The organism is Bacillus taeanensis (genome assembly GCF_003318295.1).
Lineage (GTDB): Bacteria > Bacillota > Bacilli > Bacillales > UBA6769 > Maribacillus > Maribacillus taeanensis.
The window spans coordinates 230,687-346,029 of record NZ_QOCW01000001.1 but is presented as its reverse complement, the minus strand read 5'-3'; the positions used below and the strand labels follow the sequence as shown (position 1 = coordinate 346,029).

The 115,343-nt window shown below is 36.3% G+C and carries 112 protein-coding genes, 2 riboswitches and 2 other annotated features (1 of these 116 cut by a window edge); of the genes, 33 read left to right on the top strand and 79 right to left on the bottom strand.

Annotation, left to right across the window (positions count from 1 at the left end; translation table 11 throughout):
• The first annotated feature begins 138 nt into the window (after positions 1-138).
• Positions 139-1,251: a sporulation integral membrane protein YtvI gene (ytvI, locus tag DS031_RS01700; protein ID WP_113804189.1), complete on the top strand. Its 1,113-nt coding sequence runs from the start codon at positions 139-141 to the stop codon at positions 1,249-1,251.
• 59 nt (positions 1,252-1,310) lie between these two features.
• Here the strand turns inward: ytvI and DS031_RS01695 are convergent, their stop codons facing one another.
• The 7 genes from DS031_RS01695 to DS031_RS01665 form a co-directional block, all read right to left on the bottom strand.
• Positions 1,311-1,703, bottom strand: coding sequence for an FxsA family protein (locus DS031_RS01695; RefSeq protein ID WP_113804188.1), 393 nt, complete (start codon positions 1,701-1,703; stop codon positions 1,311-1,313).
• Between the two features lie 107 nt (positions 1,704-1,810).
• Complete coding sequence (gene pyk / locus DS031_RS01690; RefSeq protein WP_113804187.1) at positions 1,811-3,565, bottom strand: pyruvate kinase; 1,755 nt, start codon at positions 3,563-3,565, stop codon at positions 1,811-1,813.
• Positions 3,566-3,587: 22 nt separating this feature from the next.
• Positions 3,588-4,547, bottom strand: a complete 960-nt coding sequence (gene pfkA / locus DS031_RS01685) for a 6-phosphofructokinase (RefSeq protein WP_113804186.1) — start codon at positions 4,545-4,547, stop codon at positions 3,588-3,590.
• Between the two features lie 112 nt (positions 4,548-4,659).
• The gene (gene accA, locus DS031_RS01680) at positions 4,660-5,637 is read right to left on the bottom strand and encodes an acetyl-CoA carboxylase carboxyl transferase subunit alpha (RefSeq protein WP_113804185.1); all 978 of its coding nucleotides are present in this window, start codon (positions 5,635-5,637) and stop codon (positions 4,660-4,662) included.
• Positions 5,637-6,494, bottom strand: a complete 858-nt coding sequence (gene accD / locus DS031_RS01675) for an acetyl-CoA carboxylase, carboxyltransferase subunit beta (protein WP_113804184.1) — start codon at positions 6,492-6,494, stop codon at positions 5,637-5,639. The genes accA and accD overlap by 1 nt, the downstream gene beginning before the upstream one ends.
• A 165-nt stretch (positions 6,495-6,659) precedes the next feature.
• Positions 6,660-7,874, bottom strand: a complete 1,215-nt coding sequence (ystJ, locus tag DS031_RS01670; RefSeq protein ID WP_113804339.1) for an NADP-dependent malic enzyme — start codon at positions 7,872-7,874, stop codon at positions 6,660-6,662.
• Positions 7,875-8,085: 211 nt separating this feature from the next.
• Entirely contained in the window at positions 8,086-11,436 is a 3,351-nt protein-coding gene (locus DS031_RS01665; protein WP_113804183.1) for a DNA polymerase III subunit alpha, read from the bottom strand.
• A gap of 172 nt (positions 11,437-11,608) precedes the next feature.
• Here DS031_RS01665 and DS031_RS01660 point away from each other — a divergent pair, with 172 nt between their 5' ends.
• The 3 genes from DS031_RS01660 (at position 11,609) to DS031_RS01650 (ending at position 12,713) form a co-directional block, all read left to right on the top strand.
• Positions 11,609-11,923, top strand: a complete 315-nt coding sequence (locus tag DS031_RS01660; RefSeq protein WP_113804338.1) for a YtrH family sporulation protein — start codon at positions 11,609-11,611, stop codon at positions 11,921-11,923.
• On the top strand, positions 11,923-12,426 hold the full coding sequence (ytrI, locus tag DS031_RS01655) for a sporulation membrane protein YtrI (RefSeq protein WP_113804182.1): 504 nt from the start codon (positions 11,923-11,925) through the stop codon (positions 12,424-12,426). The genes DS031_RS01660 and ytrI overlap by 1 nt, the downstream gene beginning before the upstream one ends.
• A gap of 101 nt (positions 12,427-12,527) precedes the next feature.
• Entirely contained in the window at positions 12,528-12,713 is a 186-nt protein-coding gene (locus DS031_RS01650; RefSeq protein ID WP_113804181.1) for a YtzJ family protein, read from the top strand.
• Positions 12,714-12,768: 55 nt separating this feature from the next.
• Here the strand turns inward: DS031_RS01650 and DS031_RS01645 are convergent, their stop codons facing one another.
• Positions 12,769-13,710 carry a DHH family phosphoesterase gene (locus DS031_RS01645; protein ID WP_113804180.1) on the bottom strand — a complete coding sequence of 314 codons (942 nt, stop codon included), beginning with the start codon at positions 13,708-13,710 and terminating at the stop codon, positions 12,769-12,771.
• Between the two features lie 139 nt (positions 13,711-13,849).
• Here DS031_RS01645 and DS031_RS01640 point away from each other — a divergent pair, with 139 nt between their 5' ends.
• The gene (locus DS031_RS01640; protein ID WP_113804179.1) at positions 13,850-14,155 is read left to right on the top strand and encodes a YtpI family protein; all 306 of its coding nucleotides are present in this window, start codon (positions 13,850-13,852) and stop codon (positions 14,153-14,155) included.
• A gap of 58 nt (positions 14,156-14,213) precedes the next feature.
• On the opposite strand, the gene DS031_RS01635 is transcribed toward DS031_RS01640, so the two are convergent.
• The 8 genes from DS031_RS01635 to DS031_RS01605 form a co-directional block, all read right to left on the bottom strand.
• Positions 14,214-15,527 (bottom strand): CBS domain-containing protein, encoded by a 1,314-nt coding sequence (locus DS031_RS01635; protein ID WP_113804178.1) that lies wholly within the window; start codon positions 15,525-15,527, stop codon positions 14,214-14,216.
• A 78-nt stretch (positions 15,528-15,605) separates the two neighbouring features.
• Positions 15,606-15,839 (bottom strand): hypothetical protein, encoded by a 234-nt coding sequence (locus DS031_RS01630; RefSeq protein WP_245947142.1) that lies wholly within the window; start codon positions 15,837-15,839, stop codon positions 15,606-15,608.
• Between the two features lie 96 nt (positions 15,840-15,935).
• Entirely contained in the window at positions 15,936-16,619 is a 684-nt protein-coding gene (locus tag DS031_RS01625; protein ID WP_113804177.1) for a metal-dependent hydrolase, read from the bottom strand.
• A 262-nt stretch (positions 16,620-16,881) separates the two neighbouring features.
• Entirely contained in the window at positions 16,882-17,994 is a 1,113-nt protein-coding gene (gene ald / locus DS031_RS01620) for an alanine dehydrogenase (protein ID WP_113804176.1), read from the bottom strand.
• 226 nt (positions 17,995-18,220) lie between these two features.
• A complete protein-coding gene (locus DS031_RS01615) occupies positions 18,221-18,604 on the bottom strand; it encodes a hypothetical protein (protein WP_113804175.1) in 384 nt (127 codons plus the stop codon).
• Between the two features lie 58 nt (positions 18,605-18,662).
• Positions 18,663-18,800, bottom strand: a complete 138-nt coding sequence (locus DS031_RS23425) for a hypothetical protein (RefSeq protein WP_181832958.1) — start codon at positions 18,798-18,800, stop codon at positions 18,663-18,665.
• 95 nt (positions 18,801-18,895) lie between these two features.
• Positions 18,896-20,281 (bottom strand): argininosuccinate lyase, encoded by a 1,386-nt coding sequence (gene argH, locus DS031_RS01610; protein WP_113804174.1) that lies wholly within the window; start codon positions 20,279-20,281, stop codon positions 18,896-18,898.
• Positions 20,278-21,486 (bottom strand): argininosuccinate synthase, encoded by a 1,209-nt coding sequence (locus DS031_RS01605; protein ID WP_113804173.1) that lies wholly within the window; start codon positions 21,484-21,486, stop codon positions 20,278-20,280. The genes argH and DS031_RS01605 overlap by 4 nt, the downstream gene beginning before the upstream one ends.
• A 397-nt stretch (positions 21,487-21,883) precedes the next feature.
• Here DS031_RS01605 and DS031_RS01600 point away from each other — a divergent pair, with 397 nt between their 5' ends.
• Entirely contained in the window at positions 21,884-22,198 is a 315-nt protein-coding gene (locus DS031_RS01600) for a hypothetical protein (protein ID WP_113804172.1), read from the top strand.
• A gap of 23 nt (positions 22,199-22,221) precedes the next feature.
• Here DS031_RS01600 and DS031_RS01595 read toward each other — a convergent pair whose 3' ends face one another.
• From DS031_RS01595 to DS031_RS01540, 12 genes are all read right to left on the bottom strand, one after another.
• Positions 22,222-23,058: an EcsC family protein gene (locus tag DS031_RS01595; protein ID WP_113804171.1), complete on the bottom strand. Its 837-nt coding sequence runs from the start codon at positions 23,056-23,058 to the stop codon at positions 22,222-22,224.
• 123 nt (positions 23,059-23,181) lie between these two features.
• Positions 23,182-24,369: an acetate kinase gene (locus DS031_RS01590; protein ID WP_113804170.1), complete on the bottom strand. Its 1,188-nt coding sequence runs from the start codon at positions 24,367-24,369 to the stop codon at positions 23,182-23,184.
• 273 nt (positions 24,370-24,642) lie between these two features.
• Positions 24,643-25,626: a class I SAM-dependent methyltransferase gene (locus DS031_RS01585; RefSeq protein ID WP_181832957.1), complete on the bottom strand. Its 984-nt coding sequence runs from the start codon at positions 25,624-25,626 to the stop codon at positions 24,643-24,645.
• 143 nt (positions 25,627-25,769) lie between these two features.
• Positions 25,770-26,267 carry a thiol peroxidase gene (gene tpx / locus DS031_RS01580; RefSeq protein WP_113804169.1) on the bottom strand — a complete coding sequence of 166 codons (498 nt, stop codon included), beginning with the start codon at positions 26,265-26,267 and terminating at the stop codon, positions 25,770-25,772.
• A gap of 152 nt (positions 26,268-26,419) precedes the next feature.
• Positions 26,420-26,860 (bottom strand): GerW family sporulation protein, encoded by a 441-nt coding sequence (gene ytfJ / locus DS031_RS01575; RefSeq protein WP_113804168.1) that lies wholly within the window; start codon positions 26,858-26,860, stop codon positions 26,420-26,422.
• Between the two features lie 20 nt (positions 26,861-26,880).
• A complete protein-coding gene (locus tag DS031_RS01570; RefSeq protein WP_181832956.1) occupies positions 26,881-27,549 on the bottom strand; it encodes a DUF2953 domain-containing protein in 669 nt (222 codons plus the stop codon).
• An 80-nt stretch (positions 27,550-27,629) separates the two neighbouring features.
• The gene (locus tag DS031_RS01565; RefSeq protein ID WP_113804166.1) at positions 27,630-28,106 is read right to left on the bottom strand and encodes an RDD family protein; all 477 of its coding nucleotides are present in this window, start codon (positions 28,104-28,106) and stop codon (positions 27,630-27,632) included.
• A gap of 11 nt (positions 28,107-28,117) precedes the next feature.
• Positions 28,118-29,125, bottom strand: a complete 1,008-nt coding sequence (sppA, locus tag DS031_RS01560; protein WP_113804165.1) for a signal peptide peptidase SppA — start codon at positions 29,123-29,125, stop codon at positions 28,118-28,120.
• Positions 29,126-29,278: 153 nt separating this feature from the next.
• Positions 29,279-30,904: an amidohydrolase gene (locus DS031_RS01555; RefSeq protein ID WP_113804164.1), complete on the bottom strand. Its 1,626-nt coding sequence runs from the start codon at positions 30,902-30,904 to the stop codon at positions 29,279-29,281.
• 213 nt (positions 30,905-31,117) lie between these two features.
• On the bottom strand, positions 31,118-31,306 hold the full coding sequence (locus tag DS031_RS01550; protein WP_113804163.1) for an alpha/beta-type small acid-soluble spore protein: 189 nt from the start codon (positions 31,304-31,306) through the stop codon (positions 31,118-31,120).
• A 126-nt stretch (positions 31,307-31,432) separates the two neighbouring features.
• Positions 31,433-32,638 carry a tRNA uracil 4-sulfurtransferase ThiI gene (gene thiI / locus DS031_RS01545; protein WP_113804162.1) on the bottom strand — a complete coding sequence of 402 codons (1,206 nt, stop codon included), beginning with the start codon at positions 32,636-32,638 and terminating at the stop codon, positions 31,433-31,435.
• A 2-nt stretch (positions 32,639-32,640) separates the two neighbouring features.
• Positions 32,641-33,792: a cysteine desulfurase family protein gene (locus DS031_RS01540; protein WP_113804161.1), complete on the bottom strand. Its 1,152-nt coding sequence runs from the start codon at positions 33,790-33,792 to the stop codon at positions 32,641-32,643.
• A gap of 362 nt (positions 33,793-34,154) precedes the next feature.
• On the opposite strand from DS031_RS01540, the gene brnQ reads away from it, so the two are divergent.
• Positions 34,155-35,492 carry a branched-chain amino acid transport system II carrier protein gene (gene brnQ / locus DS031_RS01535; RefSeq protein WP_113804160.1) on the top strand — a complete coding sequence of 446 codons (1,338 nt, stop codon included), beginning with the start codon at positions 34,155-34,157 and terminating at the stop codon, positions 35,490-35,492.
• 28 nt (positions 35,493-35,520) lie between these two features.
• Here the strand turns inward: brnQ and ezrA are convergent, their stop codons facing one another.
• The gene (ezrA, locus tag DS031_RS01530; protein WP_113804159.1) at positions 35,521-37,218 is read right to left on the bottom strand and encodes a septation ring formation regulator EzrA; all 1,698 of its coding nucleotides are present in this window, start codon (positions 37,216-37,218) and stop codon (positions 35,521-35,523) included.
• Between the two features lie 300 nt (positions 37,219-37,518).
• On the opposite strand from ezrA, the gene hisJ reads away from it, so the two are divergent.
• Positions 37,519-38,337 carry a histidinol-phosphatase HisJ gene (hisJ, locus tag DS031_RS01525; RefSeq protein ID WP_113804158.1) on the top strand — a complete coding sequence of 273 codons (819 nt, stop codon included), beginning with the start codon at positions 37,519-37,521 and terminating at the stop codon, positions 38,335-38,337.
• On the opposite strand, the gene refZ is transcribed toward hisJ, so the two are convergent.
• Positions 38,332-38,994: a forespore capture DNA-binding protein RefZ gene (refZ, locus tag DS031_RS01520; protein WP_245947140.1), complete on the bottom strand. Its 663-nt coding sequence runs from the start codon at positions 38,992-38,994 to the stop codon at positions 38,332-38,334. The genes hisJ and refZ overlap by 6 nt on opposite strands.
• 566 nt (positions 38,995-39,560) lie before the next feature.
• Here refZ and rpsD point away from each other — a divergent pair.
• Positions 39,561-40,163: a 30S ribosomal protein S4 gene (gene rpsD, locus DS031_RS01515; RefSeq protein ID WP_113804157.1), complete on the top strand. Its 603-nt coding sequence runs from the start codon at positions 39,561-39,563 to the stop codon at positions 40,161-40,163.
• A gap of 239 nt (positions 40,164-40,402) precedes the next feature.
• Here the strand turns inward: rpsD and tyrS are convergent, their stop codons facing one another.
• Positions 40,403-41,644 (bottom strand): tyrosine--tRNA ligase, encoded by a 1,242-nt coding sequence (gene tyrS / locus DS031_RS01510; protein WP_113804156.1) that lies wholly within the window; start codon positions 41,642-41,644, stop codon positions 40,403-40,405.
• A 105-nt stretch (positions 41,645-41,749) separates the two neighbouring features.
• Positions 41,750-41,974: a binding site (T-box leader), on the bottom strand.
• A 137-nt stretch (positions 41,975-42,111) separates the two neighbouring features.
• Here tyrS and DS031_RS01505 point away from each other — a divergent pair.
• Positions 42,112-45,186 (top strand): transglycosylase domain-containing protein, encoded by a 3,075-nt coding sequence (locus DS031_RS01505; protein ID WP_181832955.1) that lies wholly within the window; start codon positions 42,112-42,114, stop codon positions 45,184-45,186.
• 47 nt (positions 45,187-45,233) lie between these two features.
• Here DS031_RS01505 and acsA read toward each other — a convergent pair whose 3' ends face one another.
• Positions 45,234-46,949: an acetate--CoA ligase gene (gene acsA / locus DS031_RS01500; protein WP_113804155.1), complete on the bottom strand. Its 1,716-nt coding sequence runs from the start codon at positions 46,947-46,949 to the stop codon at positions 45,234-45,236.
• Between the two features lie 198 nt (positions 46,950-47,147).
• Between acsA and DS031_RS01495 the strand changes: the two genes are divergently transcribed.
• The 3 genes from DS031_RS01495 to DS031_RS01485 are packed head-to-tail and all read left to right on the top strand — an operon-like array spanning position 47,148 to position 49,599.
• On the top strand, positions 47,148-47,780 hold the full coding sequence (locus tag DS031_RS01495; protein WP_113804154.1) for a GNAT family N-acetyltransferase: 633 nt from the start codon (positions 47,148-47,150) through the stop codon (positions 47,778-47,780).
• Positions 47,781-47,797: 17 nt separating this feature from the next.
• Complete coding sequence (locus tag DS031_RS01490; RefSeq protein WP_113804153.1) at positions 47,798-48,442, top strand: acetoin utilization AcuB family protein; 645 nt, start codon at positions 47,798-47,800, stop codon at positions 48,440-48,442.
• On the top strand, positions 48,439-49,599 hold the full coding sequence (locus tag DS031_RS01485; protein ID WP_113804152.1) for an acetoin utilization protein AcuC: 1,161 nt from the start codon (positions 48,439-48,441) through the stop codon (positions 49,597-49,599). Before DS031_RS01490 ends, DS031_RS01485 begins: the two co-directional genes overlap by 4 nt.
• Positions 49,600-49,641: 42 nt before the next feature.
• Here the strand turns inward: DS031_RS01485 and ccpA are convergent, their stop codons facing one another.
• From ccpA to DS031_RS01460, 5 genes are all read right to left on the bottom strand, one after another.
• Positions 49,642-50,643, bottom strand: coding sequence for a catabolite control protein A (gene ccpA, locus DS031_RS01480; RefSeq protein ID WP_181832969.1), 1,002 nt, complete (start codon positions 50,641-50,643; stop codon positions 49,642-49,644).
• Between the two features lie 228 nt (positions 50,644-50,871).
• Positions 50,872-51,969, bottom strand: coding sequence for a bifunctional 3-deoxy-7-phosphoheptulonate synthase/chorismate mutase (locus DS031_RS01475; RefSeq protein ID WP_113804150.1), 1,098 nt, complete (start codon positions 51,967-51,969; stop codon positions 50,872-50,874).
• Positions 51,970-52,153: 184 nt separating this feature from the next.
• Positions 52,154-52,492, bottom strand: coding sequence for a bacillithiol system redox-active protein YtxJ (gene ytxJ, locus DS031_RS01470; RefSeq protein WP_113804149.1), 339 nt, complete (start codon positions 52,490-52,492; stop codon positions 52,154-52,156).
• Positions 52,493-52,595: 103 nt separating this feature from the next.
• A complete protein-coding gene (locus DS031_RS01465; RefSeq protein ID WP_113804148.1) occupies positions 52,596-53,087 on the bottom strand; it encodes a YtxH domain-containing protein in 492 nt (163 codons plus the stop codon).
• A gap of 54 nt (positions 53,088-53,141) precedes the next feature.
• Entirely contained in the window at positions 53,142-53,576 is a 435-nt protein-coding gene (locus tag DS031_RS01460) for a DUF948 domain-containing protein (protein WP_113804334.1), read from the bottom strand.
• A gap of 169 nt (positions 53,577-53,745) precedes the next feature.
• Between DS031_RS01460 and DS031_RS01455 the strand changes: the two genes are divergently transcribed.
• Positions 53,746-54,861: an aminopeptidase gene (locus DS031_RS01455; RefSeq protein WP_113804147.1), complete on the top strand. Its 1,116-nt coding sequence runs from the start codon at positions 53,746-53,748 to the stop codon at positions 54,859-54,861.
• 281 nt (positions 54,862-55,142) lie between these two features.
• Here DS031_RS01455 and murC read toward each other — a convergent pair whose 3' ends face one another.
• The 13 genes from murC to queD form a co-directional block, all read right to left on the bottom strand.
• The gene (gene murC / locus DS031_RS01450; RefSeq protein WP_113804146.1) at positions 55,143-56,444 is read right to left on the bottom strand and encodes a UDP-N-acetylmuramate--L-alanine ligase; all 1,302 of its coding nucleotides are present in this window, start codon (positions 56,442-56,444) and stop codon (positions 55,143-55,145) included.
• A 156-nt stretch (positions 56,445-56,600) separates the two neighbouring features.
• Positions 56,601-57,272 carry a hypothetical protein gene (locus DS031_RS01445; RefSeq protein WP_113804145.1) on the bottom strand — a complete coding sequence of 224 codons (672 nt, stop codon included), beginning with the start codon at positions 57,270-57,272 and terminating at the stop codon, positions 56,601-56,603.
• 148 nt (positions 57,273-57,420) lie between these two features.
• Entirely contained in the window at positions 57,421-59,757 is a 2,337-nt protein-coding gene (locus tag DS031_RS01440; protein ID WP_425451917.1) for a DNA translocase FtsK, read from the bottom strand.
• 132 nt (positions 59,758-59,889) lie between these two features.
• On the bottom strand, positions 59,890-60,495 hold the full coding sequence (gene ytpR, locus DS031_RS01435) for a YtpR family tRNA-binding protein (protein ID WP_113804143.1): 606 nt from the start codon (positions 60,493-60,495) through the stop codon (positions 59,890-59,892).
• A gap of 21 nt (positions 60,496-60,516) precedes the next feature.
• A complete protein-coding gene (locus DS031_RS01430; RefSeq protein WP_113804333.1) occupies positions 60,517-61,314 on the bottom strand; it encodes a DUF1444 domain-containing protein in 798 nt (265 codons plus the stop codon).
• A gap of 133 nt (positions 61,315-61,447) precedes the next feature.
• Complete coding sequence (gene queF / locus DS031_RS01425) at positions 61,448-61,867, bottom strand: preQ(1) synthase (RefSeq protein WP_113804142.1); 420 nt, start codon at positions 61,865-61,867, stop codon at positions 61,448-61,450.
• Positions 61,868-61,954: 87 nt separating this feature from the next.
• Positions 61,955-62,266 (bottom strand): thioredoxin family protein, encoded by a 312-nt coding sequence (locus DS031_RS01420; RefSeq protein ID WP_113804141.1) that lies wholly within the window; start codon positions 62,264-62,266, stop codon positions 61,955-61,957.
• A gap of 13 nt (positions 62,267-62,279) precedes the next feature.
• The gene (locus DS031_RS01415; protein ID WP_113804140.1) at positions 62,280-63,287 is read right to left on the bottom strand and encodes a PTS sugar transporter subunit IIC; all 1,008 of its coding nucleotides are present in this window, start codon (positions 63,285-63,287) and stop codon (positions 62,280-62,282) included.
• Between the two features lie 86 nt (positions 63,288-63,373).
• Positions 63,374-64,378, bottom strand: a complete 1,005-nt coding sequence (gene mltG / locus DS031_RS01410) for an endolytic transglycosylase MltG (protein ID WP_113804139.1) — start codon at positions 64,376-64,378, stop codon at positions 63,374-63,376.
• 125 nt (positions 64,379-64,503) lie between these two features.
• On the bottom strand, positions 64,504-65,577 hold the full coding sequence (locus DS031_RS01405; protein WP_113804138.1) for a M42 family metallopeptidase: 1,074 nt from the start codon (positions 65,575-65,577) through the stop codon (positions 64,504-64,506).
• Between the two features lie 131 nt (positions 65,578-65,708).
• Positions 65,709-66,395, bottom strand: coding sequence for a 7-cyano-7-deazaguanine synthase QueC (gene queC / locus DS031_RS01400; protein WP_113804137.1), 687 nt, complete (start codon positions 66,393-66,395; stop codon positions 65,709-65,711).
• Position 66,396: 1 nt separating this feature from the next.
• Positions 66,397-67,125 carry a 7-carboxy-7-deazaguanine synthase QueE gene (locus DS031_RS01395; protein ID WP_113804136.1) on the bottom strand — a complete coding sequence of 243 codons (729 nt, stop codon included), beginning with the start codon at positions 67,123-67,125 and terminating at the stop codon, positions 66,397-66,399.
• The gene (queD, locus tag DS031_RS01390; RefSeq protein ID WP_113804135.1) at positions 67,118-67,594 is read right to left on the bottom strand and encodes a 6-carboxytetrahydropterin synthase QueD; all 477 of its coding nucleotides are present in this window, start codon (positions 67,592-67,594) and stop codon (positions 67,118-67,120) included. Before queD ends, DS031_RS01395 begins: the two co-directional genes overlap by 8 nt.
• A gap of 361 nt (positions 67,595-67,955) precedes the next feature.
• Between queD and DS031_RS01385 the strand changes: the two genes are divergently transcribed.
• The gene (locus tag DS031_RS01385; protein WP_113804134.1) at positions 67,956-68,267 is read left to right on the top strand and encodes a PepSY domain-containing protein; all 312 of its coding nucleotides are present in this window, start codon (positions 67,956-67,958) and stop codon (positions 68,265-68,267) included.
• Positions 68,268-68,357: 90 nt separating this feature from the next.
• Here the strand turns inward: DS031_RS01385 and DS031_RS01380 are convergent, their stop codons facing one another.
• The 4 genes from DS031_RS01380 to trmB all read right to left on the bottom strand — a co-directional run bounded on the left by DS031_RS01380 (position 68,358) and on the right by trmB (position 71,670).
• Entirely contained in the window at positions 68,358-68,897 is a 540-nt protein-coding gene (locus tag DS031_RS01380; RefSeq protein ID WP_113804133.1) for a hypothetical protein, read from the bottom strand.
• A 132-nt stretch (positions 68,898-69,029) separates the two neighbouring features.
• Entirely contained in the window at positions 69,030-69,872 is an 843-nt protein-coding gene (gene proC / locus DS031_RS01375; protein WP_113804132.1) for a pyrroline-5-carboxylate reductase, read from the bottom strand.
• Between the two features lie 238 nt (positions 69,873-70,110).
• Positions 70,111-70,953 (bottom strand): YtnP family quorum-quenching lactonase, encoded by an 843-nt coding sequence (locus DS031_RS01370; RefSeq protein ID WP_113804131.1) that lies wholly within the window; start codon positions 70,951-70,953, stop codon positions 70,111-70,113.
• A 75-nt stretch (positions 70,954-71,028) separates the two neighbouring features.
• A complete protein-coding gene (trmB, locus tag DS031_RS01365) occupies positions 71,029-71,670 on the bottom strand; it encodes a tRNA (guanosine(46)-N7)-methyltransferase TrmB (protein WP_113804130.1) in 642 nt (213 codons plus the stop codon).
• A gap of 170 nt (positions 71,671-71,840) precedes the next feature.
• Between trmB and DS031_RS01360 the strand changes: the two genes are divergently transcribed.
• From DS031_RS01360 to DS031_RS01355, 3 genes are all read left to right on the top strand, one after another.
• Positions 71,841-72,581, top strand: a complete 741-nt coding sequence (locus DS031_RS01360) for a DUF3891 family protein (RefSeq protein WP_181832954.1) — start codon at positions 71,841-71,843, stop codon at positions 72,579-72,581.
• A gap of 107 nt (positions 72,582-72,688) precedes the next feature.
• Positions 72,689-72,790 carry a cytochrome bd oxidase small subunit CydS family protein gene (gene cydS / locus DS031_RS24610; protein ID WP_425451916.1) on the top strand — a complete coding sequence of 34 codons (102 nt, stop codon included), beginning with the start codon at positions 72,689-72,691 and terminating at the stop codon, positions 72,788-72,790.
• A 116-nt stretch (positions 72,791-72,906) separates the two neighbouring features.
• A complete protein-coding gene (locus tag DS031_RS01355; RefSeq protein WP_181832953.1) occupies positions 72,907-73,185 on the top strand; it encodes a YtzH-like family protein in 279 nt (92 codons plus the stop codon).
• Between the two features lie 27 nt (positions 73,186-73,212).
• Here the strand turns inward: DS031_RS01355 and DS031_RS01350 are convergent, their stop codons facing one another.
• The 5 genes from DS031_RS01350 to thpR form a co-directional block, all read right to left on the bottom strand.
• A complete protein-coding gene (locus DS031_RS01350; protein ID WP_113804127.1) occupies positions 73,213-73,989 on the bottom strand; it encodes a phosphotransferase family protein in 777 nt (258 codons plus the stop codon).
• Between the two features lie 110 nt (positions 73,990-74,099).
• On the bottom strand, positions 74,100-76,283 hold the full coding sequence (gene pulA / locus DS031_RS01345) for a type I pullulanase (protein WP_181832952.1): 2,184 nt from the start codon (positions 76,281-76,283) through the stop codon (positions 74,100-74,102).
• A gap of 311 nt (positions 76,284-76,594) precedes the next feature.
• Positions 76,595-77,284, bottom strand: coding sequence for an LrgB family protein (locus tag DS031_RS01340; RefSeq protein WP_113804125.1), 690 nt, complete (start codon positions 77,282-77,284; stop codon positions 76,595-76,597).
• Positions 77,281-77,655 carry a CidA/LrgA family protein gene (locus tag DS031_RS01335; protein WP_113804124.1) on the bottom strand — a complete coding sequence of 125 codons (375 nt, stop codon included), beginning with the start codon at positions 77,653-77,655 and terminating at the stop codon, positions 77,281-77,283. Before DS031_RS01335 ends, DS031_RS01340 begins: the two co-directional genes overlap by 4 nt.
• A 30-nt stretch (positions 77,656-77,685) precedes the next feature.
• Positions 77,686-78,255, bottom strand: coding sequence for an RNA 2',3'-cyclic phosphodiesterase (gene thpR, locus DS031_RS01330; RefSeq protein WP_181832951.1), 570 nt, complete (start codon positions 78,253-78,255; stop codon positions 77,686-77,688).
• Between the two features lie 192 nt (positions 78,256-78,447).
• On the opposite strand from thpR, the gene cysK reads away from it, so the two are divergent.
• Positions 78,448-79,392 carry a cysteine synthase A gene (gene cysK / locus DS031_RS01325; protein ID WP_113804122.1) on the top strand — a complete coding sequence of 315 codons (945 nt, stop codon included), beginning with the start codon at positions 78,448-78,450 and terminating at the stop codon, positions 79,390-79,392.
• A 125-nt stretch (positions 79,393-79,517) separates the two neighbouring features.
• Here the strand turns inward: cysK and pepV are convergent, their stop codons facing one another.
• Complete coding sequence (gene pepV, locus DS031_RS01320; RefSeq protein WP_113804121.1) at positions 79,518-80,942, bottom strand: dipeptidase PepV; 1,425 nt, start codon at positions 80,940-80,942, stop codon at positions 79,518-79,520.
• Positions 80,943-80,960: 18 nt separating this feature from the next.
• A complete protein-coding gene (locus DS031_RS01315; protein WP_113804120.1) occupies positions 80,961-81,980 on the bottom strand; it encodes a potassium channel family protein in 1,020 nt (339 codons plus the stop codon).
• A gap of 460 nt (positions 81,981-82,440) precedes the next feature.
• Here DS031_RS01315 and DS031_RS01310 point away from each other — a divergent pair, with 460 nt between their 5' ends.
• Positions 82,441-82,659, top strand: a complete 219-nt coding sequence (locus tag DS031_RS01310) for a DeoR family transcriptional regulator (protein WP_113804119.1) — start codon at positions 82,441-82,443, stop codon at positions 82,657-82,659.
• 66 nt (positions 82,660-82,725) lie between these two features.
• Here DS031_RS01310 and DS031_RS01305 read toward each other — a convergent pair whose 3' ends face one another.
• Positions 82,726-83,448 carry a pseudouridine synthase gene (locus DS031_RS01305; protein ID WP_113804118.1) on the bottom strand — a complete coding sequence of 241 codons (723 nt, stop codon included), beginning with the start codon at positions 83,446-83,448 and terminating at the stop codon, positions 82,726-82,728.
• A gap of 188 nt (positions 83,449-83,636) precedes the next feature.
• On the opposite strand from DS031_RS01305, the gene DS031_RS01300 reads away from it, so the two are divergent.
• Positions 83,637-83,849: a hypothetical protein gene (locus DS031_RS01300; RefSeq protein WP_245947156.1), complete on the top strand. Its 213-nt coding sequence runs from the start codon at positions 83,637-83,639 to the stop codon at positions 83,847-83,849.
• Positions 83,850-83,878: 29 nt separating this feature from the next.
• Here the strand turns inward: DS031_RS01300 and DS031_RS01295 are convergent, their stop codons facing one another.
• Positions 83,879-85,537 (bottom strand): putative polysaccharide biosynthesis protein, encoded by a 1,659-nt coding sequence (locus tag DS031_RS01295; RefSeq protein WP_113804116.1) that lies wholly within the window; start codon positions 85,535-85,537, stop codon positions 83,879-83,881.
• A gap of 269 nt (positions 85,538-85,806) precedes the next feature.
• On the opposite strand from DS031_RS01295, the gene DS031_RS01290 reads away from it, so the two are divergent.
• Complete coding sequence (locus tag DS031_RS01290) at positions 85,807-87,066, top strand: BaiN/RdsA family NAD(P)/FAD-dependent oxidoreductase (protein WP_113804115.1); 1,260 nt, start codon at positions 85,807-85,809, stop codon at positions 87,064-87,066.
• Between the two features lie 127 nt (positions 87,067-87,193).
• Here DS031_RS01290 and DS031_RS01285 read toward each other — a convergent pair whose 3' ends face one another.
• The 7 genes from DS031_RS01285 to thiC form a co-directional block, all read right to left on the bottom strand.
• The gene (locus DS031_RS01285) at positions 87,194-87,379 is read right to left on the bottom strand and encodes a sporulation protein Cse60 (protein WP_113804114.1); all 186 of its coding nucleotides are present in this window, start codon (positions 87,377-87,379) and stop codon (positions 87,194-87,196) included.
• A gap of 65 nt (positions 87,380-87,444) precedes the next feature.
• Positions 87,445-87,780: a hypothetical protein gene (locus DS031_RS01280; RefSeq protein WP_113804113.1), complete on the bottom strand. Its 336-nt coding sequence runs from the start codon at positions 87,778-87,780 to the stop codon at positions 87,445-87,447.
• 16 nt (positions 87,781-87,796) lie between these two features.
• Positions 87,797-88,105, bottom strand: coding sequence for a rhodanese-like domain-containing protein (locus tag DS031_RS01275; protein ID WP_113804112.1), 309 nt, complete (start codon positions 88,103-88,105; stop codon positions 87,797-87,799).
• Positions 88,106-88,201: 96 nt separating this feature from the next.
• Complete coding sequence (locus DS031_RS01270; protein ID WP_113804111.1) at positions 88,202-91,453, bottom strand: efflux RND transporter permease subunit; 3,252 nt, start codon at positions 91,451-91,453, stop codon at positions 88,202-88,204.
• Positions 91,454-91,620: 167 nt separating this feature from the next.
• Positions 91,621-94,038 (bottom strand): leucine--tRNA ligase, encoded by a 2,418-nt coding sequence (leuS, locus tag DS031_RS01265; protein WP_113804110.1) that lies wholly within the window; start codon positions 94,036-94,038, stop codon positions 91,621-91,623.
• Between the two features lie 75 nt (positions 94,039-94,113).
• Positions 94,114-94,345, bottom strand: a binding site (T-box leader).
• A 157-nt stretch (positions 94,346-94,502) separates the two neighbouring features.
• Positions 94,503-94,715 carry a hypothetical protein gene (locus DS031_RS01260; RefSeq protein WP_113804109.1) on the bottom strand — a complete coding sequence of 71 codons (213 nt, stop codon included), beginning with the start codon at positions 94,713-94,715 and terminating at the stop codon, positions 94,503-94,505.
• Entirely contained in the window at positions 94,693-96,474 is a 1,782-nt protein-coding gene (gene thiC, locus DS031_RS01255) for a phosphomethylpyrimidine synthase ThiC (protein ID WP_113804108.1), read from the bottom strand. The genes DS031_RS01260 and thiC overlap by 23 nt, the downstream gene beginning before the upstream one ends.
• A 196-nt stretch (positions 96,475-96,670) precedes the next feature.
• A riboswitch (TPP riboswitch) is annotated at positions 96,671-96,787 on the bottom strand.
• Between the two features lie 142 nt (positions 96,788-96,929).
• Here thiC and DS031_RS01250 point away from each other — a divergent pair.
• From DS031_RS01250 to mnmM, 3 genes are all read left to right on the top strand, one after another.
• Complete coding sequence (locus tag DS031_RS01250; protein WP_113804107.1) at positions 96,930-97,526, top strand: DUF1802 family protein; 597 nt, start codon at positions 96,930-96,932, stop codon at positions 97,524-97,526.
• Positions 97,527-97,695: 169 nt separating this feature from the next.
• Complete coding sequence (mnmL, locus tag DS031_RS01245) at positions 97,696-98,658, top strand: tRNA modification radical SAM protein MnmL/YtqA (protein WP_425451914.1); 963 nt, start codon at positions 97,696-97,698, stop codon at positions 98,656-98,658.
• Complete coding sequence (gene mnmM, locus DS031_RS01240; RefSeq protein WP_113804106.1) at positions 98,655-99,227, top strand: tRNA 5-(aminomethyl)-2-thiouridylate-methyltransferase MnmM; 573 nt, start codon at positions 98,655-98,657, stop codon at positions 99,225-99,227. Before mnmL ends, mnmM begins: the two co-directional genes overlap by 4 nt.
• A gap of 7 nt (positions 99,228-99,234) precedes the next feature.
• Here mnmM and DS031_RS01235 read toward each other — a convergent pair whose 3' ends face one another.
• Entirely contained in the window at positions 99,235-100,296 is a 1,062-nt protein-coding gene (locus DS031_RS01235) for a tetraprenyl-beta-curcumene synthase family protein (protein WP_113804105.1), read from the bottom strand.
• A gap of 147 nt (positions 100,297-100,443) precedes the next feature.
• Positions 100,444-101,223: an alpha/beta hydrolase gene (locus DS031_RS01230; protein WP_113804104.1), complete on the bottom strand. Its 780-nt coding sequence runs from the start codon at positions 101,221-101,223 to the stop codon at positions 100,444-100,446.
• A 91-nt stretch (positions 101,224-101,314) separates the two neighbouring features.
• On the opposite strand from DS031_RS01230, the gene DS031_RS01225 reads away from it, so the two are divergent.
• From DS031_RS01225 to DS031_RS01215, 3 genes are all read left to right on the top strand, one after another.
• On the top strand, positions 101,315-101,836 hold the full coding sequence (locus DS031_RS01225; RefSeq protein ID WP_113804103.1) for a gamma carbonic anhydrase: 522 nt from the start codon (positions 101,315-101,317) through the stop codon (positions 101,834-101,836).
• 141 nt (positions 101,837-101,977) lie between these two features.
• A complete protein-coding gene (locus DS031_RS01220; RefSeq protein ID WP_113804102.1) occupies positions 101,978-102,517 on the top strand; it encodes a phosphatase PAP2 family protein in 540 nt (179 codons plus the stop codon).
• An 18-nt stretch (positions 102,518-102,535) separates the two neighbouring features.
• Positions 102,536-103,690, top strand: a complete 1,155-nt coding sequence (locus DS031_RS01215; protein ID WP_113804101.1) for a glycosyltransferase family 4 protein — start codon at positions 102,536-102,538, stop codon at positions 103,688-103,690.
• 66 nt (positions 103,691-103,756) lie between these two features.
• Here DS031_RS01215 and DS031_RS01210 read toward each other — a convergent pair whose 3' ends face one another.
• Both DS031_RS01210 and metK read right to left on the bottom strand, forming a co-directional pair.
• A complete protein-coding gene (locus DS031_RS01210) occupies positions 103,757-104,200 on the bottom strand; it encodes an Hsp20/alpha crystallin family protein (protein WP_113804100.1) in 444 nt (147 codons plus the stop codon).
• 115 nt (positions 104,201-104,315) lie between these two features.
• Positions 104,316-105,515 carry a methionine adenosyltransferase gene (gene metK / locus DS031_RS01205; protein ID WP_113804099.1) on the bottom strand — a complete coding sequence of 400 codons (1,200 nt, stop codon included), beginning with the start codon at positions 105,513-105,515 and terminating at the stop codon, positions 104,316-104,318.
• Between the two features lie 149 nt (positions 105,516-105,664).
• Positions 105,665-105,775: riboswitch (SAM riboswitch) on the bottom strand.
• Positions 105,776-106,189: 414 nt separating this feature from the next.
• Between metK and pckA the strand changes: the two genes are divergently transcribed.
• The gene (pckA, locus tag DS031_RS01200) at positions 106,190-107,773 is read left to right on the top strand and encodes a phosphoenolpyruvate carboxykinase (ATP) (protein WP_113804098.1); all 1,584 of its coding nucleotides are present in this window, start codon (positions 106,190-106,192) and stop codon (positions 107,771-107,773) included.
• Between the two features lie 44 nt (positions 107,774-107,817).
• Here pckA and DS031_RS01195 read toward each other — a convergent pair whose 3' ends face one another.
• The gene (locus tag DS031_RS01195) at positions 107,818-108,606 is read right to left on the bottom strand and encodes an alpha/beta hydrolase family protein (RefSeq protein ID WP_113804097.1); all 789 of its coding nucleotides are present in this window, start codon (positions 108,604-108,606) and stop codon (positions 107,818-107,820) included.
• 109 nt (positions 108,607-108,715) lie between these two features.
• Between DS031_RS01195 and DS031_RS01190 the strand changes: the two genes are divergently transcribed.
• From DS031_RS01190 to DS031_RS01180, 3 genes are read left to right on the top strand one after another with little or no spacing between them, the layout of a single operon-like run.
• Positions 108,716-109,720, top strand: a complete 1,005-nt coding sequence (locus tag DS031_RS01190) for an ABC transporter substrate-binding protein (RefSeq protein WP_425451913.1) — start codon at positions 108,716-108,718, stop codon at positions 109,718-109,720.
• 16 nt (positions 109,721-109,736) lie between these two features.
• Positions 109,737-110,501: an ABC transporter ATP-binding protein gene (locus DS031_RS01185; protein WP_113804096.1), complete on the top strand. Its 765-nt coding sequence runs from the start codon at positions 109,737-109,739 to the stop codon at positions 110,499-110,501.
• The gene (locus DS031_RS01180) at positions 110,494-111,294 is read left to right on the top strand and encodes an ABC transporter permease (protein WP_113804095.1); all 801 of its coding nucleotides are present in this window, start codon (positions 110,494-110,496) and stop codon (positions 111,292-111,294) included. Before DS031_RS01185 ends, DS031_RS01180 begins: the two co-directional genes overlap by 8 nt.
• A gap of 33 nt (positions 111,295-111,327) precedes the next feature.
• Here the strand turns inward: DS031_RS01180 and ytkD are convergent, their stop codons facing one another.
• The 4 genes from ytkD to DS031_RS01160 all read right to left on the bottom strand — a co-directional run bounded on the left by ytkD (position 111,328) and on the right by DS031_RS01160 (position 113,529).
• A complete protein-coding gene (ytkD, locus tag DS031_RS01175) occupies positions 111,328-111,798 on the bottom strand; it encodes an RNA deprotection pyrophosphohydrolase (RefSeq protein ID WP_113804330.1) in 471 nt (156 codons plus the stop codon).
• 113 nt (positions 111,799-111,911) lie between these two features.
• A complete protein-coding gene (locus DS031_RS01170; RefSeq protein ID WP_113804094.1) occupies positions 111,912-112,445 on the bottom strand; it encodes a hypothetical protein in 534 nt (177 codons plus the stop codon).
• A gap of 325 nt (positions 112,446-112,770) precedes the next feature.
• Positions 112,771-113,073 (bottom strand): hypothetical protein, encoded by a 303-nt coding sequence (locus DS031_RS01165; protein ID WP_113804093.1) that lies wholly within the window; start codon positions 113,071-113,073, stop codon positions 112,771-112,773.
• A 111-nt stretch (positions 113,074-113,184) separates the two neighbouring features.
• Positions 113,185-113,529, bottom strand: coding sequence for a hypothetical protein (locus DS031_RS01160; protein WP_113804092.1), 345 nt, complete (start codon positions 113,527-113,529; stop codon positions 113,185-113,187).
• A 267-nt stretch (positions 113,530-113,796) separates the two neighbouring features.
• Between DS031_RS01160 and DS031_RS01155 the strand changes: the two genes are divergently transcribed.
• Positions 113,797-115,343, top strand: the 5' portion of a protein-coding gene (locus tag DS031_RS01155; protein WP_113804091.1) for a UvrD-helicase domain-containing protein. It continues 667 nt past the right edge of the window; 1,547 of the gene's 2,214 nt are visible here — the first part of the coding sequence; its start codon is at positions 113,797-113,799; the stop codon falls past the right edge of the window.

Here is a 115,343-nt window from a genome sequence, read left to right as displayed (position 1 = left end):
ATTTTATTTGGACATCTGTTAAAGTGAGCTTCAAAGCACCTTTTTGTAAGGGTTTTCTCTAAAAAGCGTTCATTGCTATCACTATTAAATAGGTGTAAAATATTACTAATATTATCCCTATAAGAAAGGTGAGTTTCTTTGAATTTAAACTACTTATATAGCGCATTGCGATTTCTTTTCATTATTGCGGCAATTGTTTTTGGGCTGCTTACACTTTATTATGTTTCCACAGTTACATACCCTTTTATTATCGCACTTGTTTTATCTTTTTTAATCAATCCAATTGTGAATTTTTTTGAAGCAAGAGGGAAAATGCCCCGAGCACTTGCCGTTTTACTAGCATTATTATTAATTATCGGAAGCATTGTTGGTTTATTAACATTTTTAATTACTGAAATAGTAGGAGGAATTGCTTACTTAGCAAATGTGCTTCCTGAACACGTGAATGAACTTGTTCAGTATTTAGAAGATTTTTTTGCTGCACAGATTATCCCTCTCTACAACCAATTGGCATCCATGTTTAACAATTTAGATCCTAGTCAAAAGTCAAGTGTCATCGAAAACATTCAATCGGTTGGTACAACTGTCACCTCTGTGTTCACCAATTTTGTCCAAAACATCGCGTCTGCTATTTCACGTTTTATTGTTAGTTTGCCAAATTTTGCAACAGTGATTATTTTTTCATTGCTGGCAACCTTCTTTATTAGTAAAGATTGGTATAAACTCGGCTCTACTTTCAGAAGACTCATTCCAAACAAAGCATTTGAAAGCGGCGGAAAAGTTTATAAAGACTTAAGAAAAGCCCTGTTTGGTTTTATTAAAGCACAGTTTACGCTTATTTCAATTACAGCCGTTATTGTACTTATTGGACTTTTATTTATGAGGGTGGAATATGCGATTACAATTGCACTACTCATTGGATTAGTCGATATTCTTCCTTATCTAGGTACAGGGGCTGTCTTTATTCCTTGGATTATTTATAGTTTGCTTACCGAGAATTTTTATCTTTCAATTGGTTTATCGATTTTGTACGGAGTTGTCATTATTCAACGACAAGTGATGGAACCGAAAGTCCTCTCATCAAATATTGGCCTCGATCCTCTTGCAACATTAATTGCGCTATTTGTAGGATTTAAGCTTTTTGGCTTTCTCGGTTTAATTATAGGACCTGTTCTTCTTGTTGTAATTAAAACACTTCATCAAGCAAATATTTTTCGTGAGGCATGGACTTTCATTATTGATAAAAAATAATGATAATTATACATAAAGGGTGGATTCCAAAAATGGAATCCACCCTTTTGTTTCTCTGTTTATCTTTTTATAATCGTAAACTGTCCATTTTGAATCATTCGGCTAATCAGCTTTCTTAAGCCAGCTTTTGCAATAGTACGCGTTGTCGGAACAAGCAAAAAGAAACCCGCTGCATCTGTAATAAATCCCGGAGTTAATAAAACAACTCCTCCTACAAGAATACATAAACCGTCCAGTATCACCTCATTAGGAATTTCTCCGTTTTGCACTTGAATTTGCGCAAGCTTTAGAGCTTGAGCGCCTTCCTTTTTTGCAAGCCACGCTCCAAGCACGCCAGTCATGATAATAAGGACGATTGTTGGCCATACACCAAGCGTCTTTCCTGAAAGCAGCAGCAATCCAATTTCCATAGCTGGAATGATAATAATAAAGGCTAATAACATACGAAACATGGCATAACCCCTTCACAAAAAATTCAGTTGGCTCTTCTCCATGCTGCCAACTAGTTACTTTCTCATAGTAAAAAAAGAGAAGGTTTCCCTTCTCTTTTTTTTACTCATTATAAAACACTAGCATGTCCGTCGTAAATATCACCTGTTGAAGAATCTACTGTTACTTCTTGGCCTTCTTTTAGTACATTTAATGCATCAGCTACACCAACTACAACAGGAATACCTAGGCTTAAGCCGACAACTGCTGCATGACTTGTTAAGCCGCCTTCTTCTGTAATAATAGCTGCCGCATTTTCAATTGCCGGAACCATGTCACGATCTGTTCCAATTGTTACAAGGATAGAGCCTTTTGTTACTTTTTGTAATGCTTCTTCAGCACTTTTTGCTACAACGACTTTACCAGATACAGATCTTTTACCGATTCCTTGTCCTTTGGCGATAACATCTCCAATAACATGAACCTTCATAAGGTTTGTTGTACCAGATTCTGCAACCGGTACACCTGCCGTAATAACAACAAGATCACCGCGTTTTACAACTCCAGTATTAATCGCTTCAGAAACAGCAATTTCAAGCATTTCGTCTGTTGTTGTTGCTGCTTTGCTTAGCTTCGGCGTCACACCCCAAACAAGTGCAAGCTGACGACGCACACTGTCAATAGGCGTTACCGCAACAATTGGTGCTTTTGGACGATATTTTGAAACCATACGAGCTGTATGACCGCTCTCAGTTGCAGTAATAACTGCTGCTGCATCTAAATCAAGAGCAGTGTGTGAAATCGATTGACTAATCGCGTTTGTAATTGTTGTTTCACTCACTTTTTGACGGTTTGATAAAATTTCACGGTAGTTTAATGCGGATTCAGAGCGTTTTGCAATGTTGTGCATTGTTTTTACTGCTTCTACCGGGTAAGTTCCTGCTGCTGTTTCACCTGAAAGCATAATCGCATCTGTACCATCAAAAATCGCATTTGCAACATCACTTGCTTCAGCACGTGTTGGACGGGGATTGCGCTGCATAGAATCAAGCATTTGTGTTGCTGTAATCACAGGTTTTCCTAATGCATTACATTTTTTAATTAACTCCTTTTGCACAAGAGGTACTTCTTCTGCAGGAATTTCAACGCCAAGATCGCCACGTGCAACCATTAATCCATCTGAAACTTGAAGAATTTCGTCGATGTTATCGACACCTTCTTGGTTTTCAATCTTTGGAATAATATGAATATGTGCAGCATCATTTTTCTCTAAAAGCTCACGAATTTCAAGTACATCAGAAGCACGGCGCACGAAAGATGCAGCAATAAAATCAACGCCCTGTTCAATACCAAATTGAATATCGTTTGCATCCTTATCAGTGATCCCTGGTAAGTTCACACTAACACCCGGTACATTTACACCTTTTTTATTTTTAAGCGTGCCGCTGTTTAACACTTTTGTTACAAGTTCATTGTTATGTTTGCTTGTTACTTCAAGCTCAATTAGTCCATCATCAAGTAAAAGCTTTGAGCCTACTTCAACGTCATCAATTAACCCAGGATATGTAACAGAAATCTTCGTATTGTCTCCAATTACTTCTTCCATAGAAACAATTAACTCTTGTCCTGCTTGCAGTTCAGCTACACCCTCTTTAAGAGTTTGGGTACGAATTTCAGGGCCTTTTGTGTCAAGAAGAATGGCAACCGTTTTCCCTAATTTCTCAGCAGCTTCACGAATATTTTTAATGCGAGCACCATGCTCTTCAAAATCGCCATGTGAAAAATTTAAACGTGCCACATTCATTCCAGCTTCCATTAGCTCTGTTAATTTTTCAACACTTTCACTTGCAGGACCAATTGTACAAACAATTTTTGTTTTACGCATGCTTTTCATATCCCCCTATTAATTAAATAGATAGCTCTTGTGATAATTGATACATTCCTTCATCAATTACATGTTTGACAGAAAGAATTTCATTTATGTCATGATCGACGATCTTGTTGTTTTGAATACCTACCGTGCGGCCGCCTTTTCCTTCAAGAAGTAATTCTACTGCTCTTGCTCCTAAGCGGCTTGCGAGCACTCGGTCAAACGCTGTAGGCGAACCACCACGCTGAATATGTCCAAGCACTGTTACACGTGTTTCAAAGCCTGTTGCTTCTTCAATTTGCTTACCAATCTCCACGCCGCTTCCAGCACCTTCAGCAACAATAATAATACTGTGCTTTTTGCCGCGTTCATGACCGCGCTTAAGTCTTGCAACAATTTGCTGCATGTCATATTCTGCTTCTGGAATTAAGATCGACTCAGCTCCGTCAGCAAGACCAGACCATAATGCAAGGTCACCAGCATCTCTTCCCATTACTTCAACAACATATGTACGTTCATGAGAAGTTGCCGTATCACGAATTTTATCAATAGCATTAATAACCGTATTTAAAGCTGTATCAAACCCAATTGTAAAATCTGTTCCTGGAATATCATTATCAATCGTTCCTGGTACACCAATTGTCGGATAACCATGGTTTGTAAGCTTTTCAGCTCCTCTAAAAGAACCATCTCCACCAACAACAACTAATCCTTCAATACCAAATTTCTTTAAGTTTTCAATGCCTTTCCTTTGACCTTCTAACTCTCTAAACTCTGGACATCTTGCGGAATACAAAATGGTTCCTCCACGGTGAATTGTATCACCAACTGAACCGATTTCAAGCTTTTTAATGTTTCCATTAATCAAACCACTATAACCATGATAAATTCCATAAACCTCAACATCATGATAAATTGCTTTTCGTACAACCGCACGAACAGCTGCGTTCATTCCTGGAGAATCTCCACCACTTGTTAAAACTCCAATACGCTTCATTTTGTCTCACCCCATTTTAGACACTTATTCGATGTTATTAAAATACCAAATCCAACAACAGAACACAATAGACAAAAAATATGCTTCCTCTTTTACAGAGAAAGCATATACTTTATTTTACGCTGATGGAATCGTTTACAAACGTATATTTTCCGATTTTTTTATATTTTTCATAACGTGTGTTTACAAGATCTTCCTTGGATAATTCACTCAATTGTTGAAGAGACTTCTGTAATATAACACCCATTAGTTCAGCTTGTTTTTTAATATCTCGATGAGCGCCACCTTTTACTTCAGGAATAATTTCATCCACAATTCCTAATTCTTTTAAATCTGGCGCTGTAATTCGCATCGTTTCAGCTGCGCGTTTTGCTTGTGACGCATCTTTCCATAAAAGCGCTGCCGCTCCCTCAGGAGAAATAACAGAATATGTTGAGTTTTCAAGCATGTGCATATGATTTCCAACTCCTAATGCCAGCGCGCCTCCGCTTCCTCCTTCGCCAATTACAATACAAACAATCGGGACAGTCAAACCAGCCATTTCAAATAAATTACGAGCAATCGCTTCACTTTGGCCGCGTTCTTCCGCTGCTTTTCCTGGATAAGCACCTTTTGTATCAATTAAACAAATGATAGGACGATTAAATTTTTCAGCTTGTTTCATTAAGCGAAGTGCTTTACGATAGCCTTCTGGATGAGGCATTCCAAAATTTCGTCGTAAGTTCTCTTTTGTATCTTTACCGCGCTGATGCCCAATAACAGTTACTGGTTTACCATGATACTTAGCAACCCCGCCTACAATTGCTTCGTCTTCCCCATAAAGCCTGTCGCCATGCAGCTCAAGGAAATCCGTAAATAAATGTTCAATATAGTCTAATGTTGTTGGACGTTCTTGATGACGTGCAGTTTGAACACGATCCCACGGCTGCATATTGCCGTAAACCTCGTGCTCTAATGTATGCAGTCTTTCTTCTAGACGCTTCAGTTCATCAGATAAATCAATCTCTTTTTCTTCCATAAACGCCTTTAGTTCTGCAATTTTATTTTTTAATTCAACAACAGGACGTTCAAATTCTAGTTCTCCTGCCATTAATCCTCACCTCTTAACACATGAATATCAAGTACTTTTGAAAGCGTCTCTTTCATTTCCTGCCTTGAAATAACGCGATCCAACTGCCCATGCTTTAATAAAAATTCAGCTGTTTGAAAATCATCAGGCAGCTCCTGACGAATGGTTTGTTCAATGATTCGTCTCCCAGCAAAACCAATTAATGCTCCTGGCTCAGCAAAATTATAATCGCCAAGTGACGCAAAACTTGCAGAAACTCCACCTGTTGTTGGGTGTGTCATAACAGATATAAATAACCCTTCATTATCACTAAAACGTTTAAGGGCAGCACTTGTTTTTGCCATCTGCATCAAACTTAATACACCTTCCTGCATTCTTGCTCCACCTGAAGCTGTAAAAATAATAAACGGGACTTTTTTTTCTGCTGCTTTCTCAACAGCTCTTGTAATTTTTTCACCAACAACAGATCCCATACTTCCCATTCTAAATCGCGCATCCATCACGGCGATTACAACTGGCTTCTGTTCTATATCACCTTCACCAGTTACAACTGCTTCATTAATTTCAGTTTTTTGACGATCTTTTTCTAATTTTTCCACATACTCTGGAAATGCTAAAGGATTTTCTGAAATCATATTTTTGTCATACTCTACAAATGTCCCCTCATCAATCAAGCTTTCAATGCGTTCGTATGAAGTCATTTGTAAATGATAACCGCAAGATCCACATACTTTCAAACTTTTCTTTAATTCTTTTGTATAAATAATATGTTTACATTGCGGACATTTTGTCATAATTCCTTCTGGAACATCCTGCTTCAATTTCTCAGATGGAATTGTTGCATACTTTTTCTTTTTTACAAATATATCCTTGAACAAGGTGGTATCCTTCCTTTCTCTTTCCAACATGATTAAACGTTATAAAATCCGTTGTTAAATGGGAATTAATCTTACAGTTGACCTTGTTTTTACCTCTTATCCTCTACGAAATCTTTTCAAAGAGACAGAGACAGAAAAAAGTGAGAAAGACTTCTCTTCCCCACTTCACTCGGTTTCTTTGCCAATAACAGCAAGTCGTCGAGTTTTTTCCTCTACTTTTTTCGGGTCTACATTTATCCTTGCTACTCCAGTTTCCATTGCTGCTTTTGCAACGGCAGCCGCTACAGCTGGTGCTACTCGTTCATCAAACGGAGCTGGAATCACATAGTCTTCTGATAACTGTTCATCAGATACAAGAGAAGCAATAGCCTGAACGGCAGCTTTCTTCATTTCTTCATTGATATGAGTGGCACGAACATCTAATGCCCCTCGAAAAATGCCCGGGAAAGCTAATACATTATTTACTTGGTTTGGATAATCTGAACGACCTGTCCCAATAACTTTTGCTCCTGCTTGTTTTGCTTCTTCCGGCATAATTTCAGGGTCTGGATTTGCCATTGCAAAAATAACGGCATTTTCCTTCATGCTTTGGACCATTTCTTTTGTAAGAGCTCCTGCAACAGACACACCTATAAACACATCGGCCCCAACTAAAACATCTTGTAAAGAGCCTTCCTGCTTATTTCGGTTTGTAAAAGCGGCTACTTGAGCTTTTACATCATTCATTCCGTATGGACGGCCTTCAAAGATAGCCCCTTTTGAATCACACATAATAATATCTTTAACACCAAAACGATTCAACAGTTTAATAATGGCAATTCCTGCTGCACCAGCCCCATTAATCACAACTTTAATTTCAGACATTGATTTTTTAATAATCTTTAAGGCATTTACAAGGCCTGCAGCTGTTACAATTGCTGTACCATGTTGATCATCATGAAAAACTGGAATATTTGTTTCTTTCTTCAAACGCTCTTCAATTACAAAGCAGTTTGGAGCTGCAATATCTTCTAAATTCACTCCTCCAAATGTCGGCTCAAGCAGTTTTACTGTTTCAATAATTTTATCCACTTCTGTCGTATTTAAACAGATTGGAAATGCATCTACACCAGCAAAGCTTTTAAAAAGGACAGCTTTTCCTTCCATTACAGGAAGTGCCGCTTCGGGACCAATATTTCCAAGCCCGAGTACTGCTGTGCCATCGGAAACAACAGCAACCATGTTACCTTTCATTGTATATTCGTACACTTTATTTTTATCTTCATAAATTTCTTTACAAGGCTCAGCTACTCCAGGGGAATAAGCAAGACTTAAATCTTGAGCATTTCGTACAGGAACTTTTGACTTAGATTCTAATTTTCCTTGATTAATACGATGCATATGTAGTGCTTCTTCACGTGTTGTTCCCAATTTGTTCACTCTCCTTTTATTAAAGCTGCGGCCGCTTTTGTAATAAGCTTATTTTGTGATAAAAGTGGACGATAAGGTCAAGCCGTCTTTGACTTTCTTCATTATAACAAAAGTCACATGACTGTAAACAATTTTTAAAGGAAACTTAATTACACTATTCAACAAAAACTTGTATACCTTTTCATCGATAGGCGACATTTTTTTCTCCAAGAAGGCTTTTCAACTTGTTCATACATTCATCGGTTAGCAGTACAGCATGATCTGCTGGGAGCTGACGCGCTTTATTTTCGTTTTCATAATACAAAACCACATCTTGATTTCCAGGATAATCGACAAGAATTTCTTTTAGTTTTTGTAAAGTTTTTGTTTGATAAGGCGTATGTTCAATTTTTAAGTAAAGCTTCTTTTTTCTTTTTTGATATAACTCTTCTAACGCTATTGCTTTATTTGCAATTACTTTTACATGATACGCTTTTTGTTCTATAATACCTTCTAAAAATAATAAAGTATTTGTTTGAAAGAGATGTTTTTTTTGTTGATACAATGGGGAAAAAACAACTACTTCCACTTCTTCTGTTTCATCACTAAGAGTTAAAAAGGCCATTTTTTCTCCTTTTTTAGTTTTTACTTCTTTTACATTTACTACTAAGCCCGCAGTACGAATGGATTTTTTATTCCTATTTTCCTTTAAATCCTCCAGCACTGTCCGTTGGTAAGCAGTTAATATCTCTTTATACTGCTGTATTGGATGACCTGATAAATAAAAACCAAGCACTTCTTTTTCTAATAAAAGCTGTTCACTTTTTTGAAAAGGAGGCACTTCATTATAATGTTGAAAGCTTTCCTCACTTTGTCGAGATAGAGATGAATTTTTCTCTCCATGCTGAATCGCTTTTTCTATTGTAGAGAGCAGTACGGCACGATCATATCCCCATTCATCAAAAGCCCCAGAAGCTGCTAATGATTCAATGGCCCGTTTATTCACAAGTTTGAGAGAAATCTTTTGACAAAAATCAAATAAACTCTTATATCCTTTTTCAGGTCGCTTTCCTACAATCTCTTCAATCGCCTTGACTCCAACATTTTTAACAGCTGCCAGTCCAAAGCGAATTCCCCGATTTTCAATGATAAAAAATGCCTGACTTTTATTAATAGAAGGAGGAAGAAGTGAAATTTCCTTTCTCTTACACTCTTTTACTAACTGAGTTATTTTAAGCTGGTTTCCAACTGCATTTGATAATAATGCAGCCATAAAATATAAAGGATAATTGGCTTTTAAATAAGCCAGCTGATAAGAAAGAACACTATACGCAACAGCATGACTGCGGTTAAATCCATAGTTTGCGAAACGAATAATGAGTTCATACACCTCTTCAGCCGTTTTTTTCTCATATCCTTGACTAATACAACCTTTTATAAAATGCAGCCGCTCTTCCTCTAAAAGAGTTCGGTTTTTCTTTGAAACAGCTCGTCTTAATAAATCAGCTTCTCCAAGTGAAAACCCTGCCATATGAGAAGCAATTTGCATGATTTGTTCTTGATACACAATCACTCCATATGTGGAGCTTAAAATAGGCTCTAAATCAGGGTGCAGATAGCTTATAGTGCGGCGGCGATGCTTTCCATCAATATAAAGAGGAATATACTCCATTGGGCCAGGACGATAAAGAGCATTAACCGCTACAATATCTTCGAAATGAGTTGGTTTTAACTGCTTTAAAACTTGACGCATCCCATCTGATTCAAGTTGAAAAACACCTGTCGTATCACCTGCTCCAAGCAGTTCGAACGTTTTCTGATCGTTAAATGGGAGCTTATGAAGGTCAATTCTCATTTCTGTTTCTCTCTCAATATGATGGACGATCTCTTCAAGCACTGATAAGTTTCTTAATCCAAGAAAGTCCATCTTTAATAGTCCAATCTCTTCTAACCCCTCCATTGCATACTGCGTAAGAAAGATTCCTTCATGTCCGTGTTTTACCGGCACATGATTCGTTAAGCGCTCTTCACTTATTACAACACCTGCCGCATGAGTAGAGGTGTGACGAGGCAGTCCTTCAATCGTAAGAGCAATATCCATCAACTGCTTTGCCTCACTCGACGTTTGGACGATTTTTTGCAATGAAGCCGCTTCTTGAACGGATTCGTTTAACGTAATTCCAGGTCGTGATGGAATCTGTTTAGCAATCGAGTCTACAAGTGATGTCGGAAGAGCAAGAACACGACCAACATCCCGAATTGCGGCTTTTGCCGCTAACGTTCCAAATGTAATAATTTGCGCAACATGGTGCTGTCCATACTTTTCTTTTACATACTGAATCACTTCATCTCGCCTTATATCTGGAAAATCTATATCAATATCAGGCATTGTGACACGTTCTGGATTTAAAAATCGTTCAAACAGCAGCTCATGCTGAATCGGATCAACATCTGTGATAAATAAAACATAAGCAGCAAGAGAACCGGCTGCAGACCCTCTTCCTGGCCCTGTTAGAATTCCATTATGTCGTGCAAATTTTATAAAATCCCATACAATTAAAAAATAGTCATTAAACTGCATATGATCAATAATTTCCAGTTCATAATCAAGACGCTGTTGAATCTTTTCTGATACCATAGAAAACCGTTTATGCAGCCCCTCCATACAAACACTGCGCAAATACTCTTTGGCAGATAACTTTTCTGAAATTGGAAAGGTCGGAAGAATATGATGACCAAGCTCTACTTCAACATTACAGCGATTCGCAATGACTTCCGTATTTGCAACAGCTTCATCTATCCTGCTAAATAATTGTTTCATTTCTTCCTTGGACTTCAAATAATACTCATGACTTAAAAGCCCTGCTGCCTCTTTCTCATTAAGCTTTTTTCCTTCTTTAATACAAACGAGACAATCATGGGCAAGATAATCTTCCTTTTTAATGTAATGAACGCGATTTGCAGCAGCAAGCGGTATTCCCGTAAGATGAGTAAGATTAAGCAAACGTTCATTTACAATTTTCTCTTCTTTAAGCCCATGGTCTTCTATTTCTAAATAAAACGATTTTTCTCCAAATACTTGTTTATACTGTAGGGCTAAATGCTCAGCTTGCTTTATCTCATTGCGAAGAAGACATTGACTAATTTCACCTGAAAACCCACCAGAAAGCGCGATAAGCCCTCGTGCGTATTTTGAAAGCATTCCCCGCTCAATAAAAGGTTGTTGACGGCTTTCCTTTGTCATTACAACACTGCTAATTTTCAATAAATTTTTATACCCTTCTTCGTTTTCAGCAAGCAGTACGAGCGGATAGGTGCTTTCACTAAGGTGACTCGCTGCTCCTGCAACCTGTACTTCAAGCCCAATAATTGGTTTAATTCCGTATTTTATACACGTTTTATAAAATGGAATTGTTCCATACATAACATTTTTATCTGTTAATGCCAATGCTTTAAATTTAAGCGCTTTTGCCTTTTTGACCAATTTTTCAATACGGCAGGCACTATCTAGTAAGCTGTATTCACTATGTACGTGAAGATGAACAAACTCCATATAATCACTTCCTTACATTCATCCATTTACCCTTTCCCTTATTATATTACAAAGTAAAAGCTTGAAGAAAACGTTCATACTTTTAATAGGTTGTCCATAAACTCTAGTAACGAATAAAGTCTAGTAACGAATAAAGTCTAGGGAGGGAAAGCGCGTGGATCGTTTTCTCGTAATGTTAATTCTCGCTTTTTTTATTGCCGCAGGAGCAGTATTAGGAGGTTCAATTGTTGGTGGAATTGGTGCTTTTTTAGTAAAGGAACCACCGTTAGAAACCATTTATGATTTGGCGAAAAGAATTAAAATCTGGGCTCTTGTTGCTGCAATTGGCGGTACATTCGATATGATTACAAATATCGAAAGAGGTTTTTTTTATGGAACCCCAATTGAAGTACTAAAACAAATTTTACTTGTTTTATCAGCAATGAGCGGGGCAAATACGGGAATGACACTTATTGAATGGTTAACCCAGCAGGAGCGCCTGCCTTAATGCGCGTCCCTCCATATTATAATCGTCCAGGCTGGCAGCGCTTTTTATCTGGCTTTTGTATTGGTATTGTTTTTGGATGGCTTTTTTTCTTAGCATTATTCGGCATTATGTATGAAAAACAAGTCAAAACAATTGAAGAACAGGAAGCTCAAATACGCGGTCAAAAAGAAATGATTATGTACTATGAAAAAGTACAAAAAGAACAAAATCAAGAAAATGCTCAAAAGCTTGTTATTGAAAAAATCCAAGTAGAATTTCTTAATGCAAAAGAATTGAAACTAACAGAGCTTGATGTTTATGAATTAAGACAAGCGGTTGAAAAGGAACTGCAGGATCTCATCAATAAAGATATTGGCAGTGTTACAAATACGAAAGAATATATTTTAAAGGCAATTGAACATAAGAGCTATGAAACTGGTGAGATGACATACAATGTAAAAGTAAGACAGCTTTATTTAACAACAACAGTAGAGATTTTCTTAGAGTTGAAGCTTTTATCTTAAATTCCAAACTTTTTGTGGCATTTTTATGAAAGAGCAGAAAAGAGACTGAACATTTAGTAAAATAAGAAGTATAACATTTAATTTAAAGGAGGACAAGCAAAATGCTAATTAGCAGAAAACATATGGCGAAAGCAAAAATTGAAAAGATTCAAAATGGATTGTCAGCCTTTGCAGAAACGAAAGAAGTTGCCACACTTATGAAAAAAGAATTAGAAAGATTAAATTTAAATGTACATGTGGATGAAACAAAGCATGGCTCATGGTTTATTCCTATTCAACAATCGTAAGTATTTATTATAAAAAGACCGACACTTGCCAAATGAAAATGTCGGTCTTTCGTCATTATGAATAAGAACGACAAACTTCTTCTAAATCTCTCAATACATCTTCTGCTTGTTCCCACTTATAAATTGTTGCTCCTGCTGCCATCGGGTGCCCTCCACCTTCATAATAAGCAGCAATCGTATTCACAATAGGACCCTTCGAGCGCAATCGAACGCGAATTTGATCTTTTTCTTCTATAAAAAAGACCCAAGCCTTTATTCCTTCCACTTTACTAAATGCATTCACAAGCAAAGAGGCCTCACTTGGGACAACCCCAAATTGATTTAATACTTCTTGCGTTACTTTTATATACCCTGCACCCGCTTCAGTTAATGTGAAATTTTGCAGAACATATCCATTTAAATGAATAAGTTCAAGTTTTTTCTTATATAAGCTCTCATAGATTTCTCGAAATTCAATGCCTGTATGAATAAGCTCACCAGCATATTGAAAGGTTTTTTCAGTTGTATTTGAAAATAAAAAGCGGCCCGTATCTCCAATAATACCGGCATATAAAAGCCTTGCAGCACGTTTATTCATAATTAATCCATGCTCTTTCTGAGAAAGATAAAAATCATAAATCATCTCACTTACAGAACTTGCAGACGTATCCACCCAAATCATATCGCCATAAGGATCTTCATTTGGATGATGGTCAATTTTAATCACTTTTTCTCCAAGCTTATAGCGCTGATCACTAACTCTTGGCTGATTTGCTGTATCGCAAACAATTACAAGAGCCCCCTCGTATACTGCATCAGGAATCTCGTCCATTTTACATAAAAATGTTAATCCCTCATCTTCTTCTCCAACAATATACACTTTTTTTTCGGGATAGGATGCCTTTAATATTTCACTAAGACCTCCTTGTGAACCTAAAGCATCAGGATCGGGACGAACATGCCGATGGATAATAATCGTATGATAGGATTCAATTGTATCTAAAATACGCGATTTCATAACCTGCTTCCTTTCTCTATTAAAATTCACAAAAATGTGAAACTTTTTTGATACAACGTGCCCAAACATAGCTTTTTTCATAAAAAAGCTTTAAAATGAAACAAGATTCATTAGAAATAGTTATTAATGGAGGATTGTTATGCCTGTTCTTGTACTTGCCATTATCCTGTCAGCAAGCTTTTATCTTTTTTATAAGATTAAATATGTCCGCACTCAAGCTCCTGCTGAAAAACAATGGATAAAATCAAAAGGAAACATTGCACTTGGTGTATTTTTAATCTTTTTTGCATTCAACCAACTTTTTCTTTACGGTACCTCTGCTGTAACAATTGTTATTAGTATTATTTTTCTTTTATTAGGAAGCGCTAATGTACTTTTTGGCTATAAAGCCTATCGCCACTTACTTCCATATGCCATTAAAGAAGCGGAAGAAAACAGGAATTAAAGTCATGTCACTAAGGCATGACTTTTTTATTTTCTACCTGTTAAAGCGATCTCCGGTTTTAATGGCGATCAATTAATTGGGCCATCATAAGGGCTTTTCCAACAACTTGCCCTTCACTGTAAATCTCCACATCTACTTTTCCGAACTTACGACTCATTTCTAACACTTTAGGACGGATTTCAATTGTACTATCAATTTGCACAGGCTTAATAAAATATAAGGTAATGTTTTCAACAACAAGATCACCTTTTTTATATTTGCGGAGCACACGGCTTCCTGCATCTGTTACAAGCGTTGTCATCACACCATGCGATAATGTACCGAGATGGTTTGTCATTTGTGGGTTAACGCGGCAGGTAAGACGATAGTCCGAACCTTTTGATTCATCAACAAAGCGGCTTGTAATTAAGTCATCAAACGTTTCTCCAACCTGTGGTTGTTTTTGAATCATTTGGAGCGCTTTCAAGACGTCCTGTCTGCTAATAATACCAACAAGTTTGTGAGATTGATTGATTACAGGAAGCAGTTCAATCCCTTCCCAAATCATCATATGCGCAGCAGCAGCAACAGACGTTCTTTCACTAATTGTAATTGGATTTCTTGTCATGACTTTCTCAATTGGAGTCTCTCTATCTGCGTTAATAACATCCTTTGACGTGACAATACCTACTACTTTCATATTATGATCAACAACAGGATAGCGGCTGTGAGTTGTTTCTTGGTTATATTCATACCATTTTTGAACAAGATCAGTTGTGCTAAGAAAAATTGATTGTTCAACAGGTGTTAAAATATCGCTTACTAAAACAATTTCTTTTTTAATAAGCTGATCATAAATCGCTCTATTAATCATTGTTCCCACTGTAAAAGAATCATAACTTGTTGAAATAATCGGTAACTCTAACTCGTCTGCTAATTGTTTTGCCTCTTCCGCCGCATCGAATCCTCCTGTAATTAAAACAGCTGATCCCGCCTGAAGGGCAATTTTATGAACTTGATCACGATTGCCGACAATTAACAAACTGCCTGGATCGACATAACGCATCATCGCTTCTAACTTCATCGCTCCAATAACGAACTTATTTAACGTTTTATGAAGGCCGCTTCTCCCTCCTAATACTTGTCCATCAACAATGTTAACAACTTCAGCATACGTTAATTTTTCAATATTTTCTTTTTGTTTCTTTTTAATACGAATTGTCCCAACACGTTCAATTGTACTTACTAACCCTTGATTTTCCGCATCTTTAATTGCTCGGTAAGCGGTCCCTTCACTTACCGCTAGTTCTTTTGCAACTTGACGCACTGAAATTTTACTGCCAACATCTAATGATTCAATGTGTTCTAGGATTTGTTCATGTTTTGTTGCCAACCTCATCACCATACTTTCATTCAACTGTATGATTTAATTCTTATTTATTATACAGATGAATGAGAGGAACTTCAATGTTCATAAGCTGTAATCTCGCTTAACCTGCTTCTTTTGTTCTTCTTGCTTCATCCTTTTTGCCTTTGGAACACTATATAAAAATGCTGCTAAATTCCCGCCAATTGCTATTAACACAAACAAAAGCCAAACAATGCTGAAATACATTTCAATTCCCCCGTGAAATGAAAGACGGGGTACTGCATAATATAACATGGCACATCCTGCTAATATGGAAAGTAACATTCTTTGTCTCATCATACTCCCCCTAAGTTTTTTTACATTATATGAATAAAATAGAAAAAAAGAAGCAAATCGCGCGCCGCAATTTGCTTTCATGAAGAATGCCTATCGTTATAATTTCATTGATTCTCCCGGCTTTAATGCTTTACCCTCTACACCTTTTAAAGAGGAAACAAATTCTTCTGGGTTTTGTTCAATAACAGGAAAAGTATTATAATGAATCGGAACCACTACTTTTGCCTTTAGCCACTGTGCTGCTGTTTTTGCGTCTTCAGGCCCCATTGTAAAATTATCACCAATTGGTAAAAAGGCAATCTCCAGTTCATTTTGTTCTCCAATTAATTTCATATCAGAAAATAGTGCCGTGTCTCCTGCATGATAAATCGTTTTTCCCTCTGCTGTCAGAAGAATTCCGCTTGGCATGCCCGTATAAATAATTTGTTGACTTTCTTCATCCGTATAGCTAGAGCCGTGAAACGCTTGTGTTAATTTAACCTGTCCAAAATCAAATTTATGAGCCCCACCAATATGCATTGGATGAACATCACAACCCTTCCAGCCTAAAAATGTTGCAAGTTCAAATGGTGCAACGACAAGAGCATTGTTTCGTTTTGCAAGTTCTACTGTATCTCCAACATGGTCATTGTGACCATGCGTTAATAAAATAACATCACATTCTACTTCATCAGCTTGAAGATCACAAAGGTCATTTCCTGTAATGAATGGATCGATGATAATTTTTCCCTTACCTGTCTCAATCATCACAACAGAATGTCCGTGATAGCTTACTTTCATATGTATGCACCCCTTTACAGATAATAATTGTTACTTATCACTACGACATTATTTCTATATTCCCTGCAAAAGATAATGTTTAAACTTTTATTTATTCATAGTTAAAACCATAAAAAACTGTGTTCTAACTTAAACACAGCTTTTTATGACTGAGGAAACGTTTCGTATAATCCAATTGTTTGTTGGTTTATTTTAGAAAAGAAATGATATTGTATCAAAAGAAGCATCCCTAAAAGAATATAGGACTCATTCACTGTACGTTTTAAAGAAGAGAATGAATATCCATATATTTCAATCCGTGTGCTTTGGCGACCGCTTCATATGTGACAAATCCATTTAATGCGTTTATTCCTTTAAGGAGGGCAGGATTATCAATAACAGCTTGTTTGTAACCTTTATTCGCAATTTGCACAGCATATGGTACTGTGACATTTGTTAAAGCAATCGTTGACGTTCGCGGAACTGCTCCGGGCATATTTGCTACAGCATAATGAAGCACACCATGCTTTTTATATGTGGGATGATCATGTGTAGTAATACGATCTGTCGTTTCAAAAATCCCCCCTTGATCAATTGCAACATCTACAATAACAGAAGCAGGCTGCATCGCTTTAATCATCTCTTCTGTAACTAATTTTGGTGCTTTTGCGCCTGGAATTAAAACAGCTCCAATTACAAGGTCACTCTCTGCTGCGGCATCTGCAATATTAAGCGGATTAGAAATTAATGTATTAATCTTTTTACCGAAAATATCGTCTAATTGGCGAAGACGATCAGGATTTAAATCGATAATAGTAACGTCAGCCCCTAATCCAATGGCAATTTTCGCTGCATTCGTTCCAACAACACCGCCGCCAATAATCGTCACTTTCCCTCGCCTTACCCCTGGCACACCACTTAATAAGATGCCTTTCCCGCCTTTTGTTTTTTCAAGGAATTGCGCACCGATTTGGGAAGCCATTCGTCCCGCTACTTCACTCATCGGGGTGAGTAAAGGCAGTGAACCATTAGAGAGCTGTACCGTTTCATAGGCAATGGAAATAACCTTCTTATCTACTAATGCTTTAGTTAAAGACGGCTCTGCTGCTAAATGTAAATAAGTAAACAAGACAAGATCTTCACGAAAATAACCGTACTCTTCTGGCAGCGGCTCCTTTACTTTCATAACCATTTCCATCGACCATACTTGTTCTGCTGTATTAACAATTTTTGCACCAGCATCGATATACTGACGATCAGTAAATCCAGAACCTATGCCTGCCCCTGTCTCAATGTAAACTTCATGGTTATAAGAAACAAGATTGGTCACACCAGACGGGGTAATCGCAATACGATTTTCATTGTTTTTTATTTCCTTTGGCACCCCAATTTTCATCATCCATATCTCCCTTTTAATAAATTGATCATTTCCCTAAATTATATTCCTTATAAATCTGTTCCCTATTTTTTATCACTTCAATACACTTACAAATAAAAATTATCTTTTATATTTCTTTATATCAATAAAAACCCGTTTATCAATTCCAAAAAGTATTCTTTCCTTTACAGTATGAAAAGCTTATATAAAAGGTTTGTAACCTGCCAGTTTTCACTAACTCTACTTATCTTTTGTTCCAAACCCATGTATACAATTCATCTTCTGCTGTAATCCAACGTACATCAAGCCGTTCGATTTGCTCATAACCCTCTTCATTTAATGCATGAATAATGGCATTAATATGGGTTGTTTTTGAAATAGCTGCTTTATTAAATAATGCCTCAATTTGCCGTTTTGCTTTTTCATTTTTTAGGACTTGATTGCCAAATTCTACTTCATACTCATTCGGATTTTCATATTCCCATTCGATCTCTTTTCCATTTTCAATAATGGTTACTTTAAACAACATACTATTCCTTAATGACTCAGCATAGGCAGAAGAACCAGCATATAAACTGATTAAAAGCATAGGTAGGACAAATAGATTACAAATAAAAAAACGTCTCATTTTATCACCTCTTTGTTAAAGTGAATTAAAACGAGCCGTTTTATACATGAAATAGAAGTTAAGGTTTCTTTTTGTCTTTTTTTGTTTTTTCTTCATTTGCAGAAAAACCGCTTTGATAGACATCGGTTAACTGCTTTTGTAAAATTAATTCTTCTGCTTGTTCATAATAGAATTTATTATTCGACCGTTTCTCCATATTAATCTCCCTTCACATCTTCTATGTTTATTCTTTGCAACATTATGATAAATATAATAGCCATTGTTTAACAGTAAAAAAACCTTTAGCAGGTGCTAAAGGTTTTTTGCTTCTAAAATAGTCTTTCCTTTTTCAATTGCCTTTTCCACTTGAGCAAATCCTGTACCGCCTGCACTATTTCGTCTTGCCACAACAGTTTTAGGATTTAAAACATCATAAATATCCTCTTCAAATAGTTCTGATGCCTCTTTATATGTTTCCATTGAAAGATCAAGTAAATAACAGTTTTGTTGAATACATGTTAATACTAGCTTTCCAACGACTTCATGAGCTTGTCTAAACGGCAGGCCTTTACTCGCTAAATAATCTGCTAATTCTGTCGCATTCGAAAAATCTTCAGAAACAGCTTTTTGCATGTTTGCATCTTTCACCTGCATTGTTTCAATCATACCAGCAAAGATTTTTAATGAACCCTTTACTGTTTTAACCGCATCAAACATACCTTCCTTATCTTCCTGCATATCTTTGTTGTATGCTAAAGGGGTTCCTTTTAAAACAGTAAGAAGACCAAATAAATCTCCATAAACTCGTCCTGTTTTTCCACGAATGAGTTCTGCCATGTCCGGATTTTTCTTTTGCGGCATAATGCTGCTTCCTGTTGCAAAGCGATCATCCATTTCAATAAATTGAAATTCTTGTGAAGACCATAAAATTAATTCTTCACAAAAACGAGAAAGATGGGTCATTAAAATAGAAGCGTCACCTAAAAATTCTAAAATAAAGTCACGATCACTTACAGCATCTAAACTATTTTCATAAATACCGTCAAAACCGAGCAGCTCCGCAGAATACTCACGATCAATCGGGAATGTTGTTCCCGCAAGTGCCCCGGCACCTAATGGGGAAATATTAATACGCTTTAAGCTTTCTTCAAAGCGTTGAAAATCTCTTTCTAACATCCAAAAATACGCCATTAAATGATGAGCAAATGAAACAGGCTGTGCACGTTGAAGATGCGTATATCCTGGAAAAATTGTTTCCACATACTGATCCGCTTTATTCACTAACACACTTTGAAGCGTCGCAATAGCTTCTAAAATCTCTTTTACTTCTTTGCGAAGATACAAGTGCATATCTGTTGCTACTTGGTCATTACGGCTTCTTCCTGTATGAAGTTTACCGCCAACCGGACCAATTTCATCAATTAACATTTTTTCAAGATTTAAATGAATATCTTCAAGTGCAACTGAATATTCCAATTCACCTTTTTTCGCTTTATCACGTAATATCTTTAATCCATTCGTAATTTCTATAACTTCTTCTTCTGATAAAATGTTTGATTTCCCGAGCATTTTGACATGTGCGAGGCTTCCTTCAATATCTTGCTCAACTAATTGTTGATCAAAGGAAATCGACGCCCCAAAGGCATCGACCCATTCCTCTGCATGCTGTACAAAACGTCCTCCCCAAAGCTTTGTCACGCTTTCACCGCTTTCTTATTATGCACCATGCTGTGCACTTTTGTCGGTAAACCGAATAACTCAATAAATCCTACTGCTGATTGATGATCAAACTCATCTTCTTTTGTATATGTTGCAAGCTTTTCATTGTAAAGTGAGTAGTCTGACTTTCTGCCTTCCACGACTGCATGACCTTTAAATAACTTCACACGTACAACGCCTGTTACGTTCTTTTGTGTTTCATCTAAAAATGCTAAGATTGCTTTTCGAAGAGGCGCAAACCATAAACCGTTATAAATAAGCTCTGTAAGTTTATGAGCAATAATTGGTTTAAAATGTGCCACGTCTTTTGTTAACGTTAAATCTTCAAGCTCCTTATGTGCTTTAATTAATGTAATAGCACCTGGACATTCATAAACTTCACGAGATTTAATTCCTACAAGACGGTTTTCAACATGGTCAATTCTTCCCACACCGTGTTTTCCAGCTACAGCGTTTAATTCTAAAATAAGTTCATGTAATGGATACTCTTTTCCATTAATTGAAACAGGTATTCCTTGCTCGAACGCAATTTCAATAATATCTGGTGTATCCGGTGTTTTTTCAAGTGGTGCTGTTAATTCATAAGCTCCTTCAGGTGGTGTTGCCCATGGATCTTCTAAAATTCCACACTCATTTGCTCTTCCCCAAAGGTTTGCATCAATTGAATAAGGATTATCTAAATCAATTGGAATTGGAATATTGTGCTCTTTTGCATATTCGATTTCTTCTTCACGTGACCAGCCCCATTCACGAACAGGAGCAAGCACTTTTAAATCTGGATTTAATGCTTTAATAGATACTTCAAAACGAACTTGGTCATTTCCTTTTCCTGTACAACCGTGAGCAACTGCAACTGCTCCTACTTCTTCAGCAATTTCAACAAGTTTCTTTGAAATTAACGGACGAGAAAGCGCTGATACAAGTGGATATTTATCTTCATACATCGCATGACTTTGCAGTACTGGTAATACAAACTCCTCTGCAAATTCTTTTCTTGCATCAATAGAATAAGATTCAACCGCTCCAACTGTTAATGCTTTTTCTTTTACAAAATCAAGATCTTTTCCTTCTCCAACATCAAGACCCACTGCTACTACATCATATCCTTGCTGCTGCAACCATTTAATTGCAACCGATGTATCTAAACCTCCGGAATAAGCTAACACAACTTTTGGATTTGCCATTTTATTTCCCTCCACTTTTTTGAATATTCATTCATCGCTTTATATCTTTATGCATTTTTGTGTATAATTTTAGAGGTCGTTTAATCAACCTCGTTCATTCAATAAATTTTTATACAATTGTTGTTTCTTTGATATTTTATACTTTAACAAGTTATTCTAGTTTTTTCAACAGTTATTCTAAAAAAAATTAATATTTTTTTCTTTCTTTCTTTTATTTATTCAAATTTATGCATAAAAACTCTATTCATGTACCTTCATTCTATACGTAAAAATTAATTCCGTCCTACTAATAAAGCAAAATTACCACATCGACTTTATAAGGTCTAACTCTTATAGATAATCCATATAGCGTTTTCACCTATTGTTTTGTACAATATACAATAACTGGGGGGATTTTATGTCTTATTTGTTTAAATTAGATAAACGATTAGGGATACCACTTCCTTCTTTAATAAAAGAATGGAATAAGTATTCAAAAGAGACGCAAGCCGTTATTTTATTAGAATGGGAACAAATCCGCGGGAAAATTCCTGATCGTATTCACTTATTAGAAAAAGAAATTAATATAAAGCAAGCACAGTTAGAAGTAGAAGAAGATTTTAAACATTCGTGTCTTCTAAATTTTGAAATTGCAGAATTAGCATCCATTATTAATGATTTATGGATTTGGTTTCGCACTCGGCAGGATGTTTCAAGTAAAATTCATCAATAAGGATAAAGCCTAGGCTTCTATCCTTATTGTGTTTTTTTTTCTAATAAATAACGCTTTTGATAAAACTTATGCGCAATTTCTGTAATGGTGCGCGAGAATTGATAATTCATTCCAGCACCAAAAACAATACCAATGAGAGGAATACCTTGGATCATTTTTTTGCGAAGTATTGTAATCATAAATGCTTTGGCCGCTTGCTTTAAGGTGCTGTGAAACCATGTAATATCTGTGAGCTCTTCCCTTCCTTGATAAAAATAAGGATCTACCTCATCTTTCACTTCCTGTTCTAGTTCTTCCCATACAGCTTTTTGCATATTTTTAGGTAATGAAGCCATATAAAATAGTTTTAAAGCAAGCATCATTTCATAAGGACGATTTACTTCATATCCATAGGTCATGGCAATTAATTGAATGGCTCTTAAGTTAAGGGCAAACATTGCAGGCAAATCCATTCCTAATAACAACAAACTCCCCGTTCCAGACAGCCCGCCTTGTGCGAAAGAAAACAAACGCTGTCTTGCAATTTGCTGATCTGCAATATAAGTTAACTGAGAAATAGGTAAACTTTTTAAATCACTGATTTCTTCAATTTCTTCATTAAATACCTGCGCTTCTGTAAGCAGACGATGTCTAGCATCCAGCTGAAAGTGAGAATTTTGAATTAGCGCATGTGTATGAAATAACAAGTTATCCATTATATTAAATACTTTTTCTTGAAGATCTAGCCTCATATTTCCAAGCTGATTTTCAATATATTTTTGTGCTGTTAATTGAAAATCATTTGGATGATAATGAAAAAAGTCTTTTTCCCATTTTAACAGCTCCTGCCATACTTTTTCGTGTTGCTTTGTCCATGTCACCTGGAATCACCTCTTTCAATTAGTATCTTCTTTTATCAAACCAAACTTTCCCCCTAAAAACAAATGATTTTTATATAAAAAAGCTAACCGTTATATAACGGTTAGCTTTTTTAAACACCCTAGTTATTGACTTAAACGAACAGTATCACGAGCAATCATAACTTCTTCATTTGTCGGAATAATGATTACTTTTACAGGAGAATGCGGATAGTTAATAAATGCTTCTTTTCCGCGCACTTTGTTTAATGCAGGATCCCAATATACCCCCATAAACTCTAATCCTTTCAGCACACGCTCACGAATAACATTACTATTTTCCCCAATACCAGCTGTAAAGATAATAGCATCTAATCCATGCATTCTTGCTGCATATGAACCAATATATTTATGAATACGAGAAGCAAACACTTCTAATGCAAGCTCTGCACGTTCATTTCCTTCTGCAGCCGCTCCTTCAATATCACGAAGGTCGCTTGAGAAACCAGATACTCCTAAAATACCACTTTCTTTATTTAGTACTTCAAGAACTTCCTCTGCTGTTTTCCCTGTTTTTTCCATAATGTATGGAATTAGAGCTGGATCAATATTACCTGAACGTGTTCCCATCGTTACACCAGCAAGCGGTGTAAAGCCCATTGATGTATCAAGTGATTTACCACCTTTGATTGCGGCAATACTTGCACCGTTTCCTAGATGACAAGAAATTAAGCGCAAGTCTTTAACTGGTCGACCTAATAATTCAGCTGCACGTTCTGACACATACTTATGAGAAGTACCATGAAAACCGTATTTACGAATGCCGTATTCTTTATAATAATCATAAGGCAAACTGTATAAGAAAGATTGTTCAGGCATTGTTTGATGAAAAGCTGTATCAAATACCGCTACTGCCGGCACATTTGGAAGAACTTCCTGAAAAGCACGTACTCCTACAAGATTTGCTGGGTTATGAAGAGGTGCTAATTCTGAAACTTCTTCAATGCCTTTAATTACTTCTTCAGTAATAACTACAGAATCATTGAACTTTTCTCCACCGTGCACAATACGATGTCCAATGCCTTCAATTTCATTTAAAGAAGTAATAATATTATACGTTAAAAGCTTATCTAAAAGCATCTTTACTGCTTTTGCATGGTCAGGAATATCTGTTACTTCTTTTTTCTTTTCACCATTGACTTCAATTGTAAAAACCCCATCATTAAGACCAATACGCTCAACAAGTCCTTTTGTTACAACGGTTTCTTCCGGCATTTCTAACAATTGAAACTTTAGCGATGAGCTTCCCGCATTGATTGCCATAATTTTAGACATATGACTTTGCCCCTTTTCTATAATATCTATTTTTATTTTCTCTTACATTTCCTACACAAAAAAACATATTTCGACACATTACACCTTATCTATTTAAACATCGGGCATATGAGATTTCAAGGTGGAAATCAGTTGTAAGCATTTTCAATTTAAATTCGTTATTTTCTGAAAAAAAACGAAATCATCTTTTATCATTTTCCCCAGTGATTTTATAATTCATCCTTTATTCATATAAATAAAAAATGCTCCTCAAACAAAAGGAGCATTTTTATCTTATTTCGTATTTTCTAGAAACCACTGATCAATTTGCTTCATTATATTAGAAAGTGCTTCCTGCTTTGTAAAGCTTGGCAGTTCAGCTAACAGCGCTTGTTTAGGCAGCTGGATATGTTCACCTTTCTTTTGAATCATAAAAATGCTTTTTGCATATTTTTCATCTTTAAACATTGAAAGCGGAAGCTGCAGAAGTCCTTGAATAATGGCCTTATCTTTAATAAATTGCTGTAATTTATCTGCTCCTTCATCACCAAATAAGAAATTAGGAATGAGAAAGATTAGGATTGCCCCATCTTTTGCATAATTTAAACTTTGTTCGATTAACAAATGATGGACAAATGATAATCCTTCTTCTGCTTTAAGCTGGTAAGAAGCCGCAAGTTGATCGTTAGGGTAGTAACCGATTGGCAAATCACATATTACAATATCAACAGGATCAACAAACAATGGCTGCACACTATCACCATGGAACAATTCAATAGGATGATTTTGGAGCGTTGCATTGATATAGGCCATTTTTAATAATGTTTCATCCGCTTCTACTCCGCAGCCTGTCACCGTTTTTTTCGTTTGATTTAAGACAGCTGTAAATAAATTTCCTGTTCCAACCGCTGGATCTAACATCGAAAAGTTTTCCTTGTTTTTCGTCCATTTGTTAACAAGATAACCGATAAATAACGCAACAGCATCAGGCGTCATTTCATGATGCGGCTGTACCGCTTCTCTCATTCCCTTTAAAATAGCAAGCTGAAGAGCTTTCCGAATTTCTTCTGCTTTAAATTCTTCAAGATTCACTTCATTATATAATGCTGTTACTTTTTTCGTATTGTCATCATTCAGTTCTTGAAGAATCTCTTTTTGAAAAAGATTCTCTCCAGTTTCTGCGATTGCTTCTAAATATGTGATTGAAAGTTCTTTCTGCAGGATCACTGCCGTTTCATCAATCGTATCAAAAAGCTTTTCTACCGGTGTTTTTATCATTACGCTTTCCTCCAAACCCGAAATATCACTTTCCCAACTTTCTATTGTATCAAAAACTAAATGATAGACAAACATTATAAACTTGTTTAACAGCAGTTATCATAAATAAATCCGCTGTCAATATGACAGCGGATTTTCAAAGATTATTCAGCTTTTTTTGCTGCTTCAACAGCTGCTTCATAATCCGGATGATTTGTTGCTTCAGAAACATATTCAGCGTGTACTACTTTATTATTAGAATCAACAACAAATACAGCACGTGCTAATAGACGAAGCTCTTCAATCGCTACGCCGTATGCTTTACCAAAAGAAAGATCACGGTGATCTGAAAGAGTAACCGCATTTTCTAGTCCAGCATTCGCACACCAGCGTTTTTGTGCAAATGGAAGATCAACACTTACCGTTAAAACGTTAACATTATTAAGGCTTGATGCTTCTTCATTAAACTTACGAGTTTGTGCATCACATACACCTGTATCAACAGATGGGACAACACTAATTAAGCGTACACCGCTAAAATCATTTAACCCTTTTTCTGAAAGGTCATTTGCAAGCACCTTAAAATCCGGGGCTTGATCGCCTACTTTTACTTCATTACCAAGAAGTGTAACTGCATTGCCTTTAAACGTAATACTTGCCATTAAAAATTCCTCCTTTAACAAAAGTAGATATGTATCATTCTCATCATAGCCTGCTTATTTCTGCAATGCAACCAATCCGCATCAAGTATTAAAAATTTTTTGAATACATATTTAAAATAAGGTTAACGCATGGAAAATGCGCTAACCTTTGTTTAGAAGTCCAACTTTTGATTATACTGCTGCTGAGAAGAGGCGTGCTGATTTTGTTGTTTTTCTTTTCCTTTAAACATTTGCTGTAATTTTTCCATTGCCTGAGGTGCAATTTCTAACATTTTTTCATATAAATGTGTGCTGTTATCAAGGTGAATTGTTTTAATTCCCGACGAACTAACAACTAAAAACGCAATTGGTGTAATCGACACCCCACCGCCGCTTCCTCCACCAAATGGGTTTTCACTCTTCTCTCCACTTTGCCCGCTTAGTTTAAAATCACTTCCACCAGCTGCAAAGCCAAATCCCACTTTTGATACTGTTAAAATGACACTTCCATCCGGTGTTTCCACAGGATCTCCAACAATTGTGTTAACATCAATCATTTCTTTTAAATTTTCCATTGCTGTGGTCATTAGTCCTTGAATTGGATGTTCAGACATGTCCTAATCCCTCCGCTTTTTCATGTTGTTTCTTTTGATAGTTCACTTTTTTTTAATGGCAATGGTCTACCTTTCCAAAATTTAACGACCTTTAATCCTGCCCCAATAGCATGCCCGATGCGGAAGGAAAACATACATACAAACCTTGTTTGCGACACTGCTGTTTGAAATGCTGGATGAACTTCTATTTGAGGCTTTGCTTTAAGATTCATATATGTACTAACTAATCCAATTAAGCTTCCTTTTATACTCCAGGCTACACCTATAACCATGCCTGTTAAAGCCGCGTCATTTACTCCAACTACGCTTTTCCATTCAAATTTTGTAATGGAAACATGCTTTAAAAAGCTTCTTACAATTTTATGAAATCCAATTACATCTTGTAAAAAATCTTGAAACAACTCTATCTTTTTAATCATTTCTAAAGGTGTGAATTTTTGTGTATCTTCTTGTTGGGTATCGTTGTTCACGCTTTTTTCACTCTTTACTACAAGCGATGTTGAGTCCTCTACTTTTATAAGAGGCACGTTTAATGTATATGAAATTAGCCCATACCACGCTTTAAAGGTAACGACTAATTGATCATCATCACGACTATGAACATATAAAATAGTAATTGTAACCTTTGTAACGAAAAGAAGTAATACTAAGACTCCAATAATGAATGCAGTGACAATCCAACCATTCACCTTACAACATCCTTTCTCTTCCATTATCACCTCTTCAAAAAAAAAATAAACCCGCGGCTGCAGGTTTATCAAAAAATTGTTTAGTTATCAACATGAACAACATATGTATCAGCAAAATAATCATGCAGTCCTTGCTTTTTCCTTGTAAAGGCTGTCCAAATATAGAATAACCCATTTAATGTTTTACTAATTGTTCTTCCTACTAATTCACGAAAAATAATGGTAGACCAACTTAATGAAGAATTTCCCGCTGAAATAACTTTTAATCCAAAAATCATTTTCCCTAATGTTTGCTGAAAAAACTTTGTCATAAGCATAAAATAAAGATAAAAAATTGTTCCTGTTAACAGCACTTCTAAAGGTAAAAAAGCTGGTTCATCACTTGGAAGATTAAACGCTTTAATAAGAGGATAAATAAAAATTCGATTTAAGCTTGCAATCACAATAAGATCAGCAAGATAAGCCCAAAATCTCATCCAAAAGCCAGCATAACGAACTTCATTCCCTGTAAGTACCTTCTCTGTATCATTTGTCGTTTCATCAAATGTTATATCCATAGAATCTTCACCTACTCCGTATATAAATACATAAGCCGAGGTGCATTCGGTTGATTCACCAGCTCATGAATACCTAACAGATCGTTATTTGGATTTAGTAATTTTTGACTCGTCATTTCAAGCCAAGAACCAATTCCATAATTCGGTTCATAGCGAATCACCTTTAGTTCTTTATTATTTAAATCTTTTTTCATTGCTGCAATGGTGTCTTCTAAATCACCTAATTCATCAACAAGTTTTAATTGTTTAGCTTGACGACCGTCATAAATGCGTCCATCTGCAATTTGTTTTACTTTTTCCTCTGTAAGTTCACGGCCATTTGCAATCACTTCAACAAACTCTTCATAAGAATTATCGACCATAGATTGTAAGATTTTGCGTTCTTCGTCCGTCATTTCACGAGTTGGTGAACCGATATCTTTATGTGGACCGCTTTTGATGGTTTCCCATTTCACCCCAAAATTTTCAGCTAACTCACTATAATTAAGAGTCTGCATAATAACTCCTAAAGAACCTGTCATTGTAGCTGGATGGGCGTAAATTTTTTCTGCAGGTGTTGAAATATAGTAACCACCTGAAGCAGCAACATTTCCCATTGAAATATAAACGGGCTTTTTATAATTCTTTTGAATGTCGATAATTTCGTCATGAATTTCAGCACTTTCAACGACACCGCCGCCTGGAGAATTTACTCGAATAATAATACCTTCTACATTTCCAGATTCACCTGCTTTTTCAAGCATTTTAAGAAACTGACGATGGTTATAACCTGGTGTTTGAAAGAAAGAAGTGGATTCTGGAGCATCTTGAATAACCCCATCTACATTTAACACAACAATACTTTTTAAACTATTTCCTTCTTCTACTACTTTTTCAGCGAATTCTTCTTCTGAAGCCAACCAATTTTCTTGAAAGCCTTCTAAATTTCCAAACGCTATGGATGACGCAAGGTTAACAAAAATAGATACGATAAATAGTACTGCAGCAATCCCGAGTGCAGCCCAACGTTTTCCATTCATTACAACGTTCCCTCCTTTATTCCATCCCATTTATTAAAAAATGTTTCAATAAACGCCCACTATTTTCCTCATATATCCAAATCTTTTTTTATAATAGCATACTGCAAATGAGAATGATACAAAATAAACACGTAAAGCCTCTGAAGTTAGATGCTAAAAGGACGAATTATTCGTCCTTGCTGATTCGTCCTTTTGATATACAATTGTTCCATCCACCACTGTCATCGCAACTTCTGCCTTTGGAATCTCTTCAATAGAGATTTTGTATAAATCTTGCTTTAAAATCGTAAAATCCGCATTATAACCTGCTGCAATTATTCCGCTCTTTGCCTCTTGTCCAACAGCGTGAGCACTTCCAATTGTAAATAATTTTACAGCTTCATAAACGGTTAACTTTTGTTCAGGATAATATCCTTCATGCAGTTCTGTCGGCTTTTTTCTTGCAGCAGCCGTATAAATGCCAAGCAGGGGATTCGCAGGCTCAATAGGTGCATCAGATCCTCCAGCACATAGTAAGCCATAGTTTAATAATGTTTTCCAAGCAAAACTCCACTTCATCCGTTCTTCGCCAAGCCTTTCAATTACCCATGGAAAATCAGCAGCCACAAAATGAGGTTGAATATCAAGAACAACCGGTAAATTTCTCATTCTTATTAATAAATCTTCTCTTACAACTGAACAGTGAATGAGCCGGTCACGATAGCCGGCACGCACAGGGGCTTGTTCAATGGCATCGAGTGCATATTCAAGTGCTAAATCTCCAATTGTATGAATCGCAACAGGCATGTTATAGTGACGTGCTTTTTCGACAAGCGCTTTTAATTCTTCGATCGAATGAATCGCGACTCCTGATGTTTCTGGAGAATCATTGTATGGATGACTAAGGAGGGCCGTTCTGCCGCCTAATGCACCATCGGCAAAGATTTTCATAGCACCTAAGCTAATAAAAGAAGTGCCATCGTTTACATGCAATCCTGCTTCATGCATTGTTTTCACAACTTCATGATGAACAAGCAGGTTTGTTCTAAACTTTCTTTTCTTTCCGTCAATTACCTTTGTAAATGTCTGAAATGTATTCTCAAAACCATTATAATAGTTTAAATCTTCTGTATGCCCCCCTACAAGTCCAAGGCTAACTAAATCATCAACTGCAGTTGTTAAAGCACGTTCAACATAACTATTTGTAACAGGAGGCATTACCTTTTTTATCAGTTCTTGCGCTCGATCTAACAAATAACCAGTTGGTTCCCCTATCTCATTGCGTAAAATCACGCCACCTTCTGGATCAGGTGTTTCCTTTGTTATACGAGCAAGCTCTAAGGCTCTGCTGTTTGCAAGGATTGCATGCCGACAAACTCTTGTAAGCATCATCGGATGGTTTGGAGCAATTTCATCAAGTTCTTTGCGATGAAAGATTTTTCGATCACTAAAATTATTTTCATTCCATCCTTCTCCAATAATCCATTCACCAACACCAGCAGTTTTCACCTTTTCTACAAGAAGTTCTTTCATATTTTCGGCAGACTTGACTTCAGACAGATCTAACCGAAGCAGTTTCTCTCCATGACCAATTATATGCATATGACTATCAACAAAGCCTGGATACATTACATTACCTTTAAGATCGATCGTTCGTTCTATTTTATCGTTAAACTGGTTGAGAAGTGATTGTTTGGTCCCTGTCTTTACAATAACCCCATCTTCTACAAATACAGCATTCACTGTTTTCCCTTCTGATTCCATCGTATAAATTGTACCGCCACACCATAATGTTCCCATTGTAATACTCCTTTCCTAAATCTTTATAATAAGAGAGTGACGCTTTCTCACCTGATAAGTTCTAACTATTTTCAAACATATGTAAACATAGCTTTTTATTTTTATTTATCCCCCATTATAACGAATCGGTTCAATGATTGAAATTATTTGCCCCTGCAATAAGAAAAAGGAGCGGTCAGCCGCTCCTTTCATGCCATTTTATATGAAATTGTATTATGCTTTCGGGAACTGACTTTGCGCAGATTGAATCAGACGCTTTGTGATTTCACCGCCTACAGATCCATTTGAACGAGCCGTTGTATCAGAGCCTAGATTTACACCAAACTCCTGAGCAATTTCGTACTTCATTTGCTCGAGTGCTTGTTCCACACCAGGCACAACTAGTTTATTTGTAGAAGCCATAAGGATTCACCTCCTTGTACTAACTAGCGTTTGTGTAAAAAGAGCAATTCATTCAATGTATATCGTGGGAATAATGGAAAAAACTCCTGCACACAATCGTCTACAGGAGTCAATAACATTTTTTTATTAAAACAGCTCTTCAAACTGTTCTTCCACAAGCTGATTAGGCTTTAACATAATCATTTCTGTTCCATCAACAGCCTCTGAAGCTAACGCCTCAACCTCGAGATACTGCTCAAACTTATTCGCTTTTAATCGATTTGGCTTTGTTTTTGGAGCAGAAGGTAAAAAGATTGTACAGCAATCTTCATATGGACGAATTGAAATATCATATGTCCCAATATGATGAGAAATTTCCATAATTTCAACTTTATCCATTCCGGCAAGTGGGCGAATAACCGGATAGTTTGTGACTTCATTAATTGTATGCATGCTTTCAAGCGTTTGACTTGCTACTTGTCCTAAACTTTCTCCCGTTACAATTCCAAGTGCATTATGCTTTACTGCTAGCTTTTCTGTAATTCGAAGCATCATTCTTCTCATAATGGTCATGCTGTAACTATCAGGAATTTTATCTTTAATTGCTTTTTGCACAGCTGTAAAGGGAACAACATGCAGCCGGACTTCACCGCCAAATGCCGTTAATACCTTTGCTAAATCCTCTACTTTTTGCTTGGCACGCTCACTTGTAAACGGCGGACTGTGAAAGTGAACAGCTTCGATTTTAATTCCCCGCTTCATCGTCAAATAACCTGCAACAGGGCTGTCAATCCCGCCCGAAAGCATGAGCATTACCTTTCCAGAGCTCCCCACCGGCAAACCGCCCGCTCCGCGAAAATGAGTACAGCTAATATAAGTTGCTTCACTCTTTACTTCAATGCGAATATTAACATCTGGATTATGAACATCTACTTTTAAATTTTCGGTATGTTTTAAAACATATCCGCCAACTAAATGATTTAACTCTTGTGAATTGATAGGAAAATCTTTATTTGGACGTTTACCTGTAATTTTAAATGTTTTTGCTTCATTGTTTGTTTCACGAAGTGCAGCTAAAGCTCCTTTTTGAATTTCTTCCAAATCATTTTTCACTTTCATCGAAAGACTTAATGATTGAATACCAAAAACCTTTTGTAGCCTTTCTACAACAGGTTGATAGTCTTCTCCGTTTAACTGCACATGCAAACGGTCAAACGTTCTTTTTAATGTAATATTTGGAAAGCCTGCTAAACTTTCCTTTACGTTTCGACGCAGCTGTTCTTCAAACTTACGACGGTTTTTTCCTTTTAAAGCAATTTCTCCATAGCGAATTAAAATTTGTTCATACTCCATAGTTAACGGGCTCCTTTCATAACTAGCCTTAGCTGTATAACGACTTCTTTAAGCGTTTTTATAAAGATCATAATTTCTTCTCGCGTCGTTTCAAAAGACATACTAACTCTCAATGCTGAAGCTGCTCGTTCTTCGCTCATTCCCATCGCAAGAAGAACACGACTCGCTCCCACTTCTTTAGATGAGCAAGCTGACTTGGTTGAAATATAAATATTTTCTTCTTCTAATGCATGAATTAATACCTCCGGTTTTGTTTCGAGTACAGAAAAATTTAAAATATGAGGTGCCGAAACGTCCATTGGTGTGTTTATTACAATTCCTTCTATATTGGAAAGTTCATGAAACAACAATTCTTTTAAGCTTTGAAGATGCTCTCTTCCATCTTTACTGCGCTCAAACGATAAACGAAGTGCTTTTGCTAAAGAGGCAATTCCCGGAACATTTTCAGTGCCTGCCCGTTTGTTGAACTCCTGCTCCCCACCTGTAAAGAGCGGGGAAAGACTTACACCTTCTCTTATATATAAAATACCCGTTCCTTTAAGTCCATGAACTTTATGCCCTGAAATCGTACATAAATCAATGTTTGCACCCTTTATGTTTAAGGGGACTTTGGCAGCACCTTGCACATAATCAACATGAAAGAATATTTTTGGATAGTTCTTTAAAAACCGACCTATTTCTTCCACCGGCTGAATGGTACCTGTTTCATTGTTGACATGAAGAACAGAAACTAAAATGGTATCGTCCTGTAATGCTTTTTCTAGTTCCTCAATAGATACTCTTCCTTTTGTATCCACTGGTAAATATGTCACATCGAATCCAAGAGATTCCAGCTGTAAAAATGATTCATATGTTGACGGGTGCTCAACACTTGTTGTAATAATATGTTTTCCCCGTGATTGATGTTTTAGAGCAATCCCTTTAATTGCTAAGTTGTTTCCTTCAGTTCCTCCAGAAGTAAATAAAATTTCCTGTGGTGAAACATAAAGCATCTCACTAATAAGCTTTCTTGCTTGAAGTAAAAGCCTTTCTACTTCATTTCCTTTGCTGTGAATTGAAGAGGGATTGGCAAAATAGTGGGCAGCTGTTTTTTGAAATGTTTCAAGCACCTCTGGATACGGCTTTGTAGTCGCACTATTATCTAAATAAATCATAACGGAATGACTCCTTTTATACAGTTTCAAATGATAGATAAATAAAATTGACGATAACGCTTTAAGCATTGTTATATCTTATCACATGCTCGCCTTTTTCAAAATATTTTCTTTAAAACCTTTATACGTTAAAAACATTCTAAAATAGAAAAGAAGAATATGACAAATGATATAAATAATTTAAAAGAGTTTTTTTGTATAAAAGTTATTAATAAAAATTAATTATGAAATGTTTTTTTAATATATTAAAGATTATTACTTTTTTATAAAGTATATCTTTTTTTTTAGTTTGTGGTACTATGATACGGAAAATTCACTCATCTGAAAAGGATAGGCTATAGCTATATTAGGAGGAAATATTAATGAATAAACATCTATCCAAAAGGGAGACACTTACAATTGGTTTAATGACCTTTGCGTTATTCCTTGGAGCAGGCAATATGATTTTCCCACCAGCGCTAGGACAAGCCGCAGGTACTAATATATGGATGGCATCAGCTGGATTCCTTATTACTGCAGTAGGACTTCCGCTTCTAGGTATTATTGCGATTGCAAAAAGCGGCGGTGACCTGCAGCAGCTTGCAAAACGAGTGCATCCAATATTCGGAATTATTTTTACTGCAGCCGTTTATTTAGCACTTGGGCCATTTTTTGGAATACCTAGAACAGGGACAGTGGCTTTTGAAATTGGTGTAACACCTTTTCTTCCTGAGCATTTAAATCCTGAAGGACTCCCTTTATTTTTATACACCCTTCTTTATTTTGGAATTACCTTTTTAGTTGCTCTCAATCCAGCAAAATTAGTAGATCGAATTGGGAAGTTTTTAACACCGCTTTTACTTCTTATCCTTTCTGTTATTGTAATAGCAGGAATAGTGAATCCAATTGGCACAGTTAGTAAGCCAACAGAAGCATATAAAGAACCGTTCTTTAAAGGCTTTATTGAAGGATACTTAACAATGGATGCCATTGCAGCACTTGTTTTTGGTATTGTTGTCATTCATGCGATTCAAGCTCGCGGTGTGACAGATCGAAAAGAAATTACTTCTATTACAACAAAGGCTGGTTTCATTGCAGCAGTTGGATTATCATTCGTTTATTTCACACTTTCATACCTTGGAGCAACAAGCCGCAGTGCTTTAGGAGAAGCATCCAATGGCGGGGAAATTTTAGCAGGCTTAGCGCATCTTTTATTTGGATTTAGCGGGAACATTTTACTTGGACTTGCCATTACATTTGCATGTTTGACAACATCAGTCGGTCTCGTATCTGCAGCAGGAGAATACTTTCACCAATTGATGCCTCGTCTTTCATATAAACTGCTCATTTTTATCTTTACATTTTTCAGCATGATTATTGCAAATATAGGATTAACTCAATTAATTTCCATGACAGTACCCGTACTCATTGCAATTTATCCAATTGCCATTTCGTTAATTTCTTTGTCGTTTTTTGATCCATTATTTAAAGGATACACGGAGGTTTATCGCGGAGGAATTATCGGAGCAGCATTTATTAGTATAGTTGACGGCCTTACTGCTGGAGGATTTCAGTTAGAGTTAATCAATAACATATTATTGTCCTTTCCTTTTTCCGAGCAAGGTATTGGTTGGATCATGCCTTCCGTGCTTGGTGCTGTAATTGGTTATATTATTGCTATTACCCGCTCTTCTGCAAAACATGCACCTGCCAATACTTAAAAACCTTAGGGCAATCCCCTAAGGTTTTTTATACACCAATCTTTTCTTCTATCTCAATTCCAATTTTTCGAAGAGCTTCTGGTTCAATCTTTTGAACAGCTTCCGCAGCTATCTTTAACGCTTCCTCATAATGATAATTTCGAAATTCTCTTTCAGCTTTTTCTAATTGCTCTGCTATAAACGGATAGCGGCTGCGGTATCGATTACCGTATGTAATTAATTTTTCTGCCATCATTGTTTGTTCAATTAATTTTCCTGTTTGCTGTACACTATCGTCCACTGTATCAAGGGCTGCTTTTAGAGAATAGTTAATACTTACAATATCTAATGGCGTTTCATTTAATTTCTCATGAACTTCCATTATTCTTTCTTCGGCTGCTTCAATGCCATTTAAATAGTATTCAGGTAATCCAGGCAGGTTATTTTGCTTCACCATCTTTTTTGCCTCACCTAGCTTCTTTTTCAGCTGGTGAATGGTCTCCTTTGCATGAAGCTCATCTTTCCTTAATGTATGGAGCATTTTTTGATAATCTTTATAAAGAGATTGTAAACTTGTAAGCTGCTCTTCAATTTCTTTTACCATCTCAACAATCGTTGAATAAGCTTGCTTTTGATTATGAAAAGCATCTCTAACAACTTCAAACTTTGTCATCACTTTATTTAAACCTTTTTCTAAATCGCGTTGGGCTTTTAAATCTTTTTCTTCAATTCGGTAGTTGACCTGGACAGCTATTGTTTCTTCTTCTAACTGTTCGATATCCTGTTTCATATGAGCAATGTTTTTTTCTATTGTAGTTTGTTCACCTATAAGCGCACTTCTTGCTTCAACTTCATTTTCTAGTGCACTATAGATTGCTTCAATTTTAGAAAACAACGCTTCAACCCGCTGCTTTGTTTCCTCAATATTCACTTCAGCGATCTGTTTAATTTCTTCTTCTACTTTTTCATAAATTTCTTCAATTTCTTCTTGAACATGAAGATGCTCAAGTAAATAACCACTATTCGCCATTTCCAACATTCCAGACTGCAGTTCTTCTAATTGAGAAGGTATATTTGTCTGCAGCTGTACTAATAATTCTGGAATATATTCAAGCTTTTCGCTAAGAACCGATAATTCTTCCTGCACGCCTAGAAGTACAGTCCGCGCTTCCAAATGATTTCCATGTTCAGTTAATTCATCAAATCTTTGAATTTGTTGGTGCACTTCTACTAACCGTTTTTCAAATTGAACTGAAGTTCTCCCTAACGTACGATGATGAGCAAGAATATACTGTCTTGTATCTCGATATAATTTTTTTACTTCTTCAATCTCTGTACGATTTTGTTCCTCACTTACTACAAGTTCATTTACTTCTTTCAAAATGAGCGAAATAGTATCTTCAATTTTCTGTAACTCTCTTTCCAAATGATTGAGCGTAACCCTGGCTTTTCTAAAACCAAACTTATCAACACTTTCCTCCGCATCAAACAACTTTTCTTCCAATGCTGGAAGTCTAGTTGTCACAAGTTCATCCCAATCATTTCGCCACTTTTCAAATTTTTCTTCTGTTTCTCCTGCCATATTCAATCCTTTTAATTTTGCCAGCTCTTCTGTTACTGGACGGTTTGTAATATCAATTTTCCATGCTTCAAGCCGATCAATTTCTTTATAGAGATTTTTTCTTGAAAATGAACCTAATAAAACGATAGCTGCACATACACTTACCGCTGCAATAACATATACCACCTAAAGCACCCTTTCTTCCTTTCTGAACGTGTAATCTTGTCCGTTAATCTATACATATATCTTTAAGTTTATTGTTTTTATTAATGCTTTTATGATACCATGCAAAACGGCATTTGACTAAACAAATTACATAATATTTCAAAATCAATAGAATTTCTTTGCTTTTCTTTCACATGTTTAGCAGTTCTTTTTATTTACGCTCTCATAAAACTAATGATAAAATATCAGAAATTATCCTTTAACTTTTTTAAGATAATATGGTTAAAAACCAATTTACTATAATTAAAGGAGCGATCAATCATGATTTTTGACGGTCATATTCATACCCCTTTTTGTCCACATGGAACAACTGATACATTTGAAATGTATATTGAGAAAGCTCTATCATTAGGGTTAAAAGGTATAACTTTTACTGAGCATGCCCCGCTTCCTGAAGGGTTTGAAGATCCAACACCATTAAAAGATAGTGCAATGAATTTGAAAGACTTGTCTTCCTATTTTGAAACAATTGAATATTTAAAAGAAAAATACAAAAAAAAAATAGCCATTCATGCAGGCCTTGAAGTAGACTATCTGATTGGATTTGAAGAGGAAACGAAAGCCTTTTTAAACAACTGGGGGAAACATCTTGATGATGCTATTTTATCTGTGCATTTTCTTCCACTTAACAATCAATATTACTGCTTAGATTATAGTGAAGAAACCTTTGCAGAAATGATTGAAAAAGTTGGATCTGCAGAAAACATTTACCGCCTTTATTTTTCAATTGTTAAAAAATCGATTCATGCAGATCTTGGTTCCTACAAACCAAAGCGAATTGGCCACATCACACTTGTGCATAAATTTAAAAAGCAGTTTCCTGTCTCGAATTACTTTGAAGAACAACTCATTGATCTTTTAACGGAAATAAAAGCAGCAAACTATCAATTAGACTACAATGGAGCCGGTTTTGTAAAGCCCTTATGTGGTGATTCTTATCCGTCAGCTTGGATTGTTAATGAAGCGCTCAAAAGAAAGATCCCTCTCATCTATGGATCTGACGCCCATAGTGCAAAGGGATTAGGTCAAGGATATAATAAGCTGTATTTACCTCATTTTGCAGCAAGACCAAACTTATGACGATAAAACAGGAAAGAAGGAAGGCATTCCATCTTGTTTTTTTATACCATGTGTTCGACAAATAAAGAAATCAATCCAATCCATCAATAACTTTGTATAACGTTCTTTAAAATATTCTTCATAGGCATTTATATAATAAACTTCATTTAAATATTGGGGATGTAAATAAGGCATAATCAGCATCCCCTTTAACTGCATAATCACATAATCAACTGGCTGTTTTTTAAATTCATTTTGAATCGATCCACGAACTAAAATTTCTTTAAAATAATATTTTTCTTTTCGTAAATAGGTTGTCATTACTTCTCTAACAAGTATCGTATCGAGTGTAATTTCTCTGTGAACAAATCTAGCAAGGTGATGATGATTTTGTTGATAAGATAGGAGCTTTAAGATAATTTCTTGCAAACATTTTTTTGCAGAAATCGTTTCCAATCTTTGATAGGAAGATTCAATTTCTGCAACATATCCTTCAAAAAAAGCAGCAATTAAATCTTCTAAAAGCCCTTGTTTTCCTCCAAAGTAATAGGAAATTAACGAAATATTAACTTTTGCTTTATAAGCTATTTCGCGAACCGATGTGCCATTATAACCTTTTGAATTAAAAAGTGCGATCGCTGCCTCTATCACCTTTTGTTTAGTAATACTTTCTTCCACGATCACTCACTCCAATCATATTATTAAGCAACAAGCAAAAATTCTAAAACATTCACAACTTCTTCACTATATAAATTCCCTTTCCCTTCTAAAGAACGTGAGGTTATGTCGAATATTTACAGTTAATCTCTATATTAAACATTCCATGCCCTTCAGGTAACCTCCTTTAAAAACCGCACGACAAATACTAGGAATATTTTACATTTCATCCTTCTTCTTGTCTGATTATGTATAAAATTGAAGAACTGGTGGGGCAGTGAAGTATCTATTCATCAAAAGGTTCAATGTATGGAAGTGTCAATTTTGACTTATTCATAAAAAGCCTTGCTTGACTTATCTATTAAAACATCATATAATGTCCCTTGTGTAAAATAAAAGATAGCAGCGTAAACTTCATATGTATTTTTTCATTTTGTTTCTCAAATATTGCTTTTGCAATTGAGGTGCATCGTGTAACTTCCCGCTGTCGAAGTGAGGGTGTGTGAAAACAAAATGAGCATGTGAAAGGATTACGAACACTGTTTTTATTTTATGCAATAAAAATAGTGATAAAGGAGGAGCTATTTATGGCTCGTTATACAGGACCAAGTTGGAAATTATCTCGTCGTTTAGGCATCTCATTAAGTGGAACAGGTAAGGAGTTAGAAAAACGCCCTTACGCTCCAGGTCAACATGGACCAAACCAACGCAGAAAACTTTCTGAGTATGGATTACAATTACAAGAAAAGCAAAAGCTTCGTCATATGTTCGGAGTAAATGAGCGTCAATTCCGCCGCATTTTTAATGATGCTGGTAAAATGGCTGGTATCCACGGTGAAAACTTCATGATTCTTCTTGAATCTCGTTTAGATAACCTTGTTTACCGTTTAGGTTTAGCTCGTACTCGTCGTCAAGCGCGTCAGCTTGTAAACCACGGTCATATCACAGTAAACGGTGGACGCGTTGATATTCCATCTTATCGTGTAGCACCTGGTCAAGTAATTAGTGTACGTGAAAAGTCTCGTAATCTTGACATCGTTAAAGAAGCGGTAGAAGTAAACAACTTCGTACCTGAGTACTTAACGTTTGATGCTGATAAATTAGAAGGTACTTACAACCGTTTACCAGAACGCGCTGAATTACCATCTGAAATTAACGAATCTCTTATCGTTGAGTTCTACTCTCGTTAAGACCTTAAAAGACATTGGAGAAAACTCCAATGTCTTTTTTATTTATTAACTTAAAATTATTGGACCGCTTTTATTTAACTACGAATAGGAAAAGAGACTAAACGATTTAGAGAAAATACATGTTCTCGTTTCGTTTAGTCTCTTTTTCTGTCTTTCAGCTTTCAGCCTAGGACTGAAAGACAGCGAATGAAAAATTCGCTCGTCGGAGGCAAAATCTTTCTAGCTTATCAGCCAACAGCTTACTTCTTAATCTTCACAAACTTTCTTTTCCCAACTTGAACAATCATGTCGTTTTCCGGTTTTACCTGCAGCTGCACATCTTCTACTTTTTCTTGGTTAATTTTCACCCCGCCGTTTTGAATCATGCGGCGTGCTTCCCCATTTGAATTTTGCAGACCAAGATCAACTAAAAACTTCACAACCCATACTTCTTCCTCACCAGTCCAGCTTACTTCAGGAATATCTGTTGGAAGATTTCCTTTTTGGAAAACCGTTTTAAAATGTTCTTCCGCTTTTTCAGCAGCTTCTTTTCCGTGATACATTTCGACAAATGTTTTACCTAAACGCATTTTTAAATCACGTGGGTGAACCGTGTTATTTTCTAAACCATTACGCATTTCCTCTATTTCTTCCATTGGAATCTCTGTTGCAAGTTCATAATATTTCATCATAAGCTCATCAGGAATAGACATCGCTTTTCCATAAATATCATTAGGATCTTCATCAATACCAATATAATTTCCTAGTGACTTAGACATTTTACGTTCTCCGTCTAATCCTTCAAGAAGCGGAAGCATCATTGCAACTTGCTTTTCTTTTCCGTATTCTTCTTGTAAGTGACGCCCCATTAATACATTAAATGTTTGATCTGTACCGCCAAGTTCAATATCACTTTCTAATGCAACAGAATCATATCCCTGCATAAGTGGATAGAAAAATTCATGAACAGAAATGGCTTGTCCTTCTTTATAACGTTTTGAAAAATCATCTCGTTCAAGCATTCGAGCAACTGTCATTTTTGCAGAAAGTTCTACAACGTCTGCAAAATTCAATTTACTAAGCCACTCTGAATTATAGTAAACACGTGTTTCTTTCATATCAATTACTTTTGCAAATTGTTCAAAATATGTTTTCGCATTTTCTTTAATTTGCTCATCAGTCAACGGCTTTCTTGTTTCAGACTTCCCTGTTGGATCACCAATCTTCCCTGTAAAATCACCAATAAGCAGCTGAATTTCATGACCTAACTCTTGAAATTGACGCAGCTTATGAAGTACGACTGTGTGTCCAATATGTACATCAGGAGCAGAAGGATCAAGACCTAATTTTATTTTCAATGGTGTATTAGTTGCAATAGACTTTTCTATTTTTACCTTTAAGTCTTCTTCAGGAACGATATTAACGACACCCCTCTGTAATACTTTTAGCTGGTGTTCTACTTCCTGCTTCTGCTCTTCTGTTAAGACAATCTCTTTTTTCATAATAATTTCCTCCTTTTACTCTAAGAATGGTTTTTTATCTTTGAATTCTGTAATAACATGAACTTTCTTAAAGCGTAAAAAACTCGTCCCTTCTATAACAATTATAGAAGGGACGAGTTTAATCGCGGTACCACCCTTATTGAAGAAATATTTAACATTTCTTCCACTTCATTTCGATAACGGTAAAAACCGTTCTTTGCTTAATCAACCGATGTTCACAAAGAAAGCTCCTGGATGTAATTCATGATTATCTTTGTACTGATTTTCACCAACCATCAGCTCTCTACTAACAGGGAGATAAACACTACTGAATCCATTCAATGCTTGTTTAGTTTTATTCATTAGTTAAATTTTTATCATAAACTGTTTGAATATGTCAACTCTTAATAAAATCTATACAATCTATTTTTCAACAGATCAAGAGATTATGCTATAATAAATACCGTTATTATTAAGGAGGTTTATACATGCTGAAATTTTCAAATGCACTTGAAAAAATAAGGCGCTTTATTCATACATTATCAGAAAAAGGGGTGCTGAAAAGCATTCGAATTACGTATAAAGTCACTTGGAATTTACTTCTAATTTTCTTAGTTTTTATTATGATGGGGGCTTTTTTTGCAGGAGGAGTTGGGGCAGGATACTTTGCTTCCCTTGTTAAAAGTGAGCCTATTCGAAGTTATGAGACAATGAAAAAAGATATCTATAACTATGAAGAAACAAGTGAGATGTTTTTTTTAAATAATCAACTGTTAGGAAAGTTTCGATCAGATATTGATCGTGAAGAAGTTTCACTTGATCATATTTCAGTGTACGCACAGCAAGCTGTGGTAGCGACAGAAGATTCCTATTTTTATGAACATGAGGGGATTGTACCAAAAGCCATCGGAAGAGCAGTTTTACAAGAAGTAGCAAATTCAGCTGTTCAAACAGGCGGAAGTACTCTTACCCAACAATTAGTAAAAAATCAAATTTTAACAAGAGAAGTTTCATTTGAAAGAAAAGCAAAGGAGATGCTCTTAGCACTCCGGTTAGAACGATTTTTTTCAAAAGATGAAATTTTAGAAGCCTATTTAAATGTTGTTTCATTTGGCCGTAATTCTTCTGGCAGAAATATTGCTGGAATTGAAGCAGCTGCCCAAGGCGTTTTTGACGTGTCAGCAAAAGACCTAAATTTACCACAAGCTGCTTTTTTAGCTGGCTTACCACAAAGTCCGTTTGGATATACCCCTTTTTATTCTGATGGAACAAGAAAAGAATCAATTGAACCAGCATTAAATCGTATGAAAACTGTTTTATTCCGTATGTTAACTGAAAACTATATTACAGAACAAGAGTATGAAGAGGCGCTGGCTTATAATATTGCTGATGACTTCGCAGATCCAAAGCCATCACCTCAAGAACAATACCCTTATTTAACATTTGAAGTTGAAAGAAGAGCTATTAATACGTTAGCTAAACATTTAGCAGATGAGGAAGGGTATAACAGTGCTGAACTGGAAGTCAACCATAAACATTACTATAATGCATTATTTGAACATCGTGTCACTGGGAAATCGTTAGAATCTATTGCTCAGCGTGAAAATTTAGATCTTGCCAAAATAGAAAACGATTATAATCTTTTTAATGGATTGTTAGAGCAGGCTGATAAAGATATTCGACGAAATGGATATCAAATTCATACAACAATTGATAAAGCCATTTATGATGGAATGCAAACAGCAAAAAATAGTGTTTTAGATGATTGGAGATATTTTGAAAATCCGCGAACTCTTACAGTCACTGACCCTGAAAGTGGGGAAAAGGTTCAAAAAACTTATCCAATGGAAGTTGGAGCAATGTTAATTGAAAATAGTACAGGCAAAATTATTAGTTTTGTAGGCGGTACAAACTATGAGCAATCCCAATTAAATCATGCTACACAAGCTTATCGTCCCAATGGTTCAACAATGAAACCGCTTCTTGATTATGCTCCCGCTATGGAAGAAGGAAAAGTTCAGCCTGGCTATATTTTAGTTGACTCTCCTTTAAATGAAGTAAGTGGATGGAATCCTCAAAACTACACAGGTCGATTTTATGGCTTAGTAACAGCACGTGAAGCACTCAAAAAGTCGCACAATATCCCTGCGATTCGAACCTTTTTAAGAATGGATCCATATAAAGCAACTGGCTACTTGGAAAAAATGGGCTTTACATCATTAATGGGCTCAGATCGCACGAACTATTCAATGTCAATTGGCGCCTTAACAAGAGGGGTTACAATTGAGGAAAACACAAATGCTTATGCAACATTTGCAAACAGCGGTAAGTTTGTTGATTCGTATATGATTAATAAAATTGTTTCAAAAGATGGAGAAGTTATTTATCAACACGAGTCAAAGCCTCGTGATGTCTTTAGTCCACAAACGTCTTATTTAACGATTGATATGATGCGCGATGTTATTTATGGCGGCGGAACTGCTGCGCGCGTTCCAAGTTATTTAAAATTCCAATCTGATTGGGCTGGAAAAACAGGTACAACACAAAACTGGGAAGACGCATGGCTCGTAGCAACTAATCCAAACGTTACCTTAGGTGTTTGGACAGGTTTTGATAAACCGATGCGAATGGATACAAGTAACTATGCAAGCCGCAACCAACGACTATGGGCATTATTTGCAAATGCTGCATATGATCAAAACCCAACATTAATGGACCCTGAGGAACGGTTTAAGATGCCAAGTGGAATTGTTAGAAGGTCTATTTGTGGAATTTCCGGTCTTCTAGCTTCAGATTTATGTCGTGAAGCAGGACTTGTAGAAACAGACTTATTTAATGTTAAGTTTGTACCAACTAAATCAGATGATAGTTTAGTTACTTCTCGTTATGTTGTCATTAATGGGAAAAACTATCAATCATTAGAAACAACACCTGAAGAATTCACAAAACAAGGTGTAACGATTAAAAAAGATTATTTTAAAGGCTATGATAATGTCGAAAATCTTATTCCAGATAATTTAGAACAAATCGATGTTCTGGCCCAGGAAAAAGCGAAAGAAAATGGAAAACAACCTAATCCAGTATCAGGTCTAAAGATAAACGGCAGTACTCTTTCATGGAGTACCCATACTGAGAATGATATTGTTGGTTACAGAATTTACCGAGCTGCTGATGAGAGCAATAAATTTCTAAAAGTAGGTAGTGTTGCCACCTTTGATGGAACAACCTCGTTTTCTGTTGGAAATCAAGTAAGTGCATATTATGTTACAGCTGTTGATGCAGCTGGTAAAGAATCTGAGCGTTCAAAAGTTGTGCAAGTGGGGGATTGGGCAAATAAACCAAAACCTGAGGAAAAACCGAAACCTGAAGAGAAACCAAAACCTGAAGAGAAACCAAAACCTGAGGAGAAACCAAAACCTGAGGAAAAGCCGAAGCAAGAAAAACCAGCAGATAATAACAGCGAAACCTCCAGTTCAAATGAGCAAAATAAACCAGCCTCAGACACGGATTCATCCTCTTCAACGAACAACAATACGACTGAACAAACTAACAATAATAACTAAAAAATAATAGGAAGGACCGAATCAGCTTGTTTCGGTCCTTCCTATTATTAATCTTCCATTGTCGATAAATCTCCTGTTGGTAAATTAAGCTCCCACGCTTTTAATACACGGCGCATAATTTTTCCACTTCTCGTTTTTGGAAGTTTATCTTTAAATTCAATTTCTCTTGGTGCTGCATGGGCAGCAAGTCCTTTTTTAACAAAGAGACGAATTTCTTCTTTTAATTCTTCAGAAGGTGTATAGCCTTCTCTTAAGGAAACAAATGCTTTAATAATTTCGCCACGTACTGGGTCAGGCTTTCCAATCACACCAGCCTCTGCAATCGCTTGAAATTCGACAAGTTTACTTTCGACCTCAAACGGACCTACTCGCTCTCCAGCTGTCATAATAACGTCATCAACACGGCCTTGGAACCAAAAATAGCCTTCTTCATCCATATACGCAGAGTCTCCTGAAACATACCAATCATTTTTCAGGAAATAGGAATCATACTTTTCTGGTCTCTTCCAAATTTGACGCATCATAGACGGCCAGCCTTTTTTTATTGCCAGATTCCCCATGCGATTTGGCGGCAGTTCATTTCCTTGGTCATCTACAATAGCAGCTTTAATTCCTGGAAGCGGTTTTCCCATGGAACCTGGTTTCATTTTCATTGAAGGATAATTACAAATAAGCTGTGCACCTGTTTCAGTCATCCACCACGTATCATGAATGCGTAAATTAAATACTTTTACACCCCAGCGAATAACCTCCGGATTTAACGGCTCGCCTACACTTAAAATATGACGAAGAGAACTTAAATTAAACTTTTTAATTACTTCATCTCCTGCACCCATTAACATTCGAAATGCTGTTGGCGCACTGTACCAAACCGTTACACCATATTTTTCAATCGTATTATACCAATCTTCAGGACTAAAACGACCGCCACGAATGACGTTAGAAGCGCCTACTAACCATGGGGCAAAGATACCATAAGATGTTCCGGTTACCCAACCGGGATCAGCTGTACACCAATATACATCATCTTCTTTTAAATCAAGAACCCATTTTGCTGTTTGATAATGCTGAACCATCGCATTATGAACATGATAGACACCTTTTGGTTTTCCTGTTGAACCTGATGTATAATGTAAAATTAAACCATCTTCACGATCCACCCATTCTATTGTAAGATCTTTACTTGCTGATTTCATTCGTTTGTTGAAGTCTATATAAGGCCCTTCCTCATTTACATTTTCTCCTACAAGGACAATATGTTTTAAATGAGGTAACTCCTCTACCGGCACACGTTCTAAGAGAGTTGGAGTTGTAACAAGAACTTTCGCTTCACTGTCCTCTAAACGATCTCGAACAGCACCTTCCATGAACGCTTCAAACAGTGGACCTACAATCGCTCCCAGTTTTAAAGCACCGAGAAGCGCAAAATATAATTCTGGAGAACGAGGCATAAAAATGAAGACACGATCTCCTTTTTCCACGTCCACTTGTTTTAAAACATTGGCCGCTTTATTGGACTGATCTTTCATTTCTTTAAATGTATATTTTTCGTCTCGCTCTTTATCTGAGAAATAGAGAGCTACTTTGTTTTTCTTTTCTGTTTCGGCATGACGATCAATAGCTTCATAAGCTATATTTACAAGACCGGTACGATGCCATGAAAAGCTTTTTTCCACTTCAGACCATTGAAATGATTCATAAGTTTCTGGATAATTTTTTAAGTTAAATTCACCGTTCGCTGCAGGAAGCGCTTCCACCTTCATTGCCCCATCTCTCCTTTATGTAATAATTTACATATATATTATATCACATTTAAAAATATTCTCAATTTTTGAATTTATTAAATTTATCTTTAAATTAAGGATTTGAACACGTACAATAAAATTATTAGTAAATAAATCGCAAGTAAAAAAACAGATCACTTCTAAAAAGAGATGAGCTATTGAAGGTGGTGTACCGTGATGGATCATAAAAAAACTTATAACGCAAAAGAAATAAAAACACCTCACGGAAAATTAATTATTGAAGGGCCAATTTCAGCAAATACACTAACACAATATGAATTTCACAACGACTTAGTCGCATTTCGTTCTCCTAAAGAACAGCATCAAGCACTAATAGAAATTGCCTCGCTTCCTGAAGGACGGATTATTGTCGCGCGAGATCAAGATATGATTGTCGGTTATGTTACATATTTATTTCCTGATCCATTGGAACGCTGGTCAGAAGGAAACATGGAAAATCTATTAGAGTTAGGCGCCATTGAAGTGATTCCTAAATTTAGAGATTATAAAGTCGGTAAAACGTTACTCTATGTTTCGATGATGGATAAGCAAATGGAAAATTATATTATTATGACAACTGAATACTACTGGCATTGGGATCTTCAAGGTACAAATCTTTCCGTATGGGATTATCGAAAGGTAATGGAAAAAATGATGAACACAGGAGGCCTTATTTGGTATGCAACAGATGATCCTGAAATTTGTTCCCACCCTGCCAATTGTTTAATGGCGAGAATCGGTCAAAATATAGATTTAGATTCGGTACAGCAGTTTGATGCCTTACGCTTTCAAAATCGGTTTATGTACTAATTAAGGAGGTATGTTTTTTGTTTGTAGAAATGATTATGAAGCGCGAAATTATTTCTATCTATCCACACCATACCATTAATGAAGCATTAACATTGCTTAAAATCAATAATATTGGACATCTTCCTATTGTGAATGAAGACAATCAGTTAATTGGTATTATTTCTGATCGTGATATTCGTGATGCCGCTCCTTCTATATTTGAAAAAAAAGAACTGCACCATCAATTAGAAAAACCTGTTTCTACAATTATGAAAACAGACATTATTACCGCCCATCCTCTAGATTTTGTAGAAGAACTATCGGCTGTTTTTTTAAAAAATAAAATTGGCTGTATTCCTATTGTCGAACAAACAAAACTCGTGGGCATTGTTACAGAAACAGACATGCTTCACACGTTAATTCACCTTACTGGAGCTCACCAACCAAGCTCACAAATTGAAGTGAAAGTAGAGAATATTGCAGGTATGTTGGCAAAGGTGACTTCTATTATCGGGAAAAGAAAAGTAAATATTGCAAGTGTGCTCGTTTATCCAGGAAATGATGAAGCCTATAAAATCCTTGTCTTTCGAATACAAACTATGAATCCAACAGCCATTATTCAGGATTTACAAAAAGAGGGATATCATGTACTATCGCCAAACGGGCCAGGTGGAGACAAATGAGTAATCAATCAATTTTCATCTATTCAGAAGACATGTTAACCTATAAATTTCATGATCATCATCCTTTTAACCATATAAGAATAAAGCTTACTTATGATTTGTTAAAGGAATGTCAAACTCTTTCTGATTCACAAGTTGTTAGCCCCCGACTTGCTTCAGAAGAAGAAATTGCCCTTGTTCATGATAAAAACTATATTGATGCCGTAAAAAAAGCTGGGATCGGTCAATTGGATGAGACAACTGCAGCAAATTATGGACTTGGTACAGAGGATACACCTATTTTTCCCAACATGCATAATGCAAGTGCACTTCTTGTCGGAGCGACATTAACAGCAGCTGAACATGTAATGGAAGGAAAGTGTCTGCACGCTTTAAACTTAGGTGGGGGACTCCACCACGGTTTTCGTGGAAAAGCTTCGGGATTTTGTATTTATAACGATAGTGCTATCGCCATTGCATGGATTCGCAAACATTATAATGCAAGAGTACTTTATGTAGATACAGATGCCCATCATGGTGATGGTGTACAGTGGGCATTTTATGATGACCCTAATGTATGTACCCTTTCAATCCATGAAACAGGACGCTATTTATTTCCGGGTACAGGTAACTATGATGAAAGAGGAGATGGACAAGGTTATGGATTTTCTTTTAATATTCCAGTTGATGCGTTTACAGAAGATGATTCTTTCATAAATATTTACCAAACTGCAATTCATGAAATTGCAGCTTATTTTAAACCAGATGTGATTCTAACACAAAATGGCGCAGATGCCCATTATTATGATCCACTCACACATTTGTCAGTTACGATGAAAACATATGAAACCATCCCAAAAGCTGCACGCAAAGTGGCCAATCAGTACTGCGACGGTCGATGGATTGCAGTTGGTGGCGGCGGCTATGACATTTGGCGAGTTGTGCCAAGAGCGTGGGCAAAAATATGGCTTGAAATGAACGAAACATCGCAAAATAGTATCATTCCTAACAAGTGGATTCAAAACTGGCAGCACAAAGCACCCGTTCTTCTTCCTTCTTCATGGGAAGATCCTGAAGATTTATATCCTGTTATTCCAAGAAAAGTAGAAATCACTGAAAAAAATAACCAAATGCTCTATAGGTCCTTATCTCCTATTCATCAGCATAGAACTGTATAATAAAAAGGACTAACCGCTCGTCTCGTTAGTCCTTTTACTTTATTATTTTGTTGAATTTCGATATTCAATGCGGTGAGGTAAAATAACGGTTTTATCCTCAACGCTTTCCTTGTTCATATATTTTGTAAGAAGACGCATCGCCACTGCCCCAATATCATACATTGGCTGTACGACTGTAGAAAGAGTTGGACGAATCATTGTGGCAAGACGTGTATTGTCAAATCCCATTACTTCTACATCGCCAGGAACCGTATAACCGTTATCCTGAGCCCCGTGAACAGCGCCTAACGCCATCTCATCCGTTGCAGCAAACACAGCTGTTGGCTTGTCCCCTAATTGCAAGAAGGCTTCCATTGCTTCTAAACCTGAGTCATACGTATAATCGCCTACAGCCACATACTGATCTTCTACTTCTAAGCCTGCTTCTTCAAGGGCCTTACGATAACCTTGAAATTTCTTTGTACTATTAATTGGGTCTTCAAACGGTCCTGAAATCATCGCGATCTTTTTATGTCCTTTATCAATGAAACTTTTAATCGCATCATAAATGGCATGTTCATAATCAATATTTACGGATGGGGTTTCATTTTGTTCATCCACTGTTGCAGCTAATACAATTGGCACAGAGGCACGTTTAAATTCTTCCACATGCTCTTCCGTAATTTTCCCACCCATAAATACAATACCATCTACTTGTTTTCCTAATAATGTATTTAATAGATGAATTTCTTTTTCTTTATTTTGATCAGAGTTACATAAAATAATATTATATTTGTACATTGTGGCAATATCTTCAATACCACGAGCTAACTCTGCAAAGAATATGCTCGAAATATCAGGAATGATTACTCCAACAGTTGTAGTTTTTTTGCTTGCTAATCCCCTTGCAACCGCATTTGGGCGATAACCTAAGCGCTCAATTGCTTCTAACACCTTTTTTCTTGTAGATGGTTTTACATTTGGGTTACCGTTTACAACACGTGACACGGTAGCCATCGACACACCGGCTTCTCTTGCTACATCATAAATTGTTGTATTCATTATATATCCTCCTTACTTTCTATCCATGAAAGGTTATCTACTTATAATTGTACTGTTATCATACGATACATTGCTAAGGTCTGCAATCTCTTACAATTATTATCTCGACAAAATTCGAAAAAAATTTATAATTTAACCGTTTTCACTATATTTTTTTATTAATTGGTTATTATTCCACACTCTTTTAATAAAATTCAGGCCGGAAGAAAAGTGCAAAAAAAACTTCTACCGTTACACGGTAGAAGGATTTTTTATATCTTTATAAAGACCTGAATCTTTTAATTCTTTGACAAAGTGGTTAAATTGATCAATGTTCATTTGCTGTGCTGAATCTGATAATGCAACAGCTGGATCTGGGTGAACTTCTGTCATAACTCCGTCTGCTCCAATTGCAAATGCAGCTTTCGCTGTTGGTAAAAGAAGATCACGTCGACCTGTCGAGTGTGTGACATCAACAAATACTGGTAAATGAGTTTCTTGCTTTAAGATTGGAACTGCCGAGATATCTAATGTATTTCGTGTTGCTCTTTCATATGTGCGGATACCACGCTCACAAAGCATAACTTGATCATTTCCTTGTGCCACTATATATTCTGCCGCATTAATGAACTCTTCAATTGTTGCAGCTAAACCACGTTTTAATAAAATCGGCTTATTTAAAGAACCTGCCGCTTTTAATAACTCAAAGTTCTGCATATTACGCGCACCAATTTGAATTACATCAATGTATTGGGCCGCCTTCTCAAGGTCACCAGGTGTTACAATTTCACTAATAACTGCCAAATCATATTCATCAGCTACGCGCTTTAAGATCTTTAATCCTTCTTCACCAAGCCCTTGGAAATCGTATGGAGATGTACGCGGCTTGTATGCTCCGCCCCGAAGAAGTTTTAAGCCTTGTTTTTTCGCTGCTTCTGCAACTTTTGCAACTTGCTCATAGCTTTCAACAGCACAAGGTCCAACGATTAAACGCTGCTGACCGTCACCAACGTTTTCACCTTTTACATTAACAATCGTATCTTCAGGCTTACGCTTACGAGAAACAAGCAGTGCCTTACGATGATCATCTTCTTGTAATTCTAAGCCAGCTTTAAAAATTTCTTTAAAAATATGCTGAAGTGTTGACGTCTCAAACGGTCCTTCATTGCTTTTAGCAATTAAATCTAACATTTTACGTTCACGTACTGGATCAAAGCGGTTAATACCTTGTGTATTTTTCACCTTACCAATTTGCTGTACTAACTCAGCTCGCTTATTAATTAATTCTAACAATTGAAGATTCACTTCATCCAATTGCTCTCTCAACTGATCTAATTCTACATTACTCATATCTCCACACTCCTTATCTCACAAATAGTTGTAAGAATTTTTTAAAACTTTCTAATTGTTAGCACTTATTATAAAGGATAATATTTAAATTGTCACGACTTTTTTCTTTAATACCTAAACGCTTTTAAGTGTTAAAGCGTTTTTTTATAATTTAACACTTAAAAGCTGCATTTTCAATAATTTTTTACTGAACATTTTTTATATATACATCTTTTAATGACGAGTAAGTAATATTCCAATGAGAATGATGCCAAAGTACTCTATCTTCTTTAATAAGAAATGCTTGAGGGGATTCATGCTTTATCTCATAATGTTCACTAATAGTATTTGAAAGAGGTCTTGCTTCTTGAACATTTAAATAATAACAAGCAACATCTCCATAATCTTCAGAAAAATTTTGATATTCCTCATATGCTTGACTGCTTATTGGACATGTTGTGCTGTTCTTTAATAGAAAAAATATTTTGTTTTCACCCTTTATACGCTGAAAATCTTCCACCGCTGTAATCTTAGTTATTCCCATTTTTATCACCTCTCGTTTTATAATTAACAACAGTTTAACAATTTCTTAAAAATAGAACAAACAAATTGGCGAAAAAAGTAACTACTTTTTTCGCCAATAAAAATTAGTTTATTTTATTTTCTTGTTCATCCTTTTCCACCTGATCGATCGGCTTTTCCACTTCCACAGTTGTCGATTCTACAACCGTTGCTGATGAAGAAACAGCTTGATCTTCCAATTCATTGTTCGTTTCTTCTTCTCCCTCAATCTCCACTTCTTTTCGTGAAGCACGCCATTTATTTACATCGTCTCTTAAAGACGTTGTGACACTTCTTACTTTATTTGCTACTTGATTTGATTGATCAGATACTGTTCTTGCGATAGTAGAAGATCTTTCTTTTGCCGAAGAAGCAAATTCGTTACTTTTCTCGAGCGCTGTATCCTTCATTTGGACAGTGCGATCTTTTACTACTGCTGCCTGTTGGTTAATATCGCTTCTTAATTCCTTTCCAGACTTAGGAGCCATCAATAATGCTGAAGCTGCTCCAACAATTCCCCCAATAAGCGTTCCGATTAAAAAATCTTTGCTATTAATGTTGTTATTGTTATTGCTCAACGCTTTCCCCTCCTAAATAATGTTAATATATGAAACCGAGAATAAAGTCGTTCCTTATTCGACTTTACCATCGACTTCTTTTTTCTTCAGCTGCCATTTTTGCCATACTTTTAAAGCAGCATCACTCCATTGTAAGGCTTTTGATACTTGTTCAGACTGCTGCTCAGATGCGGCTGCCACTTTTGTTGATACTTTGCGAAAAGATTGATTTATTTGGTTGAGAGAAGTACCGACATCTTTCACCTGCACAAACAGTGAATTTAACGATTCAGACTTTCCTTGAATATCTTCTGCCAATCTGTTTGTTTTATGTAATAACTCTGTTGTCTCAACAGTAACACCTCTGAGCTGTTTTTCAACCCCTTCTAAGGTTGATGCAACGTTTTGCAGGGTTTGTTTTAATGCTTTTAATGTTTGCACTAAAAAATAAACTAATACAGCAAATGCAACTGCTACTAAAGCAATACTTACATATAAAATAATTTCCATGACTTTTGTCCCTCCCATTACTGCGTTTCCCTGTTGTATTAGACATTAAACCACTATTTTTGAAATTCTAGTTCTAACACGATTTTCCTGCTTTAAAAATAATTCTTTTTTTAATACAATGTAGTTACAATAAGTATCGTAACTACTTTTTAAAGGAGATATACATAAATTGAGAGATTCACGTATAAATCAATTAGCCAAAAATATTATTCATTATTCCGTTAACCTTCAAAAAGGCGAAAAAATTTTAATTGAAAATACTGGGCTGCAGCGCGAGCTTGTAAATGCATTGATAGATGAAGCATACGAAGTAGGAGGAGTTCCATTTGTTTCTTTAAAGGATCCTCAAGTTAACCGAACACTTCTTCAGAACAGTCAACAAGAACAGTTAGAAATGCTTGCATCATTTGAAGCATCTGTAATGAATGAAATGGATGCTTATATCGGATTGCGTTCAGGAGATAATATTGCAGAACTTTCAGATGTCCCTTCAGCAAAAATGGCTTTATACGAAAAAACGGTTGGCAGCAAAGTGCATCGGACTATTCGTATTCCAAAAACAAAATGGTGTGTGCTCCGTTACCCAAATTCATCAATGGCTCAGCTTGCAAATATGAGCACAGAAGCTTTTGAAGATTTTTATTTTAACGTATGCAACCTTGATTATCAAAAAATGAACAAAGCGATGGATGCGCTGGTAAAGCGAATGAATGAAGCTGATAAAGTCCATATTAAAGGTCCTGGAACTGATTTATCATTTTCAATTAAAAACATTCCTGCTATTAAATGTGCTGGTAACTATAATATTCCCGATGGTGAAGTTTTTACAGCACCTGTTAAAACTTCTGTCAATGGCACCATTACATACAATACACCTTCTTCTTACCAAAGCTACACCTTTCAAAATGTTAAGCTTGTTTTTGAAGAGGGAAAGATTATCGAAGCTAGTGCCAACGATACAAAAAGGATTAATCAGATTTTTGATACAGATGAAGGAGCTCGCTATATTGGTGAATTTGCGATAGGTGTCAATCCATTTATTCAAAATCCAATGAATGATATTCTCTTTGATGAAAAAATTGACGGCAGCTTTCACTTCACACCTGGTCAATGTTATGATGAAGCACCAAATGGTAATGAATCGGCCATTCATTGGGATCTTGTCACCATTCAACGACCTGAATATGGTGGTGGAGAAATCTATTTTGATGGGGTATTAATCCGGAAAGACGGTCGCTTTGTATTAAAAGAATTAGAGTGTTTAAATCCTGAAAACTTAAAGTAAGAAAAGGGCAAGCGCCTTGTTCACCCCCGACAAGCAAATGTTTTTACAACGAAAAGGTGCTTTTTACCTTTACGATGTAAGGTTATTTGACTCGAGGGGGGAGGCGCTGGAGCTAGACAATAAGAAAAGCACAAAGCAAGACGGCTGGAAGATTGCTTTTTATCTTCCGGACGGATTGACTTGTATCCTCGAGCCGATAGCGCCTGAAGCTGGACACAATAATTTATCCTTTTACCCTATAAAAAAGGAAGAGCGTGTTTGCTCTTCCTTTTTTGCTTCTATTATGAGACACATGACTGTTCATAAGCAAGTTGAAATTTTTGAATGTCTCCCGCCCCCATAAACAGCAGCACACCATCATGATGCTTATTTAAGCTATGAATCGTTTCTTCTGTTACAAGTTCTGCCTGTGGTATTTTTTGAAGCAGGTCATCAATCGTTAAATTTCCTGATGACTCTCTTGCTGAACTAAAAATATCACATAGATAAACACTATCTGCTTCTGATAAACTTTCCGCAAATTCGTTTAAAAATGTCTTCGTTCTTGTAAATGTGTGCGGTTGAAAAATTGCTACAACTTCGCGATTTGGATATTTTTGTTTTGCTGCTTCAATGGTTGCTTTAATCTCTGTTGGATGATGTGCATAATCATCAATTAAAATTTGTCCATCAACTGCTTTTTCAGTAAATCGACGCTTTACACCTTTAAATGACTTAAGCTGATGTGCAATTACCTCAACCGAAATATTTTCATAATGACAAAGCGCAATAACAGCTAGCGCATTTAAGATGTTATGATTGCCATAGGTCGGAATTGAAAATGTTCCATAAAAGGTATTGCGAACAAAGACATCAAATGTTGTACCTTGTTCAGATTTTTGAATATTTGCTGCTTGAAAGTCGTTGTCTTCTTGAAAACCATAAAACACAACCGGCACATTTGCCTGAATTTGCTGAAGATGTGTGTCGTCCCCGTAGGCAATGATGCCTTTCTTTACTCCAAGAGCCATCTCTTGAAAGGCACTAAACACGTCATTAATATCCTTAAAATAATCAGGATGATCAAAGTCGATGTTCGTCATGATTGCATAATCCGGCTTGTAAGAAAGAAAATGACGGCGGTACTCACATGCTTCAAATACAAAATATTCACTTTCTTCTTCACCTTTGCCAGTACCATCTCCAATTAAAAAAGAGGTCGGTTTTGCTTTGTGAAGCACATGTGCAAGTAAACCAGTAGTCGATGTTTTACCATGGCTTCCAGTGACAGCAATACTTGTAAATTTTTGAACGAAGTCCCCTAAAAAATGATGGTAACGATAAATTGGAAGCCCCATTTCCTTTGCTCGCTCCACTTCCTCATGATCGTCTCCAAACGCATTTCCTACAATAATAACTTGATTTTCACGAATATTGTTACGGTTAAAAGGCAAAATTTTAATATTTCGCTCCTCTAATGACTGTTGGGTAAAAAAGTGTTTATCGACATCAGAACCTTGGACTTGATAATTCATATCATGAAGGATTTGTGCAAGTGCACTCATTCCTGAGCCTTTAATTCCAACGAAATGATAAGTCATCATATAATGAACCTCCAGAATTGTTCTTTATACTTTATCATATGTTTTAGTATATGACGTTCTCGGTTGAATGCTATTTTTGCTTTATTATTCATTTCATCATTATAGCAAAAAAAAACAGCTACCACCATGATCCAATTAACTTATTGTTCTAAATCCCTATTTTCTTAAAGAATTAAAGTAATGAATTCCATTTATTTTCAAGAAGGTTCGATAGGCGCACCCAGGAAACTCCTTTTGAAAATTTTTAAAATCCTTTTCTATTTTTTGTATAACGGCATTTGCTTTATCATAATCAATTTTCCAATAAGGTCCGATCATCATCATTCGAAACCCAGATTTAATCTTTCGTATTAATAATAAATCTCCGTTATGTATATCATGAATAGAATTTTTCATTATTTTAACTTGTTCATTTTGAGCTGTGAATATGTTTTTTACTTCCAGCAAATTATTTTTACAGCCACTCGTTACAACTACCGGTTCTAACGTAATTAGTAAAAACAGGGCACTTACTTTTAACATCGGTTCCGTCCATTTAGTGTTATTTTCTCGTAAAAACCGATCAAACATAGTAGTTCCTTGAATATTTCGGTAATCAAAGGCAAACCAATGTTCAAAATGATCTTCCCATCTTTCTAAAAGCAGGTGAGAAGGCTCTATACCGACTATATTACAAAAAATATGCCTTGCACGTACTTTTTCTCGAATATTTATACGGCGTTCCAAATAAAAAAAATAGTGATCATACAAATTTTCAATGGCCGCATCATATGTCTGCTGTTTTTGCTTCCGAAGCATTTCCATATTAATTAAATCTGAATGCTTCATTACATCCGCCTCCACCTTAGAAAAACATTAAACTACTAGTATTTATCATATAAAATGAACGAAAATAAAACAAGTACTCGCTTTTAAAAGCTGGATATAAAGCAGTTATTCCCTTTTTATGTGAGAAAATAACTGCTTTTTACTAGATTTACACATGTAAATCTGGTTGTGTTTTTTCCTGAAATTCTTGTTTTGTTAACAAGACATTTCTCGGTTTACTTCCCATTGATTCTGAGACAAGACCACATGATTCCATCATATCAACTAATCTTGCTGCACGATTATAACCGATTCGAAAACGCCTTTGTAAACTTGAAGCAGAGGCTCCTCCTTGTTCGAGTACATAGTGACATGCTTCTTCAAATAATTCATCTTCCTGATCTAACATTTGTTGTGTGGAAAGGTCTTCTTTTTCAATAAGGTAATTTGGCTGTTTTTGCTGTCTAACAAATGCTGTTAAACGTTCAATTTCTTCATCCGATACAAAGTTCCCCTGAATTCGCACTGGTTTAGAGGTACCGTTTCCTAAGAAAAGCATATCTCCTCGCCCTAACAGTTTCTCCGCCCCACTTACATCTAGAATCGTACGAGAATCGATTTGGGACGATACTGAAAAAGCAACACGAGTTGGAATATTAGCTTTAATTAAACCAGTTATCACATCAACAGATGGGCGCTGTGTTGCTACTAATAAGTGAATACCACAAGCCCGCGCTTTTTGAGCAATTCGACAGATGGCATCTTCTACATCTTGAGGAGAAACCATCATTAAATCTGCCAGCTCATCAATAACGATTACAATATAAGGCATTTTGGAGTTAGTTAATTCATTTTTCTTTACCCATTCATTAAACTTCCCAATATCGCGCACACCGGTTTGTGCAAATGCCTGATAACGACGCTCCATCTCTTCAACCGCCCATTTAAGGGCCATCGTTGCCTCTTTTACATCAGTGATTACTGGTGTTACAAGGTGAGGAATTTTGTTGTAAGGTGCAAGCTCTACTACCTTTGGATCAACGAGTAAAAGTTTAACTTCTTCAGGGTCTGCTTTAAGCAGCAAACTTGCTAAAATAGAATTAATGCATACACTTTTCCCTGATCCGGTAGCACCGGCAATTAATCCATGGGGCATCTTCTGTAAATCTGTGACAATAGGCTGACCAGAAATATCTAAACCGAGAGCAACGGTAAGAGGAGATTCGCTTTGCTGAAAAGTACCGCTTCGAATAATCTCCCGCAAACTGACAGGCTGACTTACTTTATTAGGCACTTCAATTCCAATCGCATTACGTCCTGGAATTGGTGCCTCAATTCTAATATCCTTTGCTGAAAGACTTAATTTAATATCGTCTGATAAATTGGTAATCTTATTTACCTTTACACCCGGCTTTGGCTGTACTTCATATCTAGTCACCGTTGGTCCCTGCGTTACCCCTACAACCGCTGCATCTACATTAAAGTTTTTCAATGTGGTTTCTAATAATGCTTTTTGCTCTTCAAGCCACTGTTGATCGTTTCCTTCTGTTCGCTTCGGAATATCCAGAAGGTTAATTCTTGGAAGCTGATAATGCATATTTCTCTGAGACTTTACACGATCTTTCTTAAACATCATTACATTATAAGGAGCAGCATGAGACTGATCTGCTGTTTGTTGTTTCTTATCTTCATCTTTCTTAGCAGCAATACGCTGTTTATATTCAATTGCCTGGTTAAGATCCATAGTTTTTTGCGGATGCGGCTTCTTTTCTATGAAAGAATTTGATCCCTTTTTTTCTTCGGAATTATAATGAATTTCCGGCTGATTCTTCTTCATAGGCGCTGCTGTTCTTTCTTCTTGTACAGCAGGCTCTTCATCTTGATTCTTATGTTTTAGCTCTACTTCGCTTAAATCATATTCTTCTTCCTTTACTTCTACCCTGCTTTCAGCATAGTTATGAAGCATTTCCTTTTCTTCATCTGTTACAATTGGTTGCACAAATAAGTCTGCTGAACTTTCATTGAGAGAGAGATCTTGAACGACTTTAGGCAATGGAAAGTTTAATTCATTTTGTTTTTCATAACCTTGCTTCCGCCCCCGAAATCCATAGACTGGAGATGGAATATCCTGTGCCCTAAAGTTTTTACCAGCAAATTTTTCTTTCCTATTAAATGAAGCTGACTGTACCTCTTGTTGTTTTTCTGTAGGAACGTTTTCAACAGAGCGAGAAGAAGAGATTTCCTTAACTTGCTTTTTCTTTAGAGATTGTTTTTTCTCTGTTACTTTTTCATCAGGAATAACCGGAAAACGAAAAGGTCCTTCTTGTGGATATTGATGAACCATTTTTGCCTGCATTTTTTTATCTGTATCCATAATACGACCAATTGTTCTTGAAGAGTGGGATTGCTTTTTAGATTGAGGCTCGTGTATGTTCGGTTTGCTGCCTATTTCCGATTCATCTTCAAACATAAGATTCCAAAGCTTTTTCATCCATTTAGCTGCCATCATTTATCACCTTCTTTAACATATCTTTGTTTATTGTAACGAAAATCTTTAGGAACAGTAAGAGAAATTTTTTATTCCTGCTTAATTAGTTCGTTATCATTAATTGAAAAAACCGCTGAAAAATCCAGCGGTTTACTTAGTAAAAGTACTTCCTACTTCATACTCATCGCTTAACACAAGAATTCCTTTTTCCTGCGGTGCATTTGGTAAATCAAGCTCTTTTGCAGAACAAATCATGCCAAAAGAATCAACACCCCTTAAATTGGCATCTTTAATGACTAATCCACTTGGCATTACTGCACCAACTGTTGCAACCACAACTTTTTGATCCTTGTCTACATTCGGTGCACCACAAACAATTTGCAGTGTTTCTGTGCCAATATCTACTTTACAAATACTTAATTTATCAGCATTTGGATGTTTTTCTTTCTCAATTACGTAACCCACAACAAAATCTGGTGTATCATTATATTCAACTCGTTCACTAATTTCATTTTCATTAAGAATCCGATTAATAAACGGTACAAGCTCTTCAGTTACCGGAACAACGCCATTCGCATCAACGTTTCCATATTTAGAAATATTAAAAATATTAAATCCCGCTGTTTCACCTGTCTCTTTATTAAAAATTCTTGCTACATCACCTTTTTGCTCAAAACTCTTCACTTCACGATCAATGTGCTTTAAAGAAATTAACAATGTGTTTCCAATTCCTTGTTCATTATAAAATACGTTCATTTTTGTTCACCTTTCTGTTCTTTACTTTTTTGGTTTATTTTTTGCAAGAATAAAAATCGGTTCAAGCTCACCATCTTCATATAAAAATGATAATGCTGTAATCGGCACTCGTCCTTCTGCAAAAAATTTCATTGCCATTTGTGCTAAAATATCATACCCTACATCATTTTGAACATCAACAAAAATTAACACATCTTGATGGGGGACTGCCACTGCAAGCTTTCCTTTTGCTTCTTTCGCCATTTTTTGAAGAAGTGTTTGATTTAAAATGCGGCTAGCATCATAACCATCATTTGAATTAAGAAAATAAAACGTATTTCCTGCCACTTCATCTTTTTTTAATGTATGTTCTAATGAGCGCAAGTTAAAACGAGCCGCTTCTTTTATTTTCTCTGCATGCCACCCTTCTTTTGGGAGCATACCTTCATCAATAAGCCGATATGACTTTCCTAAATCCAGTGCATAGAAAATTCTCGTTTCTGCGGTATGATCATCATAAATTAACTTCTCACCTTGTTTTGTTTCACTTGGAAATGAAGTGGAACGAATAACAGGAAAAATCGCCTTTTCTTTTCCGGACAATTTCTGTTCATCCGTCATTACAGTTAATGCTTCTTCTACATATTCCACCACTTCATTTATAATACTCTCTTTTCTTTCGTGCCATTTACTTACAAGGCCATTTAGGGATAAGGTAATCCCTTTTTTTGTTTCTTTTTCTTCAATTCTTAGCTTTTCTTCATCTTTATTGTACGTAATATCCCACTCTGGTCGAGTTAATTTTTCCTCAAGCATACGCTTCATTTTACTATTTGTCATTTTCATTATCTCACCTCCATGAGAAATTTAAATATATGTAAAATTATTATAGAGAATAGATCTGACACTACTACTGTTTTCTAACACAGCCAATCTATTAAAGAAAAAACCTCCATTATGATGGAGGTTATTCTTACTTGTCTTCTTTATATTCTACTACGACTTCTGTTCCTAATCCACCGCGAGCATTCCAAAGCGCCGTTATCTTCATATACTTTGGTGATAATAAGCTGACAAGATCATTTAACATACGATTTGTTGCATGTTCTTGATAGATCCCTACGTTACGGTAAGATGTTAAGTAATACTTTAATGACTTCATCTCAACGAGCGTTTCGTTTGGAATATAACTAATTTGAATTTCCGCAAAATCGGGAAGACCTGACCATGGACAAACGGACGTGAATTCATTTGTTGGAATTGTTACTAATGTTTCCTTACCGATATACTCATAAGGAATCGTTTCTAAAATATCTACAAGAATAACATCCTCATTTTCGATATCAAAGCGGATGCCTTCATATTTACTGTGATCTACATTTACTTTACCCATCTGTTTCACCCTTTCAAAAATCCACGAAGGATATTGTTCAAAACAATACTACTATACCATGTTTTGATAAAAGTGCAATGGTTAATCTTACAATCCCTCAATAAATGCCTCAATTTGCTCTTTTGTTTTTCGCTCTTTATTTACATATCTTCCTAATTCTTCACCGTTTTCATAAGCCACAAAACTTGGAATGCCAAAAATATCTTGTTCTTGACAAAGCTCAATCAGTTGATCACGATCCACATAATAAAAAGCGTAATGATTAAAACGCTCTTCAAGCTCTGGTAAAACTGGTTTGATCACTACACAATCCGGACACCAATCAGCAGAAAAAACAAAAATAGATTTCCCTTCCGATTTTTTCTCATTAAACATTTCAACTGATGTAATAGTTTCCATATTATCCACCTTCTTAATAGTCAATTTTCATATCTCCAGGTTTAATCCAGCCTTTTTTTCGCATCCATTCGGATAATACCAAACTAATAAGAGCAGGTCCAATAAAATGCAACCCAATAATATAAAGAAGGATAAACACTGAAAATCCCATTGATTCTAATGTCATCATTTGTCCTACAAATCCAGCTGTTCCCATACCAGCACCTGCTGGATTATTAATCATATTAAATAAAATAATACCAACAGGGGCTAATATTACGCCTGCAGCGGTTGGCGGTATTAAAATAAGCGGATTTTTTACGATATTTGCAACTTGAAGCATTGATGTACCAATCCCCTGCGCAATCCAGCCCCCAAAACCATTGTCGCGGTAGCTGCTTGTCGCAAAACCAACCATTTGAGCAGCACAACCAATTGTAGCAGCACCAGCCGCTACGCCTTCAAGTCCTAACATTATCGCGATTGCCGCGCTGGAAATTGGTGCGGTTAAAGCGAGTCCCATTAAAGCTGCAACGAGCATACCCATTAAAAGAGGACGCTGTTCTGTCGCCCACATCACTACTTCACCAAACCATGTCATAAAACTTGCAATACCAGGACCAATAAATGCGGCAACAGCAAACCCGACAATGAGGGTAACAAAAGGTGTTGCAATAATATCGATTTTCGTTTCTTTTGAAATTAACTTTCCTGCTTCCGCTGCAAGTAATGCTGCTGCATAACTGCCAGCAGGACCGCCAAGCTCCGCGCCTGCTGCTCCGCAAATGAGAGCAGAAAAAAGCACAAGAGGAGGCGCATTGAGTCCAAATGCAACCGCAGCCCCAATTGCCGCTCCCATTAATCCCATTGCAGAAGTCCCAACTGTAACAAAAAACTCTATTCCAAGTTCTTGTCCAATTGTTTTTAAAATTAAACCGATAATTAAAGATGAAAAAAGCCCTAGTGCCATATAACTTAACGCTGTAATAAAATATACTTTTGGAGACAGCGTTACGCCCTTTTTACGGAAAAATTGCTTCATCGTTATCCTTCTCCTTTTTCTAAAAAATCACAATCTTTATTATAAAGTTGTTTTACCAGTTGTAAAGACAGATGTTTAACAGCTGTTTAAAATTGTGATTGATATTGCTTTGAATAACGTAAATGTTCTTCATAGGTTTCGGAAAAATGATGAGCTCCGCTGTTATCTGCTTTTGCAACAAAATAAATGTAATTATGCTCTGATGAATTTGCAGCAGCTTTTAATGCGGCAGCACCTGGATTGGAGACAGGTCCAGGCGGCATTCCTTTATTTTTATACGTATTGTATGGATCGTTAATTTCTAAATCTTTATACAACACACGCTTTTTTCGCTTTTCTAATATATACTGTACAGTTACATCTGATTGGAGTTTTATATCACGTTTTAATCGGTTTTGAAAAACACCAGCAATAATGGGCATTTCTTCTTGTAAACTCGCTTCTCTTTCAACAATAGAAGCGAGTGTTACCCATTCTGACACTGTCATATGTGTTGGTAATGAAAGTTGTTCCATTTGTTCATAAAAGCGAAGAAGCATTTTTTGTACCACTTCTTCTGGCGGCGTATTTTTCTTAAAATAATACGTATCAGGAAATAGATAACCTTCTAACCGATACTTTAGCTGTGATTGATTTGGAATATCTTTTAATAAAACATGATCAAGCCCCCTGCCTGTTCTAACAACTTCAAGAAACTCTTTTTTATTTACAATTCCTTTTTTCTCTAACACATCCCCCATTTGTCTTGCATAAAATCCTTCTGGAAAAGTTACTGCAATCCCATTTTCTTTTACTTTAACCGTTTTTAGAATCGTATAGATTTCTTCATATGTTTTCTTATTATTCAACACATGCTCGCCAGGCTGAACAGTTCGGTCAAGCCCATTCCATTTTCCATAAGCAAGAAACGATTTAGCAGATGTAATAATTCCAGCTTTCTCTAATCTTTCAGCAGTTTTTACGAGCGGATCACCAGGCATAATAATGAAAGACTGCTCCTTTATAGATGGATGGTTTTCCTGCCATAAAAACAAACTCATTCCAACAACGATAACTGCAGCAGCAATAATTAGATGATAGTTTTGTTTCATTTTGATCCCTTACTTTTCTAAAATTTTCGTTATATTAGCTTAACCAGAGAAAAAGAACCGCATTCACATAATAAAAAATGAAGTTGACAGACAGCTGTCAACTTCATTTTTTTGATCGCATCGCATTAACTATTACTGCGAATAATATTTAATGTATTTTGATCTGTTGTTTTCACTAAAGTTGTTAGAAGTTCTTTTGCAGCCGCATAATCCTCTACATGAATCATAGAAGCAGAGGTATGGATATAACGAGAGCAAATGCCAATTACAGCTGATGGAACACCATGATTGGACATATGAACGCGCCCTGCATCTGTACCACCTTGTGAAATAAAATATTGATATGGAATGTTATAGGTTTTTGCAGTATCTAAAATAAATTCCCGTATCCCGCGATGTGTTACCATCGTCCGATCATAAATACGAAGGAGAGCACCTTTTCCTAAATGTCCGAATTCTTTTTTACTGCCGGACATATCATTTGCAGGGCTTGCATCTAATGCGTAAAAAATATCCGGCTTAATCATATTTGCTGCTGTTTGTGCACCGCGTAGGCCTACTTCTTCCTGTACCGTTGCCCCAGAAAAAAGCTGATTTGGCAGGGACTCTCCTTTTAGCTCTTTTAATAGTTCAATTGCAAGTCCGCAGCCATAACGATTATCCCAAGCCTTTGCAAGAATCTTCTTTTTATTCGCCATCGGCGTGAATGGACAAATCGGCACAATTTGCTGACCAGGACGAATACCAATTCTCTTCGCATCTTCACGGTCATCTGCACCAATATCAATGAGCATATTTTTTATTTCCATTGGCTTTTTTCTTTTTGCTTCATCAAGTAAATGCGGAGGAATCGATCCAATGACGCCAACAATTGGTCCATTATCTGTCATTATTTGAACACGCTGCGCAAGAAGCACTTGACTCCACCAACCGCCTAATGGTTGAAAACGAATCATCCCGTTATCTGTTATTTGTGTGACCATAAAGCCAACTTCGTCCATGTGACCGGCTACCATAACCCGTGGACTGTTTTCCGGCCCATGTTTCACTCCGAATATACTGCCAAGATTGTCTTGAATTAATTCATCCGCATATTTTTCTAATTCGCCCTTCATAAAATGACGAACACTTTGCTCAAATGAAGGAGCACCTTGAAGCTCTGTCAACGTTTTAAATAATTGTAACGTTTCACTATTCATAATAAACTCCTTTCTTATACTAGAAAAATTATGTATCTCTTTCTATTTTATCGAAACGAAACTAGAGTTGCTACTTTTTGCTATGGAAACAAAAAAAGAGATTAACTTATTAGAGTCAATCTCTCTCAATATTACCAATTAATATTAACAGCATACGCTATCTCATCTTTTGCCCCAGCCTCTTTAAAGCCTTTTATCCGAAGCTGACAGCTGTCACACACTCCGCATGCTTCTTCTTCGCCCAGATAACAAGATGTTGTTAAGTGATAGGGGACATTTAAACGTAAACCTGCTTCAATTGTTTCTTTCTTTGTTAAGTGAATCAGCGGGGACTCAATTTTAATTCGATCACCTGTTGTTCCTGCTTTTGTTGCGAGATTTACCGTTTCAGTCATGCTTTCAATAAACTCCGGGCGGCAATCAGGATAACCACTGTAGTCAACCGCAGACACACCGATATAAATCACTTCTGCTCCAATCACCTCTGCATAAGCACTTGCTAGTGATAAAAAAATCATATTACGTGCAGGTACATATGTGGCAGGAATATCATCTTTTACTCCTTCAGTTGGAACTTCTATTGACTGATCAGTAAGGGCACTGCCGCCAATCTGGTTTAAAAATGAAATATCTACAAGACGATGATCGCTTACTTCAAAATGCTGTGCCACTTTTTTGGCTTGTTCGACTTCGCGATCATGGCGCTGTCCATAAGAAAAAGTAATTGGATATAACTCATAGCCTTTTTCTTTTGCTATCCCCATACAAGTGGTACTATCTAATCCACCGCTTAATACAATAACTGCTTTTTTGCTCATTTTATACACCTCTTTTATTCGGATCCCAAATCACTTTATGAAGCTGCATGCTCACTTTAACATTTGGAAGCGGTTCGTTTAATACCTTTTCTACAAGCTTACTAGGCTTCATCGTCTCCCAAACAGGACTAAACAACACTTGACCTTTTTGAATGTCATTTTGAATTAAATCCCGGGCAATGTTAAAGTCTTCATCACTGCCAATGACAAATTTAATTTCATCCTGCTCTTCTAAAACATGAAAGTTCTCATGAATCATTTTAGCCATTTCATTCGAATCAGGAAGCTTATAATCCATTACAAACCTTGCTTTTTGTTGAACATTCTTTTCTTCATTTCTTACTGCTGCAAAAGGAGCTAAATCAATCGCACCATTTGTTTCAATATGAATATCATTAATATGGGCAAGGTTTGCCATTTCAATTAACAGTGCTGCTGATTTTTCACGATGAATTAACGGCTCCCCACCCGTAAAACAAATATTTTTACTTGGAAATGTCTGAATCTTTCCAATAATTTCTGCAATGGTCGCTTCAAATTCAGGTTTCGCAGGCGCGTAGCTGTAAGGGGTATCACACCATGTACAGCGAAGATTACAGTGAAAGATCCGGACAAAAACAGTTGGAAAGCCAGCCATCATTCCTTCTCCTTCAACTGTTTCAAAGATTTCTACCATTGGAAGCTTCCAATTTAAATATTCCGCACGTGAAGGTAGATTCCATCTACTCATTTTCTTCCATCCATTCCCGCTTCATTGTCGCATAACTTGTCGGTGTTTCGTAAAGAACTAATTCTTCAAGACGATGTCCTTGCGCTTTTAATCCTTCTGCCTCAAAATGGGTATTAAGCTCTTCCCAAATCCATACAATCATATTCTCCGCAGTTGTATTCATTGGTGGAAGCACATCATTTAAATAACGGTGATCAAGTCTTGCTTCAATTGTCTCTTTATAAATACGCTTAATATCTGAAAAATCAACAGCAATTCCAATCTCATTTACATATCCGCTTATAGTGATGATCAACTTATAAGTATGACCGTGTAAACTTTTACATTTTCCTTCATAGCAATGAAGGTGATGTGCTGAGTCAAATGTAAACTCCTTTGTTACAGCAACACGTTTATGGTGATATTTTAATTGATTGCGCTTGATATCTTCATCAATCTTCTGTACCTTTTTTGGAATTTCAAAATTCATACTCTAATCCCCATCCTTTCTTCGATTTTGGGGAAACGTGAAATAAAAAAAGCCCCATAGTTAATCTATGAGCGTTGTGCTGCGAACAAGACTTCACGTTCCCTAGTTTTGTTTTGTGAGGGGTGGGAATTTCGAACCCTCATTCGTATTACAGGATAGCAAACATTTGCTAAAATGAGAAGTGAGAAATATTTGGGATTGTGCTTTTTCTTTTGTATACTAAACTTATAAGGAGAAAATATATTTTACCGAATCGTTTTATTTAATGTATTCCTTATAGGATTTAAAGCCATCATGTTTTCTGCAATTCCAGTGAATATGTATATAGTAATGATCAAACCTTGTTGAAAGGAGCAGTAAAATGAAAATAAGCGAATTATTAATCGGAGTTGGGATTGGCGCTGCCGCTGGTTTCTTCATTTCTTCAAAATTAAATGAAAAAGGAATGTCTCCAGAACAAGCATTAAAAGTTGTAAAAGAAAAGGTAAAAGAAAATATACCTGTTGATGGTTCTTGGATTCATATGAAGCCGGAAGAACTATCAAAAAATGAACTTACATATGAAGTATACCGTGGCGGCCTTACAGCCACTCAAAACAACACCGTCAACCATTATGATTTTGCTATTGATGCTAAAACAGGTGCTGTCATTGAATTAAATAAACAATCTTAAGAAAAGTGTAAGGCACCTAAACCAGACACTAACACCTATACTTTTGATTGTTTTTAAAAACATAAAAAACCCCATACTTGGGGTTTTTTATTAGTTAAATGATTGATGATGACCATTGTATAATTTATTGGCAATTTTAAATCTTGTTGTTAAATATTGACGCGGCTCCCATAAATACATAATGAACGCCATTATAAGCAATGGCACAACTAGGTTTAACAATGTAATAACCCACATGTCTAAATGTGAACCAAGCTCCTCACTATGGACATCTTTATAATTGGCTGCTGCTTCAATAGTTGCTACATCAGCTTGCCCAAGCACTGTATTGTTAGCTGCATCAAAATAAACAACTTCTGCTCGATTTGTAAAGAAAATATTGTCTCTTACTGTTTTATAGTGGGCAACAGCAAGTACAACGCTGTTAAAATCCTTTTCAGAATCATTCACTTGAACTTCTTCTACATTTTCAAGTGATAAAGAACCTTGTACATAATCAGAATGTTGTTCTTCTAAATTAGCAGAAATTGCTTTTGTCATTTCTTTTGAAGCTGTTTCTGCGGAAGCTACTCCTGACATGCTTGCAATAACTAATAGAACTGTTAATAGAGCAAACAAACGCTTCTTCAAAGACATTTCCTCCCTTTTTCAAAAATCGACTACGAATCTATCATATCATAAACAAGCACGAATGAATGTATTCGATTTCCGGAAAAAATGTGACAGTTTTATTACAATTCCTGCTTTATTTTTTACTATTCCTTAAACGTTTGCTGGCTTTTTCTCAAAGGATTCACAAATTTCTTTTGAACGCTCTGCTGCACTTCTTACCGCTTCTTTTATGGCACTTCCCCCACCAAACTGCGCTAATGCCTCAAGTCCTGCTGCAGTCGTTCCATTTGGAGAAGTAACATTCTCTCTTAATGTTGAAGGTGATTCATTTGTTTCCATCACCATCTTACTTGCTCCAAATACGGTTTGAACGGCAACATCTCTTGCAATTTCTTCATCTAGTCCACCCTCAATTGCCGCTTGCTCAAGATGCTCAATTAAATAATAAAAATATGCGGGACCACTTCCGGCAACACCTGTAAAGACATCCATTTGCTCTTCTTTAATTGTAACAACTTTTCCAATTCCTGTAAGAAGTTCTTTTGCAAACACAACATCTTCCATTGAAGCATGCTTTCCTGTTGAAATAGCTGTAATCGATTCGCCAATCATACTAGAAGTATTTGGCATAACACGAACAACTGGCTGCCCTTCGTTTAAGTTCTCTTCCATAAAAGAAGTTGAAACACCAGCAAGTACTGAAAAAACAACTTGATCTGGACGAAGAAGATCTTTAATTCCGGCTAACGCTTGTTCTGCATCTTTAGGTTTCATTGCTAAAATAATTGCGTTTGCTTCCTGCACTGCAAATTCAATACTTTTAGTTACAGATATACCGTATTTTGCTAATAGTTCTTCACGTCGCTGTTCATTGCTTCGATTTGTAACGATTACGCGTTCAGGCGCTAATTTATTTTCATTAACAATTCCTGCAATCATTGCTTCTGCCATTGAACCTGCTCCAATAAATGCTACTGTTTTATTTAAAATCATCAAATGCCTCCCTGTTTTTTTCACGTTCATGTTTACGGTGCCTAATGCTATCACGTGAAAGACTTCGTTTCAACCTTTTAACGGAAAGTCGGCATCTAATGGGTGAGACAGTTTATGAAAACGGTAACATTATTAGCTAATCTCATTATTTACAGCATTAAAGAGGTATACAGCTAATAAACATCAAATATAGTAGATGAAGTTTTTAATTAATAGGAAAAATTTAACAAATAATAACCTACTTAATTCTCTTAACAGAGTCAGTGATTTCTCCTTTATTGTTCCATTTTAATGCACGATAAGCTGCATCATGATAAAAAGTTAACCATGCTTCTTTTTCTTGTGCGAATGCCGCCCATTTTTGCTTTTCTTCAATTGATTTTACTGGATAATCATCATAGGCCATTACCCAAAGAACATGCTGATGTGCACTTGTAGCCATTAAATCTGCCATATGGACAAATCGCTCGCCGTTTTGTTCAAAAGTAATAATAGAATGTCCTGCACTATGACCCCCTGTATGATGCATCATTAAACCCGGTAAAATTTCTGCCTTCTCTTCAAATGTTTGCACTTGGTGCTGAACAGCTTTCCAATTTTGTTCCCAATATGTATTGATGGACCTTATATTTGGATTTCTCATTTCCTCCCATTCAATGGTAGATGTATAAATAACGGCCTCAGGAAAAGTTGAAATAAGTTGGTTATCATTCCATGATGTTAAACCATTTGCGTGATCAAAATGAAGGTGTGTCATAAGAACAATATCAATATCAGCTGTTGTTAAGCCAAATTTGTTTAAGTCCTCTTTTAAATGAGACTCCTCTGTTACACCATAGTTTCGTTTTTGTTTATCTGTTAATTTATTAGTCCCGATACCAGATTCGATGAGAATGTTTTTCCCGTTATACTGAAAAAAAATCGGATCAGTACGAAGTTCAATTTGATTGTTGGCATTTGAAGCGTATTTCTGACTCCATAGCGGCTTAGGAACAACCCCAAACATAGCACCGCCATCTAGATGTGTCACTCCACCGTTTAACCAATAAAATGAGACATTACCAATCTTCAAGTGTTCCATATTATTCACCCTTTCTTTTCTGTAAACGATACCAATATTTTATCATAGAAAAAAGCTTGTGCATCACACACAAGCTTATGATTGAAATGCTGCTTCACAGCGATAAATACGGTTACCTTTATTTGAAAATTTTTCTTCATACTCTGTCATCACATTGCTTTCAAAGTCACTGTTATGCAAATCTAAGCTTACATTATTTAAAATCATCCCATACTTTGAAAAGCTGTGAAGCGAATATTCAAACAATCCTTGGTTATCCGTCTTGAAATGAATTTCGCCTTTCTCTTGTAAAATCGACTGAAACACAGCTAGAAAGCTTTCATATGTTAAACGACGTTTCTCATGACGGTTTTTAGGCCAAGGATCGGAAAAATTTAAATAAACGCGGCTTACTTCTCCTTTGTCAAAAAAGTGCGGTAAATCTTCAGCATTTTGATTAAGAAGTCGGACATTCGGTGGCTGCTCTTCCAAAATAAGATCTAATGCACCAACAATGACACTTGGCTGCAGTTCGACTCCGATAAAGTTAACATCAGGATACTGCTTGGCCATTTCCGTTACGAAGCGTCCTTTTCCTGTTCCTACTTCAATGTAGATAGGATAATCATTTCCAAAATATTTATTCCATTGTCCTTTATATTGTTCGGGATTATGAATGACAATATTTGAATGTTCGGCAAGCTTATCTTTTGCCCAAGGTTTATTTCTTAAACGCATTCTGTCACTTCCTTATTATAATTAAATCTTTCTCCTGAGACATTTTATCATGAAAATTGCAAATCGTCATAAAAGCTTTGCTGAATTAATAAATTTAAGACGCTCGTTTTATTATTATGCAAAAGGGAATAGAAAAACATATCATGCACCTAAAAGAAGGGAAGATAACGATGATCATACGAGAATTAAATACCCATTATATATTCATACAGCAGCATCATCATGGTCTTCTCTCTGGAGAAATGGCATTTCACTGGGGAAAAGAAAACTTTTTAGATCCACTTTATAAATTAGTTCTAGCAGCTGCCTTTCATGATATGAGTTGGATAAAAGCAGATCATCATTTACTATGGAACAATGCGATTGATAAGCCATATGATTTTGTAAATTACCCTTTAAATAAGCGAATTGAACTTTATACGAAAGGAATTAATGAAGCAGAAACATTCAATCAGTATTTAGCATTACTCACTTCCATGCATTATACTTCTTTTTTTAAATCAAGTGAAAATGAAATCGTTTCTTCATTTTTGGAACAGGAACATAACAGACAAATAAAATTAAAACGGCTTCATTATGAACATAATAGTGATTTATTAATTGCATTAAAGCATTTGAAGATGTGGGATGACTTATCTTTATATGCTTGTTTAAATGAACCTGGTACAGAAAAATCAAAAGAACATACATGGTTTAAAAACGGAATAAACGGTGTGGATAAATACGGAAACCATATTACAATTGAGTGTGAGTGGAAAAATGAACGTACAATTTCGTTGAAACCTTTTCCTTTCAAAAATACATGGAAAACCAATATTCCATACTCGTTATGTCGAAAATCTTTAGGACAAGATGATCCCGACAAATATAGCCTCTCTTACTTTAATGTGACATTTGTACCTGATTTGTAATGATTCTTTTACAAAAAGCGAAGGAGTATCGTTTATACTATAAGTAAGAAACTTCACAGTGTTTCCTCACACAGCCTATACCTTCTTTTCAAAGGAGTGATCTTTTTATGTCGCATTTTCTAATTATGTGGGCACCTTGGTTAATTATTTTCGGAGCGATTTCCAGCTTATTTATATGGGGAGCAAAAGGAAATACAAATGAAAACTAAACCATTCTTAAAAAATAAGGCAGACTCCCAGGAGTCTGCCTTATTTTTTAAGGAATAATATTAAGAAGAAATCACAAGCTATGAATAAGTACAATTTGAAGAAAGGGGTTCATTTTATGCCGATAAATAACCAAGATAAGATCAAACTTCTCCATGATTTACTCGAAGATCATCAGCTTGATTGCTGCGGGACTGCGAGCGAATGTGAGCAAATTGCACGCCTTGCTTTGTCACTTATAGAAAATGGACAGCTTAATTACGAAACAAATGAAATACTTTCTCAAATTAAAGAATACAGCATATCAGGAAGCAGTCACGCTGAACTAGACACCCATATAAAAAACAATCAACAGTACTTAACCGGTTGGGTATCCTCCTTAGATCAACTTACTTAAGTAAAATACCTATCGCTAGACAGACTTTTACTCATTCTCCATTAATGTTTCTAAGTATTTCAGCCATGAATACTGTTCATCTTCTCGCTGTTTTTCTCTACACCAAAAGATTGTTTGGACAGTATGTGCCACAACATACCAATGCATTCTTTTGCCTAACTCATCAGTAAACATCATGCCATAGTTTTCAAACCATATCTGCCATTTTTCCTTTGGAATATACCAATAAAGAAGCAAGCCGATATCAATTGCCGGGTCTGCAATCATAGCACCGTCCCAGTCAATTAAATAGAGATCACCATAGTCTGTTAACAGCCAATTATTATGATTCACATCACAATGGCAAACAACCATTTCATGCTCTTCCACTTCAAAAAGTTCTCGCGCCAAATAATCAAGTGCTTTTTCTACAATAGGAAGCTCTTGATTTTGGCGCTGTCCATACACTTCTTGATAAATACTTTTAACAGTAAGCGGCTCTTTTCCAAGCCTCTTTAGCATGTGCAGCAGTTCACTTGAACGATGAATTTTCCTAAGCAATTCGGCAACCGATTTTTCTCGCATTTCCACTGCTTTTAATTCTCTTCCCTGCAGCCAACGCTGTGCCGTTATAACATCCCCATTTTCTAACCGCTTTGTCCATAACAGCTTAGGAACAATGCCTTCTGCAGATAAAACCGCAAGAAAAGGAGAAGAATTTCGTTTTAAAAATAACTTTTGGTTGCCGCTTTGTGCAAAATATGCTTCTCCTGTTGCTCCTCCTGCTGGCGTGACAATCCAATCTTCTCCTAATATATTTTCCAACAAATTCACCCTCAATTTCTTCAATTAGTAGTTCTATTTTTACTAGCAATAATTTTCACATGTTTACAAATATGTTATTATAGCATATTGAGCGAAAACGTGCAGATAATTCATTCATTTATTGATTGAAAAAGCACCATTGTATTTAATTTCTCCACTTTAATACTCTTACCAGAAGCTTTATACAAAATATTTTGACCTGCACGAATGCCATCTACAATAATATACCATTCTTGTTCATTTGGAAGCTGCACAGCCGCCTCTTGAACGCCAGCATTATGAATAACGACAAATCGTTTAGGATTTTTCTCATCCACATTTTTTACTTCATAAGCAATGATAGACGGTGGTGAATCTAAAAATCGCAAGTTTTCATTAACTAATTCACCTGTAGGCAAACGGAATGCGCTGTTTTCTTTTCTAATTTGAATTAAACCTTTTACATATTGAACATAGTCTAGAAATTTTGACTTCCGGTTCCAATCAAAGTGATTAATTTCATCAGGAGAATTATAGCTGTCTTCTACTCCTTGTTTTGTACGATAAAACTCTTGCCCTGCATGGATAAAAGGAATTCCTTGCGAAAGAAGGACAAGAGCTGTTCCTAAACGATGACGTGCTTGCCTTTCCTTTTCTGATACATCTTTCATTCCAATTTCCATCCGGTCCCATAATGTATGGTTATCATGAGCTTCCACATAGTTAACAGATTGAAAAGGAACTTGAAAAGGCCCATCACTTAAATGAGGATAGGGAACATTTGCAGCAATTGCCCTCTTCATCTTTTGTTTAAGACGCTCTTCTCCACCAATAAAACCTTTTTCATGAGGAGAAAATACTCCCCCTCTTGCCGCATCACGAAATTGATCATTAAAATGACTGATTCCTGGTAAACGATGCGCCTGCTGAATCGTTGACTTTTCTTCTTCCCGAAGAAGAGTTGGCAAATTCCAGCCTTCCCCGATGATAAGAATAGATGAATTAATTTCAGTTAACTTTTCTCGAATAAGCCGCATCGTGTGTACATCATGAATTCCCATTAAATCAAAGCGAAATCCATCAATATGATATTCCTCTGCCCAAAATGCTACCGATTCAACAATAAATTTGCGCACCATTTTGCGTTCACTTGCTGTATCATTTCCTACTCCTGTACCATTTGAAGGTTTTCCACCTTTATAATAACGAAAATAATATCCTGGAACAATTTTTTCAAATGAAGACGTTTCCAAATGAAAAACATGATTATACACAACATCCAGAATAACGCGCAAACCATTTTGATGAAACTTTTGAACAAGTTGTTTAAACTCATTAATCCTTGAAAATGGATTAAAGGGATCTAGGGCATAGCTGCCTTCTAATGCATTATAATTTAACGGATCATACCCCCAATTATAGGCGGAATGTTCTACCGCTTCATCTACTCTTGCAAAATCCTGAACGGGAAGAAGTTCAATATGAGTTACTCCTAAAGATTTTAAATATTCAACCCCTTTAGGCTCTCCATAGCTATCTTTCACATTCTCTTCCAAAAAGGCTTTAAATTTTCCCTTATGTTTCATACCGCTGTTAGGATGAATGGAGAAGTCACGAACATGAAGTTCATAAATAACCGCCTCTGCTGGAGAAATTGGAACCTGTTGATCTTTCTCCCAATTCTCTGGATTCGTTCGTTGAAGGTTAATGATTACTCCATATTCTCCATTTACCGAAAGTGCTTTTGCATATGGATCCACTGCTTCATTCCATTCTCCATTGACATAAATCAAATACGTGTAAAATGCACCATGTAAATCTTCGCAAAACTGTGCTTGCCATACCCCTTTTTCTTTGCGTTCCATTTGATGAATTCGAATATTTTTTGTGTCTTGCTGTACTACTTTCACCATCACCTTATAGGCGGTAGGCGCCCATACTTTAAATGTTGTATGGTGTTCTTGATAAAAAGCACCTAAATCTTTTTTTTCATAATAATACATCGCATCAAATGCCTCTGTTCTTACAACTTCTCCTGTTCTAAGCAAAGAGCAGTTTTGAAAGGAATCAACAATATAATATTGTTTTTCAATATTAATTGGATTTTTTAATACAAGTGTATGTTTGACTTTTTTACCTTCTGCCAATACCGTTACATTGTGATCGATAACCTCAATTTCTCGCTCATTTTCTAAAACACGAAAACTAAAAGAAGGATAGCTTCTTGTTTCAATAATTGTAATCGTGTTAAATGTATCTAAATAAGCAGAAAAATATCGATTTGTCGTTGTTAGTTTGATACTTTTCTGTTCCAAGGTTAATCCCCCACAATTCAAATTAATTTCGACTACTTTTGTGTGCATGCCTCATTATTAGTTTATTTTCTACATCCAGAAATGTTATTAACTCTTTCATAAATTTATAATGGCTTTTTAAAAACATAATTTTCTGTATTTTGTAAAAATGGGATATTGAGAAGTGTTTACCTATATTTGTTTTATACTATCATAACACACAATATCCCTCTAAAAAGAACAGGTTTTAATTTAAAAAACGCCGCTATTACTTTGTTAATTAGCTTAAAATGACGATAAAGTAAACGCAGTGATCATCATTTCCGCCTTACTTATCCAAACATTATTACAACGATCGGACCTAAAAAAGAGGCAAGTACAGCACATAAGGTCATTGCGATAGAGCTGACTGCTGCATCTTGCTCACTGTACTCTAATGCTTTAGATGTTCCAATTGCATGTGAGGCACTTCCAAGCCCCATCCCACGTCCAAGAAAATGATTGATTTTAAACCATTTTAAAATAAAGGGGGCCATAACAACTCCCCCAACTCCTGCAAACATAACAAATACAGCAGCAAGAGCAGGTGTTCCACCAACCACTTCAGCAATATCCATGGCCACTGGTGTCGTAACAGACTTTGGCAGCATAGAGTAGACGAGTAAATCCTCCACTCCTAACCATTTTGAAAATTCAAAGCCTGTTAAAATTCCTAAAAATGTTCCAACAACTCCTCCTCCTAAAATGGGTATAAAATATTTCTTTATAACAGGTCCCTGCTTATAAAGCGGATAAGCGAGTGCCACCACTGCAGGACCTAACAATTGATCAATCCATTTTCCGCCGATCATATAGGTTTCATAAGAAATATTAAAAAGAGCTAAACAACAAACAATAGATCCTGTTCCAATTAGAATAGGAAGCATAAATGGCTTTGGAAAATGGGTATAAAACTTTTTACTCATAAAATAAATAAAGATGGTTGCAGCAATTGATACTAACCCAATAAATAAATTTGTCATACTTTTTGTTTTTCTCCCCTTTTAGCAAGCTGTTGACTTGTTAAGCCTGCTGTAACCATAACAACGATTGTACTAAGAAGCGTAACAAGTATTAATAAAAAACCTTTTCCTTTAAACAACTGAAAATAATTTATTATGCCTGCTGTTACAGGCAGGAAAAAGAACGGTAAATGACGAAGCATAAACGACGCTCCTTCTTCTATTAAAACAATTGGTATCACCTTTAAAGCAAGTAAACTTACTAAAAGAAGCATCCCAATCATGCTGCCTGGAATAAATAAATTCAACCCTTCCTGCAGCCAAACACCCACTTGATAAATTCCATATAAAATAGCTACTTGAAAAATAATATTTAAACTTTTTCTTCCCATCACTCATTCCCCTTTTATGCGATTTCCTGCTTAATCTTTAAGTGTAAATGATTTAACCGCCTCATATTTAGGAATACGATCAAGGTGGGTTTCATATAAAACAATCTCCTTAACGTCCCAGGTTAGTTCATCATTCTTTGCAATTCTTTTCTTTACATCAGCATATGGAAAAACCTTATCAGCAACCCACTTTTTTGCTAATGTAATGTGGGGCTTATACGGCCTTTTCTCAAGCAAAAAACCTTCTCTTTCACAAACGTTTTTTACATCCTTCTGCAAACTTCTTAACGGCTTACTCTCGACTACTCCAACCCAAAAAATTCTTGGTGATTGCTCACGCCCAAATATATTTAATTCATCTATTGTAAGAGAAAAGCTTTGGTGATTTGCAGCGGTTTTTTCCACTTCCTTCTTTATTCCTTCAATTTGCTCTAAACTTGCTTTACCAAGAAAGCTCAGCGTAATATGATAATCTTCTAAGTGAACCCATTGTTTAAATGGATAGTGATTTTGTACTTCTTGTGTCCAATCGTGCAAATATTGGCGAATTTCCCCGGAAATAGGAACCGCTAAGAAAAAGTGAGGATTTAGCTTTTTCATACTTTTCATCCTTTCCAACCAACAACATCGCTAGTACTAGGCTTTTATTTTAATAATGCTGGTCAACCTCTAAAAATTTCTAACATACTAACTTTATTTAAACAGGTGTCCCCATATTATAAGACAAAAATTAAATAATTCCGATCAAATTTGTTATAATGACCAAGAGAATGCTGCAAAGGATGTGAAAAAATGCGTGTTGTAAATAATATTGCTGACTTAATTGGGGACACTCCCCTTGTAAAATTAAATAAACTGCCTGACCCAAGCGGAGCTAGTGTATATGTAAAATTAGAATATTATAATCCCAGCCGTAGTGTCAAAGATCGTGCAGCATATAATATGATTGTTGAAGCTGAAAAAAAGGGATTACTAAAAGAAGGTTCCACCATTATTGAGCCTACCTCTGGAAATACAGGGATTGGTCTTGCCATGAACGCTGCTGCTCGTGGTTACAAAGCAGTAATTGTGATGCCTGATAACTCTACAGAGGAACGTATTAATTTGTTAAAAGCATACGGTGCAAAAGTAGTATTAACACCTAGTGATCAAAAGATGCCTGGTGCAATTGAAAAAGCAAAAGAGTTAGCTAAAGAAACTCCAAATAGTTTTGTTCCGATGCAGTTTGATAATAAAGCGAATCCTGATGCCCACAGGCAAACAACTGCTGTGGAAATTATTGAGGCAATGAAAGAAATCAAAAAAACACCTTCAGCCTTTGTGTCTACAGCCGGCACAGGCGGTACTGTTACCGGTACAGGTGAAGAATTAAAAAATTACTATAAAAACCTTACTGTTCACGTTGTTGAACCAGCTGGCTCACCTGTATTATCAGGTGGAAAGCCCGGTAAACATAAGCTTGTTGGTACAAGCCCTGGATTTATTCCAAATATACTCAACACAAAAGTGTACGATGAAATTTTTAAAATTGAAGACGAACAAGCTTATGATGTTGTGCGCGGACTTGCAGCAAAAGAAGGCATTCTTATCGGTCCTTCTTCAGGGGCTGCAGTATATGCTGCAATGCAGGTTGCAAAACGCTTATCACCAAATGAAGTCGTTGTTTGTATGACAGCAGATTCTGGTGAACGCTATTTATCAAGCGATGTATTTGATTATAGTGATAAAAATAAATAATGATTAGAACCGAGATTGACTCATTAGTCTATGAGTCAATCCTTTTTATTCCCTACCATGGTCTTCTCTTTCAAGCAATAATAAAATCGCCTTCAAAGAGAAAGCGGCTTTTGGCAAACAAAGTCCTATTTTGCTAGCTCATAAATAGCTTGCGCATAAATCGCAGCCGCCTTTAATAAATCTTCAATTTTAATGTACTCATCTTTTTGATGGGCAACTTCTTCGCTTCCAGGAAACAACGGACCAAATGCAACCCCATCATGAAGGGATCTTGCATAAGTACCGCCGCCAATAGAAATAAGTTCAGCTCTTTCGCCGGTTTGTTCTTCATATACCTTTGATAATATTTTAATTAACGGATGGTCCTTTGCAACATGATGAGGCTTCATATGATCATGGATGGATAATGTAAAAGAATGTTTGTTGGCTAACTTGTTAAGCGAGCTTACAATTTCTTCAAAATCAGCTGTAACAGGATAGCGTAGATTTAACCCAATCCTTCCGGCTTTTTTGTTATCATAATCAATTAATCCGCTATTAACAGTTAATGAACCTGAAATATTATCAGAACAAGCAATCCCAACCTTCTTTCCATCTGTACTGTTAACAAAAGCATCATTTAGAAAAGAAAGAAACATTCGTGCTTTTTGATCAAACGAAAACTCATTCAAAAATGCAGTTAATGCTAACCCTGCATTTCTTCCTTTTTCGGGAGTAGAGCCATGAGCAGAGATTCCATGCACTTCTATTGAAATCTCGTTTCCTTCAAACACTATCCTGCCTGTTAACTGCTTTTTTTCTAAATAACGTGCAAAAGCCTCTTTCATAGAAAGTAGGTCTTTCTGTATGAAACAAGTAACTTTTGCTTCAGCATAATCGGGCACCATATTTAATCGTGCGCCAGCTTTAAAAGAGTGAAGATGGTAAGTGCTTTTTAAGGAATCACTATCTAACTCTTCCTCTTGAATAAGGAAAAGGTCTGTTATCCCTTTTTCCGCATAGATAATCGGAAAATCTGCATCTGGAGCAAAACCCATTGTTGGCATTTCTTCTCGTTCAAAGTAGTGGTTAACACAGCGCCAGCTGCTTTCTTCGTCTGTGCCGATAATCATCCGCACTCGTTTTGAGAGAGGGAGGTTTAAATTTTTTACTATTTTCATTGCATAATAGGCCGCCACTGTTGGACCTTTATCATCAACAGCGCCTCTTGCAAATATTTTCCCATCACGCACCTCAGCACTATAAGGAGGACTTGTCCACCCTTCCCCTTCTGGTACAACATCGATGTGACAAAGGATACCAATCAATTCCTCTCCATTTCCCATTTCAAGATGTCCTGCATAACCGTCTACATTTTTTGATTGAAATCCATCTTTCTCTCCTTTTTCAAGAAGTGTAGTCAATGCTTCAGAAATCCCTTTTCCAAAAGGAGCTCCCGAAGAAATAGACGCTTCATCTAATACACTTCTAATCTGCAAAAAAGCTTTCGTATCCGCAATTAATTCTTCCTTTATTTTTTCGACTTCTTCTTTCCAATTCACATCTGTCATCTAATCCCTCTTTTCTATTTATGTTATTTTTTCACTTATTCTTTGATAGGTTTCCCGATTACAAATCACATATAATCTTGCATCGTCTGAAATTGGTTCATCTAACTTACGGTTAATATTCAATTGACTTCCATCTGATATAAGTGTGGCCCCTTCACTTAACAAAGCATTAAAAGCATCACGATATGTTCTCCACGAAGAGCGCACAGCTACTTCATATAAGTCATCTCCAATACCCCGGCTCATTAATTGAGAATAAATAGAGGAAATACCATTTGAAAGAGCAGAGCGCACAGCTAAATGAGAGATTGTTTCATGCGTTAATACAAACTCCTCTACATTGGCATGTTCAAAACTCTTAATATGTTCTTCTTTTAATACTTCCACGGTTACATGTACATCTGATGATAGACGTTCAATCGCAGCAGCAATTAATAATGTTTTCCCGTCCGCTAATGCTGAATTTTGGATATTATCATCTGCAAACACAAGGACTGCTCGCGCCTCCTTAAGATTTGCCTGCATTAAAATATTCTCATCGGAACCTTCACCTTGAATATAATGAATTTTCTCTGTTAATAGCGGACTTTTTTCAAGCGTATCAATGATCACTACATCTATATCTTCTTCTGATTCCATAATTTCTTTTACTGCATAACTTGCTTTTTTAGACCAACCAATAAGGACAATATGACCAGTGCCATTGTAATCCAATTTTCCTTCCTCCCTTTTTTTTCGCCATATGCCGAATGCATCCACAACTTTTCCAATAACAACCCCAATCGCTCCGATTCCCACTACATATAAAAAGATTGCATATACCCTGCCTGCTACCGATACAGGATAAAAATCTCCATATCCAACCGTTGTAACTGTCGTCATTACCCACCATAGCGCATCAAATAGTGTTGGGAAAGTTTCTGGTTCTAGATATGCGATAAAATATGTACTAAAAAAAATTAATGAAGTGGTTGACCAAAATAACAACCAATTACTCATGTTTACTACTTTTAAAAACATACGCTTAAAATACAGCATGAAATCCCTCCTTTTCTTACTTTTTAAGCATATCAAAGGAATAAACAGGAAAGAAGAGTGCACGCCTAAAAAACTTTCAACAAAAAGACAGACTTTTTTGCATAATTCCCAAAATTGTTGTACAATAATATCATGAGGAGGGGGTGTGTGTACTGATAAATGATCACAATTTCACAGATACACGACTCTTCGTTTAAATCATGTAACCTGTAGAGAAACAATTGATTCATTATAAGTAAAACGAAGAGCTGTAAAATGGTTCTTCGTTTTTTATTTGCTTTAAATTTTCTAATTGTTCAAATAATTTTAGTAATATTTTAATAAAAGCTTCATAAATAATTAACAAAACTTGTGTATACTGCAAGTGAAAGTTTTTTTAAGCAAAATGCAACTTGAACATTCACAGTTCTGTTCAAGCGATGCATAAGTGAAGGACCGATACTAATTAGGGAGTGGTTTGTTGAAACCTTCAACTGATCGGATGCTGGTTCGTATTAAGTCGATGTATTTATACATCAGCAAAAATGGTACCGTCACAACACAAGACTTGGTTGATGAATTTGGCATTACACAGCGAACTGTACAAAGAGATTTACAAATATTAGCTTACAACAACCTTGTACACAGTCCAAGTCGCGGCAAGTGGAGCAAAACAAAGAAAAAAGTAAAAGTTTCATGAGATCTTCAACATGATGTTGAAAACCACGGTAATCTTTATCACCGTGGTTTCTGTTTGCTTTTCCTCTTAAAATGTCGGCGCAGATGATTGAAGAACAGCCACTTCTCCATCTGTTAATTCCCGGTATTCTCCAAGCTCAAGAGCTTCATCTAAAGCTAAGTCACCCATCTTAATTCGCTTTAAATATGTAACCTGCTTTCCTACCGCCCTAAACATGCGCTTCACTTGATGAAACTTTCCTTCTGTAATAATTAATTCAATTTCCGACTGCTCACCAGCATGCAAAATGGTGAGCTCTGCAGGCTTTGTTTCATATCCATCATCTAATATAACGCCTTTACGAAATGCTTCAACATCATCTTCTGTAACAGTTCCAGCAATTTTTGCATAATACGTCTTTGGGATATGCTTTTTTGGGGACAGCAGTTGATGGGAAAGCTGTCCATCATTTGTTAAAATTAATAATCCTTCTGTATCTTTATCAAGACGTCCAACAGGAAAGGGTTCAAAGATTACATCTTCTGCTTCTAATAAATCAACAACCGTTTCTTCCTGTACATCTTCTGTTGCGGAAATTACTCCTGGAGGCTTATTCATCATTAAGTAAATATGTTTTTTAAATTCAACTTCCATTCCATTTACAGTAACCGTATGTTGAGACGGATCTACCTGCACTTTACCATCCTTTTTAACTTCACCATCTACGTTTACCATTCCTGTTTTTAATAACTTCTTTACTTCCTTTCGACTTCCAAGCCCCATATTTGCTAACCATTTATCTAACCTCATTCTTTACACCACCTATAGATTATCATTATTTCCTTACAAACTCTTTTTCAGTAAACAAACTATACAGCTTTAACCTAATTTGTGAACAGAAACCTCCTGACTAAAGATAGGCAATAAACTATCCCACTTCACACTCTCTTACATAGACTATTACCGTATAATAGTTATAAAAGATAGGAGAGATCACATTGTACAGACAACAAGGTTCCCAATCACAATATCCTGGTTACCCTGGATTTCCTGGATTCCCAGGAATGCCTGGCTATCCTGGCGGAGGATATGGATATGGCAACATTGAACAGCGCCTTAATCGAATTGAACGTCGTCTAGATCGTTTAAATCGGCGTTTAAGAAGAATCGAAAACCGCCTCGGCTTTGGTTATGGTCCTTATGATGATTAAATAGTAAGCGGATAAAAAGAAGGTTCCAATTATGAACCTTCTTTTTGTTTGTTCCTTTTTTTCTTTAAAAACGGCAGCCGCCTCACACGTTCTCCCATAATTTGAAAAAGGAGATTGGTACGAATGCTTAATAATAAGTAAACGACTCCCCCAATGCCTACACCAACTATAAGAGTGACGACAGCTTTTATAAAACCTGATTCTTCATATCCATTTGGAAAAATAAAGTTAAGCAGAAATTCCCCTGCATAAACAGCTATCCCCATAGCCGCAGCTAAAATACTAATAAGAATAGTACGCTTTGCAACAAACACAAAGGAATAGTGGGCATATTTTTTTATAATCAATAAATTAATCACAATCGCAAAGGCGTAGCCAATATTTGTTCCCATAATTGCGCCAACACCCGCAAATTGTTTAATAAGCCAATAATTTAAAGAAATCTTTAAAACAATACCTGCAAATAAAGCAAGAACAGCATATTTCTGTTTATCAATTCCTTGAAGAATGGCAGCCGTAGCTGTAAATAAAGCAAATAGTATAGCTGTCGGAGCATACCATCCTAATAAATGACCCCCAACTAAAATATCTTCTGTCGGAAACATTGTCCCAAATGCCGGATAAGAAAGGACCGATAACCCAACAGCTGCTGGAACGGTTAAAAACAGTAAAAGCTGAAAGGTTTGTGTAATTTGACGCTGCAGTTCTGTTTGATTTCCTGAAACAAACGTTTTCGTTATTGTAGGAATTAAAGTTAACCCTAATGCAGTTGATAATGAAACAGGAATCATAATTAATTTATGAATTGTTTGCAATGTCCCAAAAACATTTTCCGCTTCTCCTTGGGAAAAACCAACTGCCTTTAAGGCATTATTTACTGTAAATGTATCAATTAACATATAAAGCGGGATCGCAAGTCCGACAAGCACAAACGGAATGGCATAAGCAAACAGTTCTTTATACATCGCTGTTAAGGGAATTTGATGGTCCACTGTACTTTCTTCTAACTGTTTATTCAGCTTATCTCTCCGTTTAAACCAATACCATACTAACACAAGCAGTCCGCCAACTCCGCCAATAAAGGCCCCAAATGTCGCAAAGGCAACTGCAACAGCAGGATCACCGTTCATTCCCTCTACAATAATAAAACTTGCTATTAAAATAAACACAATGCGGAACAGCTGTTCAACGACTTGAGAAACGGCAGTTGGTCCCATTGATTGAAAACCTTGAAAATAGCCTCGCAGTACGCTCATAATCGGTACAATTAACAGTGCTGTACTCACAACCCGAATGACCAACACAACATCATCAAAGTCATTACCAGTTTGTGCATTTGGATCGACAACGATATTAGCAATGAAAGGAGCCGTTATGTACATAATTAAGAAACATAAAAAACCTGTGAGTGATAAAAGAATTAAACCTGACTTTAACAAACGCCTTCCTGTTCGATAATCCCCAAGCTCATTATATTTTGATACGAATTTTGAAACTGCTAACGGAAGACCAAGGGTTGCTACATATAAAATAATTGTATACGGTGTATACGCATAAGAATAAAGAGCTTGTCCTTGAATACCTACTAACCATACAAAAGGAAAGATATAGATTAATCCTAAAATTCTTGAAGCCATTGTTGCTCCAGTTAATAATAATGTTCCTCGCACTAAGCGTGAATCGCTCATATTGTTTTCTCTCCTATAATTAAGTGATTAAAAATCTGAACGTATTGTATTTTATCATACTTTACTTCTATATCTTAAACTTAATTTATGGACATCCTGTAGATTTTGATTTATGCCAAAGATAGAAGGAACACTTTCATGTTTAGTTGGCCAATCTTCTAGTAAATCAATATCGTTAACAATCATTTCAGCCAACCTTTCAATTAAATGTAGAACGTGTTATCTTTTTTATAGATTTAATTCGAATGATTTGGAAAGTAGGTTAAAAGATGAATTATGATGTAATTGTAATAGGAGGCGGGCCATCTGGTTTAATGGCATCAGCAGCGGCTGCAGAAAAGGGAGCACGTGTGCTTCTTCTCGATAAAGGCAATAAATTAGGGAGAAAGTTAGCTATTTCTGGCGGAGGACGATGTAACGTCACAAACCGCATGCCGATTGATGAATTAATTACATTTATCCCCGGCAACGGAAAGTTTTTATACAGCGGATTTGCTGTTTTTAATAACGAAGACATTATCTCTTACTTCGAAAATTTAGGGATTCAACTAAAAGAAGAAGATCGAGGTAGAATGTTTCCCGTAAGTGATAAAGCACAATCAGTAGTTGATGCGCTTATTAATAAAATCAAATCATTAAATGTTACAATCCGTACAAATACACCTGTTGAAACGATTCACTATGATAATGAAAAAGTGGCTTCAGTGGAACTGCAAAATGGTGAAAATATCCCTACAAAAGCAGTTGTAGTCGCGGTTGGAGGAAAATCAGTTCCACATACCGGCTCTACTGGTGATGGCTATATATGGGCGGAAAAAGCAGGTCATAAAATTACAGAACTATATCCAACAGAAGTACCGATTACTTCAAATGAAACGTTCATTAAAGAAAAACGACTGCAGGGACTTTCATTGCGTGATATTAACCTTTCTGTATTAAAGCCAAACGGAAAAGTGATTAAAACACATCGCTGGGATATGATTTTTACACATTTTGGAATAAGCGGGCCAGCCGCCTTAAGATGCAGTCAATATGTTGTCAAAGCGTTAAAAAAGGCAAAAGATCATAAAGTGCAGATGATGATTGACTTATTTCCAGACAAGCATGAAGAAACGGTTGTTCAAGAAATAACCAAGCTGGTAAAAGAAGAGCCTAAAAAAGCGGTGAAAAATGTTTTAAAAGGGTATCTTCCTGAGCGCTATTTATTGTTTTTATTAGATCAAACTGGCATTTCACACGATATTACGTATGCCAACTTTTCAAAAGAAAACATTCGAAAGCTCGCACAAGCAGTTAAAGCATTTACATTTCAAGTAAACGGAACATTATCGATTGAAAAAGCATTTGTAACAGGCGGCGGAGTTTCTACAAAAGAAATTGACCCTAAGCGCATGGCTTCAAAAAAAATGAACGGCTTATATTTTTGCGGCGAAATTTTAGACATTCACGGCTATACAGGCGGTTACAACATTACAGCGGCCTTTGTAACAGGTCATGTTGCCGGAAAATTTGCAGCGATGGAAGCATAAACTGCTGTGTCCAGCTTCAGCGCCTCCCCCTTCAAGTCAAATAACCTTACGCCGTAAAGGTAAAAAAGCCCCTTTTCGTCGTAAGAACATTTGCTTGTCAGGGGTGAACAAGGCGCTTGCACTTTTCTTAACGTTTATAAATAACCATTGCAGAAAAACAAAAAATACTGTCATCCTCTTCAAGATCTTCTCCAACCGCCACTTCATATTTAATATCAATTAGCTGATCATCATTAAGAGAAGATAAAAATCCATTGACACTTTCTTCTAGATCTTGTTCATGTTCTTCATCAAATAATTTTACTCGAATCAAAAAAGCACCTCCCTTTGCCTAAAATAATACGCAGTAGGAGATGCTGATTCCTTTATCTTTTTTTATCAAACTGTAATATAATACACTTTTCTTTTTTGCTTTTTAGAAAGAATTCTTGCTGCGATTCTTGCTGCATTTCGATCTTCAGCAACCACGACAACATCCTTATCACACACTTTCCGTTCCCTTACTTGGCGTCCTAAGTAAGAAAGCGGGATGTTTTCTGCCTCTCTCATCGGCGTGCGGCTGGACAACGAATAATCGCGAATATCAATGACACAATATTTTTCAGCATTAATTCCATCAGGATGGATTTGCTTTAAATAAAAAGCAGGCGAAATAAACCACCATAACACATATATACTGCCAGCAACAAAAAGGCTTCCCCATAGAAGATTCACGATGCAGTCTCTCCCTTTACTTAATGTCGCCTTCCCATTTTAGCATGCCGCCAACCATGTTTTTCACTTGGTAACCTAACTGCTGCAGGTATTCACAGGCATGCTCACTTCTTTTTCCAGAACGACAAATTAAAATATGTTCTTCGTTTTTCTCTATTTCATTTAATCGCTCTGGAATTTCACTAAGACGAATATGGTGTGCTTGTGGGATTTTCCCTTCTGCTACCTCTTCATCTTCACGCACATCAATTAATGAAATCGTTTTATTTTCACGAAGAAGTGCTTCTACTTCTTCTGTTGTAATCGTATCTATATGTTCTGCCATCTGAGATTCATCTCCTTTTTACTAGCTCATTTTTCACTTAACTCGTTCTCATTTTCACCGTTTCTTTACAAAAAGTCAAGGAAATCGTTTCAATTATCAGTTATCATTTTTATCCTCTTTTTTTGATATAGTAATAATTTGTTCAAGAAGGGCAATCACTTCCTCTTTTGAAAGATCTCTCTTTCTCTCCTGCTTCTGTTCTCTTTCAATATAAGCAGGTTTATTTTTTTCTGTTGATTCTTTTTCAATATAATCATCAATTAAATAGGCAGGAATTAACTGACCATCTGTTGTAATATACTTTTTATTTAAATGTCTCGTTTCTTTATCAAATAAGCTGTATATGACCGGAATGATAAATAAGGTTAAGAATGTACTGCTAATTAGCCCTCCTATTACAGTAATACCTAGCGGCTGCTGAATTTCAGAACCTTCTCCAAGTCCGATTGCGAGCGGAATCAACCCTAAAATCGTTGTTGTCGCTGTCATTAAAATCGGTCTCATACGTACTTTGACTGCTTCAACAATCGCATCAAATGACTTCCACCCTTCCGCTTTTTTCTGGTTAATATAATCCACTAATACAATGGCATTATTTACAACGATTCCGACAAGAATAACAAGCCCAATAATTGCTGTAATACTTAAGGGCGTTCTTGTAAGAGTTAAAGCGAGTGTGACTCCAATTAAAATAAGCGGAATGGCAAACATAATCACAAATGGATATTTAAAAGATTCAAACTGTGCTGCCATTACTAAGAAAACAAACACAACAGCTAATAAAAAGGCAAATCCTAAATCATCTACAGAGCTGTTTAGCAATTCACGATCACCTGTATATGAAATTTCCACTTCCTCTGGTAAATCTAAATCAGCAATTGCTTCATCAACCGCTTTTGATAAATCTCCTAAGTTTGTATGCCGGCTATATTTTACTGTAAATTCAACTGAAGATTCTTGATCAACACGATTAATTGCAACAGGACCTGTCCCCCGTTCAATTGATGTTACTTCTTCTAACTTTGTATAAGTGCCATCAGGTTTTCTTAACAACAAACCTTTTAATGCAGCAATATCTTTTGTGATCTCCTCGTCATAACGAACATTAACCGAAAGAACTTCTTTACTTTCTGTAGTAATTTGAGCTGCCGGTTCGCCTCTCATAACTGAGTTTACAATATTTGCGATTTGAGCGGGAACAAAGCCTTGTTCCTGTGCCTTCGTGCGATTCACTGTAATTTGTATCTCTTCAACTGTATCTTCTTGATCATTCGATATTTCAAGAACATTGTTTAATTCTTTTACTTTCTCGCTAATCGCTGTAACAGCGTCATTTAAACGTTTTTCATTATTGTCACTAACAACAAAACTTAATGTATCTGGGGCTGTACCTGTTGAAGATTGTGTACTAAAGGTAACTTCAGCTTCTCCTGCCGCTCCATTAATATCAGATTTTATTTCTGCTGCGATTTCCTGGGTTGAACGATCTCTTTCTTTTAAATCAACCATTGATACGTAAATCTCTGCTTTATTGGCACTTGCTGCACTTGCAGGTCCTTGAGATTGTGTCCCGCCAATTAAGCTGAAATAATCTTTAATCTCATCTTGATTAGCTAAAACCGTTTCAATATTTGCAACCGTCTTTTCCGTTTGGTTAAGAGGAGTGCCATTTTCATGTACAACACGAATTGTAAAGAAACCTTCATCTGTAGAAGGTAAAAACTGCATACCAACCGTTGTCATTCCAAATGCTCCTCCAACTAATAGAAGAACGGTTAATGCTAACACTAAAAAACGATGATGCAGCGTCCAGCGCGTAGAATTTTCAATTGCTGTTAATACACGTGATTCTCTACGCTTTCTCTCTTCATTTTCTTTAGGAGCTTTTAATATTCTGCTCGCAATCATCGGTACAACGGTTAAGGCAACAAATAATGAAGCAAATAAACTAAATGCAATTGTTAAGCCAAGCTCTTTAAACAAATTTCCAATTAAACCGGTTATAAAAACAACTGGTAAAAAAACCGCTACTGTTGTTAAGGTGGAGGCTGTAATCGCTCCTGCCATTTCCTTCGCTCCAGCACTTGCTGCTTCTTTCGGCTCTTTCCCCATTTGTAAATGACGATAAATATTTTCAATCACAACAATGGAATTATCTACAAGCATTCCAATCCCAAGTGCTAATCCACCAAGTGTCATAATGTTAAGACTAAAATCCGCAAAATAGATCAGCACAAACGTTACAATTACTGAAAAAGGAATCGAGATCCCAATAATGAGCGGACTTTTTAAGTTTCTTAAAAAGAAAAACAATACAATCATGGCAAGAAGTCCACCAAGAATTAGGGCATTTGTTACATTGCCAATCGCTTCTTGAATATACTCACCTTGATCAAATAAAATCGCTGTTTCAAGGTTCTCATAATCGCTTTCTTCTAACAGTTGACTAATTCGTTCATTAAATCCCTTTGATACTTCAGATGTGTTTGCATCTGACCTCTGAAGAATATTCATTAATACAGCAGGCTCTTGATTTACTCGAGTAATCGTATCCATTTGTTCTGGACGTTTTTCTACTATACCTAGATCACCTAATAAAACATCTTCTCCATTTGTATTTTTTGTTATCACTAAATTTTGAATTTCTTCAACAGAAGTAAGTGAACTTATCACTCTTGTTGTAAGTTTTTCCTCTTCCGTTGTAATTGGAGCTCCTGGCATAGATACGTCGTTACTTCGAATCGCATTCACAATATCATCTTGTGACAATTTATTTTCTTGCAATGCTTCCTGATTAAGCTGAACAGTAATCTCATCGAGACGGTCGCCGTTCATATCGACGCTCGCAATTCCCTCAACTTGGAGAAGTTCGCGCTGCAGGTCAATCATTTGCTCCTGAAATTTCCGCCCTTCTTGTGATGAGCTTACAGCGAATTGAATAACAGGAAATTGAGAAGGATCAAACTTTAAAAACCTTGGATTTTCGACATCCTCCGGAAGCGGTGTTTGGTTTATTTTATTATTAATATCATCCTGGACATTATCAATTGATGTTGTCCAAGAAAACTCTAAAATCGTTAAACTTGAGCCTTCTTGCGATACTGAGCGAATTGATTTTAATCCAGAAAGTGTTGATAAACTTTCTTCTAACGGCTTTGTTACTTTTTCAACAACCTCTGTTGGGTTAGCACCCTGATAGTTAACAACGACCGCTCCAACCGGCGGATTAATATCTGGAATAAGTTTTAACGGAATATTTAAAACAGAAACGACTCCGAGAAGCATAAACAAAATCATCGTAACAATTGTAAAAACAGGACGGCGAATCGAAAAATCACTCAGCTTCATAACTAGATTCCTCTCCTTTTTCGTCTTAGGCAATATGGTAACATTTCCAACTTAAAGTTTTAGTAAGTATCTTCATTATGAACTTTGTTAATTTTCATTGTCAAAAAACAATACTTTTAACTAAAATAAAAAGCCAGCTTCCTTAACAGGAAGCTGGCTTTTTATCATTAATTTGCCACAATATTAACTAGTTTACCTGGTACAGCAATGACTTTACGAACCGTTTTTCCTTCAATTTGTTCTTTAATGCGCTCATCGTTTAAAGCAATTTCTTCCATATTCTCTTTTGTGGCATCTTTTGCAATGCTTAACTTCGCGCGTACTTTTCCATTGATTTGAATAACAATTTGAATTTCGTCTTCAACAAGCTTACTTTCATCAAATGTTGGCCATGCTGCATAGGCAAGCGTGTTAGTTTCACCAAGTTTATTCCATAATTCCTCACTAATATGCGGAGCGACAGGCGCTAACATTTTCACAAAGCCTTCCATAAACGATTTCGGAAGAACTTCTTGTTTATACGCTTCATTAATAAACACCATAAGCTGCGAAATCCCAACATTAAAACGAAGACCTTCAAAATCATCCGTAACCTTTTTCACTGTTTGGTGATACAAACGTTCAAATTCTACTGTTCCATTTTCATCTTTAATTTTAGCGTTTAGTTCCTCATTATCTGTTACAAATAAACGCCAGATTCGATCTAAGAAACGGCGTGAACCGTCTAAACCATTTTCAGACCATGCAATTGATGCATCAAGAGGCCCCATAAACATTTCATATAAACGAAGCGTATCCGCGCCGTGTGATTCAACAATTTCATCAGGGTTTACAACATTGCCTTTTGACTTACTCATTTTTTCATTATTTTCACCTAAAATCATTCCTTGGTTATAAAGGCGTTGGAAAGGCTCTTTCGTATGCACAATACCTAAATCATAAAGCACTTTATGCCAAAAACGAGCATATAACAAGTGAAGAACCGCATGCTCTGCTCCACCGATATAAATATCAACAGGAAGCCATGTTTTTAATTTTTCTGGATCTGCAAGATATTCCTCATTATGAGGATCAATGTAGCGAAGATAATACCAACAGCTTCCTGCCCACTGCGGCATTGTATTCGTTTCACGACGACCTTTCATTCCAGTTTCAGGATCGATCACATTTACCCAATCTTCCACAATGGCAAGAGGTGATTCTCCTGTACCTGACGGCTTAATTTCATCCACTTCCGGAAGGACAAGCGGCAGCTCTTCTTCAGGCACGGGTTTCATTGTGCCATCTTCAAGGTGAATAATCGGAATCGGTTCACCCCAATAACGCTGACGGCTAAACAGCCAGTCACGAAGACGGAATGTTACTTTTTTCGTTCCCTTTTCATTCTCTTCAAGCCATGAGATCATTTTTGTGATGGCTTCTTCTTTATTTAATCCATTTAAAAAGTCAGAATTCACATGTTCACCGTCACCAGCATACGCTTCTTTCAATACATCTCCACCGGCAACAACCTCTTTAATTTCAAGACCGAACTTTTGTGCAAATTCATAGTCACGCTCATCATGAGCAGGTACTGCCATAATCGCACCTGATCCATATGTGACTAATACATAATCAGCAATCCAAATCGGCACATCTTTACCTGTTACAGGATGCACTGCGTACGCACCCGTAAATACACCTGTTTTTTCTTTTGAAAGTTCTGTTCGCTCTAAATCACTTTTCGTTTGAATCTGCTCTTTATAAGCTTCGACAGCTTCCTGTTGTTCTGCTGTTGTAATTTTGTCAACAAGAGCATGTTCCGGCGCAAGCACACAGTATGTCGCACCGAATAATGTATCAGGACGTGTCGTAAAGACAGTAAATGTTTCTTCTTGTCCCTTAATATTAAAGGTAATTTCCGCACCTTCTGAACGGCCAATCCAGTTACGCTGCATTTCTTTAATGCTCTCAGGCCAATCTAACTCTTCTAAATCTTCAAGCAAACGATCTCCATATGCTGTAATTTTCAGCATCCACTGCTTCATCGGTTTACGAATAACAGGGTGACCACCACGCTCACTTTTTCCATCAATCACTTCTTCATTAGCAAGAACTGTTCCAAGTGCAGGGCACCAGTTTACAGGCACTTCATCAACATAAGCTAATCCTTTTTTATAAAGCTGTAAGAAAATCCATTGCGTCCATTTGTAGTATCCGGGATCTGTCGTATTTACTTCACGATCCCAGTCATATGAAAAACCTAACGCCTTAATTTGACGGCGAAAGTTATCAATATTTTGTTTTGTAAAATCACGTGGGTTATTTCCAGTATCAAGCGCATACTGCTCAGCAGGAAGACCAAATGCATCCCACCCCATTGGATGAAGCACATTATAACCCTGCATACGCTTCATGCGGGATAAAATATCTGTTGCCGTATAACCTTCAGGATGTCCTACATGCAGCCCCGCTCCTGAAGGATAAGGAAACATGTCTAATGCGTAAAACTTTTGTTTTGATGGGTCTTCTTCTGTTTTAAATGTTTTATTTCCTTCCCAATATTGCTGCCATTTTTGCTCAATCTGTTTATGATCAAATGCCATTGTGTTACCTCCTCATATTAATACCTCAATAAAAATTTAAGCTTTTAGAAAATAAAATAAACCTCTCGTCCCAAAAGTTGGGACGAGAGGTTTCATAATCATGTAACGCTCCCGCGGTACCACCCAAATTAGCACAGCAAAACTGCTCTACTCACTTAGATTCCTTTAACGCAGGAAAACGGCAGATACTACTTTTTCACATCTGCAACTCAAAGGCGAGTTCATGAAGAAACAAAGTACTAACTTCCACCAACCGTTAGCTCTCTTGAACTTTTTCCTCATTACTACTCCTTGTCAACGTTGTTAAACTAGACCTCATTACTTTGTATTGTATGAAAAATGGCAAGAGCCTGTCAATACAATATTCCATCTTCCCCAATTTAATTGGTTTTATACACTAAAATGACTATAAAAGAAACCTATCTTTATTTAGACAGGTTTCTTTTTTGTTCGATTCACTTATTTTAATAATAAATGCTTTCAGAATACTGACATTTGCTGCACGTTTTTATGAACATTGATTCGTTAAAATCGTGAGGACATTCGTTTTGAATCTTCTCTAATTCAAAGTGAAGCTGCTTTTTCTTTGTTTCAATTTCATTTAATGCGAGTTTGATATTCAGAACCTGGGTATTTAAACGACTGCTTTTTGAATTAACGATAAATTTCGCTGCCATGATGACGAAATTCCTTTGCTTTTTCTTCTAATCCTTCTTCAATAACTATCTCTTCACCTACACCGTTTTCCTTTGCCATATCACGAATATCATGAGAAATTCTCATAGAGCAAAACTTCGGACCGCACATCGAGCAAAAGTGTGCCGTTTTCGCACCTTCAGCAGGCAATGTTTCATCGTGATATTCAACAGCACGTTCAGGATCAAGGGATAGATTAAATTGATCACGCCAGCGAAACTCAAAACGCGCTTTTGATAAAGCATCATCACGTTTTTGTGCGCCTGGATGCCCTTTTGCTAGATCCGCTGCATGGGCAGCAATTTTATAGGCGATCACCCCTTCACGCACATCGTTTTTATTTGGAAGTCCAAGATGCTCTTTTGGTGTTACATAACAAAGCATCGCAGTACCGTACCATCCAATCATCGCTGCACCAATCGCAGACGTAATATGATCATAACCCGGCGCTATGTCTGTTGTTAATGGGCCTAACGTATAAAAAGGTGCTTCCTGACATACTTCCATTTGACGATCCACATTTTCTTTAATTTGGTGCATCGGTACGTGACCCGGTCCTTCAATAATTACTTGGACATCATGCTGCCATGCAATTTTCGTCAGTTCCCCAAGCGTTTCCAGCTCCGCAAACTGTGCTTCATCATTTGCATCAGCAATTGACCCCGGACGAAGACCATCACCTAATGAAACAGACACATCATACTGCTTTAAAATTTCACATATTTCATCAAAATGAGTATATAAAAAGTTTTCTTTATGATGCGCTAAACACCACTGCGCTAAAATGGAACCGCCGCGCGAGACAATACCCGTGACACGTTTTGCTGTCATCGGGATATAACGAAGAAGAACACCAGCATGAATGGTAAAATAGTCAACTCCCTGCTCTGCCTGCTCAATTAACGTATCACGGTACACTTCCCATGTCAGATCTTCTGCAATGCCGTTTACTTTTTCAAGCGCTTGGTAAATTGGAACCGTCCCTACTGGAACCGGTGAATTGCGAATAATCCATTCCCTTGTTGTATGAATATTTTTCCCTGTTGATAAGTCCATCATCGTGTCAGCGCCCCAACGCGTTGCCCACGTCATTTTTTCCACTTCTTCTTCAATGGATGAAGTCACTGCTGAATTTCCGATATTGGCATTGATTTTCACATGAAAATTGCGGCCGATAATCATTGGTTCACTTTCAGGATGATTGACATTTGCAGGAATAATTGCGCGTCCTCTCGCCACTTCATCTCGAACAAATTCAGGAGTTAAGTTTTCACGAATTGCAATATACTCCATTTCAGGTGTAATGATGCCTTTTTTTGCATAATGCATCTGTGTTACTGCTTGCCCATCTTTTGCACGAAGCGGCTTGCGCTTTAAGCCTGGATATTCTTCAAGATTAGCTCGTGGATCACCCGCTTTATAGCCATTATCTTCTGGTTTAATTTCACGGCCTTCATATTCTTCAACATCCTCGCGTTCGATAATCCACTGCTGTCTAATTGCCGGTAATCCTTTACGAATATCAACTTCATATGTTGTATCTGTATAAGGACCGCTTGTATCGTATACTCTTAACGGCACATTTTCCTCTGTACCGAAAGAACCAGTTGTAGCTTCCTGCTGAATTTCGCGCATTGCCACTTGAATATCAAGTCTTGATCCTTCCACATATACTTTTTTACTTCCTGGAAATGCTCCTATTTCTGGAATACTCATTTCATTTACACTTTTACTTGTCATTGAAATTCCTCCTCATTTTTTTTACAAAATTTGAGGAACCTATAGTCAGGACCAGTCACCGCGAAGCAGAAATGCGCTTTCATGGTATAAGAAAAAAGCTCAAAAAACAAAAGTCGGGTTCTGATAATCAGAACCCGACTGGCTTTTTTCTATAGTGAAAATACAAAGAAGAATCGCTCTTATAAAAATACATAAAGCGAGCTTCCCTCTACTTCCCTACGCTGGTATGATCCAGATCAGGTTCCAAGGGTCGAAAAGCCTTAATGCGCTTTTCTCTCAGCTCTCACTCATAAGAACTCCCCTAGTAGACTTAAAAGATATGTTGTTTACAAAAATAATTTACCATATATTTCATCCCTTGAAAAGGTTTTTTTTGAATCTTTTTAACTTTTTATATAAAACTATTATGTTTAGTATGTTAAGATACTTAAAAACAGGATAAGGAGGAATTTCATATGACCTCTATGCAGCCAACAAAAAATGCTGCTTTAAAAGAATGGGCTGTTGTTGTCGATGCCTTAAAATCAGGAGAACAAATTTTATTACTGCGAAAAGGCGGAATCAGCGAAGAAACAAAAGATTTTCAGCTAAAAGAAAAATGTTTTTATGTTTATCCTACTTATGAACATCAAAAAAAGCATTTATTAAAGAGAAGTTACCAATCACAACTAGAGGAAACACTTAAAGAATGGTCACCTAACAAAACGACAGTCGAAATTGAGTTGTTTGCTGAAGCTGTGGAAGATATTGAACTTTTTGATGAAGAAAAAGTAAAAAGCTTATCACCATTTCATATTTGGACAGAACAAGTAGCTGAAGAACGCTTAAAATGGAAAAAGAAAAAACCACTTCATGCCCTGCTCCTTCGCATTTACCGCCTGCATAACCCTGTAACTATTCCAATCCATGACCAGTACAAAGGGTGTAAATCATGGCATGAATTAGTCGATGTTATTCCTCAAAGAAACTATGAGCCAGTACTATCTGATGAAAAATTCCAAGAAAAAACCGTACAAATTAAACAAACACTTCTCTCTCATACAAAAGATTGAGCCCTTAAAGCTCAATCTTTTATCATATTGATATAGTAAAATTATGATTAAAAATATCCCTAACCCTTTAGTGATTATTCCTCTACTCCAACATAACCAATCAGTTGGATAAAGAAAAAGAACATGCTACAATCTTATTTAGCTGTAAGATTGTAAAGAGAGGAAACAAATGATGAAAGCTATAGAAATCCCAAGCCATTTTGGTGATAAACGCTATTATACTTTTAATAAGTATTTACGAGATACGTTTAATGTAAAAGTTTTTAAAGTTCCTTTAGATGGTGGATTTGATTGCCCAAATCGTGATGGTAAAGCCGCATACGGGGGCTGTACATTTTGCAGTGTAAGCGGCTCAGGGGATTTTGCAGGAGATCGCCGCGATGATCTTGTCACTCAATTTCAAACCATTAAAGAACGAATGCATAAAAAGTGGAAAGACGGAAAATACCTTGGCTATTTTCAAGCCTATACAAACACGTATGCACCTGTTGAAGAATTACGGGAAAAATATGAAATCATTTTGCAGCAAGAAGGCGTTATTGGTCTTTCCATTGCAACAAGACCAGACTGTTTGCCTGATAATGTGGTTAATTATTTAGCAGAATTAAATGAACGCACATTTTTAATCGTTGAGCTTGGTCTTCAAACCGTTCATGAAAAAACGGCAGCGCTTATTAACCGCGCTCATGACTATAAATGCTATGTAGAAGGGGTAAACAAATTACGAAAACATAATATTCAAGTTGTTTCTCATATTATTAACGGTCTCCCTCAAGAAACTCCTGAAATGATGCTTGAAACGGCAAAAGAAGTAGCAAAACTTGATGTACAGGGAATTAAAATTCATTTAATGCATTTGCTTCGCAATACAGCGATGATAAAGCAGTATGAAAAAGGCTTACTAGAATTTCTAGACTTTGACACATACGTAAACCTTGTAGTCGATCAGTTAGAAATTTTACCGCCAGACATGGTGGTCCACCGAATTACCGGAGACGGCCCTCTCGATCTCCTTATCGGACCAATGTGGAGTGCGAACAAATGGAAAGTGTTTAATGCCATTGAAAATGAGCTTAAACGCCGTGACAGCTTTCAAGGAAAATATTATAAAAAAGAGGTTACGATATCATGAAAATGCAGAGGATTTTGCCATTTGCCAGAACACTTTTGGAAACAGCGCTTCAAAAAGGAGATTATGCTGTAGACGGGACAGTTGGAAATGGTCATGATACCCTTTATTTGACGAACTTAGTTGGCGCAAACGGTCATGTTTTTGGATTTGATATTCAAAAAGAAGCGATTAATAATACAACTGAGCGGCTTTTAAAGGAAAATAAGCTGGAACAAGTAACACTTTTTCAAAAAAGTCACAGTACCTTAAAAGATACCATTCCAAAAGAAGCACACGGAAACATTAAAGGAGCTATTTTTAATTTAGGATATTTGCCAGGTGGAAATAAAGAAATTGTTACACAATCGCACTCAACCATTTCAGCAGTTGAACAGCTTCTTGAACTGCTGGCAGTGGAAGGAATTATTGTCCTCGTTATTTATCATGGACACGAAGAAGGTAAGACTGAACGAGATAACCTGCTAAATTACGTAACATCCCTAGATCAGCACGATGTTCACGTCTTAAAATATCAATTTCTTAATCAGCAAAATAATCCCCCCTTTATTGTCGCATTAGAAAAGAGATAGCAAGCTGCTATCTCTTTTTCATTTTGCGATAAACCCACCCATTTAAATAAAAGAAAAACGTTGACTTTCCACCAAATTGAATAATATGTTTTGCTGTTTGTTGAATATGTTTTTGCTTCTTTACTTTCTTATCTGCTAAATAAATTGCTAATAACCCATGATTAATATAATGATGAAAGTTTTTATCAGGCAAATTAGCAACACTTTTATCAGCTTCCTGAACAAAATGTGCAAACCGCTCTGCAAGTTTGTCATTACTTTCATAATAGAAACAAAAGTTTAAATCCCCGCCTTTTAGGTCCTCTTCTTGATCAATAAAATAATCCAATAAAATATGAAGACCCTGTACCCAAGGAAAATAACTTTCCTTAACCATTTGTGAAAGCTTGTCTGACCATTGGTCACGGCTCGCATAGGAAACAAGACAAAATATCCCTAAGGTTGAACCTGCACACGCTGAAAATTCATACCAGCTCATTTTAGGCATCTTCTCTTTGTATTGTTCATACCAATGAACTAAACGAGGAACCCTTTCTTCTTCTTTTACATGTTTATGTACTTGTAAATCAACATAATAGCGAGCAAGTTCTATTAAATGGGGAGCTACTTTTTCATAATGAGGCAGCGTACGAAGCACCTTTTGACAAGATGAAACAAGTGCTTCAAGATAACCGGCATCTTCCTGTTCCTCCCGATAGCGATAATAATTAACAGGTTTTTGATAAGGCGACAAAGCATGGAGCATTGATTCGTGGAGTGCTTGAAAATCTGTTGGATCAAGCGACGTGCTGCGATCGCATAAATTATCTAAATAATCACTAATTGTTTGATAGGCAACAATAAATTCAATAACAGAATCAATGTTATGAGGAGCAAGAAGGCCATAAATAGAGCCGCCTTCACAATGAAAGGTTTTTTCCTCAATACTCATTAATGCTTGTTTTCTTAATTCAGAATTAGGAATTTTTTCTGCATATTTCCGCCAGTTTTCTAAATAATAGTGTGTGCGAGGCAGTACTTTTTGATAAATATCTCTCATTAAAGTCCATGAACGTGTTGGCACTTTCAAATGAAGTCACTCCCTTAAATCATTAAAAGAATAATATCCTTTAATGTTACAAGTCTTAGCGTTTATTATACGTTAAACTCTTACAGAAATTAAATCACCTTAAGTATATGAAAGAAAAATAAACAGGAAGCATACTCAGCTTCCTATCTACAGCTGTCTCATTACCATAAAAGATTTCGCATATTGAAACACTTCTTCACGCTCTGGCTCATTAAACACTTCATGAAACAAACCTTCCCATTCTTTATATGCTTTTTCACGTAACAGCAAGCGATTAAACCACTCTTGCGCTCTTTCTTTATCACAAATTCGATCATCTCCGGCCTGCAGCAATAGAAGCGGCATATCAGGGAATTTTTCTATTTTCGTATGAACAATTTCCATCGCCTTTTCAAGCTCACGATACCAACGAACAGATACCTTTCGAACATACAGCGGATCTTCAGCATCTTTTTGCAGCACATCTTCGTTTCTTGTTGCTGTACCAGGTTCAAGGTTAGATGGAAAGCGTACTGCTGGTGAAAAAACATTTAATACTTTTGCTAATGCTTGCTTTCCTTTTGAAGGGGGACGAACTAATCCTAAACATGGCGAGGAGAGAAGCACTACTTCAATTGGAAGATCTTTTTCCATCAAAGTACGAATTACAACAAGACCGCCCATGCTGTGACCTAATAAATAAATGGGCAGCTTATACTGTTCTGCCTGTTCAACCCAACCTGCAACCGTTTCAATATAATCATTAAAAGAATCAATATGACCTCTTCTTCTCGTTGTTGTGCCTTGTCCAGGCAAATCCCCCATTATAACGTGAAAGCCTTCTTCATTCCATTTTTCTACAAGCCATGAATACCGGCCATGATGCTCACCAGCACCGTGCACAATAACAAACACACCTTTTGCATTACTTACTTCCCATTTCCACATTCTATAATCTCCCTTCTAAAAACCAAATGATTTTGCTACACTACAACTAACCGTTTTAATAAGCGATTAAACAAAGAAAGTAGGGATGAGTATGATTTATCCATATAAAGGTAAAACCCCTAATATTCATAACACTGTTTTTATTGCAGATTATACAACAATTACTGGAGATGTCACAATTAATGAAGAATCCAGCATTTGGTTTAACACAACAATAAGAGGGGATGTTGCTCCGACGATTATTGGTAAACGTGTAAATGTCCAAGATCATTCTGTTCTCCATCAAAGTCCGAATAACCCATTAATTATTGAAGATGATGTAACGGTTGGCCATCAAGTTATTCTTCACAGCTGCCGCATTAATAAAAAGGCTCTAATCGGTATGGGTTCAATCATTTTAGATGGAGCAGAAATTGGCGAAGGTGCCTTTATAGGAGCAGGAAGTCTTGTCTCTCCAGGCAAAAAAATCCCCCCAAACACTCTTGCTTTTGGAAGACCAGCTAAAGTCGTGCGCGAATTAACGGAAGAAGATAAAAAGGATATGGCACGAATTAGACGAGAGTATGTAGAAAAAGGACAATACTATAAATCTTTGCAGCAAAAAAAACAGTAGAGCGTCTTAGGCCTCTACTGTTTTTTATTCCTTTATTTTTGTTAATAAAAACTTAAAACTATCTTTATATTTCCATTATATTTCAAAGATAAAATAGATGTAACCAATACACTATTATTAAAAAGGAGATAAAGATTTCAAATGACAAAGATTATGCTGTGGATTTATGAACAAGAGTGTGAACTGTTTCGATTAATGAATGGAAAGTACAACGAACCATTGTTTTATCAATTGTTAAGCAGGGTAACACATTTAGGTGGAGCTGTATGCACAATTTTTACAACAGTGTTTCTTTGTCTTTTTGCTTCGCCTTCCATTCAACGAATTGGATATGAAGCCGCCGCTGCACTAATAATTAGTCATATTCCAGTAATGATTATTAAAAAGTTAATTCCAAGAAACCGTCCTTATCTGACATTACCCGATACTCTTACCATTCCGAAACCTTTAAAAGATCATTCGTTTCCATCAGGACATACAACAGCCATTTTTTCAATTACGATGCCATTTATGATTCATATTCCTTTACTATCTCTTTATCTTTTACCAATTGCTGTTCTGGTAGGGCTATCGCGCATTTTTCTGGGACTGCATTATCCATCAGACGTATTAGCAGGTATTCTTTTAGGCACAAGCGCCGCCCTGTTATCCATTTTCTTGTTATCCTCTATTCCCTATTAATATTGGAGGTGTAAAAATATGAAGCTTGCTCTTTTCACTGATACCTATCCGCCGCAGGTAAACGGAGTTGCAAAAACATTAAAGCGTCTTGTTCATCATCTAGAAAAGCGCAACATTCCACACATTGTTTTTGCTCCTGACAGCAATCAAGAAGAATTATATGCTGATAACATCCATCGATTTATCAGCATGTCTTTCTTTTTATATCCAGAATGTCGGATTGCACTTCCTAATTTACTAAAAATTAAAAAACAGCTGCATCACTTTAAACCTGATTTACTTCATATTGCAACACCATTTAACCTCGGCTTAAGCGGATTAACATACGGAAAAAAGCAGCAAATTCCAATGGTCGCTTCTTACCATACCCATTTTGATCACTACTTACACTATTACCATTTAGAATGGTTCTCTAACCTTCTATGGCGCTATATGGAATGGTTTCATCAGCCATTCTCAAAAATTTATGTACCCTCAACTGAAACAAAAGAGCATTTAGAAAAACGAAACTTTGCCAACTTAGCTTTATGGCGCCGAGGTGTGGATTCTGAATTGTTTCATCCGCTTCGATCAAGCAGTGGGTTTCGTGATCGTTATCAACTTAAACGAAACTATCTTTTTTTATTTGTCGGACGATTAGCACCAGAAAAAAGTCTTGATGTTCTTCAGAAAATTATTACTCAAATGCCGGATGAGTTAAATCGAGAAGTGGATTGGCTCATCGTTGGAGAAGGTCCTTTACGAGGAGCGCTCGAACAAGACATGCCGAGCAATGTAACATTTACAGGCTATTTACAAGGAGAAGAGCTCGCACAAGCCTATGCAGCATCTCATTTATTTGTTTTCCCTTCTACAACCGAGACATTTGGTAATGTAGCGCTTGAAGCACTTTCTTCAGGTACTCCCGCTGTCGTCGCAAATAAAGGTGGTGTTACTGAGATTGTAACCCATAAAAAGACAGGGATGATTGCTGAAGCAAATAATCATGATGACTTTATTCAACATATTCTTACTCTTGTAAATAAGCCTTCTCTTTTAAAAGAAATGGGTCTTAATACCCGGCAATATGCCTTATCACAATCGTGGGACACCATTTTTGATAATCTTTTAGCGAGTTACGAAGAAGTGATTGCAAGAAAAGTTCTGCAAACCAAGTATCAAAAAGCACTGTAGTTAGTTAGAAGAGGCTGTCTCAATAGGGTCTGACTCTGTGCTTTTGAGACAGCCTCTTTCATCTTCTTATTCAATATCAATCATTTTAGAATCATTTCGCTTCCGTTTCTTTTTTGGAATTTTAATTTCTAATATGCCATTTTGAAATTTTGCTTTAATTTCCTTAACAGCTGCTGTATAAGGAAGCGGAATATAACGTTCCATTCGTTGAAATGAGCGTTCTTTTCGATAATATTTTTCATGGTTATTTTCTTCTTCAACGATCTTTTTATCTTCTACTGTAATTTTCAAGCCATCCTCAAGCCATTCTAAATGAATTTGTTCGCGTTTTACTCCAGGTAAATCCGCTTCAACGATTAATTCTGTCAAGGTTTCATACACATCTACAGGAATTTGGCGATCAAAAAAGCGCTGAAACGGTTCTTGGAAAAAACCATCTAATGTAGAAAACCAATCCTGCAGTACTTTTTCATTAAATAACTTCGGAAAATTTTTATCGTTTGAACTCATTGTTCATCCTTCTCCTTCCTTAAATAAATTGTATTTACAGCTATCATATGTTCTAGGCTGATGAACGGTTTCAATAAAAAAGAAAAAAGCAAGACCCATTGAGGGTCTTGCTTTTTTATATACCTGCTTGTTCTTTTAAAGCCTCTGCTTTATTAGTAAATTCCCATGGAAGTTCAACATCAGTACGTCCAAAATGGCCGTAAGCTGCTGTTTTCTTGTAAATAGGACGACGTAAGTCTAACATTTTAATAATTCCTGCCGGACGTAAGTCAAAGTTATTACGAATAAGCTCAACTAGTTTTTCTTCGCTTACTTTACCTGTTTCAAATGTATTAACAGAAATCGATACTGGCTGTGCAACACCAATAGCATAAGCAAGCTGTACTTCGCAAGAATCTGCAAGACCAGCTGCTACAATATTTTTCGCTACATATCGAGCTGCATACGCTGCTGAGCGGTCTACTTTTGTTGCATCTTTACCAGAGAATGCACCACCGCCGTGACGTGCATAACCACCGTAAGTATCAACAATAATTTTACGACCTGTTAATCCTGCATCTCCTTGTGGTCCTCCAATTACAAAGCGACCTGTTGGATTAATAAAATATTTTGTCTTTTCATCAATTAACTCTGCAGGTACTACTGGTTGAATAACGTATTCTTTAAGATTGCGTTGAATCTGCTCTAACGTTACTTCAGGATGGTGCTGTGTAGAAATAACAATTGTGTCAATGCGCACAGGTTTACCATTTTCATCATACTCTACAGTTACTTGTGTTTTACCATCTGGACGAAGATATGGAAGAATTTCTTCTTTACGTACTTCGCTTAAACGACGAGCAAGTTTATGAGCTAATGAAATCGGAAGAGGCATTAATTCTGGTGTTTCATTACAAGCGTAACCAAACATTAATCCTTGGTCACCTGCACCAATTGCTTCAATTTCTTCATCTGTCATTTGACCTTCACGCGCTTCTAATGCTTTGTCTACACCTTGCGCAATATCAGCTGACTGTTCATCAATAGACGTTAATACGGCACACGTTTCAGCATCAAAGCCATACTTCGCACGCGTATAACCAATTCCTTTAATTGTTTCTCGAACAACTTTTGGAATGTCCACATATGTGTTTGTTGTAATTTCTCCTGCAACAAGAACAAGTCCTGTCGTTACAGAAGTTTCACAAGCAACACGAGCATTAGGGTCTTCTTTTAGAATTTCATCTAAAATGGCATCAGAAATTTGGTCACAAATTTTATCTGGATGACCTTCTGTAACAGATTCTGATGTAAATAAACGACGTTGTTTAGACATTACTGTACCTCCTACGCCTGGCATTTGCCAGTGTACTAATTGATACGGCACTCATTCCCTACTTTTCATTCTGTTTGAAATGTCAAGAATTATTCAATAAAAAAACCTTTTCCATAATGAGGAAAAGGTTTGATCTTCTCGCCTTTCACCTCTTATCTTAAAGGCACGAAGGCCTTTCAGGTTAGCACCTTTTCACCGTTTCATAGATGACGGTTGCTGGGTTTCATCGGGCCTGTCCCTCCACCAACTCGGGATAAGAGTATCCGTTCTTGAACATGATAACGTAGTTAACTAACGGTGTCAACTACAATGCAGAAATTCTAAAAACATAAAATTATTTGCGTTTTTTTATTAAATATCATTATCTTCTGCTCGTTTATGTTGGATTTCTTCTTGGTTATGATCCTTGTTTTTATTTCTTAAACCTTTAAAGCTCTCCACATTAATTTCTTACCTTGTTAATAGCTTTAATTTTTAAATAAATGAGCCTATTTTGTATTATTTTTTATAAAACGGGCAATTAAGTATAGAATATTTTATATAATGTGTTATACTATTTTTAAATTATTTATAAACAGACAGTTTATTTAGTTGTTTTAAAGTTATATTGAAAACGTTATCTTAAATTGTTAGATTTCACATAAAAAATTTTTAAAAAAAGGATGGGTTTTGTTATGAACACTCACACACTCTCTCCTCTTCTTGAAGAAATCCTTACAAAAGAAACAGCCTTATTAAATTTATCCGTACCACAGCTCATTGAAAAAGCTTTGCTGCGACAAGAAGGCATCCTTACTAGTACAGGTGCTTTAAGTGTAGCAACGGGAAAATATACAGGGCGTTCTCCTGAAGATAAATATATTGTGGAAGAAGATCATGTAAAAGAAAAAATCAATTGGGGAAAAGTGAATCAGGCGATCAGTTCAGAAAAATTTAATAGGCTATATGAGAAAGTACTTCATTACTTAAACGATCAAGAAGAACTATATGTTTTTAAAGGATTTGCAGGAGCCGATAAAAACTCACAGCTTCCGATTCAAGTGATTAATGAATTTGCATGGCACAATTTATTTGCCCAGCAGCTGTTTATTCGTCCAACTGAAGAAGAGTTACAATCACATAAATCCGATTTTACTGTAATTTATGCGCCAACCTTTAAAGCTGATCCTAAAGTGGATGGAACGAATTCCGAAACTTTTATTATGATTTCCTTCGAAAAGAAAGTGGTCTTAATTGGCGGCACAGAATATGCGGGAGAAATGAAAAAGTCCATTTTTTCTGTGATGAACTTTCTGCTTCCCGAATCAAACATTTTATCTATGCACTGCTCTGCTAACGTTGGAGAAGAAGGTGATACAGCCCTATTTTTCGGCTTGTCTGGAACTGGAAAAACAACGCTGTCAGCTGATCCAAAGCGCAAGTTAATTGGTGATGATGAACACGGCTGGTCAAATACAGGAATTTTCAACATAGAAGGCGGCTGCTATGCAAAATGTATCAACCTTTCAAAAACAAATGAACCGCAAATTTATAACGCCATTCGTTTTGGTTCTGTTCTTGAAAACGTAATAATTGATAAAGAAAATCGTCAGGCTGATTATGAGGATACTTCATTAACTGAAAATACACGTGCCGCTTATTCCATTGATAAGATTGAAAATATTGCGAAACCAAGCATCGCAGGTCATCCCAACACGATCATCTTTTTAACGGCCGATGCATTCGGTGTACTTCCTCCAATTAGCAAGTTAACAAAAGAACAAGCCATGTATCACTTTTTATCTGGTTACACAAGCAAACTTGCCGGAACTGAGCGAGGAGTTACCTCACCGCAAGCTACATTTTCTACATGTTTTGGTGAACCGTTCCTGCCGCTTGCCGCCTCACGATATGCAGAAATGCTTGGTGAAAAAATTAGCCAGCATGATGTCAAAGTGTTCCTTGTTAATACAGGCTGGAATGGTGGAGGTTATGGAGAAGGAAAACGAATTAAATTAAGTTACACACGAGCAATGGTGCAGGCTGCCCTTCAAGGAGAACTTGATAAAGCGGAAACCGTTACCGATTCCATTTTCGGGCTCCAAATTCCAATTCACTGCCCAGGTGTACCAGATGAAGTGCTGCAGCCAAAGCAAACATGGAATGATGGAAAGGCATATGATCAAAAAGCAAAAGAACTCGCTGAAAAGTTCCATCAAAATTTTAAAAAGTTTGATCGTATAACGGATAAAATCAAGCAGGCCGGACCGCGTATCTAATAAACCATTAGAGTGAGACTAATAAATAGAAGTCTCACTCTTTTTCATTGACTCTTCATCCATTTGGTTAATTCACTTACAATATAACGATTAAAATGAGGAGGAAAATAATGATCATACTCTTCATAAATCCAACTCGTAACCTGTTTATTTCGTTTTTCTAATGCTCCTTTTAAACGATAGGCATGTTCTATCCCAACATTTTCATCCTTTACTCCATGAATGATGAGAACCGGTGCTCTTAACTGATCAAGCTGTAGAATGGGTGTACGAGCCTCATAATGATCTGGTACTTTCCAAATGCTCCCTCCAATGATACGCTTCATCATTTTCCTTAAATCAACTCTTTCTTCGTACGTTAATGTCATGTCTGAAACACCACCCCATGTAACAACTGAGCGAATGCTTGGTTTTAAGAGTGCAGTCCAAAGCGCCATCACACCTCCTCTTGAAAAACCAAACACATGAATCGAATCCCTCTTTACTTTCGAATGATTCATTAAAATAGATACGGCATGTACAGCATCATAACGATCTTTGCCGGCAAAATCTTCTTTTCCTTCTCCCCCTTTATTGCCGCGGTAAAATGGAGCCATTACAACAAAGCCTTCTGCTGCAAATTGAATGACTCTTGCTGTTCTTACCATACCTACTGTTTTTATACCGCCTCGTAAGTATAAAAAACCTGGAAACTTATCAGCCCACTGTGGTTCAGCTAACATCCCCTTTACTTTTAGCCCTTCACTTATGTATGTCACCACATAGAGATAAATACGCGGATGTGGAGATGGTATTCGTTGTTTATCAATAATCACACCATTTTCTACTTGCATATGCTCACGACCTTTAATGAAGTTGTTTATTGTTTATCATTTTATCATAGGCGAACACACATATTTCTACTCATTCATACACTATTACAAACATTTAAAGGAGTGTGCAATGATGCATCAAAAATTTAAGCCACTTGCTATGACGCTTTCTTTTTTACTACTTTTCTCATTATTTTTCATTGGCTGTTCATCAAAACCAAAACAGCAAACAATTCGTGTTGCTGAAGTTACAAGATCAATCTTTTATGCTCCGCAATATGTGGCGCTTTCGGAAGGTTTTTTTGAAAAAGAAGGAATTAATGTTGAACTAACAACAACATGGGGTGGAGATAAAACAATGACAACCCTCCTTTCTGACGGAGCTGACATTGCACTTGTTGGTTCAGAAACATCCATCTATGTTTATGCGCAAGGTACAACTGATCCAGTCATTAACTTTGCACAGCTCACTCAAACAGATGGAACATTTCTCGTTTCTCGCAATAAGGTAGAAAACTTTACTTGGGAACATCTAAAAGGAAGCACTTTCCTCGGTCAGCGTAAAGGTGGAATGCCGCAAATGGTCGGTGAATTTGTGTTAAAAAAGCATCATATTGATCCAAAACAAGATTTACAGTTAATTCAAAACATTGATTTTGCAAATATTGCAAGCGCATTTGCAAGCGGCACCGGTGATTATGTGCAGCTTTTCGAGCCGCAAGCGACCCTTTTTGAACAGCAGGGAATTGGTCATATTGTCGCTTCTTTTGGCAGTGAATCTGGTAAAGTGCCTTACACCGTTTTCATGACAAAACAAAGCTTTTTAAACGAAAACAAAGATGTAATTGAGCGATATACAAAAGCAATTTATGAAGCACAGCAATGGGTAGCAGTCCATTCAAATAAAGAAATTGCTGAGTCGATCTCTCCATTTTTTGAAGATACTCCTCTTTCTCTAATTGAAACAGTTGTTGATCGCTACAAAAGCCAAGGAAGTTTTGCAACAGATCCAATTTTAGATAAAACAGAATGGAACAATTTACAAAATATTATGGATGAAGCCGGTGAACTTCCTAAGCGTGTTGATTACAACATTCTTGTGAATACTGAATTTGCAGAAAAAGCACTACAATAATTGGAGGGAATGGAATGTGGCATTATTAAACGTGCAGAACATTAGTCATTTGTATTTTACAAACGAGCAGGCAACAACAGCCTTAGATGATGTGTCGCTAAAAGTCGAGGAAGGAGAATTCATTTCCTTCCTCGGTCCCAGCGGCTGTGGAAAAACAACGCTTTTATCGATTATTTCCGGATTGCTTTCTCCAAGCGACGGCAGTGTGACTATTGAAGGACAACCACTTAAAAATTTTTCGAGAAAAACTGGTTACATGCTTCAACAAGATTATTTATTTCCTTGGAAAACGATTGAACAAAACAGTTTAATTGGACTGAAACTTTTAAACAAATTAACAGCTGAAAACAAGCATTATGCCGCTTATTTACTGAAAGAAATGGGCCTTTCTGATGTAAAAACTTATTTTCCTTCTCAATTATCTGGGGGTATGAGACAGCGTGCTGCACTCGTTCGAACACTTGCGACAGATCCAAAACTTTTACTATTAGATGAACCTTTTTCCGCTTTAGATTATCAAACAAAGCTAAAACTTGAAAACTTAGTGTTTCAAACATTAAAAGAACATGAAAAAACAGCCATTCTTGTTACACATGATATTAGTGAAGCAATTGCTATGTCAGATCGAATCTTTTTATTTTCTCATCGACCTGGAAAAGTAAAAACAATCTTTCAAGTACCCGAAAGCTTAACAAAACTTAATCCATTTGATGCAAGACAGCACCATGATTTCTCTTGTTTATTTCAAAAAATTTGGAAGGAGTTAGAAAGCCTTGAATGATGAAATAATTTTCAAAAAACATCATGCCTATTTACAAAAACAAAAATCCGAAAAAAGAATTGTTCGCCTTTGGCAGCTTCTTATTTTTCTATGTTTCTTTGCCATATGGGAGCTTACTTCTCAATTACGCTGGATTGATCCCCTTTTATTCAGTTCACCATCTAAAATTTTTAAACTTTTTATAATCAAACTAGAAGATGGAAGTTTAGTCACTCATACTTCTGTTACATTATTTGAAACGATTGCTGGATTTATTTTAGGAACATTATTTGGCACAGTAATTGCTGCATTACTTTGGTGGTCAAAGCGTTTATCTACCATTTTAGATCCTTATTTTGTTGTATTAAATGCAATGCCCAAAATTGCCCTTGGACCTATTATTATTGTAGCGATTGGACCTAATACTGCTTCCATTATTGCCATGGGGATTACTGTATCGGTTATTATTACTACCCTTGTCGTTTATTCTTCTTTTAAAGAAGTTGATCCCAATTATGAAAAAGTTATTTATTCATTCGGTGGTACAAAACGGCAGCTTTTTCAACAGGTGATTTTACCAGCCTCTTTTCCCACTATCATTTCTGCCCTAAAAGTAAACGTCGGCTTATCATGGATTGGTGTTATCGTTGGAGAATTCCTCGTTTCTAAAGCTGGTCTTGGTTATATGATTATTTACGGCTTTCAAGTATTTAATTTTACACTTGTACTTCTGAGCCTGCTTGTTATTGCCGTTTTAGCTACCTTTATGTATCAATTTGTGAACTGGTTTGAAACAAAACTAATAAAACGCTGACTTCCAGCCAACAAAGTCAGCGTTTTTCTTTATTTAAAGGTGATATTGTTTTATTTGATTTAAGCTGTAAACGAGCACATCATCTTTCATCATAAAACTAAAGCGATCATGATATCTGATATCGTTTGGTAATTCCTCTAATAAAACAGGTCCATTTGTTTCATGATAATTTTCTTGAGGAATAATTGCCTTAATCTTACCATAATAAATATTTTTTATAATTGTAGCCCCTTTTCCTTCTACCATATACTGTCCTATGTACGTAATATGTGAAACTTCCGCACCTGTTTCTTCAAAAACTTCTCGTACTGCAGCCTGTTCTGCCGCTTCTTCTTCTTCTACTTTACCGCCTGGAAATTCAAGGCCGCGCTCAGGATGATCTGTTAACAGCCATTTGCCATTAAATCGGCAAATAATCCAGACGTGCTTCGGCACCGAAGAAAATGGCATTTTTGAAAAACTAAGGTGAACAGGGTTATGATGATAATCTGTAAAAGATATTATTTTTTTCATATTTAAAACCTCACCATGTCATCGTCTTATGACTATTTTAAAAATACTCTCCCGAAAAGTCCAATACCTCTCTCATATTTTTTAAAAAGAAAGCACACGGCATATTAAGCCGTGTGCTGTTTAATATGGAAACTTTTAATTTTCCAATGTTGATGTTCGTAAGTGAACATAATTGTAATTTCATAATTTCCATATAAATTTGATTCATTCATCTGCTTTAGTTGATAAGTTTGATGATCCAGCCTTTCTAACTTATATTCATTTTCTTCAACAAACCAAGGCATTAGTTCTGTGGGTACAATATATAATCCATCTTTTTTTTCTTTATAATAAAAACTGACAACCTTTTCAGCAGCATCTTCACTGACAATTTCACTCATATAATCAATCAATGCTTGTTTTGAGGTAAAATCTTTAACTTTATAATTATGATCAACCTCTTGCACAAGGCGATTTATGAACTCTTTTGCCAACTCTTCAACTGGCGGTTGTTCAATCTTTTGTTCATTTGCTTTTGCTTCAGCTGCTTGTTCAACAGTTGTTAATTCCTGCTTCCAGTCTATTTGCTCAAATCCATTGCAACCACTTAAGGCAATGAACAAAAAAGCAACAAAAGAAATTTGAATAGGTCTATTCATGTATGTCACACCTTATATGGTTATTTTATTCTTATAACTATTTTCCCGCGTCTCTCGCTGCTTCAAACATCTATTTTAATTACTATTTATTTTAACATTTATAACATTTGTTTCCATGAAGCTTTTTACTCATCTATCCCTTTATCCATTTTATTAGAATTGATTATGCAGAAGAAGCAGTTGATTATCCATGGCGCTTTTGGATTGCTGATAACTTATTTGTCTCCAAATAAAAAAGCAGCAATTTCGCTGCTTTTTTACAAATATTCGCAGTAAAGGCGGCAGCCTCAACAATGATTAATAAAGTTGAAGTTCATTCCATAAGTTATAATGTCTTCAACTGCTCTTTTGTTTCTAATGTCCCAAGCTCATAAACCTTTTGATACACCTTCTCAAGAATATACTGGTATTCTTCTCGATCACCGTCTACTTTTTCTTCATTAAAATGGTGTAATAAAAAGGCATTTGAATTAAAATCTCGTTTATCCACTTCTCTTAAAAGGTGTTCTAGCTGTTTGGCTTCTTGTGGATCTGCTTTAATCTCAAAATAATTCAACTGATCATCCCATGGTTGATTACGCATTTCCCCACTTTGCAGTGAAACAAAGTATACCTGTTTATTCTTCACCTTTTCCTCTCCTTTCTTATTATTCACTTATACCCTTCATTCCCTAATTATTACTTTTTGACACATTAAAAACACGCCATTTGAGAAAGGTAATGGCGCATTTCATCAGTATTATGTATTCGGTTTAGCTTCTGCATTATTTTCTTTCATGACTACATTTAAAAAGCCACCGCTAATAAGAAAGACAGCTGGCAATAAATAATAAATTGAGATTGAGATTATACCGCCAAGTGCCGATAAAATCATCATAAACCCTGCGATAATTTGTTTCTCTTTATAACTTAAAAATGTACCAATTATTCCTAATAAAGAAAAGAAAAAGGATGTTAAAAAAAGAGCCGCCTTGTATGATTTAAAATCCAAAAATTGAAAAAAAGGTGTAACTACTAGTATGGAACAAACAATTGCTAATATGCTTCCTATTCCCCCTAAATAAAAAGGCACCCGCCGATTCACACTCTCTCCCCCTTTCTTTATAACTTCACGTATAGTTTGCTGCATATTCATTTTAACTGTTTTATTGAAAAGATTCTATCTCTTCTTAAAAGCAGAAGAAAGCTGTTCGTTATTATTTTTAAAATATCTTTACAAAATCCCCTGTAAAACACGGAGAAACAAAAAGGAAAAGCTTCTTTAGGCTCAACATAATAGAGGAGCGGCACTTCCCCTTATTTTATGATATGATTAAAATCGTGAATTCATTTTTAAGCGGGTGTGAACGATATGAAATTTGTTGAAACTCCTTATGGTGTAAAAACAAAAAAACGTCCCATAGCTTCACTGACTGCAGCAGAAGCTGTGCTTGATTATACGACAGAAGCCGATAAAGCTTTTTTTACATCACTTCACCAACATGGAATTATATTAAATCAACAGCAAATGGAAGCTGTAACCCATGTAGAGGGTCCTCTTTTAACAATTGCTGGGGCAGGCAGTGGAAAAACTGCAGTATTAACAGCTCGTACTGCCTATTTATTAACAGTTAAAAAAATAGATCCAAAACACATTTTACTTGTAACTTTTACAAGAAAAGCTGCAAATGAAATGAGAGAGCGTTTATTAAAGTTTTCTGGAATGACACAAGAAATCATTCAGTCTCTCTCCGTTGGAACATTTCACTCCTTTTTCCTCAGCATGCTTCGAAAATTAGGAATCAATCATACTATTTTATCCAACGATCGCTATCGACACATGATGATTGAACTTATTATTCGAGATTTGGGCATTAAGGGAGATTATCAACCCGAGGCTGTGCTTGCCGCAATCTCCCATTACAAAATGAATATGATTTATGCAGACGATGCTCCTAGTGAAACAAATGTGGAACAAGAAATTAAAAAAATTTATCAACAATATGAAGCACAGAAAAAAGCAAAGAAACAGATCGATTTTGATGATATTTTACTAGCCTCCTATACGTTACTAAACATGCAGCCTTCATTGCTGGCATCGGTTCAAAAGCGATTTCACTATATAATGGTCGATGAATTTCAAGATACAAATCAACTGCAATACGAATTAATTAAAAAGATCGCTTTACCTGACAATCATTTATTTGTTGTTGGAGATGATGACCAAGTTATTTATACATTTAATGGAGCGGACAGCAATATTATCTTAGATTTTCCAACTCACTATCCAAGGGCAAAAAAAATTACACTATCAACAAATTACCGCTGTACCGATACAATTTTAGGATTAAGCAATGCGGTCATTGATCACAATAAAAAACGTTTTCCTAAAAAATTAACTGCTGCAAAAAAGGGAAATTTCCACCCTAAATTTGCACGCCCAAAAACAACAGAAGATGAAGCCAATACCATTATTGATAAGATTATTACAGACGTAGAAAATGGAGAAAAAACATACCGGGATTTTGCTATATTATCTCGTACTCATACAAATGCCCGGGCCATGTTTGAGCAGCTTGTTATTCGCGAGGTGCCTTTCATCGCTCATACGATTAAACAAATTTTTTATGAACAAGCAGTTATTAAACCCGTTATTGCTCATTTACGTCTTTCCCTTGAACCACAAAACTTAACAGCTATCTCATCAATATTGCCTGCCCTTTATATAAATAAAGAAAAAGCAATTCATTTTATTGAAATGGAAGACTTTGTTGATCCTAAAGAAGAGCCGCTTCTTCACCTCTTAAATGAAAAAAACTTAAAAGAGTTTCAAAAAAAGAAAATTAGTGAACGGGCGTTATTAATCCGTTCCTTAGCTGGTATGACACCTGAACAAGCCATTCGAAAGGTTAGAAAAGA

What these genes read in the sequence shown, in the direction of transcription:
- DS031_RS01695 (WP_113804188.1), bottom strand. Translation starts at nt 1,703, where the DNA reads ATGTTTCGTATGTTATTAGCCTTTATTATTATCATTCCAGCTATGGAA.
- pyk (WP_113804187.1), bottom strand. Translation starts at nt 3,565, where the DNA reads ATGCGTAAAACAAAAATTGTTTGTACAATTGGTCCTGCAAGTGAAAGT.
- pfkA (WP_113804186.1), bottom strand. Translation starts at nt 4,547, where the DNA reads ATGAAGCGTATTGGAGTTTTAACAAGTGGTGGAGATTCTCCAGGAATG.
- accA (WP_113804185.1), bottom strand. Translation starts at nt 5,637, where the DNA reads ATGGCAGGAGAACTAGAATTTGAACGTCCTGTTGTTGAATTAAAAAAT.
- ystJ (WP_113804339.1), bottom strand. Translation starts at nt 7,874, where the DNA reads ATGCATCGTATTAATCAAGGAAAATTAGAATCTAAGTCAAAAGTTCCT.
- DS031_RS01665 (WP_113804183.1), bottom strand. Translation starts at nt 11,436, where the DNA reads ATGGAGTTTGTTCATCTTCACGTACATAGTGAATACAGCTTACTAGAT.
- DS031_RS01660 (WP_113804338.1), top strand. Translation starts at nt 11,609, where the DNA reads ATGTTAATTCTCGCTTTTTTTATTGCCGCAGGAGCAGTATTAGGAGGT.
- ytrI (WP_113804182.1), top strand. Translation starts at nt 11,923, where the DNA reads ATGCGCGTCCCTCCATATTATAATCGTCCAGGCTGGCAGCGCTTTTTA.
- DS031_RS01650 (WP_113804181.1), top strand. Translation starts at nt 12,528, where the DNA reads ATGCTAATTAGCAGAAAACATATGGCGAAAGCAAAAATTGAAAAGATT.
- DS031_RS01645 (WP_113804180.1), bottom strand. Translation starts at nt 13,710, where the DNA reads ATGAAATCGCGTATTTTAGATACAATTGAATCCTATCATACGATTATT.
- DS031_RS01640 (WP_113804179.1), top strand. Translation starts at nt 13,850, where the DNA reads ATGCCTGTTCTTGTACTTGCCATTATCCTGTCAGCAAGCTTTTATCTT.
- DS031_RS01630 (WP_245947142.1), bottom strand. Translation starts at nt 15,839, where the DNA reads ATGAGACAAAGAATGTTACTTTCCATATTAGCAGGATGTGCCATGTTA.
- DS031_RS01625 (WP_113804177.1), bottom strand. Translation starts at nt 16,619, where the DNA reads ATGAAAGTAAGCTATCACGGACATTCTGTTGTGATGATTGAGACAGGT.
- ald (WP_113804176.1), bottom strand. Translation starts at nt 17,994, where the DNA reads ATGAAAATTGGGGTGCCAAAGGAAATAAAAAACAATGAAAATCGTATT.
- DS031_RS01615 (WP_113804175.1), bottom strand. Translation starts at nt 18,604, where the DNA reads ATGAGACGTTTTTTTATTTGTAATCTATTTGTCCTACCTATGCTTTTA.
- DS031_RS23425 (WP_181832958.1), bottom strand. Translation starts at nt 18,800, where the DNA reads ATGGAGAAACGGTCGAATAATAAATTCTATTATGAACAAGCAGAAGAA.
- DS031_RS01605 (WP_113804173.1), bottom strand. Translation starts at nt 21,486, where the DNA reads ATGGCAAATCCAAAAGTTGTGTTAGCTTATTCCGGAGGTTTAGATACA.
- DS031_RS01600 (WP_113804172.1), top strand. Translation starts at nt 21,884, where the DNA reads ATGTCTTATTTGTTTAAATTAGATAAACGATTAGGGATACCACTTCCT.
- DS031_RS01590 (WP_113804170.1), bottom strand. Translation starts at nt 24,369, where the DNA reads ATGTCTAAAATTATGGCAATCAATGCGGGAAGCTCATCGCTAAAGTTT.
- DS031_RS01585 (WP_181832957.1), bottom strand. Translation starts at nt 25,626, where the DNA reads ATGATAAAAACACCGGTAGAAAAGCTTTTTGATACGATTGATGAAACG.
- tpx (WP_113804169.1), bottom strand. Translation starts at nt 26,267, where the DNA reads ATGGCAAGTATTACGTTTAAAGGCAATGCAGTTACACTTCTTGGTAAT.
- ytfJ (WP_113804168.1), bottom strand. Translation starts at nt 26,860, where the DNA reads ATGTCTGAACATCCAATTCAAGGACTAATGACCACAGCAATGGAAAAT.
- DS031_RS01565 (WP_113804166.1), bottom strand. Translation starts at nt 28,106, where the DNA reads ATGGATATAACATTTGATGAAACGACAAATGATACAGAGAAGGTACTT.
- sppA (WP_113804165.1), bottom strand. Translation starts at nt 29,125, where the DNA reads ATGAATGGAAAACGTTGGGCTGCACTCGGGATTGCTGCAGTACTATTT.
- DS031_RS01555 (WP_113804164.1), bottom strand. Translation starts at nt 30,904, where the DNA reads ATGGGAACATTATGGTGTGGCGGTACAATTTATACGATGGAATCAGAA.
- DS031_RS01550 (WP_113804163.1), bottom strand. Translation starts at nt 31,306, where the DNA reads ATGGCTTCTACAAATAAACTAGTTGTGCCTGGTGTGGAACAAGCACTC.
- thiI (WP_113804162.1), bottom strand. Translation starts at nt 32,638, where the DNA reads ATGGAGTATGAACAAATTTTAATTCGCTATGGAGAAATTGCTTTAAAA.
- DS031_RS01540 (WP_113804161.1), bottom strand. Translation starts at nt 33,792, where the DNA reads ATGATTTATTTAGATAATAGTGCGACTACAAAGCCGTATCCAGAGGTG.
- brnQ (WP_113804160.1), top strand. Translation starts at nt 34,155, where the DNA reads ATGAATAAACATCTATCCAAAAGGGAGACACTTACAATTGGTTTAATG.
- hisJ (WP_113804158.1), top strand. Translation starts at nt 37,519, where the DNA reads ATGATTTTTGACGGTCATATTCATACCCCTTTTTGTCCACATGGAACA.
- rpsD (WP_113804157.1), top strand. Translation starts at nt 39,561, where the DNA reads ATGGCTCGTTATACAGGACCAAGTTGGAAATTATCTCGTCGTTTAGGC.
- tyrS (WP_113804156.1), bottom strand. Translation starts at nt 41,644, where the DNA reads ATGAAAAAAGAGATTGTCTTAACAGAAGAGCAGAAGCAGGAAGTAGAA.
- DS031_RS01505 (WP_181832955.1), top strand. Translation starts at nt 42,112, where the DNA reads ATGCTGAAATTTTCAAATGCACTTGAAAAAATAAGGCGCTTTATTCAT.
- acsA (WP_113804155.1), bottom strand. Translation starts at nt 46,949, where the DNA reads ATGAAGGTGGAAGCGCTTCCTGCAGCGAACGGTGAATTTAACTTAAAA.
- DS031_RS01495 (WP_113804154.1), top strand. Translation starts at nt 47,148, where the DNA reads ATGGATCATAAAAAAACTTATAACGCAAAAGAAATAAAAACACCTCAC.
- DS031_RS01485 (WP_113804152.1), top strand. Translation starts at nt 48,439, where the DNA reads ATGAGTAATCAATCAATTTTCATCTATTCAGAAGACATGTTAACCTAT.
- DS031_RS01475 (WP_113804150.1), bottom strand. Translation starts at nt 51,969, where the DNA reads ATGAGTAATGTAGAATTAGATCAGTTGAGAGAGCAATTGGATGAAGTG.
- ytxJ (WP_113804149.1), bottom strand. Translation starts at nt 52,492, where the DNA reads ATGGGAATAACTAAGATTACAGCGGTGGAAGATTTTCAGCGTATAAAG.
- DS031_RS01460 (WP_113804334.1), bottom strand. Translation starts at nt 53,576, where the DNA reads ATGGAAATTATTTTATATGTAAGTATTGCTTTAGTAGCAGTTGCATTT.
- murC (WP_113804146.1), bottom strand. Translation starts at nt 56,444, where the DNA reads ATGATGACTTATCATTTCGTTGGAATTAAAGGCTCAGGAATGAGTGCA.
- DS031_RS01445 (WP_113804145.1), bottom strand. Translation starts at nt 57,272, where the DNA reads ATGAAGCATTCAGATTTAATTAATATGGAAATGCTTCGGAAGCAAAAA.
- DS031_RS01440 (WP_425451917.1), bottom strand. Translation starts at nt 59,757, where the DNA reads ATGGCAGCTAAATGGATGAAAAAGCTTTGGAATCTTATGTTTGAAGAT.
- ytpR (WP_113804143.1), bottom strand. Translation starts at nt 60,495, where the DNA reads ATGAACGTATTTTATAATGAACAAGGAATTGGAAACACATTGTTAATT.
- DS031_RS01430 (WP_113804333.1), bottom strand. Translation starts at nt 61,314, where the DNA reads ATGACAAATAGTAAAATGAAGCGTATGCTTGAGGAAAAATTAACTCGA.
- queF (WP_113804142.1), bottom strand. Translation starts at nt 61,867, where the DNA reads ATGGGTAAAGTAAATGTAGATCACAGTAAATATGAAGGCATCCGCTTT.
- DS031_RS01420 (WP_113804141.1), bottom strand. Translation starts at nt 62,266, where the DNA reads ATGGAAACTATTACATCAGTTGAAATGTTTAATGAGAAAAAATCGGAA.
- DS031_RS01415 (WP_113804140.1), bottom strand. Translation starts at nt 63,287, where the DNA reads ATGAAGCAATTTTTCCGTAAAAAGGGCGTAACGCTGTCTCCAAAAGTA.
- mltG (WP_113804139.1), bottom strand. Translation starts at nt 64,378, where the DNA reads ATGAAACAAAACTATCATCTAATTATTGCTGCTGCAGTTATCGTTGTT.
- DS031_RS01405 (WP_113804138.1), bottom strand. Translation starts at nt 65,577, where the DNA reads ATGAATAGTGAAACGTTACAATTATTTAAAACGTTGACAGAGCTTCAA.
- queC (WP_113804137.1), bottom strand. Translation starts at nt 66,395, where the DNA reads ATGAGCAAAAAAGCAGTTATTGTATTAAGCGGTGGATTAGATAGTACC.
- DS031_RS01395 (WP_113804136.1), bottom strand. Translation starts at nt 67,125, where the DNA reads ATGAGTAGATGGAATCTACCTTCACGTGCGGAATATTTAAATTGGAAG.
- queD (WP_113804135.1), bottom strand. Translation starts at nt 67,594, where the DNA reads ATGAATTTTGAAATTCCAAAAAAGGTACAGAAGATTGATGAAGATATC.
- DS031_RS01385 (WP_113804134.1), top strand. Translation starts at nt 67,956, where the DNA reads ATGAAAATAAGCGAATTATTAATCGGAGTTGGGATTGGCGCTGCCGCT.
- proC (WP_113804132.1), bottom strand. Translation starts at nt 69,872, where the DNA reads ATGATTTTAAATAAAACAGTAGCATTTATTGGAGCAGGTTCAATGGCA.
- DS031_RS01370 (WP_113804131.1), bottom strand. Translation starts at nt 70,953, where the DNA reads ATGGAACACTTGAAGATTGGTAATGTCTCATTTTATTGGTTAAACGGT.
- trmB (WP_113804130.1), bottom strand. Translation starts at nt 71,670, where the DNA reads ATGCGTTTAAGAAATAAACCTTGGGCAAAAGATAAGCTTGCCGAACAT.
- DS031_RS01360 (WP_181832954.1), top strand. Translation starts at nt 71,841, where the DNA reads ATGATCATACGAGAATTAAATACCCATTATATATTCATACAGCAGCAT.
- cydS (WP_425451916.1), top strand. Translation starts at nt 72,689, where the DNA reads ATGTCGCATTTTCTAATTATGTGGGCACCTTGGTTAATTATTTTCGGA.
- DS031_RS01355 (WP_181832953.1), top strand. Translation starts at nt 72,907, where the DNA reads ATGCCGATAAATAACCAAGATAAGATCAAACTTCTCCATGATTTACTC.
- DS031_RS01340 (WP_113804125.1), bottom strand. Translation starts at nt 77,284, where the DNA reads ATGACAAATTTATTTATTGGGTTAGTATCAATTGCTGCAACCATCTTT.
- DS031_RS01335 (WP_113804124.1), bottom strand. Translation starts at nt 77,655, where the DNA reads ATGGGAAGAAAAAGTTTAAATATTATTTTTCAAGTAGCTATTTTATAT.
- thpR (WP_181832951.1), bottom strand. Translation starts at nt 78,255, where the DNA reads ATGAAAAAGCTAAATCCTCACTTTTTCTTAGCGGTTCCTATTTCCGGG.
- cysK (WP_113804122.1), top strand. Translation starts at nt 78,448, where the DNA reads ATGCGTGTTGTAAATAATATTGCTGACTTAATTGGGGACACTCCCCTT.
- pepV (WP_113804121.1), bottom strand. Translation starts at nt 80,942, where the DNA reads ATGACAGATGTGAATTGGAAAGAAGAAGTCGAAAAAATAAAGGAAGAA.
- DS031_RS01315 (WP_113804120.1), bottom strand. Translation starts at nt 81,980, where the DNA reads ATGCTGTATTTTAAGCGTATGTTTTTAAAAGTAGTAAACATGAGTAAT.
- DS031_RS01305 (WP_113804118.1), bottom strand. Translation starts at nt 83,448, where the DNA reads ATGAGGTTAGATAAATGGTTAGCAAATATGGGGCTTGGAAGTCGAAAG.
- DS031_RS01295 (WP_113804116.1), bottom strand. Translation starts at nt 85,537, where the DNA reads ATGAGCGATTCACGCTTAGTGCGAGGAACATTATTATTAACTGGAGCA.
- DS031_RS01290 (WP_113804115.1), top strand. Translation starts at nt 85,807, where the DNA reads ATGAATTATGATGTAATTGTAATAGGAGGCGGGCCATCTGGTTTAATG.
- DS031_RS01275 (WP_113804112.1), bottom strand. Translation starts at nt 88,105, where the DNA reads ATGGCAGAACATATAGATACGATTACAACAGAAGAAGTAGAAGCACTT.
- DS031_RS01270 (WP_113804111.1), bottom strand. Translation starts at nt 91,453, where the DNA reads ATGAAGCTGAGTGATTTTTCGATTCGCCGTCCTGTTTTTACAATTGTT.
- leuS (WP_113804110.1), bottom strand. Translation starts at nt 94,038, where the DNA reads ATGGCATTTGATCATAAACAGATTGAGCAAAAATGGCAGCAATATTGG.
- DS031_RS01260 (WP_113804109.1), bottom strand. Translation starts at nt 94,715, where the DNA reads ATGGCAGCGAAATTTATCGTTAATTCAAAAAGCAGTCGTTTAAATACC.
- thiC (WP_113804108.1), bottom strand. Translation starts at nt 96,474, where the DNA reads ATGACAAGTAAAAGTGTAAATGAAATGAGTATTCCAGAAATAGGAGCA.
- DS031_RS01250 (WP_113804107.1), top strand. Translation starts at nt 96,930, where the DNA reads ATGACCTCTATGCAGCCAACAAAAAATGCTGCTTTAAAAGAATGGGCT.
- mnmL (WP_425451914.1), top strand. Translation starts at nt 97,696, where the DNA reads ATGATGAAAGCTATAGAAATCCCAAGCCATTTTGGTGATAAACGCTAT.
- mnmM (WP_113804106.1), top strand. Translation starts at nt 98,655, where the DNA reads ATGAAAATGCAGAGGATTTTGCCATTTGCCAGAACACTTTTGGAAACA.
- DS031_RS01230 (WP_113804104.1), bottom strand. Translation starts at nt 101,223, where the DNA reads ATGTGGAAATGGGAAGTAAGTAATGCAAAAGGTGTGTTTGTTATTGTG.
- DS031_RS01225 (WP_113804103.1), top strand. Translation starts at nt 101,315, where the DNA reads ATGATTTATCCATATAAAGGTAAAACCCCTAATATTCATAACACTGTT.
- DS031_RS01220 (WP_113804102.1), top strand. Translation starts at nt 101,978, where the DNA reads ATGACAAAGATTATGCTGTGGATTTATGAACAAGAGTGTGAACTGTTT.
- DS031_RS01215 (WP_113804101.1), top strand. Translation starts at nt 102,536, where the DNA reads ATGAAGCTTGCTCTTTTCACTGATACCTATCCGCCGCAGGTAAACGGA.
- DS031_RS01210 (WP_113804100.1), bottom strand. Translation starts at nt 104,200, where the DNA reads ATGAGTTCAAACGATAAAAATTTTCCGAAGTTATTTAATGAAAAAGTA.
- metK (WP_113804099.1), bottom strand. Translation starts at nt 105,515, where the DNA reads ATGTCTAAACAACGTCGTTTATTTACATCAGAATCTGTTACAGAAGGT.
- pckA (WP_113804098.1), top strand. Translation starts at nt 106,190, where the DNA reads ATGAACACTCACACACTCTCTCCTCTTCTTGAAGAAATCCTTACAAAA.
- DS031_RS01195 (WP_113804097.1), bottom strand. Translation starts at nt 108,606, where the DNA reads ATGCAAGTAGAAAATGGTGTGATTATTGATAAACAACGAATACCATCT.
- DS031_RS01190 (WP_425451913.1), top strand. Translation starts at nt 108,716, where the DNA reads ATGATGCATCAAAAATTTAAGCCACTTGCTATGACGCTTTCTTTTTTA.
- DS031_RS01170 (WP_113804094.1), bottom strand. Translation starts at nt 112,445, where the DNA reads ATGAATAGACCTATTCAAATTTCTTTTGTTGCTTTTTTGTTCATTGCC.